The sequence below is a fragment of the Pseudomonas parasichuanensis genome, assembly GCF_021601385.1.
Classification (GTDB): Bacteria; Pseudomonadota; Gammaproteobacteria; order Pseudomonadales; family Pseudomonadaceae; genus Aquipseudomonas; species Aquipseudomonas parasichuanensis.
In genome coordinates this window covers 1-85,469 of record NZ_BQHO01000028.1, presented here as the reverse complement: position 1 = coordinate 85,469, position 85,469 = coordinate 1, and the positions used below count along the sequence as shown (strand labels likewise).

At 64.7% G+C, this 85,469-nt stretch carries 69 protein-coding genes and 1 pseudogene; 47 read left to right on the top strand and 23 right to left on the bottom strand.

Annotation, left to right across the window (positions count from 1 at the left end; all coding sequences use genetic code 11):
- Positions 1–128: 128 nt before the first annotated feature.
- The 4 genes from ccoP to ccoN are packed head-to-tail and all read right to left on the bottom strand — an operon-like array spanning position 129 to position 3,310.
- Entirely contained in the window at positions 129–1,070 is a 942-nt protein-coding gene (gene ccoP / locus L6D77_RS20425) for a cytochrome-c oxidase, cbb3-type subunit III (protein ID WP_232883851.1), read from the bottom strand.
- Positions 1,067–1,258 (bottom strand): cbb3-type cytochrome oxidase subunit 3, encoded by a 192-nt coding sequence (locus L6D77_RS20420; protein WP_232883957.1) that lies wholly within the window; start codon positions 1,256–1,258, stop codon positions 1,067–1,069. Before L6D77_RS20420 ends, ccoP begins: the two co-directional genes overlap by 4 nt.
- A 5-nt stretch (positions 1,259–1,263) precedes the next feature.
- A complete protein-coding gene (gene ccoO, locus L6D77_RS20415; protein ID WP_232883852.1) occupies positions 1,264–1,872 on the bottom strand; it encodes a cytochrome-c oxidase, cbb3-type subunit II in 609 nt (202 codons plus the stop codon).
- 13 nt (positions 1,873–1,885) lie between these two features.
- The gene (gene ccoN / locus L6D77_RS20410; RefSeq protein ID WP_232883853.1) at positions 1,886–3,310 is read right to left on the bottom strand and encodes a cytochrome-c oxidase, cbb3-type subunit I; all 1,425 of its coding nucleotides are present in this window, start codon (positions 3,308–3,310) and stop codon (positions 1,886–1,888) included.
- A 49-nt stretch (positions 3,311–3,359) separates the two neighbouring features.
- Here ccoN and L6D77_RS20405 point away from each other — a divergent pair, with 49 nt between their 5' ends.
- The gene (locus tag L6D77_RS20405) at positions 3,360–4,052 is read left to right on the top strand and encodes an alpha/beta family hydrolase (RefSeq protein ID WP_232883854.1); all 693 of its coding nucleotides are present in this window, start codon (positions 3,360–3,362) and stop codon (positions 4,050–4,052) included.
- A 127-nt stretch (positions 4,053–4,179) separates the two neighbouring features.
- Here the strand turns inward: L6D77_RS20405 and ppnP are convergent, their stop codons facing one another.
- Both ppnP and L6D77_RS20395 read right to left on the bottom strand, forming a co-directional pair.
- Positions 4,180–4,464: a pyrimidine/purine nucleoside phosphorylase gene (gene ppnP, locus L6D77_RS20400; RefSeq protein WP_232883855.1), complete on the bottom strand. Its 285-nt coding sequence runs from the start codon at positions 4,462–4,464 to the stop codon at positions 4,180–4,182.
- Positions 4,465–4,536: 72 nt separating this feature from the next.
- Complete coding sequence (locus tag L6D77_RS20395) at positions 4,537–5,088, bottom strand: 3'-5' exonuclease (RefSeq protein ID WP_232883856.1); 552 nt, start codon at positions 5,086–5,088, stop codon at positions 4,537–4,539.
- 178 nt (positions 5,089–5,266) lie between these two features.
- On the opposite strand from L6D77_RS20395, the gene L6D77_RS20390 reads away from it, so the two are divergent.
- Positions 5,267–6,067: a substrate-binding periplasmic protein gene (locus tag L6D77_RS20390; protein WP_373870610.1), complete on the top strand. Its 801-nt coding sequence runs from the start codon at positions 5,267–5,269 to the stop codon at positions 6,065–6,067.
- 63 nt (positions 6,068–6,130) lie between these two features.
- Positions 6,131–7,141, top strand: a complete 1,011-nt coding sequence (locus L6D77_RS20385; protein WP_232883857.1) for a GNAT family N-acetyltransferase — start codon at positions 6,131–6,133, stop codon at positions 7,139–7,141.
- A gap of 118 nt (positions 7,142–7,259) precedes the next feature.
- Here L6D77_RS20385 and L6D77_RS20380 read toward each other — a convergent pair whose 3' ends face one another.
- Positions 7,260–7,787 carry an RNA polymerase factor sigma-70 gene (locus L6D77_RS20380; RefSeq protein WP_232883858.1) on the bottom strand — a complete coding sequence of 176 codons (528 nt, stop codon included), beginning with the start codon at positions 7,785–7,787 and terminating at the stop codon, positions 7,260–7,262.
- Positions 7,788–8,108: 321 nt separating this feature from the next.
- On the opposite strand from L6D77_RS20380, the gene L6D77_RS20375 reads away from it, so the two are divergent.
- On the top strand, positions 8,109–21,053 hold the full coding sequence (locus L6D77_RS20375) for a non-ribosomal peptide synthetase (protein ID WP_232883859.1): 12,945 nt from the start codon (positions 8,109–8,111) through the stop codon (positions 21,051–21,053).
- A gap of 133 nt (positions 21,054–21,186) precedes the next feature.
- Here L6D77_RS20375 and dsbG read toward each other — a convergent pair whose 3' ends face one another.
- The 3 genes from dsbG to dsbD are packed head-to-tail and all read right to left on the bottom strand — an operon-like array spanning position 21,187 to position 24,489.
- Positions 21,187–21,945, bottom strand: a complete 759-nt coding sequence (gene dsbG / locus L6D77_RS20370) for a thiol:disulfide interchange protein DsbG (RefSeq protein ID WP_232883860.1) — start codon at positions 21,943–21,945, stop codon at positions 21,187–21,189.
- 1 nt (position 21,946) lies between these two features.
- Positions 21,947–22,777, bottom strand: a complete 831-nt coding sequence (locus tag L6D77_RS20365) for a TlpA family protein disulfide reductase (protein ID WP_232883861.1) — start codon at positions 22,775–22,777, stop codon at positions 21,947–21,949.
- A complete protein-coding gene (dsbD, locus tag L6D77_RS20360; RefSeq protein ID WP_232883862.1) occupies positions 22,777–24,489 on the bottom strand; it encodes a protein-disulfide reductase DsbD in 1,713 nt (570 codons plus the stop codon). The genes L6D77_RS20365 and dsbD overlap by 1 nt, the downstream gene beginning before the upstream one ends.
- Positions 24,490–24,654: 165 nt before the next feature.
- On the opposite strand from dsbD, the gene L6D77_RS20355 reads away from it, so the two are divergent.
- The 3 genes from L6D77_RS20355 (at position 24,655) to L6D77_RS20345 (ending at position 28,343) form a co-directional block, all read left to right on the top strand.
- On the top strand, positions 24,655–25,338 hold the full coding sequence (locus tag L6D77_RS20355; protein ID WP_236170116.1) for a response regulator: 684 nt from the start codon (positions 24,655–24,657) through the stop codon (positions 25,336–25,338).
- Positions 25,335–26,657, top strand: coding sequence for an ATP-binding protein (locus L6D77_RS20350; RefSeq protein WP_236170115.1), 1,323 nt, complete (start codon positions 25,335–25,337; stop codon positions 26,655–26,657). Before L6D77_RS20355 ends, L6D77_RS20350 begins: the two co-directional genes overlap by 4 nt.
- A gap of 285 nt (positions 26,658–26,942) precedes the next feature.
- Complete coding sequence (locus tag L6D77_RS20345; protein WP_232883865.1) at positions 26,943–28,343, top strand: aspartate aminotransferase family protein; 1,401 nt, start codon at positions 26,943–26,945, stop codon at positions 28,341–28,343.
- Positions 28,344–28,392: 49 nt separating this feature from the next.
- Here L6D77_RS20345 and L6D77_RS20340 read toward each other — a convergent pair whose 3' ends face one another.
- Positions 28,393–29,325, bottom strand: coding sequence for a siderophore-interacting protein (locus tag L6D77_RS20340; protein WP_232883866.1), 933 nt, complete (start codon positions 29,323–29,325; stop codon positions 28,393–28,395).
- A gap of 124 nt (positions 29,326–29,449) precedes the next feature.
- On the opposite strand from L6D77_RS20340, the gene pvdP reads away from it, so the two are divergent.
- The gene (pvdP, locus tag L6D77_RS20335) at positions 29,450–31,072 is read left to right on the top strand and encodes a pyoverdine maturation tyrosinase PvdP (protein ID WP_232883867.1); all 1,623 of its coding nucleotides are present in this window, start codon (positions 29,450–29,452) and stop codon (positions 31,070–31,072) included.
- A 166-nt stretch (positions 31,073–31,238) separates the two neighbouring features.
- On the opposite strand, the gene L6D77_RS20330 is transcribed toward pvdP, so the two are convergent.
- The 3 genes from L6D77_RS20330 to L6D77_RS20320 are packed head-to-tail and all read right to left on the bottom strand — an operon-like array spanning position 31,239 to position 35,805.
- Positions 31,239–32,660: an efflux transporter outer membrane subunit gene (locus tag L6D77_RS20330; protein ID WP_232883868.1), complete on the bottom strand. Its 1,422-nt coding sequence runs from the start codon at positions 32,658–32,660 to the stop codon at positions 31,239–31,241.
- A gap of 3 nt (positions 32,661–32,663) precedes the next feature.
- Complete coding sequence (locus L6D77_RS20325; protein WP_232883869.1) at positions 32,664–34,628, bottom strand: MacB family efflux pump subunit; 1,965 nt, start codon at positions 34,626–34,628, stop codon at positions 32,664–32,666.
- Position 34,629: 1 nt separating this feature from the next.
- Complete coding sequence (locus tag L6D77_RS20320) at positions 34,630–35,805, bottom strand: efflux RND transporter periplasmic adaptor subunit (protein WP_232883870.1); 1,176 nt, start codon at positions 35,803–35,805, stop codon at positions 34,630–34,632.
- 218 nt (positions 35,806–36,023) lie between these two features.
- On the opposite strand from L6D77_RS20320, the gene L6D77_RS20315 reads away from it, so the two are divergent.
- The 4 genes from L6D77_RS20315 (at position 36,024) to L6D77_RS20300 (ending at position 38,998) form a co-directional block, all read left to right on the top strand.
- A complete protein-coding gene (locus L6D77_RS20315) occupies positions 36,024–36,500 on the top strand; it encodes a sigma-70 family RNA polymerase sigma factor (protein ID WP_232883871.1) in 477 nt (158 codons plus the stop codon).
- Between the two features lie 169 nt (positions 36,501–36,669).
- Positions 36,670–37,155, top strand: a complete 486-nt coding sequence (locus L6D77_RS20310) for a histidine kinase (protein WP_232883872.1) — start codon at positions 36,670–36,672, stop codon at positions 37,153–37,155.
- A 61-nt stretch (positions 37,156–37,216) separates the two neighbouring features.
- Entirely contained in the window at positions 37,217–38,542 is a 1,326-nt protein-coding gene (locus L6D77_RS20305; protein ID WP_232883873.1) for an MFS transporter, read from the top strand.
- A 54-nt stretch (positions 38,543–38,596) separates the two neighbouring features.
- Positions 38,597–38,998 carry a type II toxin-antitoxin system MqsA family antitoxin gene (locus tag L6D77_RS20300; RefSeq protein WP_232883874.1) on the top strand — a complete coding sequence of 134 codons (402 nt, stop codon included), beginning with the start codon at positions 38,597–38,599 and terminating at the stop codon, positions 38,996–38,998.
- 59 nt (positions 38,999–39,057) lie between these two features.
- Here L6D77_RS20300 and L6D77_RS20295 read toward each other — a convergent pair whose 3' ends face one another.
- Positions 39,058–40,740 (bottom strand): electron transfer flavoprotein-ubiquinone oxidoreductase, encoded by a 1,683-nt coding sequence (locus L6D77_RS20295; RefSeq protein ID WP_269807567.1) that lies wholly within the window; start codon positions 40,738–40,740, stop codon positions 39,058–39,060.
- A 528-nt stretch (positions 40,741–41,268) separates the two neighbouring features.
- On the opposite strand from L6D77_RS20295, the gene L6D77_RS20290 reads away from it, so the two are divergent.
- The 9 genes from L6D77_RS20290 (at position 41,269) to L6D77_RS20250 (ending at position 48,227) form a co-directional block, all read left to right on the top strand.
- Positions 41,269–42,018 (top strand): electron transfer flavoprotein subunit beta/FixA family protein, encoded by a 750-nt coding sequence (locus tag L6D77_RS20290; protein ID WP_232883876.1) that lies wholly within the window; start codon positions 41,269–41,271, stop codon positions 42,016–42,018.
- Positions 42,019–42,948: an electron transfer flavoprotein subunit alpha/FixB family protein gene (locus tag L6D77_RS20285; protein WP_232883877.1), complete on the top strand. Its 930-nt coding sequence runs from the start codon at positions 42,019–42,021 to the stop codon at positions 42,946–42,948.
- Between the two features lie 81 nt (positions 42,949–43,029).
- Positions 43,030–43,851: a substrate-binding periplasmic protein gene (locus tag L6D77_RS20280; RefSeq protein ID WP_232883878.1), complete on the top strand. Its 822-nt coding sequence runs from the start codon at positions 43,030–43,032 to the stop codon at positions 43,849–43,851.
- Between the two features lie 9 nt (positions 43,852–43,860).
- Positions 43,861–44,214: a DUF4398 domain-containing protein gene (locus L6D77_RS20275; protein WP_232883879.1), complete on the top strand. Its 354-nt coding sequence runs from the start codon at positions 43,861–43,863 to the stop codon at positions 44,212–44,214.
- Positions 44,211–45,020, top strand: coding sequence for an OmpA family protein (locus tag L6D77_RS20270; RefSeq protein WP_232883880.1), 810 nt, complete (start codon positions 44,211–44,213; stop codon positions 45,018–45,020). Before L6D77_RS20275 ends, L6D77_RS20270 begins: the two co-directional genes overlap by 4 nt.
- A 207-nt stretch (positions 45,021–45,227) precedes the next feature.
- A complete protein-coding gene (locus L6D77_RS20265) occupies positions 45,228–46,670 on the top strand; it encodes an aminotransferase-like domain-containing protein (protein WP_232883881.1) in 1,443 nt (480 codons plus the stop codon).
- Positions 46,671–46,731: 61 nt separating this feature from the next.
- Positions 46,732–47,226: a hypothetical protein gene (locus L6D77_RS20260; RefSeq protein WP_232883959.1), complete on the top strand. Its 495-nt coding sequence runs from the start codon at positions 46,732–46,734 to the stop codon at positions 47,224–47,226.
- A 107-nt stretch (positions 47,227–47,333) separates the two neighbouring features.
- A complete protein-coding gene (locus tag L6D77_RS20255) occupies positions 47,334–47,588 on the top strand; it encodes a YkgJ family cysteine cluster protein (protein WP_110993997.1) in 255 nt (84 codons plus the stop codon).
- A gap of 33 nt (positions 47,589–47,621) precedes the next feature.
- A complete protein-coding gene (locus L6D77_RS20250) occupies positions 47,622–48,227 on the top strand; it encodes an START domain-containing protein (RefSeq protein ID WP_232883882.1) in 606 nt (201 codons plus the stop codon).
- 80 nt (positions 48,228–48,307) lie between these two features.
- Here L6D77_RS20250 and gltA read toward each other — a convergent pair whose 3' ends face one another.
- Positions 48,308–49,597, bottom strand: a complete 1,290-nt coding sequence (gltA, locus tag L6D77_RS20245; protein ID WP_110993995.1) for a citrate synthase — start codon at positions 49,595–49,597, stop codon at positions 48,308–48,310.
- 351 nt (positions 49,598–49,948) lie between these two features.
- Between gltA and sdhC the strand changes: the two genes are divergently transcribed.
- The 11 genes from sdhC to L6D77_RS20190 all read left to right on the top strand — a co-directional run bounded on the left by sdhC (position 49,949) and on the right by L6D77_RS20190 (position 64,024).
- A complete protein-coding gene (sdhC, locus tag L6D77_RS20240; protein ID WP_110993994.1) occupies positions 49,949–50,335 on the top strand; it encodes a succinate dehydrogenase, cytochrome b556 subunit in 387 nt (128 codons plus the stop codon).
- Positions 50,329–50,697 carry a succinate dehydrogenase, hydrophobic membrane anchor protein gene (gene sdhD / locus L6D77_RS20235; protein ID WP_232883883.1) on the top strand — a complete coding sequence of 123 codons (369 nt, stop codon included), beginning with the start codon at positions 50,329–50,331 and terminating at the stop codon, positions 50,695–50,697. The genes sdhC and sdhD overlap by 7 nt, the downstream gene beginning before the upstream one ends.
- 3 nt (positions 50,698–50,700) lie before the next feature.
- Entirely contained in the window at positions 50,701–52,473 is a 1,773-nt protein-coding gene (gene sdhA / locus L6D77_RS20230; RefSeq protein ID WP_232883884.1) for a succinate dehydrogenase flavoprotein subunit, read from the top strand.
- A gap of 11 nt (positions 52,474–52,484) precedes the next feature.
- Positions 52,485–53,189: a succinate dehydrogenase iron-sulfur subunit gene (locus L6D77_RS20225; RefSeq protein WP_232883885.1), complete on the top strand. Its 705-nt coding sequence runs from the start codon at positions 52,485–52,487 to the stop codon at positions 53,187–53,189.
- 245 nt (positions 53,190–53,434) lie between these two features.
- Positions 53,435–56,266, top strand: coding sequence for a 2-oxoglutarate dehydrogenase E1 component (locus tag L6D77_RS20220; RefSeq protein WP_110993991.1), 2,832 nt, complete (start codon positions 53,435–53,437; stop codon positions 56,264–56,266).
- Positions 56,267–56,308: 42 nt separating this feature from the next.
- The gene (gene odhB, locus L6D77_RS20215) at positions 56,309–57,532 is read left to right on the top strand and encodes a 2-oxoglutarate dehydrogenase complex dihydrolipoyllysine-residue succinyltransferase (RefSeq protein WP_232883886.1); all 1,224 of its coding nucleotides are present in this window, start codon (positions 56,309–56,311) and stop codon (positions 57,530–57,532) included.
- Positions 57,533–57,628: 96 nt separating this feature from the next.
- Positions 57,629–59,065: a dihydrolipoyl dehydrogenase gene (lpdA, locus tag L6D77_RS20210; protein ID WP_012273351.1), complete on the top strand. Its 1,437-nt coding sequence runs from the start codon at positions 57,629–57,631 to the stop codon at positions 59,063–59,065.
- Positions 59,066–59,237: 172 nt separating this feature from the next.
- Positions 59,238–60,404 carry an ADP-forming succinate--CoA ligase subunit beta gene (sucC, locus tag L6D77_RS20205; RefSeq protein ID WP_186520231.1) on the top strand — a complete coding sequence of 389 codons (1,167 nt, stop codon included), beginning with the start codon at positions 59,238–59,240 and terminating at the stop codon, positions 60,402–60,404.
- Positions 60,404–61,288, top strand: coding sequence for a succinate--CoA ligase subunit alpha (gene sucD / locus L6D77_RS20200; protein ID WP_110993989.1), 885 nt, complete (start codon positions 60,404–60,406; stop codon positions 61,286–61,288). Before sucC ends, sucD begins: the two co-directional genes overlap by 1 nt.
- A 459-nt stretch (positions 61,289–61,747) precedes the next feature.
- Positions 61,748–63,061, top strand: a complete 1,314-nt coding sequence (gene brnQ, locus L6D77_RS20195) for a branched-chain amino acid transport system II carrier protein (protein WP_232883887.1) — start codon at positions 61,748–61,750, stop codon at positions 63,059–63,061.
- 213 nt (positions 63,062–63,274) lie between these two features.
- On the top strand, positions 63,275–64,024 hold the full coding sequence (locus L6D77_RS20190) for a DUF599 domain-containing protein (RefSeq protein ID WP_232883888.1): 750 nt from the start codon (positions 63,275–63,277) through the stop codon (positions 64,022–64,024).
- Between the two features lie 67 nt (positions 64,025–64,091).
- On the opposite strand, the gene L6D77_RS20185 is transcribed toward L6D77_RS20190, so the two are convergent.
- A complete protein-coding gene (locus tag L6D77_RS20185; RefSeq protein ID WP_125464887.1) occupies positions 64,092–64,364 on the bottom strand; it encodes a hypothetical protein in 273 nt (90 codons plus the stop codon).
- Between the two features lie 136 nt (positions 64,365–64,500).
- Between L6D77_RS20185 and L6D77_RS20180 the strand changes: the two genes are divergently transcribed.
- From L6D77_RS20180 to L6D77_RS20165, 4 genes are all read left to right on the top strand, one after another.
- A complete protein-coding gene (locus L6D77_RS20180) occupies positions 64,501–64,977 on the top strand; it encodes a PaaI family thioesterase (RefSeq protein WP_232883889.1) in 477 nt (158 codons plus the stop codon).
- Positions 64,974–65,432 (top strand): PaaI family thioesterase, encoded by a 459-nt coding sequence (locus L6D77_RS20175; protein ID WP_232883890.1) that lies wholly within the window; start codon positions 64,974–64,976, stop codon positions 65,430–65,432. Before L6D77_RS20180 ends, L6D77_RS20175 begins: the two co-directional genes overlap by 4 nt.
- A 107-nt stretch (positions 65,433–65,539) precedes the next feature.
- The gene (gene htpG / locus L6D77_RS20170; protein ID WP_232883891.1) at positions 65,540–67,447 is read left to right on the top strand and encodes a molecular chaperone HtpG; all 1,908 of its coding nucleotides are present in this window, start codon (positions 65,540–65,542) and stop codon (positions 67,445–67,447) included.
- 112 nt (positions 67,448–67,559) lie between these two features.
- Entirely contained in the window at positions 67,560–68,285 is a 726-nt protein-coding gene (locus L6D77_RS20165) for a dienelactone hydrolase family protein (RefSeq protein WP_232883892.1), read from the top strand.
- Between the two features lie 32 nt (positions 68,286–68,317).
- Here the strand turns inward: L6D77_RS20165 and L6D77_RS20160 are convergent, their stop codons facing one another.
- Entirely contained in the window at positions 68,318–69,181 is an 864-nt protein-coding gene (locus L6D77_RS20160) for a pirin family protein (RefSeq protein WP_232883893.1), read from the bottom strand.
- A gap of 115 nt (positions 69,182–69,296) precedes the next feature.
- Here L6D77_RS20160 and L6D77_RS20155 point away from each other — a divergent pair, with 115 nt between their 5' ends.
- The 3 genes and pseudogenes from L6D77_RS20155 (at position 69,297) to L6D77_RS27565 (ending at position 72,033) form a co-directional block, all read left to right on the top strand.
- Positions 69,297–70,313, top strand: coding sequence for an amidohydrolase family protein (locus L6D77_RS20155; RefSeq protein ID WP_232883894.1), 1,017 nt, complete (start codon positions 69,297–69,299; stop codon positions 70,311–70,313).
- Positions 70,207–71,178 (top strand): annotated as a pseudogene (locus L6D77_RS27570) (MCP four helix bundle domain-containing protein); the annotation flags it as partial. The gene L6D77_RS20155 and the pseudogene L6D77_RS27570, both read left to right, overlap by 107 nt.
- On the top strand, positions 71,170–72,033 hold the full coding sequence (locus tag L6D77_RS27565; RefSeq protein WP_373870611.1) for a methyl-accepting chemotaxis protein: 864 nt from the start codon (positions 71,170–71,172) through the stop codon (positions 72,031–72,033). The pseudogene L6D77_RS27570 and the gene L6D77_RS27565, both read left to right, overlap by 9 nt.
- Before the next feature lie 231 nt (positions 72,034–72,264).
- On the opposite strand, the gene fabB is transcribed toward L6D77_RS27565, so the two are convergent.
- From fabB to L6D77_RS20125, 5 genes are all read right to left on the bottom strand, one after another.
- Positions 72,265–73,485, bottom strand: a complete 1,221-nt coding sequence (fabB, locus tag L6D77_RS20145; RefSeq protein ID WP_232883896.1) for a beta-ketoacyl-ACP synthase I — start codon at positions 73,483–73,485, stop codon at positions 72,265–72,267.
- Between the two features lie 11 nt (positions 73,486–73,496).
- Positions 73,497–74,012, bottom strand: coding sequence for a 3-hydroxyacyl-[acyl-carrier-protein] dehydratase FabA (gene fabA, locus L6D77_RS20140; RefSeq protein WP_110993977.1), 516 nt, complete (start codon positions 74,010–74,012; stop codon positions 73,497–73,499).
- A 206-nt stretch (positions 74,013–74,218) separates the two neighbouring features.
- Positions 74,219–76,147 (bottom strand): response regulator, encoded by a 1,929-nt coding sequence (locus tag L6D77_RS20135; RefSeq protein WP_232883897.1) that lies wholly within the window; start codon positions 76,145–76,147, stop codon positions 74,219–74,221.
- The gene (locus L6D77_RS20130) at positions 76,144–77,034 is read right to left on the bottom strand and encodes an ABC transporter substrate-binding protein (RefSeq protein WP_232883898.1); all 891 of its coding nucleotides are present in this window, start codon (positions 77,032–77,034) and stop codon (positions 76,144–76,146) included. Before L6D77_RS20130 ends, L6D77_RS20135 begins: the two co-directional genes overlap by 4 nt.
- Positions 77,034–79,181, bottom strand: a complete 2,148-nt coding sequence (locus L6D77_RS20125; RefSeq protein WP_232883899.1) for a TonB-dependent receptor plug domain-containing protein — start codon at positions 79,179–79,181, stop codon at positions 77,034–77,036. The genes L6D77_RS20130 and L6D77_RS20125 overlap by 1 nt, the downstream gene beginning before the upstream one ends.
- Before the next feature lie 137 nt (positions 79,182–79,318).
- Between L6D77_RS20125 and L6D77_RS20120 the strand changes: the two genes are divergently transcribed.
- The 8 genes from L6D77_RS20120 to L6D77_RS20085 all read left to right on the top strand — a co-directional run bounded on the left by L6D77_RS20120 (position 79,319) and on the right by L6D77_RS20085 (position 85,344).
- Positions 79,319–80,344: an NAD(P)H-dependent glycerol-3-phosphate dehydrogenase gene (locus L6D77_RS20120; RefSeq protein WP_232883900.1), complete on the top strand. Its 1,026-nt coding sequence runs from the start codon at positions 79,319–79,321 to the stop codon at positions 80,342–80,344.
- Positions 80,345–80,359: 15 nt separating this feature from the next.
- Positions 80,360–80,707, top strand: a complete 348-nt coding sequence (locus L6D77_RS20115) for a DUF4389 domain-containing protein (RefSeq protein WP_232883901.1) — start codon at positions 80,360–80,362, stop codon at positions 80,705–80,707.
- Positions 80,704–81,162 carry a phosphohistidine phosphatase SixA gene (gene sixA / locus L6D77_RS20110; RefSeq protein WP_232883902.1) on the top strand — a complete coding sequence of 153 codons (459 nt, stop codon included), beginning with the start codon at positions 80,704–80,706 and terminating at the stop codon, positions 81,160–81,162. Before L6D77_RS20115 ends, sixA begins: the two co-directional genes overlap by 4 nt.
- A gap of 98 nt (positions 81,163–81,260) precedes the next feature.
- Positions 81,261–81,644 carry a hypothetical protein gene (locus L6D77_RS20105; protein WP_232883903.1) on the top strand — a complete coding sequence of 128 codons (384 nt, stop codon included), beginning with the start codon at positions 81,261–81,263 and terminating at the stop codon, positions 81,642–81,644.
- Between the two features lie 98 nt (positions 81,645–81,742).
- A complete protein-coding gene (locus L6D77_RS20100) occupies positions 81,743–82,531 on the top strand; it encodes an alpha/beta fold hydrolase (RefSeq protein WP_232883904.1) in 789 nt (262 codons plus the stop codon).
- On the top strand, positions 82,528–83,382 hold the full coding sequence (locus tag L6D77_RS20095) for an alpha/beta hydrolase (protein WP_232883905.1): 855 nt from the start codon (positions 82,528–82,530) through the stop codon (positions 83,380–83,382). The genes L6D77_RS20100 and L6D77_RS20095 overlap by 4 nt, the downstream gene beginning before the upstream one ends.
- Before the next feature lie 102 nt (positions 83,383–83,484).
- Positions 83,485–84,279, top strand: a complete 795-nt coding sequence (locus L6D77_RS20090; protein WP_232883906.1) for a DUF4892 domain-containing protein — start codon at positions 83,485–83,487, stop codon at positions 84,277–84,279.
- A gap of 12 nt (positions 84,280–84,291) precedes the next feature.
- On the top strand, positions 84,292–85,344 hold the full coding sequence (locus L6D77_RS20085) for an AI-2E family transporter (protein ID WP_232883907.1): 1,053 nt from the start codon (positions 84,292–84,294) through the stop codon (positions 85,342–85,344).
- Positions 85,345–85,469: the final 125 nt, after the last annotated feature.

Genomic DNA, 85,469 nt, shown 5'->3' with positions numbered 1-85,469 from the left:
TGTGGGAGCGGGTTCACCCGCGAAGGGCTGCTGGGCAGCCCTTCGCGGGTGAACCCGCTCCCACAGGTGGGGCGTACCTTCAATGGCGGCGCGGTACCTGTGGGAGCGGGTTCACCCGCGAAGAGGCGTTACTTGGCGGTTACAGCTTCAGGCACTTGATCCTGCGACAGGCTATACACATACGCCGCCAGCAGGTGGACCTTGTCGTTGCCCTGGATATCCTGCTGCGCCGGCATCTGGCCCTGGCGGCCGTAACGGATGGTCTGCTGCAACTGGGCGAAGCTCGAGCCGTAGATGAACGCTTGCGGGTGGTTCAGGTTCGGTGCGCCCATGGCCGGGGTACCCTTGCCTTCCGGCCCGTGGCAGGCCACGCAGTTGCTGGCGAAGATCTCCTTGCCCTTGGCCGGATCGGCCTTGGCGTCCGCCGGCAGGCTGCGGCCATCGAGGTTGGTGAGCACGAAGGCGGCCACATCGGCCACGCCCTGCTCGCCGATCACCGTGGCCCAGCCCGGCATCACGCCGTGGCGGCCATTCATGATCGAGGCCTTGATGGTTTCCGGCTCGCCGCCCCAGCGCCAGTCCTTGTCGGTCAGGTTGGGGAAACCGTAGGAACCCTTGGCGTCGGAACCGTGGCACACCGAGCAGTTGGAGGCGAACAGCCGGCTGCCCATCTTCAGTGCCTGCGGGTCCTTGGCCACTTCTTCCACGGGCATGGCGGCGTACTTGGCGAAGATCGGGCCGAACTTGGCGTCAGCCTTTTCCATTTCCTTTTTCCACTCGTCGACGCCGGTCCAGCCGTTCTCGTAGCCGGGCAGGATGCCTTTCCAGTTGCCCAGGCCCGGGTACAGGATCAGGTAGCCCACCGAGAACACCAGGGTGCCGACGAACAGCCAGAACCACCACTTGGGCAGCGGGTTGTCGTACTCCTCGATGCCGTCGAAGCTGTGGCCCATGGTCTGGTCGGTGGTGTCGCTGCTCTGGCCCTTGCGGGTGCCGAGCAGCAGCCAGGTCAGGCCGATCAGGCTGCCGAGGGTCAGTACGCTGATGTACGTACTCCAGAAGGTGGTCATTGCCCGTTACTCCTAATGGCAGGTTCCTGCCCGGCAGGGGGCAGGCGGTCGTCGACGAAGGGCAGCAGGCGCGCTTCGGCGAAATCACGGTCGCGGCGACGGTTGAATACCCAGAGCGACAAGCCGATGAAGGCGATCATCACCACCAGGGTGCCCAGGCCACGGATCATGCCGATGTCCATTTCCATCGCACTCACCTCTTGTTCTTGATCGAGGTGCCAAGCACCTGCAGGTAGGCGACCAGCGCGTCCATCTCGGTCTTGCCCTTGACTGCGTCGCGGGCACCGGCGATGTCCTCGTCGGTGTACGGCACGCCCAGGGTGCGCAGGGTGCGCAGCTTGACGTCGGTGTGGCTGTTGTCGACCGGCGTCGCCACCAACCACGGGTAGGACGGCATCTTCGACTCCGGTACCACGTTGCGCGGGTTGTACAGGTGCGCGCGGTGCCAGTCATCGGAGTAGCGGCCACCCACGCGGGCCAGGTCCGGGCCGGTGCGCTTGGAACCCCACAGGAACGGGTGGTCCCACACGCTCTCGCCGGCCACCGAGTAGTGGCCGTAGCGCTCGGTCTCGGCGCGGAACGGGCGGATCATCTGCGAGTGGCAACCCACGCAGCCTTCGCGAATGTAGATATCGCGGCCTTCGAGCTGCAGGGCGGTATAGGGCTTCATGCCCTCCACCGGGTTGTTGGTGACATCCTGGAAGAACAGCGGGACGATCTGGGTCAGGCCACCGATGCTGACGGCGAACACCATCAGCAGCGCCATCAGGCCTATGTTTTTCTCAACGACTTCATGGTTCATCAGGCTCTACTCCTCAAGCCAGCTGGGCGTTGGCAGGGGCTTCCACGACGCTTGGCGAACGCACCGTGCGCCAGGTGTTCCAGGCCATCAGGAACATGCCGCTGAGGAAGATCGCACCGCCGACGAAGCGCACGACGAAGCCGGGGTGACTCGCCACCAGGGTTTCCACGAACGAGTAGGTGAGCGTGCCGTCGCTGTTGACCGCGCGCCACATCAGGCCCTGGGCGATGCCGTTGACCCACATCGAGGCGATGTACAGCACGGTGCCGATGGTCGCCAGCCAGAAGTGCGCGTTGATCAGCCCGAGGCTGTACATGCGCTCTTTGCCGAACACCTTGGGGATGGTGTGGTACAGCGCGCCGATCGAAATCATCGCCACCCAGCCGAGGGCGCCGGCGTGCACGTGGCCGATGGTCCAGTCGGTGTAGTGGGACAGGGCGTTGACCGTCTTGATGGCCATCATCGGGCCTTCGAAGGTGGACATGCCGTAGAACGCCAGCGACACCACCAAAAAACGCAGGATCGGGTCGCTGCGCAGCTTATGCCAGGCGCCCGACAGGGTCATCATGCCGTTGATCATGCCGCCCCAGCTCGGGGCCAGCAGCACCAGGGACATCACCATGCCCAGCGACTGCGCCCAGTCCGGCAGCGCGGTGTAGTGCAGGTGGTGCGGGCCGGCCCAGATGTACAGGGTGATCAGCGCCCAGAAGTGCACGATCGACAGGCGATACGAATACACCGGGCGCTCGGCCTGCTTGGGCACGTAGTAGTACATCATCCCCAGGAAGCCGGCGGTGAGGAAGAAGCCCACGGCGTTGTGGCCGTACCACCATTGCACCATGGCGTCGGTGGCCCCGGCGTACACCGAGTACGACTTGGTCAGGCTCACCGGCAGTTCCAGGTTGTTGACGATGTGCAGGATCGCCACGGTGAGGATGAAGGCGCCGAAGAACCAGTTGCCCACGTAGATGTGCTTGGTGTTGCGCTTCATCAGCGTGCCGAAGAACACCACGGCGTAGGCGACCCAGACGATGGTGATCAGGACGTCGATCGGCCATTCCAGTTCGGCGTACTCTTTCGAGCTGGTGTAGCCCAGCGGCAGGCTGATCGCCGCCAACAGGATCACCAGTTGCCAGCCCCAGAACGTGAACGCGGCCAGGCGCGGTGCGAACAGGGTGGTCTGGCAGGTGCGTTGCACCGAATAATACGAGGTGGCGAACAGGGCACAGCCGCCGAAGGCGAAGATCACCGCGTTGGTGTGCAAGGGTCGCAGGCGGCCGAAGCTGGTCCACGGCAGGTCAAGGTTGAGGGCGGGCCAGGCGAGCTGGGCGGCAATGAAGACGCCGAGCCCCATCCCGACGATGCCCCACACCACCGTCATGATGGCGAATTGGCGGACCACCTGATAGTTGTAGGCGGTACTGCTGGTTGTGTTCATGTATGGGTTCCCATCCACGGTTATAGGCAGGCTAGACAGCGAGGCAAGCATGATTAATGGGCAAAGTGCCGGTATTGACGGGGATCAATGGGCGCAGATTGCAAATGCCCCAGGCTTGCGCTGCGATCCTCCGCGAATCGCGGGCGAACGAGGGCAAAACAGCTGGCTGATCCTGGCCCATGGCGCGGGCGCGCCAATGGACAGCGGCTTCATGGACGACATGGCGCAAAGGCTGGCCGGGCTTGGGGTAGGGGTGGTGCGCTTCGAGTTTCCGTACATGGCCCAACGGCGTGTCGACGGGGGCCGGCGCCCGCCCAATCCGCAGAAGGTGCTGCTCGACTGCTGGCGGGATGTATACAACCAGGTGCGACCATTGGTCGCGGGGCCTTTGGCCATTGGCGGCAAGTCCATGGGCGGGCGCATGGCCAGCCTGCTGGCGGACGAACTCGGTGCCGATGCGCTGGTGTGCCTGGGCTATCCGTTCTATGCCGTGGGCAAGCCGGAAAAGCCGCGCGTCGAGCACCTGGCCGGGTTGCGCACGCGCACGCTGATCGTCCAGGGGGAGCGTGATGCCCTGGGCAATCGGGAAGCGGTGCAGGGGTATGAACTATCGCCAGCGATCGAAGTGAGCTGGCTGGTGGCGGCGGACCATGACCTGAAGCCGCTGAAGGCTTCGGGGTTCAGCCATGCGCAGCACTTGCAGGCGGCGGCGGAGAAGGTGGCGGGGTTCTTGTTGAAATAGTGTCTGTTTCTTCGCGGGTAAATCGCAGCGGCGAACCGCCGCTCCCACAGGTGCCCTCAGATCTCAAAGGCTGTGCTGTACCTGTGGGAGCGGGTTCACCCGCGAAGAGGCCAGTGCAGGCTATCGCTTAGTCGCGGTACTCGCACAGGTAGGCGGTATCGACCTTCACCTGCAACTGGAACTTGCTGTCGGCGGCCACATTGAATTTGTCGCCGGCGTTGAAGGTTTCCCAGTTGTCGCTGCCCGGCAGCTTGACGATCAGCGCGCCGGAAACCACATGCATGATTTCGCGCTTGGCGGTGCCGAACTCGTATTCGCCCGGGGCCATCACGCCAACGGTAGCCGGACCTTCCGTACCCTGGAAGGCGATCGACTTGACGGTGCCATCGAAGTACTCATTGACCTTGAACATGGGCGACTCCTGAAAAGGGGATGAAAAAAGGGCTGGCCAGTATGCCCAAGGCCCGCCCTTGCGTCATCTGTTTCAGGCGCCGCCCGCCGGCAGGCTCAACGGCAGCAGCCGGGCAGTGTTGCGCGCATCTTCCAGGGCCCTGTGCTGCTGGCCGCTGAACTGCAGCCCGGCCAGTTGCAGGGCGCTGTTGAGCCCAGCCGGCCGCTGCAGGTGGCGGGCCTTGGCGAAGCGCTGCTTGAGGTTGATGTGCGGCAACTGTTCGAGCAGGCTGCGCTGGTGATGCAGGTGCCACTCCTGCAGCAGTTGCTTGCGGTCGTAGTCGCCCCAGCTGACCCAGGCCTGCAGCTGCGCCTGGTGCTCACCCAGCCAGCGTTCGAAGGCGCCCCACACCGTGCCGAAGGGCTCGGCGCCATCGACATCGGCCTGGCTTATATGGGTCAGCTCGCGGCAGAACGGCGTCAGCTGCGGCCGCCGCCGGGGCCGTACGAAACGCTGGAAGTGGTCCACCTCGCGCCCTTCACGGGTGACCAGGCTCGCGCCGATTTCTATGATTTCCATCTCCGTGACCGGCCAGCCGCCGTCGTCGGTGGTGGCTTCCAGGTCGATCACCAACCAGTGGCCCATGCCAGGCTCCCTATCAATACGCGGTAGCCCGCCTTCTCACCGGCGGGCCCGTAAAGGGTAGCCAATGTCGCGGCGCGCGGCATCCGCTGGCACTTTGGCATATCCGGCGGTTGTGCACGCCTGGGAAAACGCCTAGCTTAGGCGCATCCAGGCCACCACCCGTGACGAGTGTCCCGACTTGATCCCTCTGCCCAGCCTCAAGCTGTCCTGCCTTGTGTTGTTGTTCGCCGCGTTGTCGCTGACGGCGGCGACGTGGGCGGGCGAGGCGGTCGAGGTGAAGATTGGTGCGGCGCATTTCCCGCCTTATACCGTTCGCCCGGAGCAGGGCGCCGATACCGGCCTGCTGCCACAGCTGGTGGAGGCGTTGAACGCGCTGCAGGCCGACTACCGCTTCGTACTGGTGCCCACCTCGATCCCCCGGCGCTTCGGCGACTTCCAGCAAGGCCGCACCGACATGGCGATTTTCGAGAACCCGCAATGGGGGTGGCAGGGCATCGCGCACACGACCGTGGACATGGGGCTGGAGGATGCCGAGATCTTCGTCACGCGCCAGCAGCCGGGGCGTGACCAGCACTATTTCGATGACCTGCACGGCAAGCGCCTGGCGTTGTTCAACGGCTACCACTATGCCTTCGCCGACTTCGAGCCCGACCCGGCGCTGCTCAGGCAACGCTTTCAGGCGACCCTGACCTATTCCCACGACAGCAACCTGTCCATGGTCGAGCGCGGGCGTGCCGACATCGCCCTGGTGACCCGCTCGTACCTCAGCGACTTTCTCAAACGCAACCCTGCCAGCCTCAACCAGCTGATGGCCTCGCAGCGGGTCGACCAGGTCTACCACCATTACGCGCTGCTGCGTCCGGACGCCCCCATCAGCGCCGAAGGTTTCACCGGGTTGTTGCGCCGACTGCGCGAGAACGGTGAGCTGTTGCGCATCTTCCAGCCCTACAAGATCACCGTCGAAGCGCCCCGCGACTAAATTGCCTCGGCATGCAGACGTTCTCAGGAGTGAGCCTTTCTTTCATTTCCTGTGAGCCCTGACATGCCGTTCGATGCCGCTACGCCCCCTTGCGCGCCACGCTGGCGCAGCCTGCAGGCCGACGAAGGCGATTGCCGCCTGAGCCTGACCCTGGAAGGACGCCCCCTCATCAGCCTGCGCCTGGTGCCGGGCGACACCCTCGAAGCCCACCTGCAACAGATCTGCCCCGAGCGCCCGGAGCAGGCGCTGTGGGCTGCCTGCTACTGGCTGTTGTCACGCGAACCGGCCTGCCAGCGCCTGGCCTGGCACCTGCCGCAACCGATACCCCAGGCCGTCGCCAGTGGCCTGTTGCTGCCTGATGCGGCGCCGGGTCGTTACCTGTGCGAACGCACGCTGTTCTGGCAACTGCCCCAGCCGTGGCTCGGCGAGTCCCTGGCCGGGGTCTATCCGCAGCAAATGCAGTTGAGCAACGGCAAGCGTCACCCGCGCCGGGCACCCAAGCCACGGGGTGAGGTGTACCGACGCTTCGATGCGCGTCTGGGGGCCTGGGTGTCGCTGCGCACCCTGGAAATCAGCCAGGACCTCGAACGCTTCAACCGCTGGCAGAACAACCCGCGCGTGGAGCAGTTCTGGCAGGAAGGTGGCTCGCTCGAGCAGCACCGCGAATACCTGGCCAAGCTTGAGCAAGATCCGCACACCCTGACCCTGATCGGCTGCTTCGACGACGAGCCGTTCGCTTATTTCGAAGCGTACTGGGCCAAGGAGGATCGCATCGCGCCGTTCTACCCGGCCGACGACTACGACCGTGGCATCCACATGCTGGTGGGCGAGGAGACACATCGCGGTCCGCACAAGGTCGCCAGCTGGCTGTCGGCGCTGGTGCACTACCTGTTCCTCGACGACCCGCGCACCCAGCGGGTGGTGGCCGAGCCGCGTGCCGACAACGGCAAGATGATCGGCTACATGCACGACCAGTGCTTCCACTGCGAGAAAGCGTTCGATTTCCCGCACAAGCGGGCGGCGTTGATGATCCTGGGGCGGGAGCGGTTCTTCGATCGGTGCCAGTTGGTGTGATGCAGCAGGGGCCGCTTTGCGGCCCTATCGCGGCACAAGGCCGCTCCTACAGGACAGTGTGATTCCCTGTAGGAGCGGCCTTGTGCCGCGATAGGGGCGCGAAGCGACCCCAGGGATTTCAGGCTTGGCGGCTGCTCTTGCGGCAATGGATGAGCGCATCGCGGATCATGAAGTTGACCAGCGTCGGCGACACCCCCAGCTCCTTGGCGATGTCCTTCTGCGGCACGCCATGCAGGCGGTACATCTCGAAGGCATAGCGGGTGCGCTGGGGCAGCTCGTTGAGCGCATCGGCAATGTGTTCGAGGGTCGCCAGGTTGATGTGCGTGGCTTCGGGCGAGGCGTTCTGGATGACCACGTTCAACCCTTCCTCCTCGCTGCCGGAGTACTTCAACTCCATGGCCTGCTTGCGGTAGTGGTCGATGGCCAGGTTGCGCACGATCTGGAACAGGTAGCTGAGCTGGGCCTTGAACGACGAGGTGATCTGCGGCGCGGCGCTGAGCCGGAAGAACGCGTCCTGCACCACATCCTCGGCGCGTGAACGGCAGCCAGTGATGCGCGCGGCGATCTTGACCAGGATGCTGCGGTTGTCGACGAACGCCTGGAGCAGTGGTGAATCGCACTTACTTGTGGACAGTTGTTCCGCCATGGAATTTTCACCTTGTCTCAGAGGGGAAAGGGAGCACGTCCCGTTGGGAGGCTTCCTACGACGTGCGACAAACTATGCATAATGATAATGATTGTCAAATACGAAAGTTAATGATTTAGCATTCCATCTGGTTCTAAGCCAAACGCTGTGAACTGCTTCAAACCGTCGCAGGCCCCAGCACCTCTGCCTGCAGCCCGGCGGGGCTAATTTCTTCCCCTGTCCATCCGTTCCCCTGTGTACATCCGGCTGCCCAGCGCTGCCCGCCAAGCTGGCGTGGCACAGCCTCGGCACGACTCAACCAGACACTGGCAGGAACACTCCATGACGGACGCCTTCGAACTCCCGCACTCGCTGGTCCAGGCCCTGGCGCAACGCGCCGAGCAGACCCCGGAGCGCATCGCCTTGCGCTTTCTGGCCGATGCGCCAGGCGAGCAGGCGGTGCTCAGCTACCGGGACCTCGACCACCGCGCGCGCGCCATTGCCGCCGCGTTGCAGGCCCGTGCCGGATTCGGTGAGCGTGCCGTGCTGCTGTTCCCCAGCGGCCCGGACTACGTTGCGGCGTTCTTCGGCTGCCTGTATGCCGGGGTGATCGCGGTGCCGGCCTACCCGCCGGAGTCTGCCCGCCAGCACCACCAGGAACGGCTGCTGTCGATCATCGACGACGCCCAGCCGCGCCTGCTGCTGACGGTAGAGGCGCTGTGTGACAGCTTGCAGGGCCTGGAAGCGCTGGTCGGGGACAATGCCCCGCTCCTGCTGGCCGTGGACAGTCTCGACCCACAGTTGGCCGAACAGTGGCGTGAACCTGCGCTGTCCCATGACGATATCGCCTTCCTGCAGTACACCTCCGGCTCCACCGCGCTGCCCAAGGGCGTGCAGGTCAGCCACGGCAACCTGGTGGCCAACGAACAGCTGATCCGCCAGGGCTTCGGCATCGACCTGAACCCCGACGATGTGATCGTCAGCTGGCTGCCGCTGTACCACGACATGGGCCTGATCGGCGGCCTGCTGCAACCTATCTTCAGCGGCGTGCCCTGCGTGCTGATGTCGCCGGGTTACTTCCTCGCCCGGCCGCAGCGTTGGCTGCAGGCCATCAGCGAGTACGGCGGCACCATCAGCGGCGGTCCGGACTTCGCCTACCGCCTGTGCAGCGAGCGGGTCAGCGAGGCCGCCCTGGCCGGGCTCGACCTCAGCCGCTGGCGCGTGGCCTATTCCGGCTCCGAGCCGATCCGCCAGGACAGCCTCGACACCTTCGCCGAAAAATTTACCCGCTGCGGCTTCCAGGCCAGCAGCTTCTTCGCCAGCTATGGCCTGGCCGAGGCCACCCTGTTCGTCAGCGGCAGCCGCCGTGGCCAGGGCATCGGCGCATTGGAACTGGACGCCGAGGCCTTCGCCGCCAACCGCGCCGTGCCGGGTCAGGGCAGTGTGCTGATGAGCTGCGGCTACCCGCAGCCAGGCCACGCCGTGTGCATCGTCGAACCGCAGCAGATGCAGGTGCTGGGCGACAACCAGGTCGGCGAGATCTGGGCCGGCGGCCCGAGCATCGCCCTGGGCTACTGGCGCAACCCCGAAGCCAGCGCCCGCACCTTCGTCGAGAGGGATGGCCAGACCTGGCTGCGCACCGGCGACCTGGGCTTCATGCGCGACGGCGAAGTGTTCGTCACCGGCCGGCTGAAAGACATGCTCATCGTCCGTGGCCAGAACCTCTACCCGCAGGATCTGGAAAAGACCCTGGAGCGTGAAGTGGACGTGCTGCGCAAAGGCCGGGTGGCGGTGTTCGCCGTCGACGACCAGGGCGAGGAGGGCATCGGCGTGGCGGTGGAGATCAGCCGCAACGTGCAGAAGGCGCACACGCCCGAGGCACTGATCAACACCCTGCGCCGAGTGATCGCCGACGCCTGCCGCCAGGCCCCGGCGGTGGTGCTGCTGCTCAACCCCGGCGCCTTGCCCAAGACCTCCAGCGGCAAGCTGCAGCGCTCGGCCTGCCGCCTGCGCATGAACGACGGCAGCCTGGATTGCTACGCACGCTTCCCGTCTGTCGCAGCGCAGCACAGCGCAGACGTCGCGGGCAGTGACCTGCCGGCACGCATCGCGGGTATCTGGCGCGAGCTGCTCAAGGTCGAGGCCGTGGCGGCGGATGATCACTTCCTGCTGCTGGGCGGCAACTCCATCGCCGCCACCCAGGTGACCGCGCGCCTTGGCGACGAACTGGGTATCCAGCTGAACCTGCGCACCCTGTTCGAAGCACCGACCCTGGCCGAGTACAGCGCTGCCGTGGCGGCCATCATCGCCGAAGGTGCCAGCGCCGCCGGCACCATCGCCACCCAGGGCCGCGATCAAGCCCTGCCACAGTCGCTGGCGCAGAACCGCCTGTGGCTGCTGTGGCAACTGGAGCCTGCGTCCGCCGCCTACAACATCCCCGCCGGCCTGCACCTGCGCGGCGAGCTGGACCAGGCCGCGCTGCAGGCCAGCTTCCAGGCCCTGGTGGCCCGCCACGAATCCCTGCGTACGCTGTTCGACGAGGTCGATGGCCAGGCCGTGCAGCGCATCCTGCCGAGCCTTGCGTTCAGCCTCCAGCACTGCGACCTCGAAGGGCTGGAGCCCGCCGAAGTGGCCGCGCGCCGCGAAGACGAAGCGCAGCGGCCGTTCGACCTGCGCCAGGGCCCGCTGCTGCGGGTGACCCTTGCCCGCCTTGACGACGAAGAGCACCAGCTGTGGGTGACCCTGCACCACATCGTCGCCGACGGTTGGTCGCTGAATATCCTGCTCGACGAGTTCGCCCGCCTGTACGCAGCACAAGGCCAGGTAGCGTTGCCCGAATTGCCGCTGGGTTACGCCGACTACGGCACCTGGCAGCGCCAGTGGCTGGCCGACGGCGAAAGCGCCCGCCAGCTCGATTACTGGAAGAACGCCCTGGGCGATGAGCTGCCGGTGCTCGACCTGTGCACCGACCAGCCCCGCGCCAGCCAGCAGCACAACCGCGCCGCGCGTCACAGCCTGAAGGTGTCGACCAAACTCGCCGCTGCCCTCAAGGACCTGGCCCGCGACCAGCAGGCCAGCCTGTTCATGGTGCTGCTGGCCGGCTGGCAGGCGCTGCTGCACCGCTACAGCGGCCAAAGTGATATCCGCGTCGGCGTGCCCAACGCCAACCGCCCGCGCCTGGAAACCCAGGGCATGGTCGGCTTCTTCATCAACACCCAGGTGCTGCGTGCCGAACTCGATGGCCGCCTGCCGTTCGCGCAACTGCTGACCCAGGTGCGCCAGGCCACTCTCGACGCCCAGGCCCATCAGGACCTGCCGTTCGAACAACTGGTCGAGGCGCTGCCCCAGGCGCGCGAGCAGGGCCTGTTCCAGGCCATGTTCAACCATCAGCAGCGCGACCTTTCGGCGCTGCGCCGTTTGCCCGGCCTGTTGGCCGAGGAACTGCCGTGGCACAGCCGCGAGGCCAAGTTCGACTTGCAACTGCACAGCGAGGAGGACCACCAGGGCCGCCTGACCCTGGCCTTCGACTACGCCGCCGGGTTGTTCGAGGCGGCCACCGTCAAGCGCCTGGCCAACCATCTGCTGGCGCTGTTCGAACAAGTCTGTGCCCAGCCGCACCTGGCGGTGGGTGAGGTGCAACTGCTCGATGAACCGAGCCGCACACAACTGCTGAACTGGGGCCAGGCTCCGGCCGCGCAGCCACAACAGCTGCTGGTCGAGCAGCTCAACGAACAGGCCCGACTGACCCCCGAGCGCACCGCGCTGGTGTGGGACGGCGGCCAGCTCGCTTACGCTGAGCTGCACCAGCAGGCCAACCGCCTGGCCCACTACCTGCGCGACAAGGGCGTCGGCCCGGACACCTGCGTGGCCATCGCCCTCGAGCGCTCGCCGCAACTGCTGGTGGGCCTGCTGGCCATCCTCAAGGCCGGCGGTGCCTATGTGCCGCTGGACGTCGATTACCCGGCCGAACGCCTGGCCTACATGCTCAAGGATTGCAACGCCGGCCTGCTGCTCAGCCACAGTGGCCTGCTGCAAACCCTGCCGCAGGTTGACGGCGTGAGTGCCATCGCCCTCGACCAGCTGCACCTGGACAGCTGGCCGAGCCAGGCCCCGGGCCTGCACCTGCACGGCGACAACCTCGCCTACGTGATCTACACCTCCGGCTCCACCGGCCAGCCCAAGGGTGTGGGCAACACCCATGGCGCCCTGGCCGAGCGCCTGCAGTGGATGCAGCAGGCCTACGCGCTGGGTGAAAACGACGTGCTGATGCAGAAGGCGCCGATCAGCTTCGACGTGTCGGTGTGGGAGTGCTTCTGGCCGTTGATCACTGGCTGCAAGCTGGTACTGGCCGGCCCCGGCGAGCACCGCGACCCGCAGCGCATTGCCCAGCTGATCCAGCAGCACAGCGTGACCACGCTGCACTTCGTGCCGCCGCTGCTGCAGGTGTTCGTGCAAGAGCCGTTGGCGGCTGGCTGCACCAGCCTGCGCCGACTGTTCTCCGGCGGCGAGGCGCTGAGCGCGGCCCTGCGCGACCGCGTGCTGCAGCTACTGCCCCAGGTGCAGCTGCACAACCGCTATGGCCCGACCGAAACCGCGATCAACGTTACCCACTGGCACTGCCAGGCCAGCGACGGTGAGCGCTCGCCGATCGGCCGCCCGCTGGGCAACGTGCTGTGCCGGGTGCTGGACGATGAATTCGAATTGACCCCGCCAGGCGTACCGGGCGAGCTGTGCCTGGGTGGCGCGGGCCTTGCCCGTGGCTACCTTGGCCGCCCCGGCCTGACCGCCGAGCGCTTCGTGCCACAGCCGGACGGTGAGGGCGCACGCCTGTACCGCAGCGGCGACCGTGCCCGCTGGCACGTGCGCAGCGAATCCCTGGAGTACCTCGGGCGCCTCGACCAGCAGGTCAAGGTGCGCGGCTTCCGCGTCGAACCGGAAGAAGTGCAGGCGGTATTGCTGGCGCAACCGGGCGTGGAACAGGCATTGGTGCTGATCCACAAGGACGCCGTCGGCGCCCAGCTGGTCGGCTACTACAGCGGCATCGAACAGACCGCCAGCGTGCTTGCCGCACTGGCCGAGCGCCTGCCGGCCTACATGGTGCCGGCGCAACTCATCCACCTGGCACAGATGCCTATCGGCCCAAGCGGCAAGGTGGACCGCAAGGCACTGCCAGCGCCGGTGTGGCAGCAGCGTGAACACGTCGAGCCACAAACCGAACTGCAACAGCAGGTGGCCGCGATCTGGCGCGAAGTGCTGAACCTGCCGCAGGTGGGCCTGCACGACGACTTCTTCGCCCTCGGCGGCCACTCGCTGCTGGCCACCCAGATCGTCTCGCGCAGCCGCCAGGCGCTGGACGTCGAACTGCCGCTCAAGGCCCTGTTCGAGGCCAGCGAGCTGGGCGCGTTCTGCGCCGAGATCGCCCGCCTGCGCGACAACGGCGAGCGCAACCTGCAAGGCACCATCGCCCGGGTCGACCGCCGCCGGGCCGTGCCGCTGTCGTACTCGCAGCAGCGCATGTGGATCCTTTGGCAGATGGAACCGGACAGTCCGGCCTACAACGTCGGTGGCATGGCCCGCTTCAAGGGCGTGCTGCACGTGGACGCCTTCGAGCGCGCCCTGCAGGCGCTGATCGTGCGCCACGAAACCCTGCGCACTACCTTCCCGAGCATCGACGGCAAGGCTTACCAGTGCGTGGACGACGACAGCCACCTGCAACTGCAATGGCACGATTTCAGTGCCTTGCCCGACGATGCCCGCCAACAACGCCTGCAGCAACTGGCTGACGACCAGGCGCACCAGCCGTTCGACCTGGAACGCGGCCCGCTGCTGCGTGCCTGCCTGGTCAAGGCCGGCGAGCGCGAGCACTACTTCGTGCTGACCCTGCACCACATCGTCACCGAAGGCTGGGCCATGGACATCTTCGCCCGCGAACTGGGCGAGCTTTACGAAGCCTTCGTCGACGAGCGCGAATCGCCGCTGGCGCCGCTGCCGGTGCAGTACCTCGACTACAGCGTGTGGCAGCGCCAGTGGCTGGAAAGCGGCGAGGGCGCGCGCCAGCTGGCTTACTGGAAAGAGCGCCTGGGCGACGAGCACCCGGTGCTGGCCTTGCCGGCCGACCGCCCGCGCCCGGCGGTGCAGAGCCACCGCGGCGAGCTGTACCGTTTCGACCTCGACCCGGCACTGGTCAAGCGCGTGCATGCCTTCAACGGCCAACGCGGCCTGACGATGTTCATGACCATGACCGCCACCCTGGCCGCCCTGCTGCACCGCTACAGCGGCCAGCGCGACCTGCGCATCGGCGCACCGGTGGCCAACCGCATCCGCCCGGAAAGCGAAGGGCTGATCGGCGCCTTCCTCAATACGCAGGTGCTGCGCTGCGAGGTGGACGGGCAGATGAGCGCCAACGCGCTGCTCGACCAGGTGCGCACCGCCATCATCGATGGCCAGTCGCACCAGGACCTGCCGTTCGACCAGCTGGTCGAAGCGCTGCAGCCGCCGCGTTCGAGCGCCTACAACCCGCTGTTCCAGGTGATGTGCAACGTGCAGCGCTGGGCCTTCCAGCAAAGCCGGGAACTGGTGGGCATGCAGGTGGACTACCTGCTGAACGATGCCAGCGCCACCAAGTTCGACCTGTACCTGGAAGTCACCGACCTCGATGGCCGCCTGGGCTGCTGCTTCACCTACAGCCGCGACCTGTTCGATGAACCGCGCATCGCGCGCATGGCCGAACACTGGCAGCAGTTGCTGGCAGCGCTGCTGGACAACCCGGCGCAGCGCCTGTGCGAACTGCCGATGCTGGCCGAGGCCGAGCAGCAGGTGCTGGTGGGCCAGTTGCAGGGGCAGCAGGACTTCGAGCTGAACCAGACGCTCCATGGCCTGTTTGCGGCCCAGGCTGAACGCACCCCCGACGCGCTGGCGCTGACCTTCGCAGGCCAGCACCTGAGCTACGCCGAACTCGACCAGCAGGCCAACCGCCTGGCCCGCGCCCTGCGCGAGCGCGGTGTCGGCCCGCAGGTGCGGGTGGGCCTGGCGCTGGAGCGTTCGCTGGAAATGGTGGTGGGCCTCTTGGCCATCCTCAAGGCCGGTGGCGCCTATGTGCCGCTGGACCCGGAATACCCGCTCGACCGCCTGCGCTACATGATCGAAGACAGCCGCCTGGGCGTGCTGATCGGCCAGCGCAGCCTGCTTGAAACCTTGGGCGAGTTGCCCGCCGGGGTGGTCAGCTGGAACCTGGAGGACGATGCCGCGCGCTTGTCCGCCTACAGCGACGCGCCGCTGGACAACCTCAACCTGCCGCAGCACCAGGCCTACCTGATCTACACCTCCGGCTCCACCGGCAAGCCCAAGGGCGTGGTGGTCAGCCATGGCGAGATCGCCATGCACTGCCAGGCGGTGATCGCCGAGTTCGGCATGCGCAGCGACGACTGCGAGCTGCACTTCTACTCGATCAACTTCGACGCCGCCAGCGAACGCCTGCTGACGCCGCTGCTGTGCGGTGCCCGCGTGGTGCTGCGTGCCCAGGGCCAATGGGGCGCCGAAGAGATCTGCCAGCTGGTGCGCGAGCAGCAGGTGAGCATCCTCGGCTTTACCCCGAGCTACGGCAGCCAGCTGGCCCAGTACCTGGCCGGGCAGGGCGAGCAGTTGCCGGTCCGCCTGGTGATCACCGGCGGCGAGGCATTGACCGGCGAGCACCTGCAACGCATTCGCCAGGCGTTCGCCCCGCAGCAGTTCTTCAACGCCTACGGCCCGACCGAAACCGTGGTGATGCCGCTGGCCTGCCTGGCCCCGGACGAGATGCCCGGCGACGCCGGCAGTGTGCCGATTGGCCGGGTGATCGGTGCCCGTACCGCGTACATCCTCGACGAGGACCTGGCGTTGCTGCCGCAAGGCGGTATCGGTGAGCTGTACGTCGGCGGCGCGGGCCTGGCCCAGGGTTACCACGACCGCCCGGGCCTGAGCGCCGAGCGCTTCGTCGCCGACCCGTTCTGCCATGACGGCGGGCGCCTGTACCGCACCGGCGACCTGGTGCGCCTGCGCGCCGATGGCCTGGTGGAGTACGTCGGCCGTGCCGACCAGCAAGTGAAGATCCGCGGTTTCCGCATCGAGCTGGGTGAGATCGAAAGCCGCCTGCAGGAACACACGGATGTCGACGAGGCCGTGGTCCTGGCCCTCGACCTGCCGGGCGGCAAGCAGCTGGTGGGTTACCTGGTGTGCAAACAGGCCAGCGCCGACGGCGAGGCCCAGGCCGCGCTGCGCGAAGCGGTCAAGGCCGATGCCCGCCAGCACCTGCCGGACTACATGGTGCCTGCGCACCTGGTGCTGCTCGACAGCCTGCCGCTGATGGGCAACGGCAAGCTCGACCGCCGTGCGCTGCCGGCGCCGGACCTTGAGCAGGCGCGCCAGCACTACCAGGCCCCGGCCAACGAGCTGGAAACGCAACTGGCGCAGATCTGGCGTGATGTGCTCAACGTTTCGCGCATCGGCGTGCAGGACAACTTCTTCGAGCTGGGCGGCGACTCGATCCTGTCGATCCAGGTGGTCAGCCGCGCCCGCCAGCTGGGCCTGCAGTTCACCCCGCGCGACCTGTTCCAGCACCAGACCATCCAGACCCTGGCCGCGGTAGTCACCCGCAGCGAAGCACCGAGCGACATCGAGCAAGGCCCGCGCCAGGGGCGCAGCGGCCTGACGCCGATCCAGCACTGGTTCTTCGACAGCGAAGTGCCGCAACCCCAGCACTGGAACCAGGCCGTGCTGCTCGAAGCACGCCAGCCGCTGCAGGCGGAAAAACTGGAACAGGCCCTGGCCGCGTTGGTGGCGCACCACGACAGCCTGCGCCTGCGCTTCAGCCAGGCCCAGGGCCGCTGGCAGGGCGAATACGCCCAGCCGCACAACCAGCCGCTGCTGTGGACCGCTACCGTGGCCGACTTCAACGACTGCCAGGCGTTGTACAGCGACGTACAGCGCAGCCTCGACCTTGAGCAGGGCCCGCTGCTGCGCGCCTTGCTGGTCAGCAACGGGCAGGGCGCCCAGCGCCTGCTGTTGGCGATCCACCACCTGGTGGTCGATGGTGTGTCCTGGCGTGTGCTGCTCGAAGACCTGCAAGCGCTGTATCGCGGGCAAACCCTGACCGCCAAGACCCACGCCGTGGGCGACTGGGCCGCGCGCCTGGCCAGCTACGCCGGCAGCGATTCACTGCGCGACGAGCTGGGCTGGTGGGAAAACCAGCTGGGCAACGCGCGCCACGAGCTGCCTTGCGATCACCCCCAGGGCGGCAACCTGCACCGCCATGCCCAGAGCCTTGCCATCGAACTCGATGTCGAGCAGACCCGCCAGTTGCTGCAACAAGCGCCGGCGGCCTACCACACCCAGGTCAACGACCTGTTGCTGACCGCGCTGGCGCGCACCCTGTGCCGCTGGAGCGGTGACGAGCAGGTGCTGGTGCAGCTTGAGGGCCATGGCCGCGACGGCCTGTTCGAAGACATGGACCTGACCCGCAGCGTCGGCTGGTTCACCAACGCCTACCCGCTCAGCCTGAGCCCGGACATGGCCGAAGGCGAGGTGGCCCGCGCAGCATCGATCAAGCGCATCAAGGAGCAACTGCGCCAGGTGCCGCACAAAGGCCAGGGCTATGGCGTGCTGCGCTACCTGGCCGATGACGCCGGCCGTGAGCGCATGGCGGCGCTGCCCCAGGCACGCATCACCTTCAACTACCTCGGCCAGTTCGACCAGCAGTTCGACCAGGCCGCGCTGTTCCAGCCACTGGATGCGCCGGCAGGCCTGGCCCAGGACCTGGACGCGTCGCTGCCGAACTGGCTGAGTGTGGATGGCCAGGTGTACGGCGGTGCCCTGCAACTGCGCTGGAGCTTCAGCGCCGAGCGTTACGACGAGGCCACCATCGCCACCTTGGCCGAGGCCTATCGCCAGGAACTGCTGGCGCTGGTCGGCCACTGCCTGGCCGATGGCAACGGCAGCTTCACCCCGTCGGACTTCCCCCTGGCGCAACTGACCCAGGAGCAGATCGACGCACTGCCGGTGCCCGCCGCGCAGATCGAGGACGTGTACCCGCTGACCCCGATGCAGGAAGGCCTGCTGCTGCACACCCTGCTGGAGCCGGGCACCGGCCTGTACTACATGCAGGACCGCTACCGCATCAACAGTGCCCTCGACCCCGAGCGCTTCGCCCAGGCCTGGCAGGCCGTGGTCGCCCGCCACGAAGCGCTGCGCGCCTCGTTCAGCTGGAACGCCGGCGAAGCGATGCTGCAGATCATCCACAAGGCCGGCAACACGCCGGTGGACTACCAGGACTGGCGCGGCCTCGACGACGACGCCCAGGAACAGCGCCTGCAAACCCTGCACAAGCAGGAACGCGAGGCCGGCTTCGAGCTGCTGCGCGAGGCGCCGTTCCACCTGCGCCTGGTGCGCGTGGCCGATGAGCGCTACTGGTTCATGATGAGCAACCACCACATCCTGATCGATGCCTGGTGCCGTTCGCTGTTGATGAACGACTTCTTCGAGCTCTACCAGGCCCTCGGTGAAGGCCGCCAGGCCCAGCTGCCGGTGCCGCCGCGCTACCGCGACTACATCGGCTGGCTGCAACGCCAGGACCTGGGCGAGGCGCGCCAGTGGTGGCAGGCCAACCTGGCCGGTTTTGAACGTGCCACGGCAATCCCCAGTGACCGCCCGCTGCGCCATGATCATGCCGGTGACGGCATGGTGGTCGGCGACTGCTACACCCGCCTGGACGTCACCGAAGGTGCCCGCCTGCGCGAACTGGCCCAGGCCCACCAGCTGACGGTCAACACCTTCGCCCAGGCGGCCTGGGCCCTGACCCTGGCCCGCTGCAGCGGCGAGCGCGACGTGGTGTTCGGCGTGACCGTGGCCGGGCGCCCGGTGAGCCTGCCGCAGATGCAGCGCACGGTCGGCCTGTTCATCAACAGCATTGCCCTGCGCGTGCAGTTGCCGCAGCCGGGTGAGCGCCGCAGCGTGCGCCAGTGGTTGCAAGGCTTGCTCGACCGCAACATGCAGCTGCGCGAGTACGAATACCTGCCGCTGGTGGCGATCCAGGAGTGCAGCGAACTGCCCAAGGGCCAGCCGCTGTTCGACAGCCTGTTCGTGTTCGAGAACGCCCCGGTGGAAACCGCCGTGCTCGACCATGCCCAGCACCTGAACGCCAGCTCCGACTCGGGCCGTACCCACACCAACTTCCCGCTGACCGCGGTGTGCTACCCGGGCGACGACCTGGGCCTGCACCTGTCGTTCGACCAGCGTTACTTCGACTACCCAAGCGTCGAGCGCCTGCTGGGCGAGTTCAAGCGCCTGCTGCTGGCGTTGGTGGACGGTTTCGAAGGTGAGGTGGGTGAACTGCCGCTGCTCGGCGCGGATGAACAGCGCTTCCTGCTGGACGACTGCAACCGCACCGAGCACGCCTATGCCCTGGAGCAGAGCTACGTCGCGCAGTTCGAGGCACGGGTTGCTGCGCATCCACAGCGCACCGTCGCCCGTTGCCTGGAGGCGTCGTTCGACTACGCGGGGCTGAACCTGGCGGCCAACCGCCTGGGCCACGCCCTGGTCGCGGCCGGTGTGGCCATTGACCAGCCGGTGGCCTTGCTGGCCGAGCGTGGCCTGGCGCTGCTGGGCATGATCGTCGGCAGCTTCAAGGCCGGTGCCGGCTACCTGCCGCTGGACCCAGGCCTGCCGTCGGCACGCCTGCAACGCATCGTCGAACTGAGCCGTACGCCAGTGCTGGTGTGCAGCGCGGCCTGCGCCGAACAGGCGCGCCAGTTGCTCGACGAAGTGGCCGGCGCGGTCCGGCCGAAACTGCTGGTGTGGGAAGAGGTGCAGGCGAGCAACGTGGCCAGCCACAACCCGGGCATCCACAGTGCGCCGGACAACCTCGCCTATGTGATCTACACCTCCGGCTCTACCGGCCTGCCCAAGGGCGTGATGGTCGAGCAGCGCGGCATGCTCAACAACCAGCTGAGCAAGGTGCCGTACCTGGTGCTGGACGAGCGGGATGTGATCGCCCAGACCGCGTCGCAGAGCTTCGATATCTCGGTCTGGCAGTTCCTCGCCGCGCCGTTGTTCGGCGCCACGGTGGAGATCGTGCCGAACGCCATCGCCCATGATCCGCAAGGCTTGCTGGCCCATGTGCAGGCCACCGGCATCACCGTGCTGGAAAGCGTGCCGTCGCTAATCCAGGGCATGCTGGCCAACGATCACCAGGCGCTGGACGGCCTGCGCTGGATGCTGCCGACCGGCGAGGCGATGCCGCCGGAGCTGGCCGCACAGTGGCTGCAGCGTTACCCGGCCATCGGCCTGGTCAACGCCTATGGCCCGGCGGAGTGCTCGGATGACGTGGCGTTCTTCCGCGTCGATCTCGAATCGACCCAGGGCAGTTACCTGCCGATCGGCACGCCGACCGACAACAACCGCCTGTACCTGCTGGGCGAGGACCAGGCACTGGTGCCGCTGGGTGCCGTGGGTGAGCTGTGCGTCGCCGGTACCGGGGTGGGCCGCGGTTACGTGGGGGACCCGCTGCGCACCGCCCAGGCCTTCATCCCGCATCCGTTCGGTGCCCCGGGCGAACGCCTGTACCGCACCGGTGACCTGGCGCGTCGTCGCCCGGACGGGGTGCTGGAATATGTCGGCCGTATCGACCACCAGGTGAAGATCCGCGGCTACCGCATCGAGCTGGGCGAGATCGAGGCGCGCCTGCACGAACAGCCCGAGCTGCGCGATGCCGCCGTGGGTGTGCAGGAAGGCGTCAACGGCAAGCACCTGGTCGGCTACCTGGTGGCCCATCAAGGTGTCGAGGCCGATGCCGCGCTGCTCGACCAGCTCAAGCAACGCCTGCGTGCCGAGCTGCCGGAGTACATGGTGCCGCTGCACTGGGGCTGGTTCGGCAGCCTGCCGCACAATGCCAACGGCAAGCTCGACCGCAAGGCGCTGCCGGCCATCGATATCGGCGGCCAGCACAGCCAGGACTACCTGGCGCCGCGCAGCGAGCTGGAAGAGACCCTGGCCGGCATCTGGGCCGACGTGCTCAAGGCCGAGCGGGTAGGGGTGCGCGACAACTTCTTCGAGTTGGGCGGGCATTCGCTGCTGGCCACGCAGATCGCCTCGCGGGTGCAGAAAGCGTTGTCGCTCAACGTGCCGCTGCGGGCGATGTTCGAGTGCAGCACGGTGGAGGAGTTGGCGGCTTACGTGCAGGGGCTGCAGGGCAGTGCGCTGGATGAGGACAAGGTGGATCGGTTGAGTGATCTGATGGCGGAGCTGGAGGCGCTCTGACTTAGTCGGGAAATCCGCGTTGGCCCCTTCGCGGGTGAACCCGCTCCCACAGGTACACCGCAATCTTCAATCCAGCGGCGTATCTGTGGGAGCGGGTTTACCCGCGAAGGGGCCGGCACAGGACTGCGACCATTCAACGCTTGCCGAGGATCTTGCCCAGCATCTCCGGCCGTGGCGCCCCTTGCTGGCTCTGCAACTGCCCATTCTCATCCTGGAAGAAAATCGCCGGCGTCGCTGCCAGCCCCAGCTCTTCCATCAACGCCTGGTTGCCCTCGAGCTTCTTCTGCACCGCTTCCGGCACTTTCTCCAGCGCCTTGAGCGTGCTCGCCTTGCCCGCCGACTCATGGGCCAGCAAGGCCTTGCTTGGGTCCTTGGCGGCGAGCAGGGCGGCGGACTTGCCCGGGCTGTCCTCGCGGATGATGCCGACCATGATATGGCGCAGTTGCACCTTGCCCGACTCGACCCACGGCCGGGCCTGCTGCCAGAACATGTTGCAGTACGGGCAGTTGGGGTCGCTGAACAGGTAGACGATACGCGGTGCGTCGGCCTTGCCGTCGGCAATCCAGGCGGTCTTTTCCATCTTTGCCCAGATCGCCTTGCTCATTGGGGCGTACACCAGTTTCTCCAGCGGCTCGGCGCTGAGGTCCTTGCCTTGCTCGTCGAACAGGCTGCCGACCAGCACGTGCTTGCCGTCGGGCGTGAGGTACAGGGCGATGCCGTTGTTCTGGTACTCGGCGGCGTAGCCGCGCAGGCCATTGGGGGCATCGAAGCTGCCTTTGATCACCGCGCCCTTGGCTTGCAGTTGCTGGATCGCCTTGGGCAGTTCTTCTGCCTGCAGCGCGGGGGCGGCCAGCAGGGCGAGGGTGAGGGGCAGCAGGGCATTCAAGCGCATGTCAGTTTCCTTGTGGGGCGGGCGCGTCGGCGCGGTCGAAGGGTTCCAGGGCGTGGCGCAGGCTGGCCCGCGACAGCTCGCCCAGGTGGCTGCCGACCAGCCGCCCTTCGGCGTTGTAGAACAGGGTGGTGGGCAGGGCCATGGAGCCGACCTTGCGTGCCAGCTCGCCGGTGCCGTCGAACAGCACGTGGGACAGCATCAGGCCGGTGGTGGCCATGAAGGTGCTGACGTTTTCGGGCGTTTCGCCCTGGTTGACGAACAGGAAGGTCACGTGGGGGTAGTCGTGCTGAGCCTGCTGCAGCACCGGCATTTCGCGGCGGCACGGCGGGCACCAGGTAGCCCAGATATTGATCACCAGCGGGCGCCCACGGTAATCGTGCAGCGCCACTGCCTGGCCGCGGTTGTCGCGCAGGGTCAACTGCGGCAATTCGGTGCCTTTGCTGTACAGGTGGCTGCCCAGGCCGCCCAGCACCCAGAACAGGGCGCCGCTGGCCAGCGCCCAACCCAGTGGGCGGCGCAGGCCGGGGCGGCGCCAGCCTTGCCAGAGTGCACCCAGCACGATGCCGAACAGGCCGCCCCAGAGCAGGAAGCCACCGTCACGGATATCGATGACTTGCAGCGGTTCGTCGCGGTACATCGGCCAGTAGGCCAGGACGAAGCCCAGGCGGGCGCATAGCAAGCCCAGCAAAAACACATTGAACAACGCCGACTCGGGGTTCTCGCCACCGCGCTTGGCCACGCGCCAGCCGACCAGGCAGGCAATGCCCAGCGCAGCGAGCAACAGCAAGTGGTTCAGGGCCATGGTCAATGGCCCGAGGGTGACGGTCAGCATCAGCCTTGGCTCCTGGTCTGGGCCCAGTGTTGCAGGAAGCCTGCGGCGTCGATTTCGCCGGTGATTCGCCGGGCGCGGCGTTCATCGCCTTCCGGGCCGACCCAGATCAGGCTGGGCGGGCCTGGCACCTGGTAGCGCTGCAGCAGTTCGCGGCTGGCCGGCGTGTCGGCGGTGACATCCAGGCGCAGCAGGTGCACGCCGTCGAGGCTGGCCAGTACATCGGCACGGCCGAACACCTGTTTCTCCATGACCTTGCACGACACGCACCAGTCGGCATAGTAGTCCACCAGCACCCACTGGCCACGGGCCTTGGCGGCATCGAGTTCGCGCTGCAGGTCGGCGGGGTTTTTGACCGTGACGAAGGCGTCATGGGCGCTGGCCTGGGCGGCGCTATTGGCCGTGCCCGCGAAGGGCTGCAGCGGCTGCCACAGGTTGCTGCCACCCGCTGCCGCACCGACCAACAGCAGGCCACCCCACAGGGCGCCCAGCAGCGGCACCGCGCGCAGGGCTGGCAAACGGTGCAGGGCCGGCCAGGCGGCCCAGCCCAGGGCGATCAGCCACGCGCCGGCCAGGGCCAGCAGCAAGGGCTCGGCCAGCAGGGTGCGTACGGTGTAAAGGGCCATGGCCAGGAACACGAAGCCGAACAGGCCCTTGACCAGGTTCATCCAGGCGCCCGGGCGTGGCAGGTAGCGATTACCCAGGGTCACCAGCAACAGCAGCGGCACGCCCATGCCCAGCCCCAGGCTGAACAGCACCAGCGCACCGTGCAGCACATCGCCGCTCTGGGCGATGTACAGCAGCGCGCCCGCCAATGGCGCGGTCATGCACGGGCCCATCAGCAACCCCGACAAGGCGCCGAGCAGTGCCGCGCCATACAGATTGCCGCCGCGGGTGCCTTGCCCGGCGCGGTCCAGGCGATCACGCAGGGCCGCCGGCAACTGCAGCTCGAAGGCCCCGAACATCGGCAGGGCCAGCAGCACGAACAGCGCCGCCAGGCTGCCCAGCAGCCAAGGCTGCTGCAACCAGGCCTGCAGGCTGGCACCCAGCAGCGCGGCGACCACTCCCAGCGCGGCATACACCAGCGCCATGCTCAGTACATACACGCCGGCCAGTACCCAGCCACGGCGGGCGCTGGCGCCATTGCCCATGACCAGGCCGGCGAGGATCGGCAGCATCGGCAGCGAGCAAGGGGTGAAGGCCAGCAGCAGACCCAGGCCGAAGAACGCCAGCAGGCTCCAGGCCAGGGTGCTCTGTTGCAGCGTGCCGGCCAGGGCCTGGTCGCTGGCCTGGTCGGCCGCCGGCGCCTGCGTGCCGCCCAGGGCGATCGGTGTGGTTTGCGGCGGGTAGCACAGCCCGGCGTCGGCGCAGCCTTGCCAGCCCAGGCGCAACTCGCCGCTGGCGTTGGCCGGCAACAGCAGCTCCAGCTCGGTGCGGTACACCGCGCTGTCGCCGAAGAACTCGTCGTGGTGGTTTTCAGCCTGGGGCAATTGCGGGTGCTGCTCGGGCGGCAGGCCGTCGAACTTCAGGCGCTTCTGGTAGAGGTAGTAGCCGTCCTGGATCTGGAAATGCAGGCGCACCTGGCCGTCGGCGAGGCGGTCGTGGGTCAGCACGAAGGCCTGGTTCACCGGCAGGAAATCCGGTTTGGCGGCAAACGGGTTGGCCTGGAGCGGGCCGGCGAGCAGGAATGTCAGGAAGAGCAGGAGCACACGCATGTCGACGCCTTGGCAGAGCTTGGAATGCGGCCATGCTGGCCGGGGGGTATTAACTGAAGGTTAAACCGCGATTGTGGCCACGACGAAATCCCGGGCAAGCGTCATAATCCCCCCTTAATCACCGCCTTGTGCAATACCTGCTTCCCCATCCCAGGAGCCCCCACCATGCACGTTCTGCTCTGCGAGGACGACGACCTGATCGCCAGCGGTATCTGCGCCGGGCTCGCGGCCCAGGGTTTCACCGTCGACCGGGTGGGCAATGCGTCGCAGGCGCGGCAGATGCTCCAGGCTGCACAGTTCGATGTGATGATCCTCGACCTGGGCCTGCCCGACGAGGACGGCCTGAAGCTGCTGCGCCGCCTGCGCCAACAGGGCGAGGCACTGCCGGTGCTGGTGCTGACCGCGCGGGACGCGGTCAGCGACCGGGTCGACGGGCTGCAGGCTGGCGCCGACGACTACCTGCTCAAACCCTTCGACCTGCGCGAATTGGCAGCCCGCCTGCACACCCTGGTGCGTCGGGTGGCGGGGCGGGCGGTGAACGTGATCGAGCATGGCCCGCTGTGTTATGACCCGAGCAGCTGCATGGCGACCCTGGCCGGGCAGCCGGTCGACCTGTCGCGACGCGAGCAGGCGCTGTTGCAGGCGTTGTTGCAGAACCCCGGGCGGGTGCTGTCCAGCGAACAGCTCAAGGACTGCGTCTACGGTTTCAGCGACGAGGTCGAGAGCAACGCCTTGAACGTGCATATCCACCACCTGCGGCGCAAGTTGGGCAATGGCATCGTCGAGACGGTGCGCGGGCTGGGCTATCGGCTGGGGCCGGCGCAGGCGCCGGAGGGGGCTGCATCATGAGCCTGCGGGTGCGGCTGTCGTTGATCCTCGGCAGTGTGTTCATCGTCATCTGGGCCTTGGCGGCGGCGTGGATGCTGCGCGACCTGCGCCAGCAGATGATGTTCTCGCTGGACCAGCGCCTGGTGGCCTCGGCACGTATGGTGGCCGGGCTCGTCGACCAGTTGCCGCAGCCACTGGCGGCCAAGGGCGAGGAGGCGCATTTTGCCGCCGACCAGCTGAGCGTGCCGGATGGCATGGCCTGCCAGGTCAGCTCGCTGCGCGGTGAGGTGCTGGCCAGCAACCACAAGCACGACGGGGCGATGGACGACCAGCGCAGTGGCTTTCGCGACCAGACCATCGAAGGCGCTTCCTGGCGCACCTTCACCTACAACCACGGCGATGTGCGGATCACCACGGCTGACCGCCACCAGGAGCGCGAGGCACTGAACCAGTCGATCCTGCTGGCCGCCTCGGCGCCGGTGTTGATGGCCTTGCTGGGCAGCCTGGGGCTGCTGTGGATCGGCCTGGGCAAGGGCCTGGAACCGCTCAACCGCATGCGCGACGCGTTGCGCAGGCGGCGCGCCGACAGTGTCGAGCCCTTGCAGGTGGCGGGCCTGCCCAGCGAGTTGCAGCCGCTGCTCGACACCCAGAACCAATTGTTCCTGCGCATCGCCCAGACCCTCGAGCGCGAGCGGCGCCTGACCGACGATGCCGCCCACGAATTGCGCAGCCCACTGACCGCAATCAAGACCCACCTGCAGGTGGCCCGCATGACCGACGGCGCGGTACGCGAGCAGGCGCTGGAGCATGCCGAGCAGGGCACCGACCGCATGCACCGCACGCTTGAGCAGTTGTTGATGCTGGCGCGGGTCGAGGGCAGCCTGTCGTTCGACGATGGGGTGCAGTGCAGCGCCGAACAGGTGGCCTTGCAGGCGGTCCAGGACGCAGGCGGTGGTGATAACCGGCGCATTCTGCTGCGCTTGCCGGATGAGGCGGCCAAGGTCTACCTCGGCATGCCCGCGCCCTTGGCGGTGGCGGCACTGCGCAACCTGCTGGACAACGCCCTGCGCCACGGCGGCGATGCAGCGGTGGAGCTGGAAGTGCAGGCGCAGGACGGGCAGGTGGGTTTCATGGTGCGCGACCATGGCCCGGGCATTGCCCAGGAAGACCTCGAACACCTCACCGAACGCTTCTGGCGCAACAGCCAGAGCGGCGGTTGCGGCCTGGGCCTGGCAATCGTCCAGGCCATCGCCCAGCGTTGCGCGGGCAGCCTGCGTTTCGACAGCCAGGCCGATGGGTTGCGGGTGTGGTTGAATGTGCCGGCGCGCTCGGCCAAGTGATCGGCGTTGGCTTCATCGTTGTAGGAGCGGCCTTGTGCCGCGAAAGGGTCGCGCAGCGGCCCCTGGATGTGACAGGCGCTTAGAATGCCGGGGGCGCTGCGCACCCCATCCGCGGCACAAGGCCGCTCCTACAGAGGTAATGCTGGCCGGTACTGCTACAACAAATCCCACGGCAACCGCTAAATCCACACCTCGCCCAAGCGTTTTTCTAGCGATAACAACCCGACACACATCCGGTTACAGGGGCGTGGCGGGCACATTCGCTTGCTTGCGAGGGTTTTTCCGATGTCGACCGCTTCCAGCCTTGCCCAGGTTCTGCCGGCCAACGCGCCGCAGGCCTTGTATGAGTTCACCGACTCACCCCTGCTGCTGCGCCAGCAGCAGCAGGAGTCCAACGCGCGCAGCTACCCGCGGCGCATCCCGCTGGCGCTCAAGCGCGCCCGTGGCCTCTACGTCGAGGACGTCGAGGGCCGCCAGTTCATCGACTGCCTGGCCGGCGCCGGGACCCTGGCGCTGGGCCACAACCACCCGGTTGTGACCGAGGCGATCCAGCGTGTGCTGGCCGATGAGTTGCCGCTGCACACCCTGGACCTGACCACCCCGGTCAAGGACCGTTTCGTCCAGGACCTGTTCGGGGTGCTGCCCGAGGCCCTGCGCAGCGAGGCGAAGATCCAGTTCTGCGGCCCGACCGGTACCGACGCGGTGGAAGCCGCGTTGAAGCTGGTGCGCACTGCTACCGGGCGCAGCACGGTGCTGGCGTTCCAGGGGGCCTACCACGGCATGACCCAGGGCGCGCTGAGCCTGATGGGCAGCCTGGGGCCGAAAAAGCCGCTGGGTGCGTTGCTCAACAGTGGCGTGCAGTTCTTGCCGTACCCCTATGACTACCGTTGCCCGTTCGGCCTGGGCGGCGAGGCGGGCGTGCGCGCCAACCTGCATTACCTGGAAAACCTGCTGAACGACCCCGAGGCCGGCGTAGCGCTGCCGGCGGCGGTGATCGTCGAGGTGGTGCAGGGCGAAGGCGGCGTGATCCCGGCGGATATCGAGTGGCTGCGAGGCTTGCGCCGGATCACCGAGCAGGCCGGCGTGGCGCTGATCGTCGACGAGATCCAGAGCGGTTTTGCCCGTACCGGGCGGATGTTCGCCTTCGAGCACGCGGGTATCGTCCCGGATGTGGTCACGCTGTCCAAAGCCATCGGTGGCAGCCTGCCGCTGGCGGTGATGGTGTACCGCGACTGGCTCGACCAGTGGTTGCCAGGCGCCCATGCCGGCACCTTCCGCGGCAACCAGATGGCCATGGCCGCAGGCTCGGCCGTCATCAACTACCTGGTCGAGCACCGTCTGTGCGAGCACGCCGAAGCCATGGGCCAGCGCCTGCGTGGTCATCTGCAGCGCCTGCAGCAGGATTACCCGCAGCTGGGCGACATTCGTGGCCGTGGCTTGATGCTTGGGGTGGAACTGGTGGATCCGGCCGGCAAACTCGACGCCCAGGGCCATCCGCCGGCCTGTCGTTCCCTGGCGCCGAAGGTGCAACGTGAATGCCTGCGCCGTGGGTTGATCCTCGAACTGGGCGGGCGGCATGGCGCGGTGGTGCGCTTCCTGCCGCCGTTGATCATCAGCGCCGAGCAGATCGACGAAGTGGCCGGGCGTTTTGCCGAAGCGGTGCGGGCGGCGGTTGCTGCACGTTGAAGTGAACCGTGACAACCACTGGGGCCGCGCAATGCGGCCCCAGTGGTTTTCAGTCCAGTACCCGCCCGGCGCGCCAGTAGCCCATCAGCGTCAGGCTTTCACGCGGCAAGCCGCGCGTCTTGATCAGGTGCCGGCGGATGTCCATCACTGCCCCTGATTCACCGGCGATCCAGGCATGGAAACTGTTGCTCTCGCCGCTGGCCTGCTCCCAGAGAATCTGCGTGTCGATGTCGATCTCTTCCAGCCTGCCGGGCGCCGCTGTGCGCACCGCTGGCAGGCTGGCCAGTTCCTGTACGGCATGGCGCATGGCCTGGCCGTGCTCGCTGCGCAGCAGATCACGGGGCAGCCAGTGCAGGCGGGTTGCCGGGCTGTGGCGCAGGGGCAGGCAGTCGTCTTCCAGGGGCACTTCGATGAAGGCTTGCACCGCAAGCTCGGGGGCGGTGTCGGCCAGCTGTTCGAGGATGCCGGCGATGGCCGGCAGGGCGGTTTCGTCGCCCACCAGCAGAATGTGCCGGGCGTTGCGCGGGGGTTTCCATTCATAGCCGCCCGGGTCGCCGGCATAGGCCAGGTTGGGGGCAACCATCTGCAGCCGGTCACCGATGCGGGCGGTGGTCGCCCAGGCCGATGCCGGGCCGTTCACCCCGTGCAGGACGAAGTCCACTTCCACTTCGCAGGCTGCGCGGCGCAGGGCGCGAATGGTGTAGGTGCGCATCGGCGGCGTGTCCTGCGGCGCCAGGTGGCGGCGTGCCTGCTGCCACTGGCCGTCCTTGGGCAGGCTGGGCGCAGCGCCTGCGGGTGTGGGGAAGAACAGCTTGATACGCTGGTCGGGGGCCAGGGTGTTCATCTGGGCCACGTCAGGGCCGCTGAAGACATAGCGGCACAGCGAGGGGCTCAGGGCCACGATGGCCGCAAGCTCGATGTCGAAGATCCGGTAGGCGGTGGCTTTGCTGGGGCGGATCAGGCGGGCAAGCAGGGAGGTCATGGGGGGTACCTCTGGCAACGGGAGATACTCAACAGACGAGCGCCTTGGCCGCTAAATTTAGCCACCCGACATCCGTCCTAGCTTGGATAGAAGCCGCGCCACGCGGCAGACGGATTGAGGCGCAATGACAATTTCTCGACGAGGATTCATCGCAGGCCTGGCGGTAGCGGGCGCTGCCGGCACGGCGGCCTATTACGCGCACCAGGAGCTGACCCACGACCCGCAGGACGACGTGGTCACGCCGGGGGAGGCCAGCGTCGAACTGGCAGACGCCGCCGGGCAGGTGCTGGCAGACTTGCTGCGCGGGGTCTGGGACATCCGCTTTGCCGGCGCCGATGGCGGCCTTGACGGCCTGCCGAAGGAAGGGGTGGAGATGTTCTTCGATGTCGCTACCAAGGGCCGTGGCCTGCGGGGCTTCGTCGATACCGGCGAACGCCTGCGTGGCGACGGCGAGGTGGCCTACCGGGTGCTGGGTGACCTGGTTGGTGCCAGCAGCGCCGAGGTGCGCTGGCGCTTGATAAGCCAGAAGGGTGGCCCGGGCTATGAGTGCGTGGCCAGCCTCGACGAGGTGTGGGGCACCTTTGCCAATGCCGGCCCGGGCAGCCTCAGCGGCCGCATTCAACGCCTGGACCGCCCGCTGACGCTGCCGTTGCAGGACAGCCGCTTCGTCGCGGTCAAGCGCCCGTTCCCCGAAGCACGTGAGCGCCTGCCCTATACCGCGCAGATGCAGGACTGGGTGATCGGCGCCGAGCACCGGCTGTTCCACCAGTTGTGGCACGCGACCCGTGACCAGTGGCACAAGCTTTCGCCGGAGAAACACAACGCGCTGCGCGGCCTGGGCTGGCAGCCCGGCCCGCGTGATCGGGAGCGCGATGCCCGTGGGCCGCGCAAGCACCGCAATGGTTCGGGCATCGATTTCTTGTTCATGCACCGGCACATGCTGATGCATGCCCGCACCCTGCAGGACTTGCCCTCCTGGCAGCGCTTCCCGCTGCCGCAACCGAGCGTGGAGTTCGACCGCGCAGGTTTTGCCCGTTACCACGACAACCACGACGGCCATTGCGTGCCGCCCAGCTGGCAGGCGCCCGAGGACGAGGCCTATGGCCAGTGGGTGGCGGCGATCAAGGCCGGCGAGACGTTCTGCAGCAACTTCCAGGTGTGGGAATCGCAGTACCAGGACCCGCAGTACCTGTCGAAGCTGTCGCTGGGCGCCTTCGGTTCCGAGCTCGAGATGAACCTGCACGACTGGTTGCACATGTGCTGGGCGTCGGTGCCGCGTGACCCGATCAACAGCGCGCCGGTGCCCTTCGCCCGCGACCCGGCGGACTTCGCCGCGCGCTGGTTCGGGCGTGAAAACGATTTTCTCGGCGACCCGTTCTCGTCCCACGTCAACCCTGTGTTCTGGGCCTTCCATGGCTGGATCGACGACCGCATCGACGACTGGTTCCGTGCCCACGAGCGCTACCACCCTGGCCAGGTTCGGCGCCAGCAGGTCAACGGTGTGGCCTGGTTCGCCCCGGGCCGCTGGGTGGAGGTCGATGACCCGTGGCTGGGGCCGGACACCCACGGCTGCAGCACCGAGCCGGGTACGCGCCCGGGCAAGTCGGTGGAGATGGATGTGGAGGTCATGAAGCTGGCCTTGCGCATCACCTTCGGCGAGGACGACAAGATCGGTGGGCTGCTGCGCAAGGTGCCGCAACGGCCCTGGTATGCGCGGCACCTGTCGATGAAGAACATCGCGACTTGAGGGCTTCTGCGCGCGCGTCATCCTGATCGCCGTCCTTTGTAGGAGCGGCCTTGTGCCGCGAAAGGGCCGCGTAGCGGCCCCAGGATTTCGACGTCGATGCCGAAGTAGCCGGGGCCGCTTTGCGGCCCTATCGCGGCACAAGGCCGCTCCTACAGGGGGCGGCGGGTTATGGCTGAGCCTTGGCCAATGCCTGCGGCGCCTGCCAACCCCCACCCAATGCCTTGTACAACGCCACGCTGCCCTGCAGCCGTGCCAGGTACAGTTGCGCCTGCTCATCCTGGGCCAGGTACAGGGTGCGCTGGGTTTCCAGCACGCTCAGCAGGGTTTCGGCACCGGCGGCGTAGCGCTGCTGGGCGAGGTCGAAGGCGATGCGCGCCTGTTGGACCTCCTGGTCCTGCCATTGGCGCTGACGCTCCACGCCGCTGATGGCATTGAGCGCTTTCTCTACGTCGGAAAAGCCGGCCAGGATGCTGCCGCGATAGGCTTCCAGCAGCTCCTGCTGCTCGGCGCTGGCCAACTCGCGCTGGGCGCGCAGGCGGCCATTGTTGAAGATGGGCGCGGTAAGGCCGGCGGTGAGGGTGTAGTAGGGGCTGTCGAAAATGTTGGCAAAGGTCCTGGAGCCACTGCCAAGATCGGCGCCCAGCACCAGGCGCGGCAGCATGGCGGCCCTGGCCACTTGCACGTCGGCGCTGGCGGCGGCCAGGCGGGCTTCGGCGGCGGCGATGTCGGGGCGCCGGCTCAGCAGTTCGCTGGGCACGCCGCTGCCGATGGTCGGCCAGCGCAACGCGCCGATTACCTCGTTGCCAGCGGGCAGTGCCTGCACCGGATCACCCAGCAGGGTGGCCAGGGTGATGCGGTTGTCCTGGCGGCGCTGTTCAAGCAGCGGCAGCTGGCGCTCCTGGGCGGCCACCAGGCTGCGCTGCTGGGCCAGTTCAAGGCGGGTAGCGGAGCCTGCGCGCTCGCGGGCCTCGACCAGGCCGAGCACATCGCGGGCGTTGTCGAGGTTGAGGCGGGCGATGCGCAATTGCTCTTCCAGGGCCAGGCCCTGCAGGTAGCTGTCGGCCACGGCGCTGACCAGGGTCAGTTCGACGGTCTGGCGGTCGAAGCGGCTGGCGTCGAGGCTGTGCAGGGCACTGTCACGGGTGGCGCGCAGGCCACCCCAGAAGTCGATCTCGTAGCTGGCGCTCAGGCGGGTGCCGAACGAGGTGCTGGTGCGTTCAGTGCTGCTGGCGTCGAGCTGGTCGTTGCCGTCGCCGCGCAGCAGGCGCTGGCGGCTGCCATCCAGGCCCAGCTGCAGTTCCGGCAGCAATGGCGCCCCGGCGATCACGGCGTTGGCCTGGGCCTGACGCACCCGGGCGGCGGCGGCGGCGAGGTCGTAGCTATTGAGCCGTGCGCGTTCGATCAACCGGTCCAGTACGGGGCTGGCGAAGGCGCGCCACCAGTGGCCGTCTGGCCAGGGGTGCGTCGCTACGGCGGCACCTTGCCAGGTAGGCGGGGTATCAATGCCCGCGGCGGGTGGCGGCGGGGTGCTGCAGGCGGCCAGGAACAGGCTCAGGGTCAACAGGCTGATGCGGCTGGGGATCGTCATGGATTATTCGCTGGTAAGGGCTTTGACCGGGTCTAGGCGGGCGGCCTTGCGGGCCGGCATGAAGCCGAACACCACGCCGGTCACCACGGCGCAGGCGAAGGCGCCAATGATGGCGGGCAGGGCGAAGGCCACGGCGATATCGGCCAGCAGCAGGCCGCCGCCGATGGCCAGGGCGAGGACGATGCCGGTCACGCCCCCGACCATCGACAGCATCACCGCTTCGGTGAGGAACTGGCGCAGGATGTCGCGCTGGCGGGCACCGGTGGCCATGCGGATACCGATCTCGCGGGTGCGTTCGCGCACGGTCATGAGCATGATGTTCATCACGCCGATGCCACCGACCAGCAGGGAAATCGCGGCGATCGCGCCGAGCATCAGCGACAGGCTGTTCTGGGTGCGCGCCTCGGCCTGGATCAGCGCGGCGTCGTTGGTCAGCTCGAAATCATGCTTGCCCTGGTGGCGCTGGCGCAGCAGGCGTTCGATTGCCTGTTCGGTCTGGTGCACCCGGCTGGAGTCCTGGGCAGCGATGGCGATGTATTCGGGGTCACGGCTGCCGAACAGGCGGATGGCGGCAGCGGAGTAGGGCACGACGATGCGTTCGTCACTGTCCTCGCTGCCGGAACTGGCGCCTTTGCCGAGCAGTACGCCGATCACCTGGAACGGCACGTTGCCGATCAGCAGGTACTGGCCGAGCGGGTTGCTCCCGGCGCCGAACATCTTGTCCCGAACCTTTTGGCCGATCACCGCCACGGCCGCCCCGCTGGCTTCGTCGGCTTCGGTATAGAAGCTGCCCTCGACCACCGGCCAGTTGAAGATCTCGGGGAACCAGGTGTTGTTGCCGCCTACATAGAACTCCTGGCTGTTGTTGCCCTGGCGCACCATCAGCTTGTCGCCGATCACCGGCATGACGTGTTTCACCTGGGGCAGCTCGGCGATGGCGGCGACATCGTCCAGGCTGACGATACCTCCAGGCTCCCGTTCGGTGGCGTGTTTGCCGTTGAGGTAGAGGATGTTCGAGCCGAAGGCGGCCATCTGCGCCATCACCTGGCGCTTGCTGCCTTCGCCGACGGCCAGCATGACCACCACCGAGGCCACGCCGATGACGATGCCGAGCAGGGTGAGCGCAGTGCGAAAGCGGTTGACCCACATCACTCGCCAGGCGGCTTGCAGCGACTCGATCATTTCGCCTTTCCAGGCCCCTTTGTGGCTGGCGCCGCTGTCCAGGCGCCGGCGCAGGTCGTCGGCCTGCAGGTGGCGGGCGGGGGCGTGGGCGGGGTGCTCGGCGGCCGAGTCGCTGACCACCTGGCCGTCGCGTACCTCGATGACCCGCTGGGCGCGGGCGGCGACTTCGCGGTCATGGGTGATCAGGATGATCACATGGCCCTGGCTGGCCAGCTCGTCGAGCAGGCTCATCACCTCGGCGCCGCTGTGGCTGTCGAGGGCGCCGGTGGGTTCGTCGGCGAGGATGATGTGGCCGCCGTTCATCAACGCGCGGGCAATCGAGACGCGCTGCTGCTGGCCGCCGGAAAGTTGGTGCGGACGGTTGCCGGTGCGGCTGGCCAGGCCCAGGCGTTCGAGCAGGGCATGGGCCCGCGCATGGCGTTCGGCCGGCGGTGTGCCGGCATAGATGGCCGGCATTTCGACGTTTTCCTGGGCCGAGCCTGAAGGGATCAGGTGATAGCCCTGGAACACGAAGCCGAATGCCTCGCGGCGCAGCCAGGCCAGTTCGTCGCTGCCGAGTTCGGCCACGTCGCGGCCGGCGAAGTGGTAGCTGCCGGAGCTCGGGCGGTCGAGGCAGCCGAGGATGTTCATCAGGGTCGACTTGCCGGAGCCCGAAGCGCCGACGATGGCGACGAATTCGCCGGGGTGGATGCTCAGGCTGATGCCGCGCAGCACCTCGACTTTTGGTGAGTCGATGCCGCCATAGGCCTTGCAGATGTCGCGCAATTCGATCAGGGGCGTGCTCATCTCAACCCCCGCTGGTCGGCGAGCCAATCACCAGGCGTTCGCCTTCGTGCAGGCCGTCGAGGATTTGCACGCGCAGGCGGTCGCTCAGACCGGTGCGCACCTGGCGTGTCTCGACCTTGCCATCGGCCTTGAGTACCTGGGCCAGGCGCAGGCCGTCGTCCGGGGTGTCTTCGAGGGCGGCGAGTGGGGCGCTGAGTACCTGGCTGGCCTGGCCGGCGACGAAGAACACCTGGGTGGTCATTTCGGCCATCAAGGCGCCGTCGGGGTTGTCGACGTCGAGCAGCACGGTGTACTGCACCACTTTGCTACCGGTGGTGCCGGCGGTGGCACTGGCCGGGCTGCCGCCGCCCTGGGCGCTTTGATCGAGCGGTTTGGGCGGGATCGGCAGGATCTGGCGCACGGTGCTGGTCCAGCGGCGCTTGCCGCCGGCCAGGGTGGTGAAGTAGGCGGTCATGCCGGGTTTGACCTTGCCAATGTCGGCTTCGGATACCTGGGCCCAGACGGTCATCGGTGACAGTTTGGCGATGCGCAGGATCAGCGGGGTTTGTTGCTGGGCATTGAGGGTCTGGCCTTCGCGGGCGTCCACCGCCACCACGGTGCCGCTCATCGGGGCGTAGATGCGTGTGTAGCCAAGCTCTGCCTCGTCGCTGCGCAGGCTGGCCTGGGCCTGGAGGATCTGGGCCTGGTACATGTCGATACGGGCCTGGGTGACTTTCAACTGGGCCTGGGCGGTTTGCAGGTCTTCCTGACGGCTGGCACCGGCGGCGGCCAGGTCGCGCTGGCGCTGGTGCTGCTGCTGGGCCAGAAGGTACTGGGCGCGCTGCTCGGCGAGTTGGGCCTTGAGGTTTTCGATGGAGTAGCGGCCGGCGTCGAGCTTGGCTTTTTGTGTGGAGGGGTCGATCTCCACCAGCAACTGGCCTTCGCGAACTTCATCGCCAGCTTCTACATGCAGCTTGCGGATCTGCCCGGACGCCTGGGCACCCACGTCGACATAGCGGCGCGGCTGCAAGGTGCCGAGGGCGGTGACGCTGCTTTCGATATCGGCGCGGGCCACCGGCACGGTACTGAGTGGCGCACCGCCCAGGGGCAGGGTGGTCCAGGCCAGCAGGCTGCCGAGGCCAAGCAGGCCCAGGGCTGCAATGAGCAGACGGCGACGGGGGGCGGTTGTGCGTGTCATGCGGGCTTCCAGCCGAAGGGAGTGGCCGGGCGCGGCCATGCACGGCGCGCTCGGGGGTCCCAGTTAAACGAACCTGCAGCATGCCGATTTAACCGGGCGATAGGCCAGCATCCCTGTTGCTGAGAATAATTATAATTTGTAAGATCGTTCGCTTACTTCATTCCTACCCGCTGCCCATGCCATGTGAGCGTTTGCGCAGGGAGAGGCCAGGTACCGTCGTGGAACACTACTATCGCGAATTGGTGAGCTTTCTCTCTGCACGCCTGGGCAGTCGCCAGGCGGCGGAAGACGTCGCCCATGACGCTTATCTGCGGGTTCTGGAGCGTACCGACGGCGAGCAGATCGAGCACCCACGGGCGTTCCTTTACCGTACCGCGCTGAACCTGGTGGTCGATCGCCACCGACGCCACCTGGTGCGCCAGGCCGAACCGCTGGAGGTGCTCGACAGCGACGAGCGCTGGCACAGCCCGGCACTGACCCAAAGCATGCAGCAGGACCAGCGCCTGGCCTTGATGCAGCAAGCCTTGGATGAGTTGAGCGCGGTGTGCCGTGACTGTTTCCTGTTGCGCAAGCTCGACGGCCTGTCGCACCCGCAAATTGCCGAGCGCCTGGGCATTTCCCGTAGCCTGGTGGAGAAGCACATCGTCAACGCCATGAAGCATTGCCGCCTGCGCATGCGCCAATGGGAATCGTGAATCCGGCGTGAAGGCCGGGTGAAAAAATCCTGTGCTGGCAACTTGATTTCCAGTTGTTTCAAGACAACTATCAATAAAGACCCGATCAGGCGGCCAGCCTGACGTTTGCCTTTTCTGGCGCAGTACGGTCATGGAGCTTGTTTGATCACACTGTAGCCAGGTCCGGACGATGGCCAACAAATCCTTGCGCATCCTCATCGCTGACGAACACCCCGACCAGCGTCTGCAGCTGGAGCGGCTGCTCAATGGCCTGGGGTATTACCGTATCGCCCCGGTGGAGAGCTTCGACGATCTGCAGCGCCTGGTGCACAGTGCCCTGCTGCCGTTCAACCTGTTGGTCGGCAACATCGAGCTGGCCAGCCATGCAGGTGTCGACCTGGCGCGCTTCTGCCGGGTCAGTACGCAGATCCAGCACGCCTTGTTGTATCACTCGCAGCAACTGAAGGTGCCTGCCGTGCCGCAGAGCGAGCGTCAGGCTGTGAGCGTCAGCCTGCCAAGGGTGCCTGATTGCGAGGCATTGGGGTCGTTCATGGCGATCATCGACCTGCCGGTGGTGGTCGGGCAGGTTCCATTGCCGGCCAGCCTTTGCGGCGCCGCCGGCTATGGCAAGCGGCGCATGAATTTCGGCCAGACCGTGTTCAGTCGCAACTCCTGACGCGGCCCGCGTTATCGGCATTTGCTATCCTCTTGGCCTTTTGCCGACCTGCGAACCTGCCATGACTGCCATCGATAACGCTCGCGCACCCGGCTTCAGCCGCGGCGACCACCGGACCCTGGGCCTGGCGGCGCTGGGCGGCGCCCTGGAAATCTACGATTTCATCATCTTCGTGTTTTTTGCGCTGACCCTCAGCCAGCTGTTCTTCCCTCCCGAGATGCCGGAGTGGCTGCGTTTGCTGCAAAGCTTCGGGATCTTCGTCACCGGCTACCTGGCGCGGCCTTTGGGCGGCATTCTCATGGCCCATTTCGCCGACCACCTGGGGCGCAAGCGGGTGTTCAGCCTGAGCATCCTGATGATGGCATTGCCGTGCCTGCTGATCGGGGTGATGCCGACCTACGCCGACATCGGCTACGCCGCGCCGCTGATCCTGTTGGCCCTGCGCATCCTGCAAGGGGCTGCGGTGGGGGGCGAGGTGCCCAGTGCCTGGACCTTCGTGGCCGAACATGCGCCGGCCGGGCGGCGAGGCTATGCGTTGGGCTTCTTGCAGGCGGGGCTGACCTTTGGCTATCTGCTGGGCGCGCTGACTGCGACGCTGCTGGCGCAGCTCTATACACCTCAGGAAATCCTCGATTACGCCTGGCGCTATCCGTTCCTGCTGGGCGGCGTGTTCGGCGTGATCGGTGTGTGGCTGCGCCGCTGGTTGAGCGAGACACCGGTGTTCCTCGCCTTGCGTGAGCAGCGGGAGCAGCCGGTGGCCTTCCCGCTGCGCAGTGTGCTCGGCGAGCATCGCCGGGCGCTGATTCCGGCGGCATTGCTGACTTGCGTGCTCACCTCGGCGGTGGTGGTGCTGGTGGTCATCACGCCGACGGTGATGCAGCAGCGCTTCGGCATGACGGCCGGGCACACCTTTGCCTTGAGCAGCGTGGGTATTGTCTTTCTCAATATTGGCTGCGTGCTGGCCGGGTTGCTGGTCGACCGCATCGGCGCCTGGCGTGCACTGATGATCTACAGCCTGGCGCTGCCGCTGGGCATCGGCGCGTTGTACGCCAGCCTGGTGGGGCAGTGGGGCATGACCTGGCTGGCCTACGCGCTGGCTGGGCTGTCCTGTGGTGTGGTGGGGGTGGTGCCGTCGGTGATGGTCGGGCTGTTCCCGGCGCAGATCCGGGTGTCGGGGATTTCGTTCACCTACAACATCGCCTATGCCCTGTGGGCCAGTACCACACCGTTGGCGTTGATTGCGTTGATGCCGTGGAGCCCGTGGGTGTGTGTCGGCTTTTGTCTGATCATGGGCACGGTCGGGGTGCTGACGTCGCTGTATTTCGGGCGTCGTGAGCCGTTGGCATTCGGCGCTGAGCCCATGCCGATCATGTGTGGTGACAAATGAGGCGGTGATGGCTGCGAGGTGTTGAGGCAGGCTGATCGTATCCTTCAAGGAGCTTTGAAATGTCCTATCTGTGGTGGGGCAGAACTGGTCGCAGAAGCCCAGGACATGCCTTACCAATACAAAGCTCAATCGATTGTGATCCAGGATGTTTTTGGTGATTACTGCCCTGCGTGCGGAGAGGCTATTTTGAGCATGGATGAGGCTGGGCGTATTAGCGATCTGATGTTGAGCTTCAACAAGCAGGTCAACGCCGCAGTGGTCGCTCCGACTTTCATTGCCGCCGTACGCCGCAAGTTCGACCTCGATCAGCGTGAGGCCGGTGAAATCTTCGGTGGCGGGGTGAATGCCTTCTCCCGCTACGAAAACGGCAAGACCCAGCCGCCATTGGCGCTGATCAAGCTGTTCAAGCTGCTCGACCGCCACCCGGAGCTGTTCGAGGAAGTTAGGACCGTCTGATACGAAAAAGCCCCCTGGCCACACGGCCAGGAGGCTTTTCATTGCTGCCAGGGCAGGGCTTACATGTTCGGGTAGGTCGGCCCGCCGGCGCCTTCAGGGGTGACCCAGGTGATGTTCTGGGCCGGGTCCTTGATGTCGCAGGTCTTGCAGTGCACGCAGTTCTGCGCGTTGATCTGGAAGCGCTTGCTGCCGTCTTCCTGGGTGACCACTTCATACACGCCGGCCGGGCAGTAACGCTGGGCCGGTTCGTCGTACAGCGGCAGGTTGCTGGCGATCGGGATGTTCGGGTCGGCCAGCTTCAGGTGGCAGGGTTGTTCCTCTTCATGGTTGGTGCTGGAGAGGAATACCGAGCTGAGCTTGTCGAAGCTGAGCTTGCCGTCCGGTTTCGGGTATTCGATCTTTTTCGAGTCGGCGGCGAGCTTGAGGCAGGCATAGTCCGGCTTGGTGTCGTGCAGGGTGAAGGGCAGCTTGCCGCCGAACCAGTTCTGGTCCACGTAGTTGAACGCGCCACCAAGCAGCGGGCCGAACTTGTGCAGCGCCGGGCCGAAGTTGCGGCTGGCGAACAGTTCTTCGTGCAGCCAGCTGGCCTTGAACGCGCTGACATAGCCGTTGAGCTGGTCGCCGCCTTCACTGCCGGCGATCAATGCGTCAGCCACCGCTTCGGCGGCGAGCATGCCGGACTTCATCGCGGTGTGGCTGCCCTTGATCTTGGAGAAGTTCAGGGTGCCCAGGTCGCAGCCGATCAGCGCGCCGCCGTTGAACACCATTTTCGGCAGCGAGTTCAGGCCGCCTTTGCAGATGGCGCGGGCGCCGTAGCTGATGCGCTTGCCGCCTTCGAGGTACTGGCTGATCACCGGGTGGTGCTTCAGGCGCTGGAACTCGTCGAAGGGCGAGAGGTATGGGTTGGCGTAGGAGAGGTCGACGATCAGGCCGACCACCACCTGGTTGTTTTCCAGGTGGTAGAGGAACGAGCCACCGGTGTTCTCGGCGCTCATCACGTCCAGCGGCCAGCCGGCGGTATGCACCACCAGGCCCTGCTCGTGCTTGGCCGGGTCGACTTCCCAGATTTCCTTCAGGCCGATGCCGTAGTGCTGCACGTCGGACTCGTTGTCCAGGTCGAAGCGCTTGATCAGCTGCTTGCCGATATGGCCACGGCAGCCTTCGGCGAACAGGGTGTACTTGGCACGCAGTTCCATGCCTGGGGTGTAGAGGCCTTCTTTCGGGTTGCCTTCGCGGTCCACACCGAGGTCGCCGGTGATGATGCCGCGAACCACGCCGTTCTCGTCGAACAGGGCTTCCTGGGCGGCGAAGCCCGGATAGATCTCGACGCCCAGGTTCTCGGCCTGCTGGGCCAGCCAGCGGCACAGGTTGCCGAGCGAAATGATGTAGTTGCCCTGGTTGTGCATGGTCTTGGGCACGAACAGGTCGGGGACCTTGGTCGAGCTGTCGGCACTTTTGAGCACGTAGATGTCGTCGCGCTTCACTTCGGTGTTCAGCGGCGCGCCGAGCTCTTTCCAGTCGGGGAACAGTTCGTTCAGGGCGCGCGGCTCGAATACCGCGCCGGAGAGGATGTGGGCGCCGACTTCGGAGCCTTTCTCGACCACGCAGACGCTGATCTCGCTACCGGCTTCGGCGGCCTTCTGCTTCAGGCGGCAGGCGGCGGACAGGCCCGCCGGGCCGGCGCCGACGATGACCACGTCGAATTCCATGTATTCGCGTTCCACTGGTTCTCTCCTACTCATCAAGGCTCGTGCTGTTGCTTGGTCTTATTGGGTGCTGGGGCGGTCATGCGTAGCGGCTCTTGCTGTAGCTGCTGGGATGACGGACTACACCGTTTTGTCTTGGCCGCGCATTATATCTACACCACTTGGCGGGTCCAATACAAACGTTTGTTTGAATTTGCCGGAGCCCAGTAAAATCACTGGTACGCGGCTGAAGGCTGGCCAATTTGGCGTATTGACCGGATGGGGTGTTACGGTCAAGATACGAGCGCTTTTACGCTCGCCGTAGGCTGACCGTCGGGCGCAGGTGCACCCCTAAAGACCAGGCGTGGAGCAGGGTTTACGGGCCGAATCAGGTTTTGTAGTGGAGTCTACACGCCACGACAGAAAATGACCCGCGGGTTTTGCCCGTAAAGGTCGAAACAGGACTGATCGGTCATCTGAATTGTGCCGGCTCCAGAACGTTTTTAGAGGTGCCCTTGTACCCACGCGCATTCGCCGGGCAGCCCCCAGGCGACATTCTTTTCACCGGAGAGTAACGAGGAATCCATGAAGGTTCTTGTAGCTGTCAAACGAGTGGTCGACTACAACGTCAAGGTTCGCGTCAAGGCGGACAACTCCGGCGTCGACCTTGCAAACGTCAAGATGTCCATGAACCCCTTCTGCGAAATCGCCGTGGAAGAAGCCGTCCGCCTGAAAGAGAAGGGCGTGGCGAGCGAGATCGTCGTCGTTTCCGTCGGCCCGACTACTGCCCAGGAGCAACTGCGTACTGCCCTGGCCCTGGGTGCCGACCGCGCTATCCTGGTCGAAGCTGCCGATGAGCTGAACTCCCTGGCGGTGGCCAAGGCGCTCAAGGCCGTTGTCGATAAAGAGCAGCCGCAGCTGGTCATCCTCGGCAAGCAGGCGATCGACAGCGACAACAACCAGACTGGCCAGATGCTGGCTGCGCTGACCGGCTACGCCCAAGGCACCTTCGCCTCCAAGGTGGAGCTGGCCGGCGACAAGGTCAACGTCACCCGTGAAATCGATGGCGGCCTGCAGACCGTTGCGCTGAACCTGCCCGCGATCGTCACCACCGACCTGCGCCTGAACGAGCCGCGCTACGCGTCGCTGCCGAACATCATGAAGGCCAAGAAGAAGCCGCTGGAGACCGTTACTCCAGACGCGCTGGGCGTGTCCATCGCCTCCACCAACAAAACCCTGAAAGTCGAAGCGCCTGCTGCCCGCAGCGCTGGCATCAAGGTCAAGTCGGTGGCCGAACTGGTCGAGAAGCTGAAGAACGAAGCGAAGGTAATCTAAATGACTATCCTGGTTGTCGCTGAACACGAAAACGGTGCCGTAGCCCCGGCCACCCTGAACACTGTTGCTGCCGCCGCCAAGATCGGTGGTGATGTCCACGTGCTGGTCGCAGGCGCAAACGTCGGTGGCGTGGCCGAATCCGCCGCCAAGATCGCCGGTGTTGCCAAGGTGCTGGTTGCTGATAACGCCGCCTACGCCCATGCCCTGCCGGAAAACGTCGCGCCGCTGATCGTCGAGCTGGCCAAGGGTTACAGCCACGTGCTGGCCCCGGCCACCACCAATGGCAAGAACATCCTGCCGCGCGTCGCCGCACTGCTGGATGTCGACCAGATCTCCGAGATCATCTCGGTCGAATCCGCCGACACCTTCAAGCGCCCGATCTACGCCGGTAACGCCATTGCCACCGTGCAATCGAGCGCTGCGGTCAAGGTCATTACCGTGCGTACCACGGGTTTCGACGCCGTGGCCGCCGAAGGTGGCTCGGCTGCTGTCGAAGCGATCGCCGCCGCCCACGATGCCGGCAAATCGGCCTTCGTCGGCGAAGAGTTGGCCAAGTCCGACCGCCCAGAGCTGACCGCTGCCAAGATCGTCGTTTCCGGTGGCCGCGGCATGGGCAACGGTGACAACTTCAAGCACCTGTACAGCCTGGCCGACAAGCTCGGCGCCGCCGTCGGTGCCTCGCGCGCCGCGGTCGACGCAGGCTTCGTGCCCAACGACATGCAGGTCGGCCAGACCGGCAAGATCGTCGCGCCACAGCTGTACATCGCCGTCGGTATCTCCGGCGCGATCCAGCACCTGGCCGGCATGAAAGACTCGAAAGTGATCGTTGCGATCAACAAGGACGAGGAGGCGCCGATCTTCCAGGTGGCCGACTACGGCCTGGTCGCCGACCTGTTCGAAGCGGTTCCGGAGCTGGAAAAGCTGGTCTGATCCGTCTGCTTCACCTATAAAGAAGCCCGGCCCCTCATGGGGTCGGGCTTTTTTTGATTTCAAGGTTGTGGGAGAGGTGGCATGGCGTTTCGCGCGAGCAAAGGGATATTGGCGGGTGTGCTGACGCTGCTGTCGGCACCGCTGCTGGCAGCCGGCAAGTGCGAACGCCTGGTGGTCACTGGCAGCCCGGATGCGCCGCCTTACTCCTGGCAAGATCCGAAAGATCCCAAGCACCTGATCGGTGCCAATGTGGACCTGTTGCGCCAGGTAGCAGGGGAGTTGGGGCTAAAGGTCGAAGTGCTGTACGCCGGCAAGCGCGAACAGGCGCTTGAGGAGGTGCGCAGCGGGCGCATGGATCTGCTGCTCGACACCCCCATGCAGGTTACTCAGCTTACTGCGCTGGATTACATTCATCCCCCTTTGCAGCTCAATGAATACCTGGTGTGGGCCCGGCACGACGCGGTGCTGGAGTTCAACGGCCCGGCAGACCTCGCCCGCTACCAGGGCGGGGTGTCGGAGAAGGCGCGTCTGACCCCGGCTTTTGAAGCCTTTACCAAGGCCCAGCTCAAGCTTGTGCCGGCACAGAACCTCACGCAAGCATTCCAGAAGCTGGTGCTCGGCCAGGTCGACTATGTACTTGCCGGGCGCTACGCCGGCATGGCCATGGCCCAGAGCCTAGGCGTGGGCAACGACCTGATCGCCCGCGGCCTGCCGGTGGACCGGCCAGGCTTGTACTTGGCGGTGTCGCACAACTCGGCGTGCAACGACAGCTGGTTGCGCGGACAACTGGCGAAAAAACTGACAGAATTGCCGATCTCCGGGGCGAGCGAGGCGGTGTTGCAGCGCAATGTCGAGCGCTGGAAAGCGCAGATGCAGGCGCCGATGGACGCCCCTAAACAGTAGGAAGAGTGTGTGAGAAGCCAACCCCTGATTCTTGCCTTGGCCGTGTTTGGCCTGGTCGGGTGTGCCAGTGATCCGGCACCCCATGAACAACTGCGCCTCTCCGAGCAGGCGCTGCAGCAGGCCAAAGCGGTCGGCGCCACTGAGCAGGTGCCATCGTTCAAGCTGGCCGAAGACAAGCTCGCCCGCGCCAAGGCCAACATGGCCAGCGAAAGCTACCGCGATGCACGCATGCGTGCCGAGCAGGCTGAACTTGATGCACGCCTGGCCGAGGCCTTGGTGCTGACGCAAAAGAGCGAAGAGCAGCTGCAGCTGTTGCAAACACGGGTCAAGCGCCTGCGCAAGCAACTGGAGGTGCAGCCATGAGTCGCCTCAAGCCAATGGCTGCACTGGCCCTGCTGGCACTGGTCGGGTTGCAGGGCTGTGCCAGTCAGCGCAGCGAGTCGGCACTGGATGATGCCACCGTAGCCTTCCAGAAGGTCAAGGACGATTCCGATGTGCTGCGCAGTGCGCCGCGTGATGTGATCCGCGCCGGTGAGTCGCTGGGCCGAGCGGAGCGCCTGGCCGGCTATATAGGTACCGGCAGCGATGTGCGTCATTACGCCTATCTGAGCCAGCGTTACAGCGAAATTGCTGCCGAGCACGCCAAGCTGGCGCTGAATCAGGAGCGCCTGACCAAGCTCGACCTCGAGCGCCAGCGGCTGCAGTTGGCCTTGCGTGAGGCCAAGCTGGCCAGCGTTCAGCAGCAAGGCAAGTTCGTCGAGGCGCAGATTGCCGCATTGGCCTCTGAGCAGACCGATCGGGGTCTGGTGATGACCCTGGGCGATGTGCTGTTCGACACAGGCCAGGCGGAGCTCAAGAGTTCGGCCAGCCGCACGGTGCTCAAGCTGGTGCAGTTCCTCCAGCTCAACCCGCGCCGGGTGGTACGCATCGAGGGCTACACCGACAGCACTGGCATGCCCGATGACAATCTCAAGTTGTCGCGCGATCGCGCTCAGTCGGTGGCCGACATGCTGGTTGACCTGGGTATCGACGAGAAGCGCATCGAAGTCGAGGGTTATGGCGACCAGTACCCGGTTGAGGCCAATGCCTCGGAGCGGGGCAGGGCGCAGAATCGCCGGGTCGAGATCGTCTTCTCCGATGACAAGGGCAAGCTCGCCCCGGCGCGCTGAGCCAACTCCCACAGGGTCGCGATGCGGCCCTGTGTTCTTTTGCGAGGTCGCAGTACGGGCGTCGTTGTTCATCGTGTAGCTGTTACGCAACTGTATTGTTGACTATCCTGCGATCTGTCCCAGTACACTTTGCAACTGTTACGGTATTCTGGCTCAGCTGTGAGTCGCACAAGAACAACGATCCCGTCCGCGCTTCGAGAACACGCCATGACCAACCTGCTGTTGTACCAGCGCATCGCCCAGCAACTGGCCGATGACATCCGCCGTGGTGTCTATCAACCTGGCGAGCGGGTGCCCTCGGTGCGCAAGATGAGCGCCCAGCTCAACGTCAGCCATGCCACCGTGCTGCAGGCCTACGCCAATCTCGAGGACCAGGGGCTCATACGTGCACGGCCGCAGTCAGGCTACTACGTGCACCAGACGCCGGCCCTCACCGCGCAGACGCCGGATATCGCCCGGGTCGAGCGCCCTGGGTTGGTTACTCGCGCCAGTATCATCCAGCAGGTTTTGACCGAAGCACGGCGCGACGGCGTATTCCCCTTCGGTGCGGCGGTGCCTCATGTCGATTACCTGCCGGTGCGCGCCCTGCACCAGCAGATCGCCAAGGTGACCCGTTTCCACAGTCCGCGCGCGTTCAGTTACATGTTCAGCCCAGGCTTCGAGCCGCTGCGCCGGCAGATTGCCATTCGTATGCGCGATGCTGGCGTGTTGGTCGACCCGCGCGAAGTGGTGGTTACCCATGGTTGTGTCGATGCGCTGCAGATGTCGTTGCGGGTGTTGACGCGTCCGGGTGACCTGATCGCTGCCGAGTCGCCCACCTACTACGGTTTGCTGCAGCTGGCCGACCTGCTGGGTTTGAAGGTGATCGAGATTCCCAGCGACCCCTCCACCGGCATCAGTCTCGAGGCGTTGCAGTTGGCGGCCAACCAGTGGGCGATCAAGGCGTTGGTGCTGACCGCGCGCTTGAGCAACCCGTTGGGAGGCACTATTCCCGAAGAGCGGCAGAAGCAACTGCTGCGCCTGGCCTCGGACTTCGATATCCAGATCGTCGAAGATGACATCTATGGCGAACTGATGTTCGAGCAGGGGCGCACCAAGGCACTCAAGGCTTTCGACCGCCTTGATCGGGTGATCTACTGTTCGAGCTTCTCCAAGACGCTGTCGCCGGGGGTGCGGGTTGGCTGGATGATCGCCGGCCGCTATCAGGACGAAATCCAGCGCCTGCAGACGTTCACCACGCACTCGGCCTGCAGCGTGACGCAGATGGGGGTGGCGGCTTACCTGGAAAACGGCGGCTACGATCGCCACCTGCGCTTTATCCGCCAGGAATATCGCAAGAACCTGAGCGCCTACCAGTTGGCGGTGCAGCAGCATTTCCCCGAAGGTACCCAGATGACCCGGCCGACGGGCGGTTTCATCCTCTGGGTCAGCCTGCCGGGGCGGGTCAACACCCAAGAGTTGCACGTGCGTGCGCTGGAGCAGGGCATCAGCATTGCGCCGGGCCTGATCTTCAGCAATACCGAGCAATTTAACCACTGTATCCGGCTCAATTGCGGCATTCCGTGGAACAAGGAAGCCGAACGGGCGGTAATCACCCTGGGCTTGCTGGCCCAGCAGCTGTGCCGGGAGTCGGCTGGCGCGCTTGTCTAGACTTGTCAGAAGGGCGGGGAACAGGGAGCATACGCGTTTTCCCTGCCTGCTCCCGGTATTCATGAACGCGCTTCGTCCTCTGGCCCTGATTTTGGTTTTATCGCTACCCTGGTACTCGGGAGGCGTAGTGCATGCCGCGCAACCGCCGACCAAGGAGCAGGCGCAGCAGGGCAAGGCTGCCAAGCCAGTGAGTAAGGTGGTGGCGAAACCTGCGGCCAAGGCACCCGCCAAAGCAGCGGTCAAGCCCAAGCCCAAGCAGAAGCCCGTCACTCGCAGCAAGGGCGTGAACAAGGTGGCCAGTCAGCCCGTGCCTGCCGCAAAGCTCGATCTCAGCCTGCCGACCGACATGGTCAAGCACCTCAAGCCGGATGTGGGGAATGCACCGTCGATCCGCAAGCCATTGCTGCCGTCCATGTTCAGCGAAAAGCCGGTCACCAATGACAGCCCGTTCCAGCTCAACGGCCGGTTGATCAGCAATGAAATGCAGCTGCAACTGCGCAACGACAGCCGTCGCGATGTAGAGGGCGCGGCCATCGAGTTCGAATTCCGCAACTGACTGCCGGGTCATTTGCGATTTCATCTGGTCGGTAATTTCAAACGTATGTTTGAGCGGTTAGTATCCGGGGACGTTCGTCCCGTCTTGCTCCTGGGAGTCCTGTTTTCATGAAATGCCGTGAGGGCTGTGGTGCCTGCTGCATCGCCCCGTCCATCAGTTCAGCCATCCCGGGCATGCCGCAGGGCAAGCCGGCCGGCGAGCGCTGCCTGCACCTGTCCATCGACAACCTCTGCGCCTTGTTCGGCAAGCCCGAGCGGCCCAAAGTGTGCGGTGGTTTCAAGGCGGAAGTGGATGTCTGCGGCAGTGATCGTGACGAAGCCATTCGTATCATTGGTTGGCTGGAGCAAATGACGGCGGCGTGACTGTTCGGATCTTCTACAACAAGGAACAAGATGATGAGATCGTTCAAGCGTATTGCTGTGGTGTGTGGCATGTCGGTGCTGCTGGCGCCAGCTGCCTGGGCTGAAAACTGGCAGGTGGCCAAGGACGAGGACGGCATCAAGGTGTCGCTCAGTGAAGTGTCGGGCTCCCAGTACAAGGCCTACCGAGGCGTAACCCTGATCAAGGCGCCGCTGGCCAAGGTCAGGGCGTTGCAGGAGGACGTGGCAGGGGCCTGTGCCTGGATTCATGAGTGCAAGACCCAGAAACTGCTCAAGAGCGAGGGCGACCAGAGCTGGACCTATACCCAGTTCAATACGCCTTGGCCGGTGACCGCGCGTGACTCGATCCTGCATGTCACCACGGTGCAGGCAGCGGATGGCAGCCTTACCCGCAACCTCAAGGAAGAGCCAACCTACCTGCCGGAAGAAAAGGGCTTTGTCCGTGTGTCCCAGGTGCAGGGTTTCTGGAAGCTGGTGCCCAAGGGTGACAGCACCGAAGTGACCTATCAGGTGCATACCGAGCCAGGAGGCAGCGTGCCGTCGTGGCTGGCCAACAAGTTCGTGGTGGATGCACCGTTCAATACCCTCAAGGGCCTGCGCGAAAAGGCCGAAAAACCCTGAGCTGTCAGCGGTCATTCGTGCCGCTTGAACAAAAAAAGGCCGCCCCGTGGGGCGGCCTTTTTGCGTTCGGCTGAGAAAGCTTACTTGCGGTCCTTCAGCTCGACGATGTCGCGCTTCTCGTAGCCGGTGTACAGCTGGCGCGGGCGGCCGATCTTGTACGGGCTGGAGAGCATTTCCTTCCAGTGCGAGATCCAGCCCACGGTACGTGCCAGGGCGAAGATCACGGTGAACATGCTGGTCGGGATGCCGATGGCCTTGAGGATGATGCCCGAGTAGAAGTCCACGTTCGGGTACAGCGAGCGCTCGACGAAGTACGGATCGGTCAGTGCGATCTCTTCCAGGCGCATGGCCAGTTCGAGTTGCGGGTCGTTCTTGATGCCGAGTTCGCTGAGGACTTCGTCGCAGGTCTTCTTCATCACGGTGGCGCGTGGGTCGCGGTTCTTGTACACGCGGTGGCCGAAGCCCATGAGCTTGAACGGATCGTTCTTGTCCTTGGCCTTGGCGATGTACTTGTCGATGTTCGAGACATCGCCAATTTCATCGAGCATGGTCAGTACGGCTTCGTTCGCACCGCCGTGGGCCGGGCCCCACAGTGCGGCGATACCGGCGGCGATACAGGCGAACGGGTTGGCACCCGAGGAGCCCGCCAGGCGCACGGTGGAAGTGGAGGCGTTCTGCTCGTGGTCGGCATGGAGGATGAAGATCCGGTCCATGGCCTTGGCCAGCGTCGGGCTGATCGGTTTGATCTCGCACGGCGTGTTGAACATCATGTGCAGGAAGTTTTCCGCGTACGACAGGTCGTTGCGCGGGTACATCATGGGCTGGCCCATGGAGTACTTGTAAACCATCGCGGCCAGGGTCGGCATCTTGGCGACCAGGCGCACCGCGGAGATTTCGCGGTGTTGCGGGTTATTGATGTCCAGCGAGTCGTGATAGAACGCCGACAGGGCGCCGACCACGCCGCACATCACCGCCATCGGGTGGGCGTCGCGACGGAAGCCGTTGAAGAACGACTTCAGCTGTTCGTGAACCATGGTGTGGTTCTTGACGGTGCTGACGAACTGGGCCTTCTGCTCGGCATTCGGCAGTTCGCCGTTGAGCAGCAGGTAGCAGGTTTCGAGGTAGTCCGACTGCTCGGCCAGTTGCTCGATCGGGTAGCCGCGGTGCAGCAGCACGCCCTTGTCACCATCAATGTAGGTGATCTTCGACTCGCACGAAGCGGTCGCCATGAAGCCGGGGTCGAAGGTGAAGTGGCCGGATGCCCCCAACCCGCGGACGTCGATAACATCAGGACCAACGGTGCCGGTTAAAATGGGCAGCTCGACGGGGGCATTGCCCTCGATGACCAACTGCGCTTTTTTGTCAGCCATGTGGCCTCCTATTAATGCTTGAAATCATCAGACAGACCCCCCACGCAGGGCCCGCACCACTATAGAGGGATAAATTCGAATGTCAATTTGCCTAAAGGCTGGTTGAAACGCCCTCTGAGGCCTGATTTTTCACGAAATTCTCGCCCGTTTACGCCTTTTGTTCACTAAAGGCAATGCGCTATTCGGGCGAGTCCCTTGCGTTGTCATAAGCAGCCTAACTGTCTATACTCGGCAGCCGACTCCCAGAGGCTTTCTAGCCTGCCCTGCTGGGTGTCGTGCTCTCCTGGGTGGTGGGTACCTGACCAGTACACTTACCAACAACTTTGCCCTGTTCGCTAGGGGCTCTTCAGTGTGAAAAAAGCCGTGAAAAGCCAACGACCTGTAAACCTAGACCTAAGGACCATCAAACTCCCGATCACCGCATACACGTCCATTCTTCACCGTATTTCCGGCGTCATCCTGTTCCTCGGCATTGCCATCATGCTTTACGCATTGGGCAATTCGCTGGGTTCCGAGGAAGGCTTTGCCGAGGTGAAGGCGTGTCTGACCAGTCCGCTGGCCAAACTGGTGACCTGGGGCCTGCTGTCCGGCCTGCTGTACCACCTCGTCGCAGGTGTGCGCCACCTGATCATGGACATGGGTGTCGGTGAGACGCTGGAAGGCGGCAAGCTGGGCTCGAAAATCGTGATCGTCATCTCCGTGGTGCTGATCGTTCTGGCAGGAGTTTGGGTATGGTAACTAACGTCACGAACCTCTCGCGTTCGGGCCTCTACGACTGGATGGCGCAACGCGTCTCGGCGGTCGTTCTCGCGGCTTATTTCATCTTCCTGATCGGCTACCTCGCCGTTCACCCAGGGATCGACTATGCCCAGTGGCACGGTCTGTTCACCAGCAACGCGATGCGCATCTTCAGTCTGCTGGCACTCGTCGCTCTGGGCGCTCACGCCTGGGTCGGCATGTGGACCATTGCCACCGACTACCTGACGCCGATGGCGTTCGGCAAGTCGGCGACTGCGATCCGTTTCCTGTTCCAGGCTGTATGCGGCGTTGCGATGTTCGCGTACTTCGTCTGGGGTGTGCAGATTCTCTGGGGTATCTGATTCATGGCTAACATTCCAACCATTTCGTTCGACGCCATCATCATCGGTGGCGGCGGCGCAGGCATGCGCGCAGCGCTGCAACTGGCTCAAGGCGGCCACAAGACTGCCGTAGTCACCAAGGTGTTCCCGACCCGTTCGCACACCGTTTCCGCCCAGGGCGGCATCACCTGCGCCATCGCTTCGGCCGACCCGAACGACGACTGGCGCTGGCACATGTACGACACCGTCAAGGGCTCCGACTACATCGGTGACCAGGACGCGATCGAATACATGTGTCAGGAAGGCCCGGCTGCGGTCTTCGAGCTGGACCACATGGGCCTGCCGTTCTCGCGTACCGAAACCGGCCGTATCTACCAGCGTCCGTTCGGTGGCCAGTCCAAGGACTTCGGCAAGGGTGGTCAGGCCGCCCGTACCTGCGCAGCCTCCGACCGTACCGGTCACGCGCTGCTGCACACCCTGTACCAGGGCAACCTGAAGGCAGGCACCACCTTCCTTAATGAGTACTACGCCGTTGACCTGGTCAAGAACCAGGACGGCGCGTTCGTCGGTGTGATCGCGATCTGCATCGAAACCGGCGAAACCATGTACATCAAGTCCAAGGCCACCGTACTGGCTACTGGCGGTGCCGGTCGTATCTACGCCTCCACCACCAACGCCCTGATCAACACCGGTGACGGTGTCGGCATGGCCCTGCGTGCCGGCGTGCCGGTGCAAGACATCGAAATGTGGCAGTTCCACCCGACCGGCATCGCCGGCGCCGGTGTACTGGTTACCGAAGGCTGCCGTGGTGAAGGTGGCTACCTGATCAACGCCCACGGCGAGCGCTTCATGGAGCGTTACGCGCCGAACGCGAAGGACCTGGCTGGCCGCGACGTGGTTGCCCGTTCCATGGTCAAAGAGATCATCGCCGGCAACGGCGTGGGCCCGAACAAGGACCACGTACTGCTGAAGCTGGACCACCTGGGCGAGGAAGTGCTGCACAGCCGCCTGCCAGGTATCTGCGAACTGTCCAAGACCTTCGCCCACGTCGACCCTGTGGTCGCGCCGGTCCCGGTCATCCCGACCTGCCACTACATGATGGGCGGCGTTGCCACCAACATCCATGGCCAGGCCATCACCATGGACGCCGAAGGCAACGACCACATCATTCCAGGCCTGTTCGCCGTAGGTGAAGTGGCGTGCGTATCGGTTCACGGTGCCAACCGTCTGGGCGGCAACTCGCTGCTCGACCTGGTGGTGTTCGGCCGTGCCGCCGGCCTGCACCTGGAAAAAGCCCTGAGCGATGGCGTCGAATACCGCGATGCCAGCGATACCGACGTCGATGTTGCCCTGAACCGCCTGAGCAAGCTCAACGAGCGCACCACTGGCGAAGACGTTGCCAGCCTCAAGCGCGAGCTGCAGAGCTGCATGCAGAACTACTTCGGTGTATTCCGTACTGGCGAATACATGCAGAAGGGTATCGAGCAGCTGGCCGGTCTGCGTGACCGTATCGCCAACGTCAAGATCAACGACAAGTCCCAGGCCTTCAACACCGCGCGTATCGAAGCGCTGGAGCTGCAGAACCTGCTGGAAGTTGCCGAAGCTACCGCCATTGCGGCCGAAGCCCGTAAAGAGTCCCGCGGCGCGCACGCCCGTGAAGACTTCGAAGACCGTGACGACGAGAACTGGCTGTGCCACACCCTGTACTACCCGGGTGAGAAGCGCGTTGCCAAGCGTGGCGTCAACTTTGCGCCGAAGACCGTTCCGGCCTTCGAGCCAAAAATCCGGACTTACTAAGGGTGGCTGCTATGTTGAAAGTCGAAGTTTACCGCTACAACCCCGACACCGACTCGGCGCCCAAGATGGAGTCGTTCGACGTCGATACCGGCGGCAAGGACCTGATGGTTCTGGACGTGCTGGCACTGATCAAGGAAAAGGACGAGGGCTTCTCGTACCGTCGCTCCTGCCGTGAAGGCGTGTGCGGTTCCGATGGCATGAACATGAACGGCAAGAACGGCCTGGCCTGCATCACCCCGCTGTCGGGCGTGGTCAAGGGCAACAAGCTGGTACTGCGTCCGCTGCCTGGCCTGCCGGTCATTCGTGACCTGGTGGTCGATATGAGCATCTTCTACAAGCAGTACGAGAAGGTGAAGCCATTCCTGCAGAACGATACCCCGGCTCCGGCCATCGAGCGTCTGCAGACGCCGGAAGAGCGTGACAAGCTGGACGGTCTGTACGAGTGCATCCTGTGCGCCTGCTGCTCGACCTCCTGCCCATCGTTCTGGTGGAACCCGGACAAGTTCCTGGGCCCCGCCGCACTGCTGCAGGCCTATCGTTTCCTGGCCGACAGCCGCGACACCAAGACTCAGGAGCGCCTGGCGTCCCTGGATGACCCGTTCAGCGTATTCCGCTGCCGCGGGATCATGAACTGCGTGAACGTTTGCCCCAAGGGTCTGAACCCAACCAAGGCAATCGGCCACGTACGTAACATGCTGCTGCAAAGCGGCACCTGATTCAAAGCGTTGTACCAGCAGTAAGCCGAGGTGCGGGTGGTGAGCCCGCACTGAGGTAAAACTCGGGCAAGGGCCCACAAAGCCCACGCCCATTACCTATGAAGATATGAGACCAGCAGGGGCTTTCCGGGCTGGTACCCGGAAAATCAGCAAGATCCAAGTGGCGTGGTCCAGTCGCTGTGTTCGGACTTTTCCAGGTTGCTGCGGCTCTCGCCGATCAGTCCCCTAACCGAGGGTGACCAAGCATGCAAGAAAGCGTGATGCAGCGCATGTGGGATAGCGCCCACCTTTCAGGTGGTAACGCTGCATATGTGGAAGAGCTTTATGAGCTCTACCTGCACGACCCTAACGCTGTGCCAGAAGAGTGGCGCACTTACTTCCAGAAGTTGCCCGCCGACGGCAGCACCGCTACCGATGTATCGCACTCGACGATCCGCGATCATTTCGTATTGCTGGCAAAGAACCAGCGCCGCGCCCAACCGGTTTCCGCCGGGAGCGTGAGCTCAGAACACGAGAAGAAGCAGGTTGAAGTACTGCGACTGATCCAGGCCTATCGTATGCGCGGCCATCAGGCTGCCAAGCTCGACCCGTTGGGGTTGTGGCAGCGTCCTGCGCCCGTAGACCTGTCGATCAATCACTACGGCTTGACCAATGCCGATCTTGATACGACCTTCCGTGCCGGTGACCTGTTCTTCGGCAAAGAGGAAGCGAGCCTACGCGAAATCTTCGAAGCGCTGCAGAAGACATATTGTCGCACCATTGGCGCCGAGTTCACCCACATCGTCGATTCCGAGCAGCGCAGCTGGTTCCAGCAGCGTCTGGAAAGCGTACGTGGCCGTCCTGAATTCTCCGCCGACGTGCAGGCACACCTGCTCGAGCGCGTCACGGCCGGTGAGGGCCTGGAGAAGTACCTGGGCACCAAGTACCCAGGCACCAAGCGCTTCGGCCTGGAAGGCGGCGAAAGCCTGATCCCGATGCTCGACGAGATGATCCAGCGTTCCGGCTCGTACGGCACCAAGGAAGTCGTGATCGGCATGGCCCACCGTGGCCGCCTGAACGTGCTCGTCAACACCTTCGGCAAGAACCCGCGCGAGCTGTTCGACGAGTTCGAAGGCAAGAAGATGAACGAGCTGGGCTCCGGTGACGTGAAGTATCACCAGGGCTTCTCCTCCAACGTGATGACCCCGGGTGGCGAAGTTCACCTGGCCATGGCGTTCAACCCTTCCCACCTGGAAATCGTCTCGCCAGTGGTGGAGGGTTCGGTGCGTGCCCGTCAGGACCGTCGCAACGACACGGTCGGTGACAAGGTACTGCCGATCTCGATCCACGGTGACGCCGCATTCGCCGGCCAAGGCGTGGTGCTGGAAACCTTCCAGATGTCGCAGACCCGCGGTTTCAAGACCGGCGGTACCGTGCACATCGTGATCAACAACCAGGTTGGTTTCACGATCAGCAACCCGCTGGACTCGCGTTCCACCGAGTACTGCACCGACGTCGCCAAGATGATCCAGGCGCCGATCCTGCACGTGAACGGTGATGATCCGGAAGCCGTGCTGTTCGTCACGCAACTGGCCATCGATTACCGCATGCAGTTCAAGCGTGACGTGGTCATCGACCTGGTCTGCTACCGTCGTCGCGGCCACAACGAGGCTGACGAGCCGAACGGCACCCAGCCTTTGATGTACCAGCAGATCACCAAGCAGCGCACCACCCGCGAGCTGTATGCCGATCAGCTGATCAGCGCCGGCCGTATCGACGCCGAGCGTGCTCAGGCCAAGATCGACGAATACCGCAACGCGCTGGACAACGGCCTGCACGTGGTCAAGAGCCTGGTCAAGGAGCCGAACCGCGAGCTGTTCGTCGACTGGCGCCCGTACCTGGGCCATGCGTGGACCGCGCGTCACGACACCCGTTTCGACCTCAAGACCCTGCAGGACCTGTCGGCCAAGCTGCTCGAGCTGCCGGAAGGCTTCGTCGTCCAGCGTCAGGTGTCGAAGATCTACGAAGACCGTCAGAAGATGCAGGCCGGTGGCTTGCCGATCAACTGGGGTTACGCAGAGACCATGGCCTACGCCACCCTGCAGTTCGAAGGTCACCCGATCCGCATGACCGGCCAGGACATCGGCCGTGGCACCTTCTCGCACCGTCACGCGGTGCTGCACAACCAGAAGGACGCCAGCACCTACGTACCGCTGCAGAACCTGTTCCCGGGCCAGCCGAAGTTCGAACTGTACGACTCCTTCCTCTCGGAAGAAGCGGTACTGGCTTTCGAATACGGCTACTCCACCACCACGCCGAACGCGCTGGTGATCTGGGAAGCCCAGTTCGGCGACTTCGCCAACGGTGCGCAAGTGGTGATCGACCAGTTCATCACCAGCGGCGAGCACAAGTGGGGCCGCCTGTGCGGTCTGACCATGCTGCTGCCACACGGTTATGAAGGGCAGGGCCCGGAGCACTCCTCCGCGCGTCTGGAGCGTTACCTGCAGCTGTGCGCCGAGCACAACATCCAGGTCTGCGTACCGACCACCCCGGCACAGATCTACCACCTGCTGCGTCGCCAGGTCATCCGTCCGCTGCGCAAGCCGCTGATCGTCCTGACGCCGAAGTCGCTGCTGCGCCACAAGCTGGCCATCTCGACCCTGGAAGACCTGGCAGAAGGCTCGTTCCAGACCGTGATCCCGGAAATCGACACCCTCGATCCGGCCAAGGTCGAACGCCTGATCCTGTGCAGCGGCAAGGTTTACTACGACCTGCTGGAAAAACGCCGTGCCGAAGGCCGCGAAGACATCGCCATCGTGCGTATCGAGCAGCTGTATCCGTTCCCTGAGGACGACCTGATCGAAATCCTCGCGCCTTACACCAACCTCAAGCATGCAGTGTGGTGTCAGGAAGAGCCGATGAACCAGGGCGCCTGGTACAGCAGCCAGCACCACATGCGCCGTATCCTGGGCCGCCACAACAAGGCACTGGTCCTGGAATACGCCGGCCGCGACGCTTCTGCCGCGCCAGCCTGTGGTTACGCTTCGAAGCACGCCGAACAGCAGGAAAAACTGCTGCAAGACGCCTTCACTGTCTAACGCCTTCGCGCACCTGAAACCGAATTTAAGGAAACACAGATAATGGCTATCGAGATCAAAGCCCCAACCTTCCCGGAATCGGTTGCCGATGGCACCGTTGCCACCTGGCACAAGCAGCCGGGCGACGCCGTCAAGCGTGACGAGCTGATCGTCGACATCGAGACCGACAAGGTCGTCCTGGAAGTGCTGGCCACCGCCGACGGCGTGCTGGGCGCCATCGTCAAGGGCGAGGGCGACACCGTCCTGTCCGACGAAGTGCTGGGTTCGATCGTTGAAGGCGGCGCTGCTGCCGCTGCGCCTGCCGCCGCCGCTGCCCCGGCCGCTGCCCCGGCCGCCGCTGCCGCCGACGCTGGTGAAGACGACCCGGTTGCCGCTCCAGCCGCGCGCAAGCTGGCTGAAGAGAACGGCATCGACCTGGCTACCGTTGCCGGCACCGGCAAAGGCGGTCGCGTCACCAAGGAAGACGTGGTTGCAGCCGTTGCCAACAAGAAGTCGGCGCCTGCCGCCGCTCCGGCTGCCAAGCCTGCTGCCGCTGCCGCCGCTGTGGTGGTTGCCGCTGGCGACCGCACCGAGAAGCGCGTGCCGATGACCCGCCTGCGCGCCAAGATCGCCGAGCGCCTGGTCGAAGCCCAGTCGAACATGGCCATGCTGACCACCTTCAACGAAGTCGACATGACCGAAGTCATGGCCCTGCGTTCGAAGTACAAGGACCTGTTCGAGAAGACCCACAACGGCGTACGCCTGGGCTTCATGTCGTTCTTCGTCAAGGCAGCCACCGAAGCGCTGAAGCGTTTCCCGGCAGTCAACGCCTCGATCGACGGCAACGACATCGTCTACCACGGTTTTGCTGACGTCGGCGTTGCCGTCTCCAGCGACCGCGGCCTGGTGGTTCCGGTTCTGCGTAACGCCGAGTCGATGAGCCTGGCAGAAATCGAGAACGGCATCGCCACTTTCGGCAAGAAAGCCCGTGACGGCAAACTGTCGATCGAAGAGATGACCGGCGGTACCTTCACCATCACCAACGGTGGTACCTTCGGCTCGATGATGTCGACCCCGATCGTCAACCCGCCGCAGGCTGCCATTCTCGGCATGCACAACATCATCCAGCGTCCGATGGCCATCAACGGCCAGGTGGTAATCCGCCCGATGATGTACCTGGCGCTGTCCTACGATCACCGCCTGATCGACGGCAAGGAAGCGGTAACCTTCCTGGTGACCATCAAGAACCTGCTGGAAGATCCGTCTCGCCTGCTGCTGGACATCTAATCGCGCAGCTGCAAGCCGCAAGCCGCAAGCTTCAAGTAGAAGCGTGCGGGTCTTGCAGCTTGCAGCTTGCCGCTTGAAGCTAAAAAGGAATCTTTTATGACCCAGAAATTCGACGTAGTGGTGATTGGTGCAGGTCCTGGCGGCTATGTAGCCGCCATCAAGGCTGCCCAACTCGGTCTGAAGACTGCCTGTATCGAGAAGTACACCGACGCCGAGGGCAAGCTGGCCCTGGGCGGCACCTGCCTGAACGTAGGTTGCATTCCATCCAAGGCGCTGCTGGACAGCTCCTGGAAGTACAAGGAAGCCAAGGAGAGCTTCAACGTCCACGGTATCTCCACGGGTGAAGTGAAGATGGACGTCGCCGCGATGGTTGGCCGCAAGGCCGGTATCGTCAAGAACCTGACCGGCGGTGTTGCCACCCTGTTCAAGGCCAACGGCGTCACTTCGATCCAGGGCCACGGCAAGCTGCTGGCTGGCAAGAAAGTCGAAGTCACCAAGGCTGACGGCACCACCGAAGTCATCGAAGCCGAGAACGTCATCCTGGCATCCGGCTCGCGCCCGATCGACATTCCGCCGGCTCCGGTCGACCAGAACGTCATCGTCGACTCCACCGGCGCCCTGGAATTCCAGACCGTTCCGAAGCGCCTGGGCGTTATCGGTGCTGGCGTGATCGGCCTGGAGCTGGGTTCGGTCTGGGCTCGCCTGGGTGCTGAAGTCACCGTACTCGAAGCCCTGGACACCTTCCTGATGGCTGCCGACACCGCCGTGTCGAAAGAAGCCCAGAAGACCCTGACCAAGCAAGGCCTGGACATCAAGCTGGGCGCGCGCGTCACCGGCTCGAAAGTCAACGGCAACGAAGTCGAAGTCACCTACACCAACGCCGAAGGCGAGCAGAAGATCACCTTCGACAAGCTGATCGTTGCCGTTGGCCGTCGCCCGGTGACCACCGACCTGCTGGCCGCCGACAGCGGCGTGACCATCGACGAGCGTGGCTACATCTTCGTCGACGATCACTGCGCCACCAGCGTACCGGGCGTATTCGCCATCGGTGACGTGGTGCGCGGCATGATGCTGGCCCACAAGGCTTCGGAAGAGGGCATCATGGTCGTCGAGCGCATCAAGGGCCACAAAGCCCAGATGAACTACGACCTGATCCCTTCGGTTATCTACACCCACCCGGAAATCGCGTGGGTCGGCAAGACCGAACAGGCGTTGAAAGCCGAGGGCGTTGAGGTTAACGTGGGCACCTTCCCGTTCGCGGCCAGCGGCCGTGCGATGGCAGCCAACGACACCGGTGGTTTCGTCAAGGTCATCGCCGATGCCAAGACCGACCGCGTACTGGGTGTACACGTGATCGGCCCGTCCGCTGCCGAGCTGGTTCAGCAGGGCGCGATCGCAATGGAATTCGGCACCAGTGCCGAGGATCTGGGCATGATGGTCTTCAGCCATCCAACCCTGTCCGAAGCGCTGCATGAAGCAGCGCTGGCCGTGAATGGCGGTGCCATTCACGTCGCCAACCGTAAGAAGCGTTAATTATAAGAAACCACGGCGGGCTGCCCGTCGTGGGTCTTGCGTGCAAGACTCACCGCGGAACGTCCGCCGGACCGGATCACACGGGAAAACCCGGGGTCAACGGTCACAGGTGGTGCGGCGCCAGTAATGGCGCAGCGCCGAAGCGCAGTACCTAACGAAGACGGTAAAAAGCATGAATCTTCACGAGTATCAGGGTAAGCAGCTGTTCGCTGAATACGGCCTGCCAGTTTCCAAGGGTTTCGCAGTCGACACCCCTGAAGCTGCAGCAGAAGCCTGCGACAAGATCGGCGGTTCCGAGTGGGTTGTTAAAGCCCAGGTTCACGCGGGTGGTCGCGGTAAAGCGGGCGGCGTCAAGCTGGTTCGCAGCAAGGAAGACGCCAAGGCGTTCGCTGCCCAGTGGCTGGGCAAGCGTCTGGTGACCTACCAGACCGACGCCAATGGTCAGCCAGTGACCAAGATCCTGGTCGAATCCTGCACTGACATCGCCAAAGAGCTGTACCTGGGCGCTGTAGTCGATCGCTCGAGCCGCCGCATCGTGTTCATGGCTTCCACCGAAGGTGGCGTGGACATCGAGAAGGTCGCTCACGACACTCCTGAGAAGATCATCAAGGCGACTATCGATCCGCTGGTCGGCGCTCAGCCGTTCCAGGGTCGTGAACTGGCATTCCAGCTGGGTCTGGAAGGCAAGCAAGTTGCACAGTTCGCCAAGATTTTCGTAGGCCTGGCCAAGCTGTTCAAAGAGCACGACCTGGCCCTGCTGGAAGTCAACCCGCTGGTCATCAAGGCCGACGGCGACCTGCACTGCCTGGATGCGAAGATCAACATCGACGCAAACGCCATGTACCGTCAGCCTAAGCTGAAAACCTTCCACGACCCGTCCCAGGACGATCCTCGTGAAGCCCACGCAGCCAGCTTCGAGCTGAACTACGTCGCGCTGGAAGGCAACATCGGCTGCATGGTCAACGGTGCCGGCCTGGCCATGGGTACCATGGACATCGTCAACCTGCACGGCGGCAAACCCGCCAACTTCCTCGACGTTGGCGGCGGCGCCACCAAAGAGCGCGTTACCGAAGCGTTCAAGATCATTCTGTCCGACAGCAATGTCGCGGCCGTTCTGGTCAACATCTTCGGCGGCATCGTTCGCTGCGACATGATTGCCGAAGGCATCATCGGTGCAGTGAAAGAAGTCGGCGTTAAAGTTCCGGTCGTCGTTCGCCTCGAAGGCAACAACGCCGAACTGGGCGCTAAAGTACTGGCAGAAAGCGGTTTGAACATCATTGCGGCAACCAGCCTGACCGACGCTGCTCAACAAGTTGTAAAAGCTGCGGAGGGCAAGTAATGAGCGTCCTGATCAATAAAGACACCAAAGTCATCTGCCAGGGCTTCACCGGCTCGCAGGGTACTTTCCACTCCGAACAAGCCATCGCCTACGGCACCAAGATGGTCGGCGGCGTCACCCCAGGCAAGGGTGGCACCACCCACCTGGGCCTGCCGGTGTTCAACACCGTCAAGGAAGCTGTGCAAGCGACCGGCGCTGACGCTTCGGTGATCTACGTTCCGGCTCCGTTCTGCAAAGACTCGATCCTGGAAGCTGCCTTCGGTGGCATCAAGCTGATCGTCTGCATCACCGAGGGTATTCCTACCCTCGACATGCTGGACGCCAAGGTCAAGTGCGACGAGCTGGGCGTTACCCTGATCGGCCCTAACTGCCCAGGTGTCATCACCCCGGGCGAGTGCAAGATCGGCATCATGCCAGGCCACATCCACCTGCCAGGCAAGGTCGGTATCGTGTCGCGTTCCGGCACCCTGACCTACGAAGCCGTCAAGCAGACCACCGACGCCGGCTTCGGCCAGTCGACCTGCGTCGGCATCGGCGGTGACCCGATCCCAGGCTCCAACTTCATCGACATCCTGAAGCTGTTCCAGGAAGACCCGAAGACCGAAGCGATCGTCATGATCGGTGAGATCGGCGGTTCGGCTGAAGAAGAAGCCGCGGCCTACATCAAGGCCCACGTGACCAAGCCAGTGGTTTCCTACATCGCTGGTGTGACCGCTCCTGCGGGCAAGCGCATGGGCCACGCTGGCGCCATCATTTCCGGCGGCAAGGGCACTGCGGACGAGAAGTTCGCCGCCCTGCAGGACGCTGGTGTGAAGACCGTGCGTTCCCTGGCTGACATCGGCAAGGCCCTGGCCGAGCTGACTGGCTGGGAAGCCAAGAAGTAAGTAACACGTAGTACCCCCCACGCGCACAAAGGCCACCTTCGGGTGGCCTTTGTCGTTGTGGAGCTTCCCACAGGCCCTTAACGCCGGCAGGGGCGGAGCAGGTCCTGTGGGAGCGGCGGTTCGTCGCTGCGATTTACCCGCGAAGTGCTAGGCACGGGCGATGATGGAAAATCGATCATCCTTATCAGAATTTTCAACCAGACATCCGTCCGGATCCGCAATAAATTGTCGCCGAACACGGTCATCCAGACGACAAACACATACGCACATCGGACAAGCAGTACCGTCACAGTGCGTTTAACCGGTAAAACGGTTAATCTACGCGTTCACTCTGTGCCCGTGCCCCAAAAGGGAACGACACGCTAAACGGGTCTGGCTCATCAAGCCGGGCAACATTTCCCTCATTCATGGGGAAATTCCCTCACGAACCCCGATTTCAGCAGTGTGGTACTACCTTAAATGAAAGTGTTAAAAGGCCAGGATATCCTGGCACTTGGCTTTATGACGTTTGCGCTTTTTGTTGGCGCCGGCAATATCATCTTCCCGCCTATCGTTGGCTTGCAGTCCGGTCCACACGTGTGGATGGCGGCATTGGGCTTCCTCGTTACCGCGGTTGGCCTGCCGGTCATCACCGTGGTCGCCCTGGCCAAGGTCGGTGGCGGCATGGACGCCCTGAGCAGCCCGATCGGCAAGTTCTTCGGCGGCCTGCTGGCGGCCGTGTGCTACCTCTCGGTCGGCCCGCTGTTCGCCACCCCGCGCACCGCGACCGTCTCGTTCGAGGTGGGCGTGGCCCCGCTGACCGGTGAAAGCCCGCTGGCGCTGTTCATCTACAGCCTGGTGTATTTCCTCGTGGTGCTGGCCGTGTCGATGTATCCGGGCAAACTGCTCGATACTGTCGGCCGCTTCCTCGCCCCGCTGAAGATCATCGCCCTGGCCGCCCTCGGCATTGCCGCGTTCATGCTGCCGGCAGGCACCATCGGTGAAGCGCAGCCGCAATACGTTGCCGCGCCGTTCTCCCAGGGTTTCATCAACGGCTACCTGACCATGGACACCCTCGGCGCGCTGGTCTTTGGCATCGTCATCGTCAACGCCATCCGTTCGCGCGGCGTGGAGTCGCCTAAGCTGATCACCCGCTATGCCATCATCGCCGGCCTGATCGCCGGCGTGGGCCTTGCGCTGGTGTACGTCAGCCTGTTCCGCCTGGGCGCGGGCAGCCATGACATCGCCGCAGACGCCACCAACGGTGCCGCCGTTCTGCATGCCTACGTACAGCACACCTTCGGTTCGCTGGGCAGCGGCTTCCTCGCCGTGCTGATCGCCCTGGCCTGCCTGGTGACCGCGGTTGGCCTGACCTGCGCCTGCGCCGAGTACTTCAGCCAGATCCTGCCGCTGTCGTACCGCGCCCTGGTGGTGATCCTGGCGGGCTTCTCGCTGCTGATCTCCAACCTTGGCCTGACCAAGCTGATCATGTTCTCGATCCCGGTGCTCACCGCGATCTACCCGCCGTGCATCGTGGTGGTGGGCCTGAGCTTCGTCAAAGAGCTGTGGAATTCGCCGGTGCGCATCCTGGCCCCGGTGATGCTGGTGTCGCTGCTGTTCGGCATGGTCGATGCGATCAAGGGCAGCAGCCTGGCGCACATGCTGCCGGACGCCATGGCCCACCTGCCGCTGAGCGAGCAGGGCCTGGCCTGGCTGGTGCCGTCGGTGATCACCCTCGGTGTTGCCGTGGCCTGTGACCGCATGCTCGGCAAGCCGCGCGAAGTGCTGGCCTGATGCGTTGAAGCCTGAGGGCTGGCGCCGGCCACAAGCCGAAGGGCGCCAACCAAGGGTGCAGACCGAGGACCCCGCATCGAAAGGTGCGGGGTTTTTTATTGTCGTCCTGCTGTTCCGGCCTCATCGCCGGCAAAAACCAAGCTCCGGACAAGTGCCTTTTACCGAGTCCAGGCGTCGAAAGCCGGTCTACCTCTTTTCTGTGCGGGTATCTGCATGACCTTCATCCAAAACAACCTTGGCAATCTGCTGGCCATCAGCTGGTTTGCCCTCTGCTGGGGTGGTTACACCCGTTACGCCCTGTGGAAGGGCCGTGACACAGCATGCCTGGCCAGCGTGCTGCACCTGTACCGCGAAGACTGGATGCGCCGCATGCTGCTGCGCGACAACCGCATCGCCGATGCCAGCGTGATCGGCAACCTGGAGCGCAATGCCTCGTTCTTTGCCTCCAGCACCCTGATCATCCTCGCCGGCATCCTCACCGTGCTTGGCGCCTCGGACCGGGCGTTGTCGCTGTTGGCTGACCTGCCGTTGGTGCAGCAGACCTCCCAGGGCATGTCGGAAATCAAGCTCCTGTGCCTGGCGACCGTGTTTGTATACGCCTTCTTCACCTTCAGCTGGTGTATGCGTCAGTACAACTTCGCTGCGGTGCTGGTGGGTTCGGCACCGATGATCGGCGAGCGCCAGGTAAGCGAACAGGAGCGCAACGCCTTCGCGTCACGAGCGGCGCGGGTGCTATCCCTGGCGGCCAACCAGTTCAACCTCGGGCTGCGTTCGTACTACTTCGGCATGGCCATGTTGAGCTGGTTCATCAGCCCGTGGCTGTTCATGGTCATGAGTGTCGGTGTAGTGTTCATTCTGTATCGCCGTGAGTTCCACTCTCATGTACTGGAAGTGATGGTGTTCACGCCCACTCAAAGTGCAACGGCAGAGGCGGCCAAGGAAACTTCGGCAACCACCCACTGAAGCGTTTCATCTAAAACCAACAGGCACAAAAAAACCCGACATTGTCGGGTTTTTTTGTATTGGCCAATTACTGCTTGGCAGGCTCGCTCGGCGCTGGGGCAGCCGGAGTAGCCGGGGCGGCTTCTTCGGCGGCTTTCTGTTGCGCTTCGGCCTGATCTTTGGCGGCTTCGGCGTTTTCCTTGGCGGCTTCGTTCATCTTATCCTGAGCTTCGCCCATCTTCTCCTGGGCTTGCTCGGCGTGTTGCTGTGCGTCCTGGGCTTTGTCTTCGCTCGCTTTATCGCAAGCAGCCAGGCCCATGGCAGCGGCCAGCATCAGAGCAAAAGCAAAAGGTTTACGCATGGGGTGTCTCTCCTGGGTGGAATAACTTTGCTTGTTCCTAAGAGTTCACCGCGGGCGGATTAGTTCCACGAATGTTAAAGATATATAACTGCCCGGCCTATATAGACTTTTTTCCGGTTTTATGCAGCGAGGGTATATGAACGAAACGCCATTGATGGCCATGGCCGAGCGTTTTCTCTCGGCGTTGAAACACTGCCAGCTATTGCAGATGCGCGTTCACCACGCCGATGCCCAGGGTATGACCCTGGTGTTGCCCTGGTCGCCGGCGATTGTCGGCAACCCGCAGAACGGCGCGGTGCATGGTGGTGCGCTGACCACCCTGATGGACACCACCTGCGGTATGGCGACCTTGTGCGCGCTGCCGCGTTTCGAGGTATGCCCGACCCTGGACCTGCGCATCGACTATATGCACCCGGCCGAAGCCGGCAAGGACATCTATGGCCATGCCCAGTGCTACCGGGTCACCCGCGATGTGATTTTCACCCGGGGCAGCGCCTACCAGGACGACCCGTCGCAGCCGATCTGCCAGGTGGTCGGCACCTTCATGCGCCTGGGCCAGGACATCAAGGGCGGCATCCGCTTCGGCAACAGCCTCAAGGAGCCACGCCCATGATCCCCGCAGGCACCCGCCAGCAGTTGAACGAAGCCCACGCCCGTGGCGACTACCGCCCGCTGTTGGCGCTGATTCCCTACGCCGGGCTCATCGGCATCCAATGCGAGCGCCAGGGCGACGACCTGTTGTTCCGCCTGCCGGCCTGCGAGCACAACATCGGCAACCCGCTGCTGCCGGCCATCCATGGCGGTGTCATCGCCGGTTTCATGGAGCTGTCCGCGGCGCTGTACCTGCTGATCTACAGCGAAAGCGCGAGCATCCCGAAAATCATCGATTTTTCCATCGACTACCTGCGTGCCGGCCACTACCGCGACACCTTCGCCCAGTGCCAGCTATGGCGCCAGGGCCGGCGGGTGACCAATGTCGCCATCACCGCCTGGCAGGCCGACCGCGACACGCCCATCGCCACCGCCCGTGCACACTTCAAGATCGAACCCGAGAAACCGCTCGAATAGCCCCTTGAAATGGTCGGGCAAGCCCCCATCTGCTGAACATCCGCCGCAAAATGCAGGCCCACGGGGTCGCCAGGCGTCACCTACCAACAGATTGGAGTTTGAAGACGATGAGTGTGGAGACTCAAAAAGAAACCCTGGGCTTCCAGACCGAGGTCAAGCAACTGCTGCACCTCATGATCCATTCCCTGTATTCGAACAAGGAAATCTTCCTTCGCGAGTTGATTTCCAACGCCTCCGACGCTGCCGACAAGCTGCGCTTCGAGGCCCTGGCCAAGCCTGAGCTGCTCGAGGGCGACGCCGACCTGAAGATCCGCGTGAGCTTCGACAAGGCCGCCAACACCGTGACCCTCGAGGACAACGGTATCGGCATGAGCCGCGAAGACGTCATCGCGCACCTGGGCACCATTGCCAAGTCCGGCACCGCCGACTTCATGAAGAACCTCACTGGCGACCAGAAGAAAGACTCGCACCTGATCGGCCAGTTCGGCGTGGGCTTCTACTCGGCATTCATCGTCGCCGACAAAGTCGACGTGTTCAGTCGCCGCGCCGGCCTGCCGGCCGCTGAAGGCGTGCACTGGTCGTCCAGGGGCGAGGGCGAGTTCGAAGTTGCCACCGTCGACAAGCCGCAGCGCGGCACGCGCATCGTCCTGCACCTTAAAAGCGGTGAAGACGAGTTCGCCGATGGCTGGCGCCTGCGCAACATCGTCAAGAAGTACTCCGACCATATCGCCCTGCCGATCGAGCTGCCCAAGGAACAGGCCGAGGCCGCCGAGGGCGAAGAGGCACCTGCGCAGGAATGGGAAACCGTCAACCGCGCCAGCGCCCTGTGGACCCGTTCGCGTACCGAGGTAAAGGACGAGGAATACCAGGAGTTCTACAAGCACATCGGTCACGACTTCGAGAACCCGCTGGCCTGGAGCCACAACAAGGTCGAAGGCAAGCTCGAGTACAGCTCGCTGCTGTACGTGCCGGCCCGCGCACCGTTCGACCTGTACCAGCGCGAAGCACCGCGCGGCCTGAAGCTGTACGTGCAGCGCGTGTTCATCATGGACCAGGCCGAGTCGTTCCTACCGCTGTACCTGCGCTTCATCAAAGGCGTGGTCGATTCCAACGACCTGTCGCTGAACGTCTCCCGCGAGATCCTGCAAAAAGACCCGATCATCGACTCGATGAAGACCGCGCTGACCAAGCGCGTGCTGGACATGCTGGAGAAGCTGGCCAAGAACGAACCCGAGCAGTACAAGGGCTTCTGGAAGAACTTCGGCCAGGTGCTGAAGGAAGGCCCGGCCGAAGACTTCGCCAACAAAGAGAAGATCGCCGGCCTGCTGCGCTTTGCCTCGACGCACGATGACAGCGGCGAGCAGAGCGTCGCCCTGGCTGACTACCTGGCCCGCGCCAAGGAAGGCCAGGACAAGATCTACTACCTCACCGGCGAATCCTACGCCCAGGTCAAGAACAGCCCGCACCTGGAGGTCTTCCGCAAGAAAGGCATCGAAGTGCTGCTGCTGACCGACCGTATCGACGAGTGGCTGATGAGCTACCTCAGCGAGTTCGATGGCAAGGCCTTCGTCGACGTCGCCCGTGGCGACCTGGACCTGGGCAAGCTCGACTCCGAAGAGGACAAGAAAGCCCAGGAAGAAGTGGCCAAGGACAAAGAGGGCCTGGTCGAGCGCCTCAAGGGGGCGCTGGGTGACAGCGTTGCCGAAGTGCGTGTTTCGCACCGCCTGACCGACTCGCCGGCGATCCTTGCCATCGGCGAGCAGGACCTGGGCCTGCAGATGCGCCAGATCCTCGAAGCCAGCGGGCAGAAAGTGCCGGATTCCAAGCCGATCTTCGAGTTCAACCCAAGCCACCCGCTGATCGAGAAGCTCGATGGCGAGCAGAGCGAAGACCGCTTCGCCGAGCTGTCGCACATCCTGTTCGACCAGGCGGCGCTGGCGGCCGGTGACAGCCTGAAGGACCCGGCGGCGTATGTCCGCCGCCTCAACAAGTTGCTGGTTGAGTTGTCTGCTTGAGTTGATGCACAGGAAAGCCCGCTTCGGCGGGCTTTTTCTTTGCTGCGTGTTAACTGTTTCGCGGGTAACAGGGTCTAGAATTCGCACAACCGTGAACGCCAAGGAGTGTTGAATGAGCAAGGTCATCGTCGAGTCGCTGGTTTATCACCTGTCGGGCAAAACCTATGAAAGCCGCCTGGTCTATGCCCCCGGCGCACTGCCGCAGCCGGGCCTGGTGATGGCGCCGAACTGGATGGGGATTGGCGAAGGTGCCGAGCGCATCGCCAAGGAAGTGGCGGAGCAGGGCTATGTGGTGTTGATCGCCGACCTTTACGGGCAATCGGTGCGGCCTTCCAATGCCGATGAGGCCGGGTTGGCGATGATGCCGCTGAAGAACGACCGCGCCGAGCTGCGTAAACGCATGCAGGAAGCCCTGGCGCAGTTGGTGGGCCAATCCAAGGCCCTGCTGGAACCGGGCAAGGTGGCTACCTTCGGCTTCTGCTTCGGCGGTTGCTGCGCCCTGGAGCTGGCGCGTACCGGTGCCGATCTGAAGGCGGCCGTGTCGTTCCATGGCACGCTGGATACGCCGAACATCGAAGATGCCAAGCGCATCAAAGGCTCGGTGCTGGTCCTGCACGGTGCATCCGACCCGCTGGTGCCCAAAGAGCAGCTACCGGCCTTCGAGGAGGAGATGAACGCCGCCAAGGTCGACTGGCAGTTGCTCAGCTACGGCGGTGCGGTGCACTCGTTCACCGACCCGAATGCCAATGTGCCGGGCAAGATGCAGTACGACCGACGCACCTCGGAGCGGGCATTCCGCTCGATGCATAACCTGCTCAAGGAAGTGTTCCGCGGCTGAGTGTGAAAGGGGGGCTGCGCAGCAGCCCCACATCAGCGCGGCAATTCGATCCGTCCGCTTTCCCCTGGCACCACCGGCCAATCGCCCGCCGCCCAGCGCGCTCGCGCTTGCTCGATCAACGCCGGGTCACTGGCAACGAAGTTCCAGTTCATCCGCCGCGGCCCATCCAGCGCTGCGCCACCGATCAGCACCAGTTGGCACTCGTCCTCGGCGTACAGCGTTGCTTCTTCACCCTCCGCCAGTACGATCAGGCTGCACGGCTCGACTGCTTGATCATCCAGCATCAGATCACCATCGAGCAGGTACAGCGCGCGTTGGGCATGTTCGGTCGGCACCATCAAGGTCGTGGCCGGCAGCATGCGCACATGGGCATAAAGGGTAGGGGAGAGCACCGGCACCGGCGACTGCAGGCAAAAACCACTGCCGGCGATCATGCGGATCTGCACCCCAAGGCTGTCACTGACTGGCAGGCTCGCTGCCGGATGATGGCTGTAGCTCGGCGTGCCCTGCTCGTGCTCGCGGGGCGACGCCAACCAGACCTGCAGCCCGTGTAGTCGTGAGCCCTTGGCCATCAGCTCGGCAGGTGTGCGCTCGACATGGGCCACGCCGCCTCGCGCCGTCATCCAGCTCACATCCCCTGGCCGCACACGTTGGTCCGAGCCCAGGCTGTCCTTATGCTGAATCTCGCCTTCGAACAGGTAGGTGAGAGTCGACAGGCCGATATGCGGGTGCTGGCGGATATCCATGCCGCTGCCAGGGGCGTAATCGGTCTCGAGCATATGGTCGAAGAACACGAAGGGCCCGACGCTGCGGCACTGTGCCGAGGGCAGCGGGCGCAGGATCGGCTGGCCCTCGACCGATTCGGCGCGGGGGCGGATGACCAGGGGGCTGCTCATGGTGAACTCCGGGCGGGCAGGGAACTGCACCAAGCATAGCGGTTCGCGGGCTGGCGCTGAACCGCCGAAGCAGCTGGTCGGTCTACTCTTTCCATACCCTGCAATGGAGGCGGCGATGATCGTGCGCATCCTCGCCGGCCTGTTGCTCTGCGGATCCCTGTATCCGACGGCCCAGGCCCGCGACTATCGCTACAGCGATGCCCACCTGCACTACGTGGACTTCTTCCAGGAAACCGAGGGCATGCCGGCGCTGCTCAAGGCCATGGACGCGGCCGGCGTCGAGCAGTCGATGATTTCTGGTATCCCGGTGGCCAAGAAATGGCACGAGGATGAGCCCAAGCGCCCGCGCTACTATGCGGGCGATGATGCGGATGCCTACTGGTATAGCGCCACCGACCTATACGTGGCGGCGGCCCTGGAAAAGCTGGCGCCGCAGCAGCGGCGGCGTTTCCACCCGTTCCTTACCGGTTTCAACCCGGTGGACAAGAACGCCGTCAGCCACATCGAGCGCATGCTCGAGCTGTATCCGGGGCTGTGGCAGGGCATCGGCGAAGTGTTCACCCGCCACGATGACCTCACCGCATTGACCAGCGGCGATACGCCGCGGGCCAACAACGAGGCCATGACCCGCATCTACCATCTGGCCGCCGAACGCGACCTGCCGGTACTGCTGCATTCCAACATCACCTCCAAGCGCGAGCGCAACCCGCTGTACCTGGCCGAAATCGAGGAGCCGCTGCGTAACCACCCACACACCCGGTTCATCTGGGCCCATGCCGGCAGCAGCCTGGAAATTCACCGGCACCAGACGCAGATGGACTTTCTCCTGCCGGTACTGACCCGCCTGCTCGAGGATTACCCCAATCTATACGTTGACCTGTCCTGGAGCGTGCTCGAGCCTTACTTGCTGGATGCCCAAGGCGTGCCTCGTCAAACCTGGTTACAGCTGGTAGAGCGCTTCCCCGAGCGGTTCATGCTCGGCTCCGATGTGGTGGGGCGCTTCGACAGCCTTGGCGAGCAGCTTCATGGCTTCAAGCCGTTTCTCGATGCCCTGCCGGAGGCGGTCGCGAACAGGGTGGCACGGGACAATTTCCTTGCCGTGCTACCCAAGGTGGCAAAGCAGGACAAGTAGCGTTTTGATATCGCGTTTTCGTCTTACGCAAATTTCGAGCCGCCCGATACCTTCTTTAAGCGACGGAACAACACGTTTAGGGAGGGATCCTGAAATGAGCCTGAGACGCTTGAATATCGCCCCGCGCGCCGGGATCGGCTTTGGCATCATGGCCTTGCTGGTGGTGGCGCTGGGCAGTTTCGCCCTGCAACAGATGACCAACATGCGCCAGCAGGCCGAGCAGGTGGACGACAACTGGCTGCCCAGCATCATCTCGGTGGGCAGCATGACCCAGGACATGCTGCGCATCCGCGCCCTTACGTTGCGCCTGCTGGTCAATACCGATACTGTCGCGCAACAGCAGAACCGTGCCCGCATCGAGGAGATCAAGGCCGGCCTGAGCAAGGCCCAGCAGCGCTACGACGCGCTGATCGTGTTGCCCGAGGAACGCGCGCTGTTCGACCGTTACCTGGGCCTCGAACGCCAATACATGACCTTGCAGGGCCAGGTGGTGCAGTTGGCCAGCGATGGTCGCATCGAGGCGGCTGCGGCGCTGGTCAATGGCGAGATCAACCAGATCGCCGATCAGATGACGGCCAGCCTCAACGAATTGATCGCGCTGAACACGCACCATGCCGGGCTGGCCACCACCACGGCCGAGTCCGTCTACAGTGCGGCGCGGGTCTGGGTCTTGGGGCTGCTGGTGGTGGCCTTGACGTTGACCGTGGTGCTGGCCCTGGCCCTGACCCGCAGCATTGTGCGCCCGCTCGGGCAGTCGCTGAAAGTGGCCGAAACCGTCGCCACCGGCGACCTGACGCCGCAGATTGCCGTGCACGGCGATGACGAGCCGGCCCGCTTGCTGGCGGCGCTCAAAAGCATGCAGCAAAGCCTGCGCGAGACCATCGGGCGGATTTCCGACTCGGCCAGCCAGCTGGCGTCGGCCTCCGAAGAGCTCAGCGCGGTGACCGAGGATGCCACTCGCGGCCTGCAGCAGCAGAGCCTGGAGATCGAGCAGGCGGCCACTGCGGTCAACCAGATGACGGCGGCGGTGGAGGAGGTGGCGAGCAATGCCGTAGCGACTTCGGAGGCTTCCGCGGAGTCCGACCGTATCGCCCGTCAGGGCCGCGAACAGGTGCAGGCCACGGTCACTGCCATCGAAGCGTTGGCCAGTGGCGTGGCCGGCAATGCCGAAGAGGTCGGCCAGCTGGCCCAGCAGGTGCACGATATCAGCAAGGTATTGGAGGTGATCGGCTCGATTGCCGAGCAGACCAACCTGCTGGCGCTCAACGCCGCCATCGAGGCGGCCCGGGCTGGCGAGGCCGGGCGCGGGTTTGCCGTGGTGGCCGACGAAGTGCGGGCACTGGCTCACCGCACCCAGTCTTCGACCCGCGAGATCGAACAGATGATCGTGGCCATCCAGAGCGGTGCCGAGCGTGCGGTGCAGGGCATGCAGCAAAGTGATGCGCGGGCCCGCTCGACCCTGGATGGCGCCCATGCCGCCGGTGCGGCGCTGGAAGCGATTGCCGGGGCCATCGGCCAGATCAACGAGCGCAACCTGGTGATCGCCAGTGCCTCGGAGCAGCAGGCCCAGGTGGCGCGGGAGGTGGACCGTAACCTGACCACCATCCGCGACCTGGCGCATCAGTCTTCAGCCGGCGCCGAACAGACCTCGGCGGCGAGCCAGTCGCTGTCGCGCCTGGCGGTGGACTTGAATACCCTGGTGCAGCGTTTCTCGGTATAGCAAGGCCGACGCGGCCCCCTGTAGGAGCGGCCTTGCCGGGGCGCCGGACCGGCCGGAAAGGGGCGCGAAGCGGCCCCAGAGTATCTGTGTCGATACAACGATTTCTGGGGCTGCTCCGCAGCCCTTTCGCGGCACAAGGCCGCTCCTACAAAAAGCTGATTCGTGGTTTGCAGGCACAAACAAAAACGCCCCGACCTGGGTCGGGGCGTTCTCGTTCAGCAGGTCAATCGATCACTTGCCTTCCCAGCGCTTGAGCACCAGGGTGGCGTTGGTGCCGCCGAAGCCGAAGCTGTTGCTCATGACCGTGTCGATCTTGGCGTTTTCTTCGGTTTTGCGCAGCACCGGCAGGTCGGCAACTTCCGGGTCCAGCTCGTCGATGTTGGCGGAGCCGGCGATGAAGTTGTTTTCCATCATCAGCAGGCAGTAGATCGCCTCGTGCACGCCGGCGGCGCCCAGCGAGTGACCCGACAGGCTCTTGGTCGAGCTGATCTTCGGTGCCTTGTCACCGAACACTTCACGCACGCCCTTCATCTCGGCAACGTCGCCGACCGGGGTGGAGGTACCGTGGGTGTTCAGGTAGTCGATCGGGGTGTCGACGGTGGACAGCGCCTGCTGCATGCAGCGGATGGCGCCTTCGCCGCTCGGGGCAACCATGTCGTAGCCGTCGGAGGTCGCGCCGTAGCCGACGATCTCGGCGTAGATCTTGGCGCCACGGGCCAGGGCGTGTTCGAGCTCTTCGACCACTACCATGCCGCCACCGCCAGCGATGACGAAGCCATCACGGTCGGCGTCGTAGGCGCGCGAGGCCAGCTCAGGGGTTTCGTTGCGCTTGGTCGACAGGGCGCCCATGGCATCGAACAGGAACGACTGGCTCCAGTGCTCTTCCTCACCGCCACCGGCGAAGACGATGTCCTGCTTGCCCCACTGGATCTGCTCCAGCGCGGTACCGATGCAGTGTGCCGAGGTGGCGCAGGCCGACGAGATCGAGTAGTTGATGCCCTTGATCTTGAACGGGGTGGCCAGGCACGCCGACACGGTGCTGCCCATGGTGCGGGTGACACGGTACGGGCCAACGCGCTTGACGCCTTTCTCGCGCAGGGTGTCCAGGGCTTCCATCTGGTTCAGTGTGGAAGCGCCGCCGGAACCGGCAACCAGGCCAGTGCGCGGGTTCGACACTTGCTCTTCGGTCAGGCCCGCGTCCTTGATTGCATCCTGCATCGCCAGGTAGGCGTAGGCAGCAGCGTGGCCGACGAAGCGATAGACCTTGCGGTCGATCAGCTCTTCGAGGTTCAGGTCGATGGAGCCGGAAACCTGGCTACGCAGCCCCATTTCCTTGTATTCCGGGTTGTAACGAATGCCCGGACGGCTGTTGCGCAGGTTTTCGGTGACGGTAGCTTTGTCATTGCCCAGGCACGAAACGATGCCCAGACCAGTGATAACGACGCGGCGCATGCGAATAACCCTTAGAAATTGTCAGTGGAGGTGAACACGCCGACCCGCAGGCCTTCGGCGGTGTAGATCTCGCGACCGTCGACGCTGACCGAGCCATCGGCGATGGCCATGTTCAGCTTGCCCTTCAGGACGCGCTTGATGTGAATGTTGTAGGTGACTTTCTTGGCGGTGGGTAGTACCTGGCCGAAGAATTTCACTTCGCCCGAACCCAGCGCACGGCCACGGCCCGGCAGGCCCTGCCAGCCGAGGAAGAAGCCCACCAGCTGCCACATGGCATCGAGGCCCAGGCAGCCTGGCATCACCGGGTCGCCTTCGAAGTGGCAGGCGAAGAACCACAGGTCCGGATTGATATCCAGCTCGGCGACCAATTCACCTTTGCCGAACTTGCCGCCTTCCTCGCTGATATGGGCGATGCGATCGACCATCAGCATGTTCGGGGCGGGCAGTTGCGCATTACCGGGGCCGAACAGCTCACCGCGACTGCAGCGCAGCAGGTCTTCCCGGGTAAAGGCGTTTTGTTTGGTCATGCGAGCTCCTCAATAACCCCCTGTGGCAGGGGATGAATCTTCCCGGCCGGCCCGAAGCGCTTTGCTTTCGAGGCGGCAGCCTACAGGTAGACTATTGCGTTGTGGTGAAAGTCACAGCGCACCTGGCAAAAGAAGTACAGGTGTGCACTGAAATGTTATTTTCCGGGCCTGCGAAGGTCCTGTCCAGTCTTTAAGACTGCCGCACTTTAGCATTTATCGCCAGTCGCGGCTGTCCGAGCGGGCAACCAGCGCTGCAGGATGCGCTGCAGCTCGGTGCGTTTGAACGGCTTGCTCAGGTAATCGTTCATGCCGGCGGCCAGGCAGCGCTCGCGGTCGCCCTCCAGCACGCTGGCGGTGAGGGCGATGATCGGCAGCCCCGCACCCTGCACCAGCTGGCGGATGCGCCGGGTGGCCTCGAAGCCGTCTACCTGCGGCAGGCGGCAGTCCATCAATACGGCGGCGAAGTGCTGCTGTTGCACCAGGTCGACCGCCTGGGCGCCATCCATCGCCAGGCTGACCTCGAAGCCAAGGCTGCGCAGCATGGCTTCGATGACGCTCTGGTTGACCGGATTGTCCTCCACCAGCAAAACCCGCTCGCCATTGCCACCCAGCCCACTGGCAGCCGCCGCGCCCGCCGACAGGGCCGGCGAGGTGTTGGCCAGGGCCAACGGCATCTCCAGGGTGAAGGTCGAGCCCAGCCCCTCGCGGCTTTCACCCCGCAGCTGGCCGCCCATGCGTTCGGCCAGGGTACGGGCGATCGAAAGGCCCAGCCCGGTGCCGCCGTAGCGCCGGGAAATCGAGCTGTCGGCCTGCTGGAAAGCGACGAACATCATTTCCAGGCGGTTGCTGTCGATACCGATGCCGGTGTCGCGCACGGTGCAGGTGAGCCAGATCATCTGGCTATCGAGCACCTGCCAGTGCGCCTCCACCGCCACTTCGCCGCGTTCGGTGAACTTCAGCGCGTTGCCGATCAGGTTGAGCAGGATCTGCCGGATCCGGGTCGGGTCACCGACCACCTGCAGCAGCTCGATGCCAGGCGGTAACTGCAGGTTGAGCGCGAGGCCCCGCTGCTGGGCGCTGTGCTGGAACGACTGGACACTGCTGACGACCAGTTCGCCCAGGTTGAAGTCGATGTGCTCCAGCTGCAGTGTGGTGCGTTCGATCCGCGAAAAATCGAGGATGTCGTTGATCACTTTCAGCAGGTGCCCGGTGGACTCGCTGGCCACCGCGGTGTATTCGGCCTGCTCGCTGGTCAGGCGGGTGGTCTCCAGCAACTGCAGCATGCCCAGCACACCGTTCATGGGGGTGCGCAGCTCATGGCTCATCATCGCCAGGAAGTCCGACTTGGCGCGGTTGGCCTGTTCGGCCTCTTCGCGGGCCTGGATCAGCTGGCTCATGGCCTGCTGTTGTTCGTGGGCGGCCTGGTCCAGGGCGCTGGCCAGGTTGTTGATGTGCCGCGCCAGGTGGCCCAGTTCGCTGTCATCGACCACCGGCAACGGGGCGTCGAAATCGCCTTGCTGGATGGCCTTGACCGCATGCCCCATGTCGCTGATCGGCTTGGACAGGCTCATCGCCAGGCGCCGGGCCAGCAGGAAGGTGAACAGCAGGGCGAACAGGGCGAGGATGCCGGCCTTGATCACGATCTCCTGCTGGCGCTGGCTGAAGGCATCGTCGGACATCCCCACGATCACCCGCCCCAGGTAGTCGTCGCCGATGCTCGGCAATTGCGGCTTGCCCTGCAGGAAGTCGTTGTCCAGGCGGATCTGCTGCAGGCGGATCGGCGCCTGGAACACTTCCACCCGCTGCGCCCGGCTGAGGCTTTCGTCCGGTTGCTCGACATACACCAGGATGTGGTTGCGGCTGTCCTGCACTTCGAGGAAACGCACGTGAGGGATGCTCAGGGTCGCGCGCATCAGGCCTTCGAGTACTTCATTGTTGCCGGAGATCACGCCGTACTCGGAGGCCGGTGCCAACTGGTTGGCGATCAGCTGGCCGGTGTGGTTGAGCTCTTGGCGCAAGTCCTGGATACGCACGAAGGTGAAGAAGCTGATCAGCAGCAAGGTCAGCAGCAGCGCAGGGCCGAGGCTGATGATTTGTGTGCGGGTGTGAATGTCCCAGCTCAGGCGTTTGCTCATGGGGTGGGTTCTCCTGCGGCCAACGCCAGTGCGGCGGCTTCCTGGTCGATGGCCTCGAGCCCCAGGGAACGCGCCACCTGCTGGTTGCCGCTGACCCCGAAATGCTGGGGGTAGAGGCTGCGCGGCCAGCGCGTTGGAGGGTGCTCGAGCAGTTGGTCGAGCACTGCCAGCCAGTCGTCCTGGTCGCTGTAGGTGCTGGCCAGGGCGCCGGCACGGACGAATCCGACGTTTGGCCCGATCAACGCCATCTGCCGGCCGTAGCTGCTCAGCAGCACGTTCTTGGCCGACTTGGAGTTGTACAGCTCGGGGTCGTCGAGCCCCAGCAGCACATCGCTGTTGGCCAGCAGGTTCTGCAGCGGGCGGCTGTCGCGCAGGTCGGGCCAGCCCTCTGCGACGATTTCCAGCCCCATGGGCTGAGCGGCCTGGCGCAGCTCATCGAGCAGGAAGCGACTGTGCTCACCGTACAGCACGCCAATGCGCCGTGCCTGCGGCAACAGGTAACGGGCCAGGCGCAGCTGCCGGGCCAGCGGTGGGTCGCTCCACAGCAGGCTGAGGAACGCCGGTCGCGACTTTCCCAGGCGTTGCTCGGCCTGTACCCGGCTGACCCTCAGGGCCAGCGCCGGTGGGCCGGCGGTTTCGCCCAGGCGCCAGTCCAGCGCAGGGCCGTCGAGCAGCACCAGGCGCGTATCGCTTTTCAGCTGCCCCGGGCGCGGCAGTTCGTTCACGGGCTGGAAATGCACGTGGTCGTGGGGGCGGCGCTGCGCCAGGGCAGCGACGAAGCTGCGCACGCCCGGCTGGTCGTCGGCACCCACCAGCAGGATTTCGCTGGCCGACAGCGAACCCAGCGGCAGGATGCACAGCAGCAGCAAGCGCAGCAGCACGACCATCAGAACGCCAGCTCCGCGCTGACGCTCAGGCGGTGGCGGCTGTCGTAGCGGTTCTGGATGGCGGAGGTCGGTTCGTCATCCAGGCGCTGCTGCCACAGCGCCGCCAACTCCAGGTCGCTGCCCTGCACCTTGAAGCGTTTGGCCACGCGCAGGTCGACGCGCTCGTAGCGGTACTGGTTGAGCGCATCGTCACCGTAATAGAAGAGGGCACTGGACCAGCCCAGGCCCCACTCGCGCATCCAGCCGGCCGAGCCGCTGTTGCGGGCGCTCAAGCGCCGGTCCGCAGGGTTGCTGGCCCAGGCGTCGACATAGGCGTAGGTGATACGCAGCCGGTCGCGCTGGGTGGCGCGCCAGTCGAACTGCGCCTCGCTGCCGGTGAAGCGCGCCTTGTTGGCGTTACTGGCGATGTACTGGTTGTTCTTCAAGGGCTCGCTGATCATTCCGGTGATCTCGTCGTAGAACAGCTTCACATCCATGCTCAGGTCGATGTCGCTGAAATAGCCGTTGTAGCCCAGTTCGCGCGAGCGCATGCGTTCCTGGTCGAGGTTGCCCGGGCCGCGGGTCTTGACGAAGTACTGGCCGTCCTGCAGGCCATACAGGTTGGGCGACAGGCCCTTGACCGTGTAGCTCCAGTTGACGTTGTTCTCGAACATGTCCGGCGAGCGCACCGCTTCGGAGTACACCGCCCGCAAGCCGTGGCGCGGGGTGATCAGGTAGTTCACCGCCACGCGCGGGGTCAACGAGTTGCCGGACAGCTGGGCGTTCTCGTACATCGCCCCGCCCTGGAAGACCCAGTGCTCGTCGGCGCGCCACTCCAGCTGGCCGAACAGGCGCCAGGTCTGGTCGTCGATGCTGCCGTTGAAGTAGGTCTGCGAGTCGGCGCGGTCGTAGCGGTAGTTCATCCCGGTGACCAGGCGCAGGCTCTCGTTCAGGCTCAAGGTGTCCTGGATCTCCAGGTCGTAGCGCGTTTCCCGGGTGCTTTGGTCGACATTGCCGCAGATCGGATTGGCCCCACCAGCACTCCACTGGTTCAACACCTCACTGCGCAGTGCATCCAGAACCGGGTCGCTGTTGCGCGGCGGGTTGCCTGTGAAAAGGCTACGCGCGACGCCTTCTGCATAGTTCGGATTTAGCTGCCAAAGCCGGGTCAGCTCCGGGCTGAAAGCAATGGCTGCATCGCAGGCGCGCCACACCTGCTGACGGTCGAAGTGCTGCGCCGAACCCTGCACATACAGGCTGTGGTCGGGGTTGAAGTCGATGTTCCAGCGCACCGAACCGGCATAGTCCTTGGCGTTGACGTCGGCATCGTTGCCCGCAGCGTATTTGCCGAACACCGGCTGATAGGTATAGGGCCGCTGGTTGCTGCCTTCCTTGGCCGCCAGTTGCCATTCCAGGGTCTGGTCCGGCGCCAGGTTGTGGCTGGCATTGATATTGATGCGGTTGAGCCGGCGGCTGTCGCGGTAGTCGCGGCCGAACTGGTCCTTGTCGAAACCGTCGTCCTGCTGGCCCGACAGCGACAGGCGCAGGTCGCCGCCGTCCCAGCCGATGCCTTGGCTGGCGTAATAGTCGTTGATGCCGTCCTGGCCGCGGGTCATCTTCACCCGGGTGCCGTGGCTGTCGGCGGGGTTGCGGGTGAGGATGTTGACCACCGCCATCAGCGCGTTGGCACCATAGCTGACGGTGTTGGGGCCGCGGAACACCTCGATCCGCTCGATATCCTCGATGGCCACCGGGATGTCGCTCCAGTCCACCGTGGCCAGGCCCGCGCGGTACACCGAACGGCCGTCGATCAGCACCTGCATGCGCCGGGCATCGTTGACGTTGCTGCCGTGGTAATTGACCGTTGGCTGGTTGCCGGCGCCATAGCCGATCATCATGCCCGGCACCAGGCGCAGCAGCTCGGGGATGTCCCGGGCGCCGCTGGCGTGGATCAGCTCGCTGTCGAGCACGGTCATGCTGCCCGGCACCGCGGCCGGGGATTGTTTCAGGCGTGTGGCGGTCAGAACCTGGGGCAGGTCCTGGTTGTCGATGAACAGATCATCGGCCATGGCCGGGCCACCAAGCAGGGCGGTCAGTATCAGCAGGCGCGGGTAGGGGGGCGTGCCAGGGAACACGGTACGGCCTTGTTTCAGAAATGAATCAGGCATGTTAACTGACCGTGTGGCTTTTGCCAGTGATCTGCGGTTGGCAAGTTGCCGCATCCCGGGGCAAGCCACTGGTTCTGTCGCAAGCGGGCCGTATAATGCGCCAGTCGCCACTTACTTTATTGGTTAACGGATTGGATATGACTCAACAGCAACCTGTTGCAGTGCTTGGCGGCGGCAGCTTCGGCACCGCCGTGGCGAACCTGCTGGCGGAAAACGGCCACCCAGTGCGCCAATGGATGCGCGACCCGGCACAGGCCGAGGCAATGCGCGTCAACCGCGAGAATCCGCGTTATCTCAAAGGCATTCGCCTGCATGACGGCGTCGAGCCGGTCAACGATCTGCTCGCCACCCTGCAAGCGAGCGACCTGATCTTCGTCGCCCTCCCATCGAGTGCACTGCGCAGCGTGCTGGCGCCCCACGCCGAGCTGCTGCGCGGCAAGGGCCTGGTCAGCCTGACCAAGGGCATCGAGGCGCAGAGCTTCAAGCTGATGAGCCAGATCCTCGAGGAGATCGCCCCCCAGGCGCGCATCGGCGTGCTATCGGGGCCGAACCTGGCCCGCGAGATCGCCGAGCACGCGCTGACCGCCACCGTGGTCGCCAGCGAAGACGAAGCGCTGTGCCAGCGTGTGCAAGAGGTGCTGCACGGCCGCACCTTCCGGGTCTACGCCAGCAGCGACCGCTTCGGTGTCGAGCTGGGCGGCGCCCTGAAGAACGTCTACGCGATCATCGCCGGCATGGCGGTGGCACTGGGCATGGGCGAGAACACCAAGAGCATGCTGATCACCCGCGCCCTGGCCGAGATGACCCGTTTCGCCGTGAGCCAGGGCGCCAACCCCATGACCTTCCTCGGCCTGGCCGGGGTCGGCGACCTGATCGTCACCTGCTCCTCGCCCAAGAGCCGCAACTACCAGGTCGGCCATGCCCTGGGCCAGGGCCTGACCCTGGAGCAGGCTGTCAGCCGCCTGGGCGAAGTGGCCGAAGGGGTCAACACCATCAAGGTGCTCAAGGCCAAGGCCCAGGAGGTGCAGGTATACATGCCCCTGGTGGCTGGCCTGCACGCGATCCTGTTCGAGGGCCGCACCCTCAACCAGGTGATCGAGCACCTGATGCGCGCCGAGCCCAAGACCGACGTCGATTTCATTTCCACCAGCGGTTTCAACTGAACGAAGGAGCGACACATGAACGATACCCCGCAAAGCGCCGCGCGCGAGTCGATCATCCTGCGGGTGCTGTGGATGCTGGTGTTCCTGGTGGTCTGGCAGCTCGCCGAGCTGTTGCTGGGCGGCCTGGTGCTGGTGCAACTGATCTACCGGCTGATCTATGGCGCGCCCAGCGCCAGCCTGATGAACTTCGGCGACAGCCTCAGCCAGTACCTGGCGCAGATCGGCCGCTTCGGCAGCTTCCACAGCGACCAGAAACCCTGGCCATTCGCCGATTGGCCGGCACCCCGCGCCCCGGAAGGCGAAGCGGCGCATGCCGTGGCCCCGACGCCGCACCCGGTGCGTGACGAGGAGCCCAAGCTGTGAAGCTGTGGGTGCTGCGCCACGGCGAGGCGGAGCCGCGCGCCAACAGCGACGCTGAACGGCGTCTCACCACCCATGGCCGCGAGCAGGTGCTGCGCAGCGCCGCGCACCTGCTGGGCCAGCCGCTGCAGGCGATCATCGCCAGCCCTTACGTGCGCGCCCAGCAAACCGCGGCGCTGGTGCACGATGCCCTGGGTTTCAGCGAGCCGGTGCGTACCGTGCCCTGGCTGACCCCGGACAGCGATGTGCAGCAGGTGATCGGCGAAGTCGAGCGCCTGGGCCTTGAGCATGTGTTGCTGGTCAGCCACCAGCCGCTGGTGGGTTCGCTGGTGGGCATGCTGGAGCATGGCCACGCTCAGCAACCGGCGCCCTTGAGCACCGCCAGCCTGGCCATGCTGGAAGGCGACTGGCCGCTGGCCGGGCTGATGACCCTGCGTGGCCTTCATCATTCGGCGTGAAGGCGGCAACTGGCATTTTTGCCAGTTGCTGCGCCGCCAAAACGCTTGCTAGCGTCGGCAACAGCAAGTGAATGTGCGGCAGGCCCAGGGAGTGTCGAATGAACAGCCGGAGGCTGGCGTTGGTAGGTTCGGTTGATCTGCAACCAACGCTGGAAAAAGTGCAGAAAGATGATGTGCTGGGGTTTGCCGAGTACAGCATGTTGCGTGAGTCGGCGGACGCCAAGCTCTATCAGTTGATGAACAAGGTCCGTGCCCGGCAAGGCCAGGCACCCGCTACTGTGTTCGACGGCGAAGAAGACCTGCGGCGCCTACAGGAAGCCAGCATGCGCATGGCCCATCTGCTGCAGACCAGCTGCCTGGCCCTGCGCAGGCTAGGCCTCGCGCAGCAAGACAAACACCTGGCCCGTGAGGCCCTGGAGTATCAGCTGGCCTACATGCAGGCCTGCCTGCGGCGCTCGATGGCCAGCTTCGACGACTTCTGAATGACCTGATCGCCCTTGGCGATGACCTTTCCGGACGTTGCCGCCACCCACCGGCTTGCCGACAATGGGCCATCCTTCCCCGTGCAGAGCAGGCGGCCATGTCGCAGCAGATCTTCTTCGCCCACGCCAATGGCTTCCCCTCGGCCACCTACGGCAAGCTGTTCGCCGCCCTGGCGCCGGATTACCAGGTGCGCCACCTGGCCCAGCATGCCCATGACCCACGCTTCCCGGTGAACGACAACTGGCAAAGCCTGGTGGACGAGCTGCTGCATCATCTCGAACAGCAGGATGCCCCGGTGTGGGGTGTCGGCCACTCGCTGGGCGGCGTGCTGCACCTGCACGCGGCGCTGCGCCGCCCGGAGCTCTACCGCGGGGTGGTAATGCTCGACTCGCCGGTGCTGACCCGGGTGGATGAATGGCTGATCCAGGCGGCCAAGCGCCTGGGCTTTATCGACCGCATCACCCCGGCCGGGCGCACCCTGGGCCGGCGTGAAGCCTTCACCGACCGCGACAGCGCGCGCAGTTACTTCGCCGGCAAGACGCTGTTCCGCCACTTCGACCCGGAATGCCTGGAGGCCTATCTGGAGCATGGCCTGGAGCGTGCGCAAGACGGGCTGCGCCTGCGCTTCGACCCCGCCACCGAAATCAGCATCTACCGCAGCATCCCCCATGCCAGCCCGCTGCCGCCGCGCCAGTTGCAGGTACCGCTGGCCGTGGTGCGTGGCGCGCAGAGCCGGGTAATTCGCCGGCATCATGCGCTGGGCGTGCGGGGCATGGCCCGGGGCGAGTATCACAGCCTGCCGGGCGGGCACATGTTCCCGCTGGAGCGCCCCCTCGACACCGCGAGCCTGATCAAGGGCCTGTTCGATCGCTGGGGCCAGGCATGAGCGCCCAGGTAGAGGAAGTACGCCTGACCCTGGGGCATATCGAACTGGCCGCCCACCTGTTCGGTCCTGCCGACGGCCTGCCGGTGATCGCCTTGCACGGCTGGCTGGACAATGCCAACAGCTTCGCCCGCTTGGCGCCCCAGCTCAAAGGGCTGCGCATTGTCGCCCTCGACCTGGCCGGGCATGGCTACTCGCAGCACCGCCCGGTCGGGGCTGGTTACGCCCTGGCCGATTATGCCCACGACGTGCTGCGAGTCGCCGAGCAACTGGGCTGGCAGCGCTTCGGCCTGCTCGGCCACTCGCTGGGGGCGATCATCTCGGTGCAACTGGCCGGCGCCTTGCCCGAGCGGGTCAGCCACCTGGCACTGATCGACGGGGTGATCCCGCCTACCGTGACCGAACAGGATGCCGCCGAGCGCCTGGGGATGGCCCTGCAGGCCCAGCTGCGTCTGGACGGCAAGCGCAAGACGGTCTACGCCACGTTGGAGGAGGGGGTCGAGGCGCGCATGAAAGGCATGGTCGCGGTCAGCCGTGAAGCGGCCGAACTGTTGGCCCAGCGCGGCCTGATGCCGGTGCCCGGCGGTTACAGCTGGCGCAGCGATAGCCGCCTCACCTTGCCTTCGCCCACCCGCCTGAACCAGGCCCAGGCCATGGCCTTCGTCAAGCGCGTGGCCTGCCCGGCGTGCCTGGTGGTGGCGGCCGACGGCATGCTGGCGCGCCACACGGAGCTGCTGGAGCAGCTACCCTTCGAGCAGATCACCTTGCCGGGTGGCCATCACCTGCACTTGAACGATGAGCAGGGTGCAGCCCTTGTTGCAGACTGTTTCAATCGCTTCTTTGGCTTTCCTTGACTTGCACCGGGCAAGTGTCGAGGCTTGGCGGGTTGAAAGGGAGACAACCATGTACATGCCAGACACCCACCTATTCAAACCCCGCAGCCATGAGGGCTGCCGATGAGCGTACCCGTTTACGCCCGCAGTGCCATCGCCGCCTGCCTCGCCTTCGTCAGCCCCTTGCTGTGGGCCGGTGAGTTGCCCGTTCCCGTCGACGCCAAAGTGGTCGATCAACGCCCCGCCGCGGAGCAGGAGCGGGTCTACCCGATGGGGCCGCTACGCAAGATCAGCGGTCGCCTGCGGGTCGACGACAAGGTCGAAAGCCGTGGCCAAGTCAGCTCGGTTACCTACGAACTGCCCGTCGAACGCAGCGCCCGTGAGGCCTTCACCAGCGCCCGTGAAACCTTGCAGAAAGACGGTGGTTACCCGTTGTTCTGGTGCCAGGGCCGCGACTGCGGCGAAGCCAGCCTGTGGGCCAACGACGTGTTCGCCAATGCCCGCCTCAATGGTGGGGACGAGCAGCAGGCATTCATCCTCCTGCGCCGTTCCGCCGAAGAGGCTGACACCCTGGTGGCGCTGTATAGCGTCACCCGTGGCAACCGTCGCGCCTACCTGCACGTCGAAGAGTTCGTCGCCGAGAGCCCCCTGGGCGACATCCTGCCCACCGCCGCTACTGTTCTGCGCGAACTGCGCGACACCGGCAAGCTCGACTACCCCGACCTCGCCGAACCCCAGGCCAACTGGGCTACGCTGCTGGCACGCAGCCTGAACCTGGACAGCACCCTGCGTGCCAGCCTCAGTGGCAAGGGCGCCGAGGCCTGGCGCGAGCAGTTGACCAAGGCTGGCGTGCGCAGCGGCCGGCTCGAAGTCGGCGATGCGCCCACCGATGGCCTGCACCTGGAACTGATCCGTTGAGTGAGCGCGCCCATGGCCAACAATGATCGCTTGCTGGTCCAGATCCTGCTGCTGGCGCTGCTCGGTGCCGCGCTGTGGGTGATGGCACCGTTCATCTCGGCGCTGCTGTGGGGCGCCATTCTGGCCTTCGCCAGCTGGCCTTTGATGCGCTTGCTCACCCGTGTGCTGGGCGGGCGGGAAACCCTGGCCGCCAGCCTGCTGACCACGGCCTGGATCCTGATCGTGGCCTTGCCGCTGGTGTGGCTGGGCTTCAACCTGGCCGACCATATCCGCGATGCCACCGCCTTTGTGCGCGACGTGCAGGTCGAAGGCCTGCCCGATGCGCCGGCGTGGGTGGCTGGCATTCCGTTCGTGGGTGAGCGCCTGGTCGGCTGGTGGGAGTCGTTCGACCAGCAAGGGGCGGCGCTGCTGGCCTCGGCCAAACCCTACCTCGGCCAGGTCGGCAACTGGTTGCTGGCACGCAGTGCGCAGATCGGCAGCGGGGTGCTGGAGCTGACCCTGAGCCTGGTGTTCGTGTTCTTCTTCTACCGCGACGGGCCGCGCCTGGCGGCGTTCGTGCACCGCCTGCTGCAACGGCTGGTGGGCGAGCGCGCCGAGTACTACGTCGATCTGGTGGCCGGTACCGTGCAACGGGTGGTCAACGGGGTGATCGGCACTGCGGCGGCGCAAGCCCTGTTGGCACTGATCGGCTTCCTGATTGCCGGCGTGCCGGGGGCGGTGGTGCTGGGCCTGGTGACCTTCATGCTCAGCCTGATCCCCATGGGCCCGCCACTGGCCTGGATCCCCGCCACCGCGTGGCTGGTGTCGAAGGGCGACTACGGCATGGCGGTGTTCCTTGGCGTGTGGGGCACCTTCATCATCAGTGGCGTGGACAACGTGCTCAAGCCCTACCTGATCAGCCGCGGCGGCAACCTGCCGCTGGTGATCGTGCTGCTTGGGGTATTTGGCGGCTTGCTCGCCTTCGGCTTTATCGGCTTGTTCATCGGGCCGACGCTGTTGGCGGTGGGGTACAGCCTGCTGTTGGACTGGAGCCGCCACTCCGGGGCGCAGACACCGCAAAGGTAAGCCTGCACTGGCCTCATCGCCGCGGTTCGTCGCTACGACAAGCCGCGGCGATGAGGCCACAGCAGCCAATCCAAAAACCTAATCTTTAAGCCTTCTTTATGCCCTGACCCCCACACCCAACTCGC

Bases quoted from the DNA above. Each gene is read 5' to 3' on its own strand.
- ccoP (WP_232883851.1), bottom strand. From the start codon at position 1,070: ATGACCACCTTCTGGAGTACGTACATCAGCGTACTGACCCTCGGCAGC.
- L6D77_RS20420 (WP_232883957.1), bottom strand. From the start codon at position 1,258: ATGGAAATGGACATCGGCATGATCCGTGGCCTGGGCACCCTGGTGGTG.
- ccoO (WP_232883852.1), bottom strand. From the start codon at position 1,872: ATGAACCATGAAGTCGTTGAGAAAAACATAGGCCTGATGGCGCTGCTG.
- ccoN (WP_232883853.1), bottom strand. From the start codon at position 3,310: ATGAACACAACCAGCAGTACCGCCTACAACTATCAGGTGGTCCGCCAA.
- L6D77_RS20405 (WP_232883854.1), top strand. From the start codon at position 3,360: ATGATTAATGGGCAAAGTGCCGGTATTGACGGGGATCAATGGGCGCAG.
- ppnP (WP_232883855.1), bottom strand. From the start codon at position 4,464: ATGTTCAAGGTCAATGAGTACTTCGATGGCACCGTCAAGTCGATCGCC.
- L6D77_RS20395 (WP_232883856.1), bottom strand. From the start codon at position 5,088: ATGGGCCACTGGTTGGTGATCGACCTGGAAGCCACCACCGACGACGGC.
- L6D77_RS20385 (WP_232883857.1), top strand. From the start codon at position 6,131: ATGCCGTTCGATGCCGCTACGCCCCCTTGCGCGCCACGCTGGCGCAGC.
- L6D77_RS20380 (WP_232883858.1), bottom strand. From the start codon at position 7,787: ATGGCGGAACAACTGTCCACAAGTAAGTGCGATTCACCACTGCTCCAG.
- L6D77_RS20375 (WP_232883859.1), top strand. From the start codon at position 8,109: ATGACGGACGCCTTCGAACTCCCGCACTCGCTGGTCCAGGCCCTGGCG.
- dsbG (WP_232883860.1), bottom strand. From the start codon at position 21,945: ATGCGCTTGAATGCCCTGCTGCCCCTCACCCTCGCCCTGCTGGCCGCC.
- L6D77_RS20365 (WP_232883861.1), bottom strand. From the start codon at position 22,777: ATGCTGACCGTCACCCTCGGGCCATTGACCATGGCCCTGAACCACTTG.
- dsbD (WP_232883862.1), bottom strand. From the start codon at position 24,489: ATGCGTGTGCTCCTGCTCTTCCTGACATTCCTGCTCGCCGGCCCGCTC.
- L6D77_RS20355 (WP_236170116.1), top strand. From the start codon at position 24,655: ATGCACGTTCTGCTCTGCGAGGACGACGACCTGATCGCCAGCGGTATC.
- L6D77_RS20350 (WP_236170115.1), top strand. From the start codon at position 25,335: ATGAGCCTGCGGGTGCGGCTGTCGTTGATCCTCGGCAGTGTGTTCATC.
- L6D77_RS20345 (WP_232883865.1), top strand. From the start codon at position 26,943: ATGTCGACCGCTTCCAGCCTTGCCCAGGTTCTGCCGGCCAACGCGCCG.
- L6D77_RS20340 (WP_232883866.1), bottom strand. From the start codon at position 29,325: ATGACCTCCCTGCTTGCCCGCCTGATCCGCCCCAGCAAAGCCACCGCC.
- pvdP (WP_232883867.1), top strand. From the start codon at position 29,450: ATGACAATTTCTCGACGAGGATTCATCGCAGGCCTGGCGGTAGCGGGC.
- L6D77_RS20330 (WP_232883868.1), bottom strand. From the start codon at position 32,660: ATGACGATCCCCAGCCGCATCAGCCTGTTGACCCTGAGCCTGTTCCTG.
- L6D77_RS20325 (WP_232883869.1), bottom strand. From the start codon at position 34,628: ATGAGCACGCCCCTGATCGAATTGCGCGACATCTGCAAGGCCTATGGC.
- L6D77_RS20320 (WP_232883870.1), bottom strand. From the start codon at position 35,805: ATGACACGCACAACCGCCCCCCGTCGCCGTCTGCTCATTGCAGCCCTG.
- L6D77_RS20310 (WP_232883872.1), top strand. From the start codon at position 36,670: ATGGCCAACAAATCCTTGCGCATCCTCATCGCTGACGAACACCCCGAC.
- L6D77_RS20305 (WP_232883873.1), top strand. From the start codon at position 37,217: ATGACTGCCATCGATAACGCTCGCGCACCCGGCTTCAGCCGCGGCGAC.
- L6D77_RS20295 (WP_269807567.1), bottom strand. From the start codon at position 40,740: ATGAGTAGGAGAGAACCAGTGGAACGCGAATACATGGAATTCGACGTG.
- L6D77_RS20290 (WP_232883876.1), top strand. From the start codon at position 41,269: ATGAAGGTTCTTGTAGCTGTCAAACGAGTGGTCGACTACAACGTCAAG.
- L6D77_RS20285 (WP_232883877.1), top strand. From the start codon at position 42,019: ATGACTATCCTGGTTGTCGCTGAACACGAAAACGGTGCCGTAGCCCCG.
- L6D77_RS20280 (WP_232883878.1), top strand. From the start codon at position 43,030: ATGGCGTTTCGCGCGAGCAAAGGGATATTGGCGGGTGTGCTGACGCTG.
- L6D77_RS20270 (WP_232883880.1), top strand. From the start codon at position 44,211: ATGAGTCGCCTCAAGCCAATGGCTGCACTGGCCCTGCTGGCACTGGTC.
- L6D77_RS20265 (WP_232883881.1), top strand. From the start codon at position 45,228: ATGACCAACCTGCTGTTGTACCAGCGCATCGCCCAGCAACTGGCCGAT.
- L6D77_RS20260 (WP_232883959.1), top strand. From the start codon at position 46,732: ATGAACGCGCTTCGTCCTCTGGCCCTGATTTTGGTTTTATCGCTACCC.
- L6D77_RS20255 (WP_110993997.1), top strand. From the start codon at position 47,334: ATGAAATGCCGTGAGGGCTGTGGTGCCTGCTGCATCGCCCCGTCCATC.
- L6D77_RS20250 (WP_232883882.1), top strand. From the start codon at position 47,622: ATGAGATCGTTCAAGCGTATTGCTGTGGTGTGTGGCATGTCGGTGCTG.
- gltA (WP_110993995.1), bottom strand. From the start codon at position 49,597: ATGGCTGACAAAAAAGCGCAGTTGGTCATCGAGGGCAATGCCCCCGTC.
- sdhD (WP_232883883.1), top strand. From the start codon at position 50,329: ATGGTAACTAACGTCACGAACCTCTCGCGTTCGGGCCTCTACGACTGG.
- sdhA (WP_232883884.1), top strand. From the start codon at position 50,701: ATGGCTAACATTCCAACCATTTCGTTCGACGCCATCATCATCGGTGGC.
- L6D77_RS20225 (WP_232883885.1), top strand. From the start codon at position 52,485: ATGTTGAAAGTCGAAGTTTACCGCTACAACCCCGACACCGACTCGGCG.
- L6D77_RS20220 (WP_110993991.1), top strand. From the start codon at position 53,435: ATGCAAGAAAGCGTGATGCAGCGCATGTGGGATAGCGCCCACCTTTCA.
- odhB (WP_232883886.1), top strand. From the start codon at position 56,309: ATGGCTATCGAGATCAAAGCCCCAACCTTCCCGGAATCGGTTGCCGAT.
- lpdA (WP_012273351.1), top strand. From the start codon at position 57,629: ATGACCCAGAAATTCGACGTAGTGGTGATTGGTGCAGGTCCTGGCGGC.
- sucC (WP_186520231.1), top strand. From the start codon at position 59,238: ATGAATCTTCACGAGTATCAGGGTAAGCAGCTGTTCGCTGAATACGGC.
- sucD (WP_110993989.1), top strand. From the start codon at position 60,404: ATGAGCGTCCTGATCAATAAAGACACCAAAGTCATCTGCCAGGGCTTC.
- brnQ (WP_232883887.1), top strand. From the start codon at position 61,748: ATGAAAGTGTTAAAAGGCCAGGATATCCTGGCACTTGGCTTTATGACG.
- L6D77_RS20190 (WP_232883888.1), top strand. From the start codon at position 63,275: ATGACCTTCATCCAAAACAACCTTGGCAATCTGCTGGCCATCAGCTGG.
- L6D77_RS20185 (WP_125464887.1), bottom strand. From the start codon at position 64,364: ATGCGTAAACCTTTTGCTTTTGCTCTGATGCTGGCCGCTGCCATGGGC.
- L6D77_RS20180 (WP_232883889.1), top strand. From the start codon at position 64,501: ATGAACGAAACGCCATTGATGGCCATGGCCGAGCGTTTTCTCTCGGCG.
- L6D77_RS20175 (WP_232883890.1), top strand. From the start codon at position 64,974: ATGATCCCCGCAGGCACCCGCCAGCAGTTGAACGAAGCCCACGCCCGT.
- htpG (WP_232883891.1), top strand. From the start codon at position 65,540: ATGAGTGTGGAGACTCAAAAAGAAACCCTGGGCTTCCAGACCGAGGTC.
- L6D77_RS20165 (WP_232883892.1), top strand. From the start codon at position 67,560: ATGAGCAAGGTCATCGTCGAGTCGCTGGTTTATCACCTGTCGGGCAAA.
- L6D77_RS20160 (WP_232883893.1), bottom strand. From the start codon at position 69,181: ATGAGCAGCCCCCTGGTCATCCGCCCCCGCGCCGAATCGGTCGAGGGC.
- L6D77_RS20155 (WP_232883894.1), top strand. From the start codon at position 69,297: ATGATCGTGCGCATCCTCGCCGGCCTGTTGCTCTGCGGATCCCTGTAT.
- L6D77_RS27565 (WP_373870611.1), top strand. From the start codon at position 71,170: ATGCAGCAAAGCCTGCGCGAGACCATCGGGCGGATTTCCGACTCGGCC.
- fabB (WP_232883896.1), bottom strand. From the start codon at position 73,485: ATGCGCCGCGTCGTTATCACTGGTCTGGGCATCGTTTCGTGCCTGGGC.
- fabA (WP_110993977.1), bottom strand. From the start codon at position 74,012: ATGACCAAACAAAACGCCTTTACCCGGGAAGACCTGCTGCGCTGCAGT.
- L6D77_RS20135 (WP_232883897.1), bottom strand. From the start codon at position 76,147: ATGAGCAAACGCCTGAGCTGGGACATTCACACCCGCACACAAATCATC.
- L6D77_RS20130 (WP_232883898.1), bottom strand. From the start codon at position 77,034: ATGGTCGTGCTGCTGCGCTTGCTGCTGCTGTGCATCCTGCCGCTGGGT.
- L6D77_RS20125 (WP_232883899.1), bottom strand. From the start codon at position 79,181: ATGCCTGATTCATTTCTGAAACAAGGCCGTACCGTGTTCCCTGGCACG.
- L6D77_RS20120 (WP_232883900.1), top strand. From the start codon at position 79,319: ATGACTCAACAGCAACCTGTTGCAGTGCTTGGCGGCGGCAGCTTCGGC.
- L6D77_RS20115 (WP_232883901.1), top strand. From the start codon at position 80,360: ATGAACGATACCCCGCAAAGCGCCGCGCGCGAGTCGATCATCCTGCGG.
- L6D77_RS20105 (WP_232883903.1), top strand. From the start codon at position 81,261: ATGAACAGCCGGAGGCTGGCGTTGGTAGGTTCGGTTGATCTGCAACCA.
- L6D77_RS20100 (WP_232883904.1), top strand. From the start codon at position 81,743: ATGTCGCAGCAGATCTTCTTCGCCCACGCCAATGGCTTCCCCTCGGCC.
- L6D77_RS20095 (WP_232883905.1), top strand. From the start codon at position 82,528: ATGAGCGCCCAGGTAGAGGAAGTACGCCTGACCCTGGGGCATATCGAA.
- L6D77_RS20090 (WP_232883906.1), top strand. From the start codon at position 83,485: ATGAGCGTACCCGTTTACGCCCGCAGTGCCATCGCCGCCTGCCTCGCC.
- L6D77_RS20085 (WP_232883907.1), top strand. From the start codon at position 84,292: ATGGCCAACAATGATCGCTTGCTGGTCCAGATCCTGCTGCTGGCGCTG.